The organism is Pelomonas nitida (assembly GCF_043555975.1).
Lineage (GTDB): Bacteria > Pseudomonadota > Gammaproteobacteria > Burkholderiales > Burkholderiaceae_C > Pelomonas > Pelomonas nitida.
Window position 1 is genome coordinate 57672 of the sequence record NZ_JBIGIA010000010.1, and the last position, 111793, is coordinate 169464.

Annotated in this window: 101 protein-coding genes, 1 tRNA gene and 1 pseudogene (1 of these 103 running past the window's edge); 55 read left to right on the top strand and 48 right to left on the bottom strand. The window is 69.6% G+C overall.

Annotated elements, in window-relative coordinates:
* On the top strand, nt 1-1060 hold the 3' portion of the coding sequence (locus ACG00X_RS14080) for a TIGR03088 family PEP-CTERM/XrtA system glycosyltransferase (RefSeq protein ID WP_394488820.1). 68 nt of this gene lie to the left of the window's left edge; only the last 1060 of its 1128 coding nucleotides appear in the window; the start codon falls outside the window, past its left edge; the stop codon is at nt 1058-1060.
* Here ACG00X_RS14080 and ACG00X_RS14085 read toward each other — a convergent pair.
* Genes ACG00X_RS14085 through ACG00X_RS14095 form a run of 3 tightly spaced genes read right to left on the bottom strand, consistent with a single transcriptional unit; the run spans nt 1046 to nt 4063 of the window.
* Nucleotides 1046-2665: a hypothetical protein gene (locus ACG00X_RS14085; protein ID WP_394488821.1), complete on the bottom strand. Its 1620-nt coding sequence runs from the start codon at nt 2663-2665 to the stop codon at nt 1046-1048. The genes ACG00X_RS14080 and ACG00X_RS14085 overlap by 15 nt on opposite strands.
* Nucleotides 2662-3669 (bottom strand): glycosyltransferase family 2 protein, encoded by a 1008-nt coding sequence (locus tag ACG00X_RS14090; protein WP_394488822.1) that lies wholly within the window; start codon nt 3667-3669, stop codon nt 2662-2664. The genes ACG00X_RS14085 and ACG00X_RS14090 overlap by 4 nt, the downstream gene beginning before the upstream one ends.
* Before the next feature lie 13 nt (nt 3670-3682).
* Nucleotides 3683-4063: a GtrA family protein gene (locus ACG00X_RS14095; RefSeq protein ID WP_394488823.1), complete on the bottom strand. Its 381-nt coding sequence runs from the start codon at nt 4061-4063 to the stop codon at nt 3683-3685.
* 227 nt (nt 4064-4290) lie between these two features.
* Between ACG00X_RS14095 and ACG00X_RS14100 the strand changes: the two genes are divergently transcribed.
* The 9 genes from ACG00X_RS14100 to ACG00X_RS14140 all read left to right on the top strand — a co-directional run bounded on the left by ACG00X_RS14100 (nt 4291) and on the right by ACG00X_RS14140 (nt 15211).
* Nucleotides 4291-6210, top strand: a complete 1920-nt coding sequence (locus tag ACG00X_RS14100; protein WP_394488824.1) for an XrtA/PEP-CTERM system amidotransferase — start codon at nt 4291-4293, stop codon at nt 6208-6210.
* 14 nt (nt 6211-6224) lie between these two features.
* Nucleotides 6225-7553, top strand: a complete 1329-nt coding sequence (locus tag ACG00X_RS14105; protein ID WP_394488825.1) for a nucleotide sugar dehydrogenase — start codon at nt 6225-6227, stop codon at nt 7551-7553.
* Entirely contained in the window at nt 7550-8764 is a 1215-nt protein-coding gene (locus tag ACG00X_RS14110; protein ID WP_394488826.1) for a glycosyltransferase family 4 protein, read from the top strand. The genes ACG00X_RS14105 and ACG00X_RS14110 overlap by 4 nt, the downstream gene beginning before the upstream one ends.
* 5 nt (nt 8765-8769) lie before the next feature.
* Complete coding sequence (locus ACG00X_RS14115; protein ID WP_419964734.1) at nt 8770-9966, top strand: glycosyltransferase family 4 protein; 1197 nt, start codon at nt 8770-8772, stop codon at nt 9964-9966.
* On the top strand, nt 9959-11275 hold the full coding sequence (locus ACG00X_RS14120) for a putative O-glycosylation ligase, exosortase A system-associated (RefSeq protein WP_394488828.1): 1317 nt from the start codon (nt 9959-9961) through the stop codon (nt 11273-11275). The genes ACG00X_RS14115 and ACG00X_RS14120 overlap by 8 nt, the downstream gene beginning before the upstream one ends.
* Nucleotides 11272-12231 (top strand): polysaccharide deacetylase family protein, encoded by a 960-nt coding sequence (locus ACG00X_RS14125; RefSeq protein WP_394488829.1) that lies wholly within the window; start codon nt 11272-11274, stop codon nt 12229-12231. Before ACG00X_RS14120 ends, ACG00X_RS14125 begins: the two co-directional genes overlap by 4 nt.
* 95 nt (nt 12232-12326) lie before the next feature.
* Nucleotides 12327-13397, top strand: coding sequence for a Gfo/Idh/MocA family protein (locus ACG00X_RS14130; RefSeq protein ID WP_394488830.1), 1071 nt, complete (start codon nt 12327-12329; stop codon nt 13395-13397).
* Between the two features lie 76 nt (nt 13398-13473).
* Nucleotides 13474-14061: an acyltransferase gene (locus ACG00X_RS14135; RefSeq protein WP_394488831.1), complete on the top strand. Its 588-nt coding sequence runs from the start codon at nt 13474-13476 to the stop codon at nt 14059-14061.
* Nucleotides 14062-14065: 4 nt separating this feature from the next.
* Nucleotides 14066-15211: a DegT/DnrJ/EryC1/StrS family aminotransferase gene (locus ACG00X_RS14140; RefSeq protein ID WP_394488832.1), complete on the top strand. Its 1146-nt coding sequence runs from the start codon at nt 14066-14068 to the stop codon at nt 15209-15211.
* A 3-nt stretch (nt 15212-15214) separates the two neighbouring features.
* Here ACG00X_RS14140 and ACG00X_RS14145 read toward each other — a convergent pair whose 3' ends face one another.
* From ACG00X_RS14145 to ACG00X_RS14185, 9 genes are all read right to left on the bottom strand, one after another.
* Nucleotides 15215-16888, bottom strand: coding sequence for an asparagine synthetase B family protein (locus ACG00X_RS14145; protein WP_394488833.1), 1674 nt, complete (start codon nt 16886-16888; stop codon nt 15215-15217).
* A gap of 18 nt (nt 16889-16906) precedes the next feature.
* A complete protein-coding gene (locus ACG00X_RS14150) occupies nt 16907-19120 on the bottom strand; it encodes a GNAT family N-acetyltransferase (RefSeq protein WP_394488834.1) in 2214 nt (737 codons plus the stop codon).
* 7 nt (nt 19121-19127) lie between these two features.
* Nucleotides 19128-20585 carry an oligosaccharide flippase family protein gene (locus ACG00X_RS14155; protein ID WP_394488835.1) on the bottom strand — a complete coding sequence of 486 codons (1458 nt, stop codon included), beginning with the start codon at nt 20583-20585 and terminating at the stop codon, nt 19128-19130.
* 133 nt (nt 20586-20718) lie between these two features.
* Nucleotides 20719-21612 carry a glycosyltransferase family 2 protein gene (locus tag ACG00X_RS14160; RefSeq protein ID WP_394488836.1) on the bottom strand — a complete coding sequence of 298 codons (894 nt, stop codon included), beginning with the start codon at nt 21610-21612 and terminating at the stop codon, nt 20719-20721.
* 6 nt (nt 21613-21618) lie between these two features.
* Nucleotides 21619-22548, bottom strand: coding sequence for a glycosyltransferase family 2 protein (locus ACG00X_RS14165; RefSeq protein WP_394488837.1), 930 nt, complete (start codon nt 22546-22548; stop codon nt 21619-21621).
* Nucleotides 22549-22550: 2 nt separating this feature from the next.
* Nucleotides 22551-23231 carry a tetratricopeptide repeat protein gene (locus ACG00X_RS14170; protein ID WP_394488838.1) on the bottom strand — a complete coding sequence of 227 codons (681 nt, stop codon included), beginning with the start codon at nt 23229-23231 and terminating at the stop codon, nt 22551-22553.
* Nucleotides 23228-24091, bottom strand: a complete 864-nt coding sequence (locus ACG00X_RS14175) for a hydrolase 1, exosortase A system-associated (protein ID WP_394488839.1) — start codon at nt 24089-24091, stop codon at nt 23228-23230. The genes ACG00X_RS14170 and ACG00X_RS14175 overlap by 4 nt, the downstream gene beginning before the upstream one ends.
* Nucleotides 24088-24897: a hydrolase 2, exosortase A system-associated gene (locus ACG00X_RS14180; RefSeq protein ID WP_394488840.1), complete on the bottom strand. Its 810-nt coding sequence runs from the start codon at nt 24895-24897 to the stop codon at nt 24088-24090. The genes ACG00X_RS14175 and ACG00X_RS14180 overlap by 4 nt, the downstream gene beginning before the upstream one ends.
* The gene (locus tag ACG00X_RS14185) at nt 24894-25151 is read right to left on the bottom strand and encodes an acyl carrier protein (RefSeq protein WP_394488841.1); all 258 of its coding nucleotides are present in this window, start codon (nt 25149-25151) and stop codon (nt 24894-24896) included. The genes ACG00X_RS14180 and ACG00X_RS14185 overlap by 4 nt, the downstream gene beginning before the upstream one ends.
* Before the next feature lie 122 nt (nt 25152-25273).
* On the opposite strand from ACG00X_RS14185, the gene ACG00X_RS14190 reads away from it, so the two are divergent.
* A complete protein-coding gene (locus tag ACG00X_RS14190; protein ID WP_394488842.1) occupies nt 25274-26863 on the top strand; it encodes an acyl-CoA ligase (AMP-forming), exosortase A system-associated in 1590 nt (529 codons plus the stop codon).
* Entirely contained in the window at nt 26860-28122 is a 1263-nt protein-coding gene (locus tag ACG00X_RS14195; RefSeq protein WP_394488843.1) for a pyridoxal-dependent decarboxylase, exosortase A system-associated, read from the top strand. Before ACG00X_RS14190 ends, ACG00X_RS14195 begins: the two co-directional genes overlap by 4 nt.
* Before the next feature lie 28 nt (nt 28123-28150).
* Here ACG00X_RS14195 and ACG00X_RS14200 read toward each other — a convergent pair whose 3' ends face one another.
* From ACG00X_RS14200 to ACG00X_RS14210, 3 genes are read right to left on the bottom strand one after another with little or no spacing between them, the layout of a single operon-like run.
* Nucleotides 28151-29065, bottom strand: coding sequence for a hypothetical protein (locus ACG00X_RS14200; RefSeq protein WP_394488844.1), 915 nt, complete (start codon nt 29063-29065; stop codon nt 28151-28153).
* Complete coding sequence (locus tag ACG00X_RS14205) at nt 29062-29799, bottom strand: arginyltransferase (RefSeq protein ID WP_394488845.1); 738 nt, start codon at nt 29797-29799, stop codon at nt 29062-29064. Before ACG00X_RS14205 ends, ACG00X_RS14200 begins: the two co-directional genes overlap by 4 nt.
* Nucleotides 29796-30527, bottom strand: coding sequence for a leucyl/phenylalanyl-tRNA--protein transferase (locus ACG00X_RS14210; protein WP_394488846.1), 732 nt, complete (start codon nt 30525-30527; stop codon nt 29796-29798). The genes ACG00X_RS14205 and ACG00X_RS14210 overlap by 4 nt, the downstream gene beginning before the upstream one ends.
* A 23-nt stretch (nt 30528-30550) precedes the next feature.
* Here ACG00X_RS14210 and ACG00X_RS14215 point away from each other — a divergent pair, with 23 nt between their 5' ends.
* Complete coding sequence (locus ACG00X_RS14215) at nt 30551-30922, top strand: arsenate reductase (RefSeq protein WP_394488847.1); 372 nt, start codon at nt 30551-30553, stop codon at nt 30920-30922.
* 81 nt (nt 30923-31003) lie between these two features.
* Nucleotides 31004-31702: a riboflavin synthase subunit alpha gene (locus ACG00X_RS14220; protein WP_394488848.1), complete on the top strand. Its 699-nt coding sequence runs from the start codon at nt 31004-31006 to the stop codon at nt 31700-31702.
* Nucleotides 31703-31717: 15 nt separating this feature from the next.
* Here ACG00X_RS14220 and ACG00X_RS14225 read toward each other — a convergent pair whose 3' ends face one another.
* On the bottom strand, nt 31718-32446 hold the full coding sequence (locus ACG00X_RS14225) for a substrate-binding periplasmic protein (protein WP_394488849.1): 729 nt from the start codon (nt 32444-32446) through the stop codon (nt 31718-31720).
* Nucleotides 32447-32743: 297 nt separating this feature from the next.
* Here ACG00X_RS14225 and kdpF point away from each other — a divergent pair, with 297 nt between their 5' ends.
* The 8 genes from kdpF to ACG00X_RS14265 all read left to right on the top strand — a co-directional run bounded on the left by kdpF (nt 32744) and on the right by ACG00X_RS14265 (nt 42518).
* Nucleotides 32744-32836 carry a K(+)-transporting ATPase subunit F gene (gene kdpF / locus ACG00X_RS14230; protein WP_394488850.1) on the top strand — a complete coding sequence of 31 codons (93 nt, stop codon included), beginning with the start codon at nt 32744-32746 and terminating at the stop codon, nt 32834-32836.
* The gene (gene kdpA, locus ACG00X_RS14235) at nt 32833-34629 is read left to right on the top strand and encodes a potassium-transporting ATPase subunit KdpA (protein ID WP_394488851.1); all 1797 of its coding nucleotides are present in this window, start codon (nt 32833-32835) and stop codon (nt 34627-34629) included. Before kdpF ends, kdpA begins: the two co-directional genes overlap by 4 nt.
* Nucleotides 34626-36680, top strand: a complete 2055-nt coding sequence (gene kdpB, locus ACG00X_RS14240; protein ID WP_394488852.1) for a potassium-transporting ATPase subunit KdpB — start codon at nt 34626-34628, stop codon at nt 36678-36680. Before kdpA ends, kdpB begins: the two co-directional genes overlap by 4 nt.
* A 20-nt stretch (nt 36681-36700) precedes the next feature.
* Nucleotides 36701-37420, top strand: coding sequence for a TorF family putative porin (locus ACG00X_RS14245; RefSeq protein ID WP_394488853.1), 720 nt, complete (start codon nt 36701-36703; stop codon nt 37418-37420).
* 14 nt (nt 37421-37434) lie between these two features.
* A complete protein-coding gene (gene kdpC / locus ACG00X_RS14250) occupies nt 37435-38052 on the top strand; it encodes a potassium-transporting ATPase subunit KdpC (protein ID WP_394488854.1) in 618 nt (205 codons plus the stop codon).
* A 151-nt stretch (nt 38053-38203) separates the two neighbouring features.
* The gene (gene corA / locus ACG00X_RS14255) at nt 38204-39175 is read left to right on the top strand and encodes a magnesium/cobalt transporter CorA (RefSeq protein WP_394488855.1); all 972 of its coding nucleotides are present in this window, start codon (nt 38204-38206) and stop codon (nt 39173-39175) included.
* A complete protein-coding gene (locus tag ACG00X_RS14260) occupies nt 39172-41841 on the top strand; it encodes a DUF4118 domain-containing protein (RefSeq protein WP_394488856.1) in 2670 nt (889 codons plus the stop codon). The genes corA and ACG00X_RS14260 overlap by 4 nt, the downstream gene beginning before the upstream one ends.
* Before the next feature lie 17 nt (nt 41842-41858).
* Entirely contained in the window at nt 41859-42518 is a 660-nt protein-coding gene (locus tag ACG00X_RS14265; RefSeq protein ID WP_394488971.1) for a response regulator, read from the top strand.
* 4 nt (nt 42519-42522) lie between these two features.
* Here the strand turns inward: ACG00X_RS14265 and ACG00X_RS14270 are convergent, their stop codons facing one another.
* The gene (locus tag ACG00X_RS14270) at nt 42523-43248 is read right to left on the bottom strand and encodes a type 1 glutamine amidotransferase (RefSeq protein WP_394488857.1); all 726 of its coding nucleotides are present in this window, start codon (nt 43246-43248) and stop codon (nt 42523-42525) included.
* A gap of 125 nt (nt 43249-43373) precedes the next feature.
* On the opposite strand from ACG00X_RS14270, the gene ACG00X_RS14275 reads away from it, so the two are divergent.
* The 10 genes from ACG00X_RS14275 to ACG00X_RS14320 all read left to right on the top strand — a co-directional run bounded on the left by ACG00X_RS14275 (nt 43374) and on the right by ACG00X_RS14320 (nt 54420).
* Nucleotides 43374-43583, top strand: coding sequence for a DUF3820 family protein (locus tag ACG00X_RS14275; protein WP_394488858.1), 210 nt, complete (start codon nt 43374-43376; stop codon nt 43581-43583).
* Entirely contained in the window at nt 43580-44272 is a 693-nt protein-coding gene (locus ACG00X_RS14280; RefSeq protein ID WP_394488859.1) for a phosphodiester glycosidase family protein, read from the top strand. Before ACG00X_RS14275 ends, ACG00X_RS14280 begins: the two co-directional genes overlap by 4 nt.
* Nucleotides 44273-44350: 78 nt before the next feature.
* A complete protein-coding gene (gene sigJ / locus ACG00X_RS14285; protein ID WP_394488860.1) occupies nt 44351-45343 on the top strand; it encodes an RNA polymerase sigma factor SigJ in 993 nt (330 codons plus the stop codon).
* Nucleotides 45340-45819, top strand: a complete 480-nt coding sequence (locus ACG00X_RS14290; protein WP_394488861.1) for a carboxymuconolactone decarboxylase family protein — start codon at nt 45340-45342, stop codon at nt 45817-45819. The genes sigJ and ACG00X_RS14290 overlap by 4 nt, the downstream gene beginning before the upstream one ends.
* A gap of 354 nt (nt 45820-46173) precedes the next feature.
* Nucleotides 46174-48003, top strand: a complete 1830-nt coding sequence (locus ACG00X_RS14295) for a thiamine pyrophosphate-binding protein (protein ID WP_394488862.1) — start codon at nt 46174-46176, stop codon at nt 48001-48003.
* The gene (locus tag ACG00X_RS14300) at nt 48000-48794 is read left to right on the top strand and encodes a citrate synthase family protein (protein WP_394488863.1); all 795 of its coding nucleotides are present in this window, start codon (nt 48000-48002) and stop codon (nt 48792-48794) included. The genes ACG00X_RS14295 and ACG00X_RS14300 overlap by 4 nt, the downstream gene beginning before the upstream one ends.
* Nucleotides 48791-49594, top strand: a complete 804-nt coding sequence (locus ACG00X_RS14305) for a citrate synthase family protein (protein WP_394488864.1) — start codon at nt 48791-48793, stop codon at nt 49592-49594. Before ACG00X_RS14300 ends, ACG00X_RS14305 begins: the two co-directional genes overlap by 4 nt.
* Nucleotides 49595-49690: 96 nt before the next feature.
* Nucleotides 49691-51712 carry a TonB-dependent receptor plug domain-containing protein gene (locus tag ACG00X_RS14310; protein ID WP_394488865.1) on the top strand — a complete coding sequence of 674 codons (2022 nt, stop codon included), beginning with the start codon at nt 49691-49693 and terminating at the stop codon, nt 51710-51712.
* A gap of 79 nt (nt 51713-51791) precedes the next feature.
* A complete protein-coding gene (locus tag ACG00X_RS14315; protein ID WP_394488866.1) occupies nt 51792-52763 on the top strand; it encodes an ABC transporter substrate binding protein in 972 nt (323 codons plus the stop codon).
* A 73-nt stretch (nt 52764-52836) separates the two neighbouring features.
* Nucleotides 52837-54420: an ATP-binding protein gene (locus tag ACG00X_RS14320; protein ID WP_394488867.1), complete on the top strand. Its 1584-nt coding sequence runs from the start codon at nt 52837-52839 to the stop codon at nt 54418-54420.
* A gap of 27 nt (nt 54421-54447) precedes the next feature.
* Here the strand turns inward: ACG00X_RS14320 and ACG00X_RS14325 are convergent, their stop codons facing one another.
* Complete coding sequence (locus ACG00X_RS14325) at nt 54448-54867, bottom strand: PilZ domain-containing protein (protein ID WP_394488868.1); 420 nt, start codon at nt 54865-54867, stop codon at nt 54448-54450.
* A 258-nt stretch (nt 54868-55125) separates the two neighbouring features.
* Here ACG00X_RS14325 and ACG00X_RS14330 point away from each other — a divergent pair, with 258 nt between their 5' ends.
* Nucleotides 55126-57372, top strand: a complete 2247-nt coding sequence (locus ACG00X_RS14330; protein WP_394488869.1) for a putative bifunctional diguanylate cyclase/phosphodiesterase — start codon at nt 55126-55128, stop codon at nt 57370-57372.
* Between the two features lie 21 nt (nt 57373-57393).
* Here ACG00X_RS14330 and ACG00X_RS14335 read toward each other — a convergent pair whose 3' ends face one another.
* Both ACG00X_RS14335 and ACG00X_RS14340 read right to left on the bottom strand, forming a co-directional pair.
* Entirely contained in the window at nt 57394-57747 is a 354-nt protein-coding gene (locus ACG00X_RS14335; protein WP_394488972.1) for an FKBP-type peptidyl-prolyl cis-trans isomerase, read from the bottom strand.
* 24 nt (nt 57748-57771) lie between these two features.
* Nucleotides 57772-58116, bottom strand: a pseudogene (locus ACG00X_RS14340) (FKBP-type peptidyl-prolyl cis-trans isomerase); the annotation flags it as partial.
* Between the two features lie 133 nt (nt 58117-58249).
* On the opposite strand from ACG00X_RS14340, the gene ACG00X_RS14345 reads away from it, so the two are divergent.
* Nucleotides 58250-59197, top strand: coding sequence for a bestrophin family protein (locus ACG00X_RS14345; protein WP_394488870.1), 948 nt, complete (start codon nt 58250-58252; stop codon nt 59195-59197).
* A 7-nt stretch (nt 59198-59204) separates the two neighbouring features.
* On the top strand, nt 59205-59918 hold the full coding sequence (gene ispD, locus ACG00X_RS14350; protein ID WP_394488871.1) for a 2-C-methyl-D-erythritol 4-phosphate cytidylyltransferase: 714 nt from the start codon (nt 59205-59207) through the stop codon (nt 59916-59918).
* Here ispD and ACG00X_RS14355 read toward each other — a convergent pair.
* Complete coding sequence (locus ACG00X_RS14355) at nt 59891-62089, bottom strand: patatin-like phospholipase family protein (RefSeq protein ID WP_394488872.1); 2199 nt, start codon at nt 62087-62089, stop codon at nt 59891-59893. The genes ispD and ACG00X_RS14355 overlap by 28 nt on opposite strands.
* 89 nt (nt 62090-62178) lie before the next feature.
* Between ACG00X_RS14355 and ispF the strand changes: the two genes are divergently transcribed.
* On the top strand, nt 62179-62682 hold the full coding sequence (ispF, locus tag ACG00X_RS14360) for a 2-C-methyl-D-erythritol 2,4-cyclodiphosphate synthase (RefSeq protein WP_394488873.1): 504 nt from the start codon (nt 62179-62181) through the stop codon (nt 62680-62682).
* A 27-nt stretch (nt 62683-62709) separates the two neighbouring features.
* Here ispF and ACG00X_RS14365 read toward each other — a convergent pair whose 3' ends face one another.
* The gene (locus tag ACG00X_RS14365) at nt 62710-64029 is read right to left on the bottom strand and encodes an ATP-binding protein (RefSeq protein ID WP_394488874.1); all 1320 of its coding nucleotides are present in this window, start codon (nt 64027-64029) and stop codon (nt 62710-62712) included.
* Nucleotides 64030-64047: 18 nt separating this feature from the next.
* Nucleotides 64048-64782, bottom strand: a complete 735-nt coding sequence (gene ompR / locus ACG00X_RS14370; RefSeq protein WP_394488875.1) for an osmolarity response regulator transcription factor OmpR — start codon at nt 64780-64782, stop codon at nt 64048-64050.
* A 151-nt stretch (nt 64783-64933) separates the two neighbouring features.
* Here ompR and ACG00X_RS14375 point away from each other — a divergent pair, with 151 nt between their 5' ends.
* On the top strand, nt 64934-65602 hold the full coding sequence (locus tag ACG00X_RS14375; protein WP_394488876.1) for an SIMPL domain-containing protein: 669 nt from the start codon (nt 64934-64936) through the stop codon (nt 65600-65602).
* Nucleotides 65603-65630: 28 nt separating this feature from the next.
* Here ACG00X_RS14375 and ACG00X_RS14380 read toward each other — a convergent pair whose 3' ends face one another.
* The gene (locus tag ACG00X_RS14380) at nt 65631-66401 is read right to left on the bottom strand and encodes a 3-hydroxybutyrate dehydrogenase (RefSeq protein WP_394488877.1); all 771 of its coding nucleotides are present in this window, start codon (nt 66399-66401) and stop codon (nt 65631-65633) included.
* 45 nt (nt 66402-66446) lie between these two features.
* Here ACG00X_RS14380 and ACG00X_RS14385 point away from each other — a divergent pair, with 45 nt between their 5' ends.
* From ACG00X_RS14385 to ppk2, 5 genes are all read left to right on the top strand, one after another.
* Entirely contained in the window at nt 66447-67328 is an 882-nt protein-coding gene (locus tag ACG00X_RS14385; protein ID WP_394488878.1) for an alpha/beta fold hydrolase, read from the top strand.
* Nucleotides 67325-69586 carry a RelA/SpoT family protein gene (locus ACG00X_RS14390; RefSeq protein WP_394488879.1) on the top strand — a complete coding sequence of 754 codons (2262 nt, stop codon included), beginning with the start codon at nt 67325-67327 and terminating at the stop codon, nt 69584-69586. Before ACG00X_RS14385 ends, ACG00X_RS14390 begins: the two co-directional genes overlap by 4 nt.
* Nucleotides 69587-69642: 56 nt before the next feature.
* Nucleotides 69643-69719: transfer RNA gene (locus ACG00X_RS14395), tRNA-Val, on the top strand.
* A gap of 349 nt (nt 69720-70068) precedes the next feature.
* The gene (locus tag ACG00X_RS14400; RefSeq protein ID WP_394488880.1) at nt 70069-70851 is read left to right on the top strand and encodes an oxygen-binding di-iron domain-containing protein; all 783 of its coding nucleotides are present in this window, start codon (nt 70069-70071) and stop codon (nt 70849-70851) included.
* A gap of 188 nt (nt 70852-71039) precedes the next feature.
* The gene (gene ppk2, locus ACG00X_RS14405) at nt 71040-71945 is read left to right on the top strand and encodes a polyphosphate kinase 2 (protein ID WP_394488881.1); all 906 of its coding nucleotides are present in this window, start codon (nt 71040-71042) and stop codon (nt 71943-71945) included.
* 151 nt (nt 71946-72096) lie between these two features.
* On the opposite strand, the gene ACG00X_RS14410 is transcribed toward ppk2, so the two are convergent.
* Nucleotides 72097-72369: a hypothetical protein gene (locus ACG00X_RS14410; RefSeq protein ID WP_394488882.1), complete on the bottom strand. Its 273-nt coding sequence runs from the start codon at nt 72367-72369 to the stop codon at nt 72097-72099.
* A gap of 251 nt (nt 72370-72620) precedes the next feature.
* Between ACG00X_RS14410 and ACG00X_RS14415 the strand changes: the two genes are divergently transcribed.
* Nucleotides 72621-73907, top strand: coding sequence for a DUF4259 domain-containing protein (locus tag ACG00X_RS14415; protein ID WP_394488883.1), 1287 nt, complete (start codon nt 72621-72623; stop codon nt 73905-73907).
* A 44-nt stretch (nt 73908-73951) separates the two neighbouring features.
* Here the strand turns inward: ACG00X_RS14415 and ACG00X_RS14420 are convergent, their stop codons facing one another.
* The 6 genes from ACG00X_RS14420 to ACG00X_RS14445 all read right to left on the bottom strand — a co-directional run bounded on the left by ACG00X_RS14420 (nt 73952) and on the right by ACG00X_RS14445 (nt 82338).
* A complete protein-coding gene (locus tag ACG00X_RS14420) occupies nt 73952-74587 on the bottom strand; it encodes an L-threonylcarbamoyladenylate synthase (protein ID WP_394488884.1) in 636 nt (211 codons plus the stop codon).
* 81 nt (nt 74588-74668) lie between these two features.
* A complete protein-coding gene (locus ACG00X_RS14425; RefSeq protein ID WP_394488885.1) occupies nt 74669-75529 on the bottom strand; it encodes a 3',5'-nucleoside bisphosphate phosphatase in 861 nt (286 codons plus the stop codon).
* 290 nt (nt 75530-75819) lie between these two features.
* A complete protein-coding gene (locus ACG00X_RS14430) occupies nt 75820-77733 on the bottom strand; it encodes a methyl-accepting chemotaxis protein (protein ID WP_394488886.1) in 1914 nt (637 codons plus the stop codon).
* 22 nt (nt 77734-77755) lie between these two features.
* Nucleotides 77756-79570, bottom strand: a complete 1815-nt coding sequence (locus ACG00X_RS14435; protein WP_394488887.1) for a bifunctional diguanylate cyclase/phosphodiesterase — start codon at nt 79568-79570, stop codon at nt 77756-77758.
* A 162-nt stretch (nt 79571-79732) separates the two neighbouring features.
* Nucleotides 79733-81466, bottom strand: a complete 1734-nt coding sequence (recJ, locus tag ACG00X_RS14440; RefSeq protein ID WP_394488888.1) for a single-stranded-DNA-specific exonuclease RecJ — start codon at nt 81464-81466, stop codon at nt 79733-79735.
* On the bottom strand, nt 81463-82338 hold the full coding sequence (locus tag ACG00X_RS14445) for a hypothetical protein (protein WP_394488889.1): 876 nt from the start codon (nt 82336-82338) through the stop codon (nt 81463-81465). The genes recJ and ACG00X_RS14445 overlap by 4 nt, the downstream gene beginning before the upstream one ends.
* A gap of 79 nt (nt 82339-82417) precedes the next feature.
* On the opposite strand from ACG00X_RS14445, the gene ppk1 reads away from it, so the two are divergent.
* From ppk1 to ACG00X_RS14460, 3 genes are all read left to right on the top strand, one after another.
* Nucleotides 82418-84484 carry a polyphosphate kinase 1 gene (gene ppk1 / locus ACG00X_RS14450; RefSeq protein ID WP_394488890.1) on the top strand — a complete coding sequence of 689 codons (2067 nt, stop codon included), beginning with the start codon at nt 82418-82420 and terminating at the stop codon, nt 84482-84484.
* A gap of 46 nt (nt 84485-84530) precedes the next feature.
* Nucleotides 84531-84992, top strand: coding sequence for a phosphohistidine phosphatase SixA (gene sixA / locus ACG00X_RS14455; protein WP_394488891.1), 462 nt, complete (start codon nt 84531-84533; stop codon nt 84990-84992).
* A gap of 92 nt (nt 84993-85084) precedes the next feature.
* Nucleotides 85085-86032 carry a patatin-like phospholipase family protein gene (locus tag ACG00X_RS14460; protein WP_394488892.1) on the top strand — a complete coding sequence of 316 codons (948 nt, stop codon included), beginning with the start codon at nt 85085-85087 and terminating at the stop codon, nt 86030-86032.
* Between the two features lie 53 nt (nt 86033-86085).
* Here ACG00X_RS14460 and ACG00X_RS14465 read toward each other — a convergent pair whose 3' ends face one another.
* The 5 genes from ACG00X_RS14465 to ACG00X_RS14485 all read right to left on the bottom strand — a co-directional run bounded on the left by ACG00X_RS14465 (nt 86086) and on the right by ACG00X_RS14485 (nt 89791).
* The gene (locus ACG00X_RS14465; RefSeq protein WP_394488893.1) at nt 86086-86928 is read right to left on the bottom strand and encodes an alpha/beta hydrolase; all 843 of its coding nucleotides are present in this window, start codon (nt 86926-86928) and stop codon (nt 86086-86088) included.
* On the bottom strand, nt 86928-87833 hold the full coding sequence (locus tag ACG00X_RS14470; RefSeq protein WP_394488894.1) for a YihY/virulence factor BrkB family protein: 906 nt from the start codon (nt 87831-87833) through the stop codon (nt 86928-86930). The genes ACG00X_RS14465 and ACG00X_RS14470 overlap by 1 nt, the downstream gene beginning before the upstream one ends.
* Nucleotides 87834-87920: 87 nt before the next feature.
* On the bottom strand, nt 87921-88637 hold the full coding sequence (locus tag ACG00X_RS14475; RefSeq protein WP_394488895.1) for a LiaI-LiaF-like domain-containing protein: 717 nt from the start codon (nt 88635-88637) through the stop codon (nt 87921-87923).
* Nucleotides 88638-88685: 48 nt separating this feature from the next.
* A complete protein-coding gene (locus tag ACG00X_RS14480; protein WP_394488896.1) occupies nt 88686-89051 on the bottom strand; it encodes a LiaI-LiaF-like domain-containing protein in 366 nt (121 codons plus the stop codon).
* Nucleotides 89052-89236: 185 nt separating this feature from the next.
* Entirely contained in the window at nt 89237-89791 is a 555-nt protein-coding gene (locus ACG00X_RS14485) for a phasin family protein (RefSeq protein ID WP_394488897.1), read from the bottom strand.
* A gap of 293 nt (nt 89792-90084) precedes the next feature.
* Here ACG00X_RS14485 and ACG00X_RS14490 point away from each other — a divergent pair, with 293 nt between their 5' ends.
* The gene (locus ACG00X_RS14490; protein ID WP_394488898.1) at nt 90085-91011 is read left to right on the top strand and encodes a histone deacetylase family protein; all 927 of its coding nucleotides are present in this window, start codon (nt 90085-90087) and stop codon (nt 91009-91011) included.
* A 34-nt stretch (nt 91012-91045) separates the two neighbouring features.
* Here the strand turns inward: ACG00X_RS14490 and ACG00X_RS14495 are convergent, their stop codons facing one another.
* On the bottom strand, nt 91046-91615 hold the full coding sequence (locus ACG00X_RS14495) for a YceI family protein (RefSeq protein WP_394488899.1): 570 nt from the start codon (nt 91613-91615) through the stop codon (nt 91046-91048).
* An 84-nt stretch (nt 91616-91699) separates the two neighbouring features.
* Between ACG00X_RS14495 and ACG00X_RS14500 the strand changes: the two genes are divergently transcribed.
* The 3 genes from ACG00X_RS14500 to ACG00X_RS14510 are packed head-to-tail and all read left to right on the top strand — an operon-like array spanning nt 91700 to nt 93873.
* On the top strand, nt 91700-93022 hold the full coding sequence (locus tag ACG00X_RS14500; protein WP_394488900.1) for a hypothetical protein: 1323 nt from the start codon (nt 91700-91702) through the stop codon (nt 93020-93022).
* Between the two features lie 21 nt (nt 93023-93043).
* Entirely contained in the window at nt 93044-93565 is a 522-nt protein-coding gene (locus ACG00X_RS14505) for a GNAT family N-acetyltransferase (RefSeq protein ID WP_394488901.1), read from the top strand.
* Complete coding sequence (locus tag ACG00X_RS14510) at nt 93562-93873, top strand: DUF4440 domain-containing protein (RefSeq protein ID WP_394488902.1); 312 nt, start codon at nt 93562-93564, stop codon at nt 93871-93873. Before ACG00X_RS14505 ends, ACG00X_RS14510 begins: the two co-directional genes overlap by 4 nt.
* A gap of 354 nt (nt 93874-94227) precedes the next feature.
* Here the strand turns inward: ACG00X_RS14510 and ACG00X_RS14515 are convergent, their stop codons facing one another.
* From ACG00X_RS14515 to ACG00X_RS14540, 6 genes are all read right to left on the bottom strand, one after another.
* Nucleotides 94228-95382 (bottom strand): alpha-hydroxy acid oxidase, encoded by a 1155-nt coding sequence (locus ACG00X_RS14515; protein WP_394488903.1) that lies wholly within the window; start codon nt 95380-95382, stop codon nt 94228-94230.
* A 70-nt stretch (nt 95383-95452) separates the two neighbouring features.
* Nucleotides 95453-96373, bottom strand: a complete 921-nt coding sequence (locus ACG00X_RS14520) for a LysR substrate-binding domain-containing protein (RefSeq protein ID WP_394488904.1) — start codon at nt 96371-96373, stop codon at nt 95453-95455.
* A gap of 43 nt (nt 96374-96416) precedes the next feature.
* A complete protein-coding gene (locus tag ACG00X_RS14525; RefSeq protein WP_394488905.1) occupies nt 96417-97130 on the bottom strand; it encodes a tetratricopeptide repeat protein in 714 nt (237 codons plus the stop codon).
* A 334-nt stretch (nt 97131-97464) separates the two neighbouring features.
* Entirely contained in the window at nt 97465-97842 is a 378-nt protein-coding gene (locus ACG00X_RS14530; RefSeq protein ID WP_394488906.1) for a VOC family protein, read from the bottom strand.
* Nucleotides 97843-97898: 56 nt separating this feature from the next.
* The gene (locus ACG00X_RS14535; RefSeq protein WP_394488907.1) at nt 97899-98609 is read right to left on the bottom strand and encodes a CAP domain-containing protein; all 711 of its coding nucleotides are present in this window, start codon (nt 98607-98609) and stop codon (nt 97899-97901) included.
* 128 nt (nt 98610-98737) lie between these two features.
* Nucleotides 98738-101089, bottom strand: a complete 2352-nt coding sequence (locus tag ACG00X_RS14540; protein ID WP_394488908.1) for an ATP-dependent DNA helicase — start codon at nt 101087-101089, stop codon at nt 98738-98740.
* A 276-nt stretch (nt 101090-101365) separates the two neighbouring features.
* On the opposite strand from ACG00X_RS14540, the gene ACG00X_RS14545 reads away from it, so the two are divergent.
* The 4 genes from ACG00X_RS14545 to ACG00X_RS14560 are packed head-to-tail and all read left to right on the top strand — an operon-like array spanning nt 101366 to nt 105744.
* Entirely contained in the window at nt 101366-103618 is a 2253-nt protein-coding gene (locus ACG00X_RS14545) for a TonB-dependent receptor (protein ID WP_394488973.1), read from the top strand.
* Nucleotides 103615-103884: a hypothetical protein gene (locus ACG00X_RS14550; RefSeq protein ID WP_394488909.1), complete on the top strand. Its 270-nt coding sequence runs from the start codon at nt 103615-103617 to the stop codon at nt 103882-103884. The genes ACG00X_RS14545 and ACG00X_RS14550 overlap by 4 nt, the downstream gene beginning before the upstream one ends.
* Nucleotides 103874-104149 (top strand): hypothetical protein, encoded by a 276-nt coding sequence (locus tag ACG00X_RS14555; protein WP_394488910.1) that lies wholly within the window; start codon nt 103874-103876, stop codon nt 104147-104149. The genes ACG00X_RS14550 and ACG00X_RS14555 overlap by 11 nt, the downstream gene beginning before the upstream one ends.
* Nucleotides 104146-105744 carry a PepSY-associated TM helix domain-containing protein gene (locus ACG00X_RS14560; protein WP_394488911.1) on the top strand — a complete coding sequence of 533 codons (1599 nt, stop codon included), beginning with the start codon at nt 104146-104148 and terminating at the stop codon, nt 105742-105744. Before ACG00X_RS14555 ends, ACG00X_RS14560 begins: the two co-directional genes overlap by 4 nt.
* Before the next feature lie 12 nt (nt 105745-105756).
* Here ACG00X_RS14560 and dinB read toward each other — a convergent pair whose 3' ends face one another.
* Nucleotides 105757-106968 carry a DNA polymerase IV gene (gene dinB / locus ACG00X_RS14565; protein WP_394488912.1) on the bottom strand — a complete coding sequence of 404 codons (1212 nt, stop codon included), beginning with the start codon at nt 106966-106968 and terminating at the stop codon, nt 105757-105759.
* A gap of 162 nt (nt 106969-107130) precedes the next feature.
* On the opposite strand from dinB, the gene ACG00X_RS14570 reads away from it, so the two are divergent.
* On the top strand, nt 107131-108513 hold the full coding sequence (locus tag ACG00X_RS14570) for a patatin-like phospholipase family protein (protein WP_394488913.1): 1383 nt from the start codon (nt 107131-107133) through the stop codon (nt 108511-108513).
* A gap of 30 nt (nt 108514-108543) precedes the next feature.
* Here ACG00X_RS14570 and ACG00X_RS14575 read toward each other — a convergent pair whose 3' ends face one another.
* The 4 genes from ACG00X_RS14575 to ACG00X_RS14590 form a co-directional block, all read right to left on the bottom strand.
* Entirely contained in the window at nt 108544-108846 is a 303-nt protein-coding gene (locus ACG00X_RS14575) for a high-potential iron-sulfur protein (protein ID WP_394488914.1), read from the bottom strand.
* Between the two features lie 16 nt (nt 108847-108862).
* Complete coding sequence (locus ACG00X_RS14580; protein WP_394488915.1) at nt 108863-110545, bottom strand: PhoH family protein; 1683 nt, start codon at nt 110543-110545, stop codon at nt 108863-108865.
* A 165-nt stretch (nt 110546-110710) separates the two neighbouring features.
* Nucleotides 110711-111190, bottom strand: coding sequence for a peroxiredoxin (locus ACG00X_RS14585; protein WP_394488916.1), 480 nt, complete (start codon nt 111188-111190; stop codon nt 110711-110713).
* Between the two features lie 127 nt (nt 111191-111317).
* Entirely contained in the window at nt 111318-111692 is a 375-nt protein-coding gene (locus ACG00X_RS14590) for an Mth938-like domain-containing protein (protein WP_394488917.1), read from the bottom strand.
* Nucleotides 111693-111793: the final 101 nt, after the last annotated feature.

Sequence of the window (111793 nt, forward strand, 5' to 3'; positions counted from 1 at the left end):
CGGAGTCGTCAACGTCATCAACCATCTGCCCGCCTTTCGGCATGCCGTGGTGGCGGTGACGGAGATCACCGCGTTCAAGGAGCGCGTGACGGCACCGGGAACGCAGTTCGTCGCGCTGAACAAGCCGCCAGGGCAGGGCTTCTGGCTCTACCCGCGCGTCTACAAATTGCTGCGCGAACTGCGCCCCGCCGTCGTGCATACGCGCAACCTCGGGGCGATGGAGTTCCAGTGGCCCGCCTGGGCGGCGCGTGTGCCGTTGCGCGTGCACAGCGAGCACGGCTGGGACACCAACGACCTGGGTGGTGTCAGCGTCACCAACCAGCGGTTGCGGCGGCTGTACGGGGCCCGCACGCATCGCTTCGTCGCGCTGTCCAAGGCCATCGAGCAATACCTGACGGGGCCGGTGGGCTTCGCCCCGGCGCGCGTGCAGCGCATCTGCAATGGCGTCGACACGCAGCGTTTTTCACCGGCCGTGGCGGTGCCGCAGGCCTGGCCTTACCGGCGTGGCGAGCATCTGGTCATCGGCGCGGTGGGCCGCATGCAGGCCGTCAAGGACCCGCTCAACCTCGTTGACGCCTTCCTGCGCCTGCGCGAGCTGTGCCCGGCCCACTGGCCGCGGCTTCGTCTGGCCATGCTGGGCGGCGGCCCGCTGCTGGAGGCGGCGCAACGCCGTCTGGCCGAGGCCGGCGCGGCGGACCAGGCCTGGCTGCCCGGTGACCGCAGCGATGTGGCGCAACTGCTGCCGCAGTTCGACATCTTTGCGCTGCCATCGCAGGCCGAGGGCATCAGCAACACGCTGCTCGAGGCCATGGCCTGCGGCTGCGCGCCGGTGGCGACCGACGTGGGCGGCAACCCGGAGCTGATCGACCCCGAGGTCCAGGGCCTGCTGGTGCCGTCGCAAGACGCGGAGGCGCTGGCGGCTGTGCTCGCGCGCCTGGTGAGCGACGCCGCGCTGCGCGAGCGGCTGGCCGCCGCGGCGCTGGCCCGCGTGCGGGCGCAGTTCAGCCTGGGCGGCATGATCGCCGCCTATGGCGAGCTTTACGCGTCAGCGCGCACGTAGTTCGTAGGCGGGGAAGCCGCCGGCGTCCACCGGGCCGCTGATGGCGTAGCGGGCCGCGAGGTGGCTGCGCAGCTTGGCGCGCGGCAGGCCGGACTGGGCTACCTGCATCACGGGCCCGCGCCAGTCCTCGTCATCGAGCGCACGGAACACCAGCACGCGGTCGCCCCGTGCCAGCGCGGCGTCGACCCGTGCGTCCAGCCGCGCGAGCAAGGCCTGGGTGTCGCCCGGCGTGTCGTTCGCCTGCACGAGGTCGATGTTGAAGTGCTCGATGCCGGCCGTGTTGAACAGGCTGCTGTCCGGCTCGCCCGGATAGGCGGCGAAGCCCACGTACAGGCCCTGCGGCCCGAGTGCGGCCTGCAGCGCCTGCTCTCGCTCCGCCAGCGCGAAGCGGGCCTTGGGAATGCCGTAGCCGAGCAGGTTGACCGCCAGCAGCACCGGCATCACGAGACCCAGCAGCCACACGTCCAGCCAGCGGCGGCGCAGTTGCAGCGCCAGCAGCGCAACCGGCATCGTGAACTGGAACCAATGCTCGGGGTCATTGAGGTTGTAGTAGTACGAGAACGCGGTGGCACCGAGCACGAAGGCCCAGGGCGACAGCAGCCCGGGGGCCGCGCGGCGCAGCGCCTGCTGCGCGCCCACGACGGCTGTGGCCAGCAGCAGGCCGCCCACCAGCGCCGCCAATGCGGCCTGGCCCAGCAGCGAAGGCAGCACCGGTTTCACGTCGGGCAGCCAGCCCCACATCCATGCGCGGCCCAAGGTGCCGAGGGATGGAAGGAAGGCGAAGTTGTTGATGAGGCTGAAGGCAAACCGCAGCGGCATCTCCTTCCAGGAGGCCACCCAGGTCTGCAGTGCCTGCTTTTCCTTCAGGCCGCCCACGGCAAAGCTGAGCAGGTCTGCCGCCTGCGTCGTGCCGGTCTGGCGGGCTGTTGCATAGGCGGCCAGCAGCAGCGTGAAGCCGACGACCGCCAGCGTGACGGCATAGGGCAGCGTACGGCGCACGCCCTGGGCGACACCGTGGCGGCGGGCGCTGCGGATCAGCATGAAGAGCGCCAGCAGCAGCGTCTGCGGCAGCACGCTGACGAGCAGGTTCACGGCCAGGCCCGACCAGGCGGCGCTGGCCACCATGTCGCGCAGCGCCGGTGCGCCTGCGCTTTCCGCGCGCTCCCAGCGCATCGCGTGATGCAGCGCCAGCGCGAGAGCCGGGAGCACCATCAGCTTGATGTGGGCCGTCGGGCCCAGCGTCATCAGGTTGAAGCTGGCCGCCACGAAGACGACGGCCGCCGCACTTTTCAGCACGCTGTGGCCGGCTTCGCGCAGCGTCGCAAAGAAGACTGCGCATCCCAGCGCGACGCTGGCGACGTTGATCGCCTCCAGCGTGTGGTTCACGCCCAGCACGCCGCCGCTGGCGCGGTACAGCAGCAGGGCCAGCGGCTGCATCCACAGGTGGCCGAGGTCCCAGAAGAAGCGGTTGGTGCCGAGCTCGTGCCAGTAGCGGTCGACGTCGTCGACCTTGAGCGCCGAGCACAGCCAGGCGTAAGCCAGCGCCACCAGCAGGGCGACGGCGGCCAGGTGGGCCGGACGGGCGTGTGGCGTGGTGGTGTTCATGGCTGCCCCCACTGGCCGGTGATTGCTTCCACATGAAAGCGCGGCCGCTGTTTGCTGGCCTCGTAGACCTTGGCCAGGTACTCGCCAATGACGCCCAGGCTCAGCAGCTGGATGCCGCCCAGCAGATACATCGGGATCACGGTGGATGCCCAGCCGGGCAGGGCGACGTCGGTGAACAGCCGGATGAACAGCGCCCACAGGCCCAGTGCCACGCTGATGAGCGACACGAAGGCGCCCAGGCCGGTGATGGCGCGCAGCGGCGCCGCCGAGAACGACGTGACGCCGCGCCAGGCCAGGCTCAGCATCTTGGACAGCGGGTACTTGGATTCACCGGCGAAGCGCTCGGCGCGGTCGAACGGGACGATGCTGCTGCGAAAGCCCAGCTGCGGGATCATGCCGCGCAGGAAGAGGTGGGTTTCGGCGTAGCTGCGCAAGGCCTCCAGCGGGCGCCGGCCCATGAGGCGGTAGTCGGCATGGTTGAAGACCACCTCCACGCCCATGGCCGCCAGCACCTTGTAATAGCCCTCGGCCGTGAATCGCTTGAAGAAGCTGTCCGTGTCGCGGCGGCCGCGCACGGCGTAGACCAGTTCGTCGCCTTCGCGAAAAGCCCGGATCATGGCCGGGATGATGGAGAGATCGTCCTGCAGGTCTGCGTCCAGGCTGATCAACGCGTCGCCGCCGATGGACATGAGACCGCACAGCAGCGCGTTCTGGTGGCCGCGGTTGCGGCTGAGCTTGATGCCGCAGGCGTCGCTGCTTTCCCGGGCCAGCGTCTCGATGAGCGCCCAGGTGCCATCGCGGCTGCCGTCGTCGACGTAGTAGGCGGCACTGGCGGGGGCGATCAGCCCTTGCGCCTTCAGCGACGCGAGCAGTGCGCCCAGGCGCCGGGCCGTCTCGCGCAGCACGGCTTCTTCGTTGTAGCAGGGCAGCACGAGGTTCACGACCGGCGGTTGGTCACTGGCCCAGCTGGCGCGGGGGAATCGGGCGGGATCGATCAGTTCCATGGCGGGGCGGCGGTCAAGGTCTGCGGAATACCCAGAGGCGGCTGAGCGTGAAGTTGCTGGCCAGCACACCGCCGGTGGCGACGATCTGCGCCAGCACCGGGTGCAGCCCCAGTGCGACTGCGGCGTGCAACAGCCCGGCATTGAGCGCGCAGCCCACCGCCACCATGGCGGCGAAGCGCAGTTGCTGGGCGCGGTGCGTCACGTGCTGGCCCTGGCGCGCGAACGTCAGCCGGGCGTTGGCCCAGTAATTGAAGGCGGCACTCGCCAGGAAGCCCGCCGTCGAGGCCGGCACCAGCGGCAGCCCGGCGGCCAGCACGAAGCCCGCCGTCAGCAGGTACTGAAGCAGCGTGGAGAGCGCGCCGACGGTCAGGAAAGAGAACAGCTGGGCGATCAAGGCGGGCAGGGCGGAAGGGGGCGCCGAAGTATCGGGGCTCGCCTTGGTGAGGCCGTCCCGTGCGCCGAGGTCAAGGCATCCCCCGGTCGGGGGGATAACCCGTCGGTCGCGTCACCACTGCAGGCGCCAAGGCGAGGTAGCGGCACCAAGCTCGGTAAGAATCCGCTTTTGCTCCGGCCAGGCGGGCTGGAGCGCCTTCCATCGATTGGCTGAACCAGGTTCTTCCCATGTGCGGCATCACCGGTCTGTTCGACACCCGCGGCCAGCGCGTCCCCGAGCGCGAGCGCCTGCACCGGATGAACGAGTCGCAGCATCACCGCGGCCCGGACGAAGGCGATCTGCACATCGAGCCCGGCGTCGGGTTTGGCCATCGCCGCCTGTCCGTCATCGACATCGCCACCGGCCAGCAGCCCATCTTCAACGATGACAAGTCGGTGGCGCTGGTCTTCAACGGCGAGGTCTACAACTACCTCGAGCTGATGGACGAGCTGCGCGGCCACGGCTATGTGTTTCGCACCAAGAGCGATTCCGAAGCCATCGTGCGCGCCTGGGAGCACTGGGGCGAGGACTGCGTGCACCACCTGCGCGGCATGTTCGCCTTCATGATCCACGACCGCCGCCGCGACTGCCTGTTCATGGCGCGCGACCGCCTGGGCGTGAAGCCGCTGCATTACGCGATGACCGAGGACGGCTGGCTGCTGTTCGGCTCCGAGTTGAAGAGCCTGATGGCCCATGGTGGCCTGCGCCAGGACATCGACCCGCGCGCCGTGGAGGCGTATTTCGCGCTGGGCTATGTGCCCGACCCCTGGACCATCTATCGCCACGCGAAGAAGCTCGCACCCGGCCACCGGCTGCTCGTCAAGCGCGGCCAGCCGCTGGGTGAGCCGCAGCGCTACTGGGACGTCAAGTTCACGCTCGACGCCAGGATCGGCGAGGAAGAAGCCGCCGAGGAGTTGCGCCGCCGCCTTGCCGAATCGGTCAAGCTGCGGCTGAAGGCCGAGGTGCCGCTGGGCGCCTTCCTGTCGGGGGGCGTCGATTCCAGCGCCGTGGTCGCCGCGATGGCGCAACTGGACGGCCAGCCCGTCAACACCTGCTCCATCGGCTTCGACGACCCCAAGTTCAACGAGACCGAGTTCGCGCAGATGGTGGCCGACCGCTACCGCACCCACCACCGCGTCGAGGTGGTCAGCAGCGACGACTTCGGCCTTGTCGACCAGCTGGCCCATCTCTACGACGAGCCGTTTGCCGACTCGTCGGCCATCCCCACCTACCGCGTCTGCGAGCTGGCGCGCAAGCATGTGACCGTGGCGCTGTCGGGTGACGGCGGCGACGAGAGCCTGGGCGGCTACCGCCGCTACAAGATGCACATGATGGAGGAGCGCATGCGCAGCGCCTTCCCGCTGGCGCTGCGCAAGGGCGTGTTCGGCCCACTGGCCAAGCTGTATCCGAAGGCCGACTGGGCGCCGCGCGTGTTTCGCGCCAAGACCACGTTCCAGGCCATCGCGCGCAATTCGGTCGATGCCTACTTCAACACCATGGGCCTGGTGCGCGACCCGCTGCGCCAGGAGCTGTTCAGCGACGCCTTCAAGCGCGACCTGCAAGGCTGGCATGCCAGCGAGGTGTTCCACGACCACGCGCGCCGCGCCAACACCGACGACCCGCTGGCGCTGATCCAGTACCTGGACATCCACACCTACCTGCCCGGCGACATCAACACCAAGGTGGACCGCGCCAGCATGGCCCACAGCCTGGAGGTGCGCGAGCCGCTGATGGACCACCCGCTCGTCGAGTGGGTGGCGTCGCTGCCGTCGGACCTGAAGCTGCGCGGCCAGGAGGGCAAGTACGTGTTCAAAAAGGCGCTGGAGCCCATGCTGCCGCACGACGTGCTCTACCGGCCCAAGATGGGCTTCGCCGTGCCGCTGGCGCGCTGGCTGCGCGGCCCGCTGCGCGAGAAGACGCGCCAGGCGCTGCAGCACGGTGCGCTGGCGCAGACGGGCTGGTTCAATCCGGCCACCATCGCCCGCCTGCTGGACCAGCACGAACGTGGCGCCATGGACCATGCCCAGCCGCTGTGGGTGCTGCTGATGTTCGACGCCTTCCTGCGCAACGCGGGCCTGGGCACCACCACCGCGCGCGCGGCGGCCTAAAGAGGAACAACAAGATGAAGGTTTCGGTATTCGGTCTGGGCTATGTGGGTGCGGTGTCATGCGCCTGCCTGCCCGAGCTGGGCCATGACGTCGTGGGCGTGGACATCAATGCGCTCAAGGTCGAGCTGATCGCGTCCGGCCAGTCGCCCGTCGTCGAGGAAGGCATCGAGGAGCTGATTTCCGCCGCGGTCAAAGCCGGCAAGCTGACGGCCACCAACGATGTCGCGGCGGCCGTGCTCGGCACGGAGGTGTCGCTGATCTCGGTGGCCACGCCGTCGCTGCCCAACTACATGCCCGACCTGACCGCACTGGACGCCGTCGTGCGCCAGATCGGCGCCGAGATCGCCAGAAAGGCGGGTCACCACACGCTGGTCATCCGCAGCACGGTGGCACCGGGCACGACGCGCGCGCGCATCGCGCCGCTGCTGGAGCAGGCCGCCGGGCGCAAGATCGGCGACCGGCTGTCGCTGGTGTTCAACCCCGAGTTTCTGCGCGAGGGTTCGTCGGTCGCCGACTTCCACAACCCGCCGCAGACCATCGTCGGCAGCCTGGACGACGCGGGCGTGGAGGTGATGCGCCAGCTCTACGCCGGCGTGCCGGGCAGCTTCGTTGCGGCCGACGTGGGTGTGGCGGAGTCGGTCAAATACCTGTGCAACGTGTTCCACGCGCTGAAGATCGTCTTCGCCAACGAAGCCGGCGCCGTGCTGAAGGAAACAGGCCTGGACTCGCGCGACGTGCTGGAACTGTTCTGCCGCGACACGCAGCTCAACATCTCCAAGGCCTACCTGCGGCCGGGCTTCGCGTTCGGTGGCTCCTGCCTGCCCAAGGAGGTGAAGGGCTTCCTGACCATCGCGCGCGAACGCGGTGTCGACATCCCCGTGCTGGGCTCGCTGCTGGACAGCAACGACGCCCACATCGGCCGCGCCTATGACCTCATCGCGTCCGCCGGCCGCAAGCCTGTGGCGCTGTTCGGCCTGGCCTTCAAGCCCGGCACCGACGACCTGCGCGATTCGCCGCTGGTGGTGCTCGCCGAGAAGCTTCTCGGCAAGGGCTTCGATCTCGCCATCTACGACAAGTTCGTCAAGATCGCGCGGCTGCTGGGCAAGAACAAGGAATACATCGACCGCGAGATTCCCCACCTCGACAAGCTGCTGCACGAGACGCCAGACGCGGCGCTGGCGCGGGCCGAGATCGTCGTGGTGGGCCATGCCGATGCCGAGACGCGCCAGCGCATCATCGCGCTGGCCAAGGGCGCGCGTGTCGTCGACCTGAACGGTTATGCCGACCTGCGCCAGGCGTCGCTGGCGGGTGGCTTCGCGCAGTACGAGGGCATCTGCTGGTGAGCGGAGCGCCTCGTCGCCTGAAGGTCGCGTTCATCTCGCCGGTCTTCCTGTTTCCGGCCGATGCCGGCGGCAAGATCCGCACGGGCAACATCCTGCGCGGGCTGAAGGAAAGCGGGCAGTTCGACATCACGCTGCTGTCGCCCGCCACGCCGCAGCAGCAGCTCGAATGGCAGGGCGAGCTGGACCGGCAGTGCGAGCGCTTCGTCGGCTGGCAGCCCAGTCCGCCGAAGGCGCGTTGGCAACGGGCCCCGGATTTGCTGTCGCCGCTGCCCATCAACGTCGCCGCCGATCGCACGCCGGCGGCCATGGCCGCTGTCGAGCAGCTGCTGGCGGCATCGTCTTTCGACGTCGTCGTCTTCGACTTCGTCCATGCCGCCGTGCTGCGCCCGGCCGGGCTGAAGGGGGCGACGGTCTGCTTCACGCACAACGTCGAGGCGGAGATCTTCGAGCGCCACGCGAGAACGGCAGCCAGCGCCCCGCTGCGTTGGCTGTGGGGCTCGCAGGCCGGCAAGATGCGCCGCTTCGAGCGCGAGGCGCTGGCAACTTTCACGCGTGTGGTGGCCGTGTCCGAGCGCGATGCGAAGCAGTTCGCGGCCGATGGCCTGACGACGGCACGCGCCATCCCCACCGGCGTGGACCTCGACTTCTTCAGCTGGCAGGCGCCCGCCGAGGGCACACCGGTCGTCGTGTTCACCGGCTCGATGGACTGGGAGGCCAATGTCGATGGCATCCGTTTCTACATCGATGAAGTCTGGCCGCGCGTGCGCGCCCAGGTGCCGCATGCGCAGCTGCGCGTGGTCGGCAAGAACCCGCCCCCGTCGCTGGTGCAGCGCCAGGTGCCCGGCATCAGCTTCACGGGGTTCGTGGATGACGTGCGCGACCATGCCCGGGATGCCCAGGCTTTCGTCATCCCGCTGAGAGTGGGGGGCGGTACGCGCATCAAGGCGTTCGAGGCGATGGCGATGGGCGTGCCGGTCGTGTCGACGAGCATCGGCATCGAGGGACTGGATGTGGACCATGGCACGCATTTCCTGCGCGCCGACGGCGCCGACGAGCTGGCCAGCGCGACGCTGAAGCTGCTGGCCGACAGTGCGCTGCGGCTGAAGCTGTCGAGCGCGGCGCGCGGGCTCGTGGAAGACCGTTTCGGCCACCGCGTGGCGGCCGACGCGTTCGGCGCCATCCTGCGTGAAGCGGCGGAGGCGGCGGCGTGAAGCCCTTGAAGGTGCTGACGTTCTCGACGCTGTTCCCGAACAGCGTCAAGCCCAGCCACGGCATCTTCGTCGAGACGCGGCTGCGCGAGTTGCTGAAAAGCGGCCAGGTGGAATCGCGCGTCATCGCGCCGGTGCCCTGGTTCCCATCGCGGCACGAGCGCTGGGGCGACTACGCGAAGTTCGCCGCCGTGCCGGCCCGTGAGCAACGCAACGGCCTCGATGTGCGGCACCCGCGCTACTTGTTGCTGCCCAAGGTCGGCATGACGTCGGCCCCGCTCATGCTGGCGCTGGGTGCGCGCGCGGCCGTGCAGCAGCTCATCGACGAGGGTTTCGATCCCGATGTCATCGATGCGCACTACTACTACCCCGACGGCGTCGCCGCCGCCTTGCTGGCCAAGTGGTTCGACAAGCCACTGACCATCACGGCCCGTGGCACCGACCTGAACCTCATTCCGCAGTACGCGCTGCCCCGGCGGATGATCGAGTGGGCGGCGCGGCGCGCGGCCGGCTCCATCGGCGTGTGCGCGGCGCTGATGGACGTGTTGCGGGGCTGGGGGCATGAGCCGGCCAAGCTGCACACGCTGCGCAACGGCGTGGACCTGGAGCGCTTCAGGCCGCTGCCGCCCGCCGCGATGCGCGCGGAACTCGGCGTCGACGGCGATCCGCTGCTGTTGTCGGTGGGCCACCTGATCGAGCGCAAGGGTCACGACATCGCCATCGATGCGCTGGCCGAACTGCTGCCCGCACGGCCCGGCGCGCGGCTCGTCATCATCGGCGAAGGCGAGGAGCGCGCCGCATTGCTGGCGCGCGCGGCGCGGCTGGGTGTGGCCGACAAGGTCCGGCTGACCGGGGCGTTGGCGAACACCGAACTGCTCAAGTGGTACAGCGCGGCCGACGTGCTGCTGCTGTGCTCCAGCCGCGAAGGCTGGGCCAACGTGCTGCTGGAGTCCATGGCCTGCGGTACGCCGGTGGTGGCCACCGACATCTGGGGCACGCCCGAGGTGGTGGCTGCGCCGGCGGCCGGGCGGCTCGTCGCCGAGCGCAGCGGCGCGGCGTTCGCGGCGGGCGTTCAGGCGCTGCTGTCGGCCGGTGTGGACCGCGCCGCGACGCGCCGGTATGCCGAAGGCTTCAGCTGGCAGGCGACGACGGAGGGGCAGCTGGCGCTGTTCCAGGCGGTCACGGGAGTGGCGACGCATGCGTGAGGTGCTGCTTCTCGCCATCATTGGCTGGATCGTGTTGCAGGCGTTTCGCCGCCCGTGGATCGGCATCCTGGGCTGGACGTGGATGAGCATCATGAACCCGCACCAGCTCACCTGGGCGCTGCGGAGCATGCCGTTCGCGGCGGCCATCGGCGGCGCGACGCTGGTGGGGCTGCTCATGACCAAGGATAGGCGCGACTATTCGCTGAACCGCGAGAACATCCTGCTGATGCTGCTCATGGTGTGGATGTGCATCACGCTGCCGTTTTCCATCCATTTCAGCGACAGCTACGAGCTGTGGAAACGCGTCATGAAGATCGACCTGATGATCCTCGTGGCGATGGTGTTGCTGCACAGCAAGCGGCACATGCTGCTGCTGGTCTGGACCCTGGTCATTTCGATCGGCTTCTTCGGTGTGAAGGGCGGCGCTTTCACCGTGGCGACGGGGGGTGGCTACCGGGTGTGGGGGCCCGAGAACACCTACATCGAGGGCAACAACGAGGTGGCGCTGGCCATCGTCATCGTGATCCCGCTGATGCGCTTCCTGCAACTGCAGATGCAGGCGCGGTGGGCCAAGGCCACGATGAGCGTGTGCATGCTGCTGATGGCCATGGCGGCGCTGGGCAGCCATTCCCGGGGCGCCTTGCTGGCCATCGTGGCCATGGCCTTGGTGTTGTGGTGGCGTGGCAAGAACCGCCTGGTGGGGGCCATCGTCATGGTGGTGGTGGGCTGCACACTGCTTTCGCTGATGCCGCAGGAATGGTGGGAGCGGATGAGCACCATCAAGACCTATGACGCAGACGCTTCGGCGATGGGGCGCATCAATGCCTGGGTGATGGCGCTCAATCTGGCCAAGGCGCGTTTCTTCGGTGGCGGCTTCATGGTCTGGACGCCGGAGGTCTTTGCCATGTACGCGCCCGACCCGCTGGATGTGCACGCCGCCCACAGCATCTACTTCATGGTGCTGGGTGAGCAGGGCTTCGTGGGCCTGTTGCTGTTCCTGTTGCTGTTCACGATGGTGTGGTTCTCGGCCGGCGCGCTGCGCACGCAGGCGCGCGGCAAGCCCGAGACGCAGTGGCTGTCCGACCTGGGCAGCATGCTGCAGGTGAGCCTGGCCGGCTACGCGGTGGGGGGCGCCTTCCTCAGCCTGAGCTACTGGGACCTGCCCTACAACCTGCTGGTGCTCGCCGTGGTCGGGCGCCGCTGGCTGGCCCGCAAGGAATGGTTGCGCGAGAAGGACGAGCCCGTCATTTACTGGCCGGCGTTCCTGAAGAAGCGCTTCGAGAAGAAAAAGGTCGTGCCCCTGCCATGAAGCCCTTGTTCCAGCTGTTGTCTCCGGCGGGTGACCGGGCCCGCCTGACCGTGCTGATCTTTCACCGCGTGCTGCGCAGCCCCGACCCGCTGTTCCCCGACGAGGTGGACGCCGCGCGTTTTGATGAACTGCTGGGCTGGGTCAAGGCCTGGTTCAACGTGCTGCCGCTGGATGCCGCCATCGAGCGGTTGCGCGATGGCAGCCTGCCGGCGCGTGCGGCGGCGCTGAGCTTCGACGATGGCTATGCCGACAACCACGATGTCGCGCTGCCGCTGCTGCGCCGGCACGGGCTGCCGTGCAGCTTCTTCGTCGCCACGGGCTTTCTCGACGGCGGGCGCATGTGGAACGACACCCTCATCGAGGCGGTGCGGCGCAGCGCGCTGCCGGTGCTCGACCTGCGCGGCCTGGCCGATGGCCGCGGCGAGGATCTGGGCCAGCATGCGCTGGGCGACGACACCGCGCGCCGCGCCGCACTGGGGCGCCTCATCGAACGCGTCAAATACCTGGCGCCCGAGCCCCGCGTGGCTTGCGTGGAGGCCATCGCGGCCCGCGCCGAGGTGAACCCGCCGGACGACCTGATGATGAGCAGCGCGCAGGTGCGTGCGCTGCGCGCGGCCGGCATGCAGATCGGCGCCCACACTGTCAGCCATCCCATCCTCGCCACGCTCGACCACCCGCGTGCGGGCGACGAGATCGGCCGCAGCCGCGACGTGCTTCAGGCCTTGCTGGGCGAGCAGGTGGGCCTGTTCGCCTACCCGAACGGCAAGCCGGGTACCGACTACCTGCCGGACGTGCACCCCGGCCTCGTGCGGGAGCTGGGCTTCGATGCCGCCGTTTCCACACGCTGGGCTGCGGCCCGCCGTGGCGACGACGTCTTCCAGATCCCGCGCTTCACGCCCTGGGATCGCGGGCGGTTGAAGTTCGGCCTGCGTCTGGCGCGGCAGCTGATGTCCTGACGACACGGCTGCGCGGCCCCGCCGATGGCGGCGCCGCTGGGGGGGCGCCACTGCGCCGACAATGCAGCCCGGATAGATCAACCCGGACGAACTGCATGGGCCAGCCCATTCCTTCCACCCCGCTGCGCAAGGTCCGCTTTGCGCTGGTCGGCTGCGGCCGCATCGCGCAGAACCATTTCGAGGCGCTGCGGCGCCATGGCGAGCGCGCGGAGCTCGTGGCCGTGGCCGATGTCGACGCGGCAGCCTTGAGCGCTGCCGTCGCTAGCACCGGTGCGCGTGGCTTCACGTCCCTGGCCGACATGCTGGCGGCCCGCGCCGAGCTGGGCATCGACTGCGTCGTGCTGACCACGCCCAGCGGCCTGCACCCCCGCCAGGCCATCGAGGCCGCCCGGGCCGGCCTGCACGTGATGACCGAGAAGCCCATGGCCACGCGCTGGCAGGACGGGCTGGCCATGGTCAAGGCCTGCGACGATGCCGGCGTGCGCCTGTTCGTCGTCAAGCAGAACCGCCGCAACTCGACGCTGCAGCTGCTCAAGCGGGCGGTGTCGGAAGGGCGCTTCGGGCGGCTCTACAACGTGGCGGTCAACGTGTTCTGGACCCGCCCGCAGGCCTACTACGACAGCGCCGACTGGCGCGGCACGTGGGAGTTCGACGGCGGCGCCTTCATGAACCAGGCCAGCCACTACATCGACCTGCTGGACTGGATCGTCGGCCCGGTCGAGAGCGTGATGGCCTACACCGGCACGCTGGCGCGCAACATCGAGGTCGAGGATGCCGGCGTGGCCGCGCTGAAGTGGCGCAACGGCGCCATGGGCACCGTCAACGTCAGCATGCTGACCTACCCGAAGAACCTGGAGGGCTCGATCACCTTGCTGGGTGAAAAGGGTTCGGTGCGCATCGGCGGCGTGGCCGTCAACGAGATCCAGCACTGGCAGTTCGATACGCCGCACGAGATGGACGCGCAGATCGCCGACGCGAGCTACCAGACCACCTCGGTCTACGGGTTCGGCCACCCGCTCTACTACGACAACGTCATCAACACGCTGCGTGGCGAGGCCGAGGCCGAGACGGACGGCCGCGAAGGCCTGAAGTCGCTGGAGCTGCTGATCGCGATGTACATGAGCGCGCGCGACGGCAAGCGCGTCAACCTGCCGCTGAGTTACTGATGCCCCCACGTTCACTTCGTTCACTGGCCCCCGAGGGGGCGCTCGCGCCCTTGGGGCGGCCCGGCGGGCGCGACTGATGGCGACCACGATCCACCCCAGCGCCATCGTCGACGACGGCGCCCAGCTCGGCGACGGCTGCCGCGTCTGGCATTTCGTGCACATCAGCGCCGGCGCGCGCATCGGCGAGCGCTGCTCGTTCGGGCAGAACGTCTTCGTCGGCAACGACGTGCTCATCGGCAGCAACGTCAAGATCCAGAACAACGTTTCCGTCTACGACGCCGTGACGCTGGAGGACGATGTCTTCTGCGGCCCGAGCCTGGTGTTCACCAACGTCTACAACCCGCGCGCCGCCGTCGTCCGCAAGGACGAGTACCGGCGCACCCTCGTGAAGCAGGGTGCGACGCTGGGGGCCAACGCCACGATCGTCTGCGGCACGACGGTGGGCCGCTACGCCTTCGTCGGCGCCGGTGCCGTCGTCAATCGCGACGTGCCGGACTTTGCGCTGATGGTGGGCGTGCCCGCCCGGCAGATCGGCTGGATGAGCCGCTTCGGCGAGCGCTTGGCGCTGCCGCTGTCCAGCGACGTCCCACTCGAGGCCCGCTGCCCCCACACCAACGACCGCTACCTGCTGAGCGGTCAGCAACTCCAACTGATCCAGCCCTGACCTGATGGACTTCATCGACCTCAAGAGCCAGTACGCGGCGCTGCGCGACAACATCAACGCCCGCATCCAGAAGGTGCTGGACCATGGCCAGTACATCCTTGGCCCCGAGGTCAAGGAGATGGAAGCGGCGCTGGCTGCCTACACCGGCGCGCGCCACTGCATCAGCGTCGCCAGCGGCACGGAGGCGCTGCTGATCAGCCTGATGGCGCTGGACCTGCAGCCCGGCGACGAGGTCATCACCAGCCCGTTCACCTTCGCGGCGACGGCGGAGATGATCGTGCTGGCCGGCGGGGTGCCGGTGTTCGTCGACATCGAACCCGACACGGCCAATATCGACGCGACGCTCGTCGAGGCGGCCATCACGCCGCGCACGAAAGCCATCATGCCGGTCAGCCTGTACGGGCAGGTCGCGGACATGGACGCCATCAACGCCATCGCCAACCGGCACGGCCTGGCGGTCATCGAAGACGCTGCGCAGAGCTTCGGCGCGACGTATTGGGGTGGCGTCACGCCCGCGAGTGCGCTGGCTGCGCCCGGCGGCGGGCAGGGCCGAAAGAGCTGCAACTTGTCCACCTTTGGCTGCACCAGCTTCTTCCCGAGCAAGCCGCTGGGCTGCTATGGCGACGGCGGCGCCATCTTCACCAGCGACGATCGCCTCGCGCAGGCCTGCCGGGAGATCCGCACGCACGGCCAGAGCCAGCGCTACCTGCACACGCGGCTGGGCGTTGGCGGCCGCATGGACACGCTGCAGTGTGCGGTCGTGCTGGGCAAGCTGGACCGCTTTGGCTGGGAGATCGAGCGCCGGCTGGCGCTGGGTGAGGCCTACCGTGCCAAGTTGCAGGCTGCGGCGCCGGGCTTGCAGCTGCTGGCCGTGCGGCCGGACCGCGATTGCGTCTGGGCGCAGTACACCGTTTTCGTGGACGACCGTGATGCCGTGCAGGCCCGGCTCAAGGCGGCTGGCGTGCCGACGGCCGTGCATTACCCACGGCCGCTGCACCACCAGCCGGCCTATGCGCAGTACGCGCGCGCCGACCACTGCCCGCACAGCATTGCCGCGGCCGCGCGGGTGATGAGCCTGCCGATGAGCGCCGACCTCAGCGACGCGCAGCAGGACGAGGTGGTCGCCGCGCTCGCGGCGGCGCTGGCCTGATCGTCAGGCCAGGCGCCAGTCCGGCGCGTGCCGGCGCAGCCACTGCTCCAGCATCATCAGGATCCAGACCATCTCACCGTAGTAGCCGGCGTGTTCCTTCAGCCGCTGGTTCAGCAGGCTGTCGACGAACTCGGTGCGCACCAGGCCGCGCGCGGCGATGCCGCGCAGCGACTCGGTGGCCAGCGCATTCAGCGCGGCATCCTTGACCGCCCAGGGCCCGAAGGGCAGGCCGAAGCCGTGCTTCTTCTTCGTCAGGATCTCGTCCGGCAGGAAGCCGCGCAGCGCCTCCTTGAAGAACCAGCGCAGCTTCAGGCCGCGGAGCTTGTAGCTCGTCGGCAGCTTCAAAGAGAAGTCCAGCAGCCGGGTGTCCAGCAGCGGGAAGCTAACGTCCATGCCGGCCAGGCCGGTGGTGCCGACGACCTTGGGCAGGTCGTTCTCGGCCAGCGTGTAGCGCCAGTCGAAGGCCAGCATCTGGTTGACGAGGCTGGCCTCGCGCGGGCCGGCGGCCCAGGTCGCGCGCTGATGCTCGCGCGGCGCCTCCACGCGCACGGCAGACAGGAAGGCCGGCGTGAACACCTGGGCCAGGCCCAGCCGGTCCAGCAGGTTGTAGCTCTGCATGCGGTCGGGCATGGGCACGCGGGCCTGGCGGATGTAGCTGCTGCCCTTCTTCAGCAGCGGGATGCTGCCGGTCACCGGGTTCAGGAACAGCGGGTCCAGCACCGCGGCGCGCAGCGGGGCGGGGATCTGGCTGTAGACGTCGAAGACGCGCTCCTTGGCATAGCGCACATTGCCGCCGAAGAGTTCGTCGCCCCCGTCGCCGGCCAAGAGGCGCGTGAAGCCGTCTTCGCGCGCCTTGCGGGCGCAGTAGAAGGCCGGCACGGCGGAGGAGTTGCCGAAGGGCTGGTCGTAGTGGGCGGCGACGTCGGGGATGGCGGCCACCAGGTCGGCCGGCGTCACGTAGTACTCGTGGTGGTCGGCGCCATAGGCCTTGGCGGCGATGCGCGCGTAGGCCATCTCGTCGTAGCCTTCGGCCTCGAAGCCGATGGAGTAACCCGCCGGTGCCTGGCCCGTGGTCTCGCGCAGCAGGCCGCACACGGTGGAGCTGTCAGTGCCGCCGGACAGGAAGCAGGCGGTCTTGCCGTCGCCGGTCAGGCGGTCCTGCACGGCCGTGCGCAGGATGCTGCGGAATTCGTCGCGCAGCGCGTCGACGCGGGGCGCGGCGTCCTCGACGAAGCGCGGCGTCCAGTAGGGCGCTACGGTCAGCTGCCCGTTCTGGAACAGTGCGTAATGAGCCGCCGGCAGACGCTGGATGCCCGTGTAGATGGTGCGCGGCGCCGGGATGCAGTGGTGATAGAGATAGTCGAACAACGCCTGCGTGTCGAGCTCGCGGATGCCCAGGCGGCTTGCCAGCTCGTCGGCCCGGGTCGCGTAGTGCAGGCGGCCGCCTCGAACGGCGAAGCACAGGCTGTGAACGGCGAACCGGTCCACGGCCAGGTAGTGGCCGCCGCCGGGCAGGTCCAGCGCCACGGCGAACTCACCGCCCACGTCGGCAGCGCAGCTCGCGCCACGTGTGGCGAAGGCTTGCTGCCACGCAGTCAGCGCGTCAGGCGCCGTGGCGGTGAAGCGCGGAGCGCCGGAGGCGAAGGGCGTGTCGGGCGGCAGGGCAGAGGCTTGCATCGCGTGTCGGGTTGGATATCAGCCGGCCAGATTTTCGGCCGGTGGTTTGAATTTTTGGCGCAGCCGGCGCCAGGCGCCGCCGACGGCCTGGCGTGTGAGGCCCGCGAGCCCGCGCGCCGTCAGCGGGTCGTAGGCCACGAGGCCGAATCGCTCGCGGCGATGGCTCATCCAGGTCTTCTTGTAGGCGTCGTCGCCGATCAGGTAGTCGACCTCGGCCACCTGGTCACGGTCGATGACCTCTTCCAGCAGCAGAGCGGTCACCAGCGTACCGGGTGCGATGGCCTTGTAGGCCTCGTCGTAGGCCACCTTGTAGATGTTCGCCCGGCCACCCTGCACGATCCACAACTGGGCGGCGATGGGCTTGTCGCCTATCCATGCGAGGCCCAGGCGCAGCCAGCCCCGCCGCGCGCACAGGCGGATCAGGCCGGGAATGAACTCCACATAGGGCTCGGCCACCTTCCAGCTGGCACCATAGACGGCTTCATAGGCCGCGATGCCGCGCTCGACGTCGGCCTCGTCGCGGATGATCTCCAGCCGGCCGCCGTCCTCGGCCGCCAGCCGCTTGGTCATGCGCTTGATCGTGCTGCGCAGCTGGCCGCTGCGGTTCTTCAGATAGCCGGCCCAATCGCTGTCGACCTGCAGATACCAGTTGCCGAAAGCGAAGTAGCCGCGGGGCTTGAGGCCGGCTTGCCGCAATGACGCCCGCAGCAGCTTGAAGTCGCGGGACTGCGGGTCCATGGGCCAGAAGCGGTAAGCCGACGCGCGATGGTCGCGGCGCAGCGCCATCATCATGGGCAGCAAATCGTCGGCGTCCAGGCCTTCATCGACGGCCAGGGCGTACAGCGTGGTGTAGTAGTTGGCGAGCGCGCCGACTTGGTGACCTGCCGCCGTCTGCTGCACGCCGACCGGCAGCACCGCCAGCACATGCCCCTGCCGGCGCAAGACGTAGAAGATGCTCTTCGCGCCGTCGCGGAAGACGGTGTCGCTCAGCAGTTCGAACCAATCGGCGCCGAACTCGATGTAGACCTGTTCGTTGCGGTCGAGCAGCGCGATGGCGTCGGGCGGCAGCTCGCGAACGCTGTCGATGCGCTCGACGGTCGCGCCACTGCGTTCGACCATCACGTTGGCATCCACCCGGTGCTTGTCCTTGTGCGGCGCCCAGGCTCGCCCGAGCCGGCGCAAGCCGTCGTAGCACAGCCGCAGGCCCGTATGCCGATAGATGCTCACGTGGTTGATCCAGCGCTGCGAGGTGGACCAGGCCAGCAGGTCTGCTTCTGCATTCGTATAGAACTCGACAACGCCATCCGGCACACGCTTGAACAGGTCTTCAAGTGTTCGAAGCAGCAGCACACGGCCGGGCGCAAATCGGTCGAATGCCTCGTGGAACGCTGTTTTCAGCATCACCACCATGTTGCCCCTGATCAGCAGCATGCGCGAAGCCAGCAGGTCCTGGCCGTGCCACAGCTCGTACACCAGTGCCTGGCCTTGCGTGGCGCAGGTGCGCATCAGTTCTGCATAGAAGCGCCCCTGGGCGTTGCTGCTGGTGATGGCAGTGCCTTCCCGGCCTTTCCAGCCGCTGCCTTCCAGCGCAGCGTAGCGCGCCACGGCGGCATCCATGTCCGCGGCGGCAGTGACGATCCGGAACCCGTCGCCCTGGCCCTGGCCCTGGCCTTCGCCCTCGCCCTCGCCTTGCAGACGGCGCAGGTAGCGGCGCATGTTCTGGATGAGCTTGCGCGGGCGCTGCGCCCAGTAGTCGTCGAAGCCGCCGCGCAGGTTGACGCTCATCGTCAGCGCGTGCGGCATGCTCTCGACAGAACGGCCCGGCAGGTCGCGAAGATCGCAGAAATGGGGGTCGTTGCAGAGCAGGTCCAACTCGGCGGCATAGCCGGGCAGCACGGCCAGCAAGCCGCCGATGTCCAGCTTGGGCGGTAGCAGCGTGGGGCCGATCTGCATCTGCGACGGCAGGAAGCTGGACCACACGCCCAGCGCTCTGGGCTGGGGGTTGAGCAGCAGCATCGCGATGACGTGGCCGCCCTGGTCCGCCATGGCCAGCACCACGCCCGTCTCGCCGAACTGCCGCAGCAGTGGCTCGACGAAGCTGCTGGCGAGCAAGGGATGCGCGCCCATGAGCTGGTCGTTGAGGCGGTCCCAGTCGGCGCGATGCGGCCCCAGCCCGTCCTGCGGCTGCAAATCCACAAGGTTCCAGGTCGTCGGGGGCTTCATGTTCTGCATGGTGGATTCAGGCGCCTTCAGAGCGCCGACGGCCCAGACGGCTCGCCGCGAACGAGCGAAGCAGGGTGGCCAGCGGGTGCCCGGTGATGACCAGCGCCGCCAGCCCGGCGCTGGCGCCCAGCACCACCGCCACGGCGAGCTGGGCCACGGCGTTCAAGGCCAGCCAGTGGCCGCCAGCCAGGCCGGCGCCCGCCGCGAGGGCGACTGCCGCCGTGATGAGGGCGCTGTTGGCGAGGATGCGGTGCAGGTCTTGCCATTTGAACCCGATGCTGCCTTGGGCCAGCTTCAGCCACACCAGGCCTGAAAGCAGCGATGCAACCACCAGGGCAACGCACATCGCCGTCACGCCGAAGGCGCCGGCTGCCGCTGCGGCGAGCCCCGTGAACAACGCCTGCAAAACGTTGCCGCGCATGACCAGGCGGTTGTGCCCGGTCGCAACCAGGGCGGCCTGACACACCGTGGTCCACAGCGTCAGCAGCGCGCTCACGCCGAGGATGCGGGTCGGCGTGATCGAGTCGACCCATTGGCTGCCGTACATCAGCAACACCAGCGGCTCCGCCATGAGGGCCAGGAAGGCACACATCGGCCAGCCGACGGCCAGCAGATAGGCGAGGGCCGTCAGGAAGGCCGGCGCGCAACTCTCGCCGCCGCGGCTGAGCGCCGCGAACTTCGCCTCGGCCACCGGGTAGGTGGCGTCGGTCAGCAGGCGATTCACCATCGCGATCAGGCCGTTGGCGCGCGAGTAGTAACCGACGGACGCCATCGATTGCAGCTTGCCGAGCAGGAACTCCGGCGCGCTGGTGGCGGCTGCGGAGAACAGCGAGGAGACGGTCATCGTGGCACCGACGTTCAGCACGCGCCGCAGTTCCGTGAAGGCGGGCAGCCATGGCGCACCCTTGCGCAGCGCGATGCCCGCGATGGCGGCCACGCTGACGCCGGCAAGGTTGCCGTAGGCCAGGCTCAGCGCGCCATGCCCCGCGTAGGCCGTGCCGATGCTGACGCCAGCGATGGCCACGGTCTGCGAAAGACGGACCATGGCAATGGCGTCGAAGCGCATGTCGCGCACCAGCAAGGCGTAGTTGAGCGCCCCAAACGGAATGACGAGGAAGTTGCAGGCGATGACCAGCAGCAGGTCCCGCAGCACCGGCTCGTGGAAATACCCGGCCAGCGGAGCCGACAGCAGCGCCACCAGGAGGCTGCAGCTCAGGCCCATCGTCAGCTGCACGCCCCAGGCGGTGCGCAGGCGCGCCGGGGTCAGTTCCTTCTCCTGGATGAGGTAGGCGCCGATGCCCAGGTCGCGCATCGTTGACAGCAACGAGATGAACACCATCGCCACCGAGAACGTGCCGATCTCCGCAGGCTTCAGCAGCCGCGCAATGACCAGCGACGACAGGATGGTGATGGCCAGGCTGGCGTAACGGTCCAGAAACGAGAACAGCAGCGAGCGGGTGACGGACTGGGCCATGGTCAGGGCTTCCGCACCGAGCGTGTCTGGCGGGCTTGCGGCCACTTCATCGCAGCAGACGCAAGCGCCCGCGTTGGCAACTTGCCGCGGCCGGCATGCTGTCGAACGTCCGATGGCGATTGCATGCGCGCCGTCACGGCTTCACCTGCGGGCGGCTGTTGCCGAACAGCCGGCGCGAGTACCCGAGATAGGCCAGGCCGCCGGGCAGGCGCAGGCTTTTCAGATGGTGGCCCCAGGCCTGCTTCCAGTGGCCCTGCGCCCGGTAGTGGTCGGACAGCGTGTGGTGCGCCGACGCGAGCTTGCGCCGAATGGCGCGCTGCACGTCGGCGGGCAGCGCGAGCCGCAGAATTTCCTCGAGAACCTGGGCCTGCGAGATCTCATAGGCTTCCGACTTCGACAGCGACTCCGGCGTGTCGTTGATGCGAAACGTGGGCTGGTCGATGAAGGCCAGCCGCCGCGTGGCTGCGAGCTTGAAGCCCAGCAACGTCCACTCCAGATACTTGAAGCGCTCGTCGAAGAAGTCCGCCGTGACCCGCGCGCTGCGGTACATCGCGCCGCAGGATGCCAGCCAGTTCGCCCGGGTCATCGCCTGCAGCGGCTCGCGCGCGGCGCCGGCGAACTCAGTCAGGAAGGGCTGATCCTGCCCATGGTGTTCGCGCAGGCCGTTGCAGACGACGACATCCACGTCGGGGTGCTCATCGAGATGGCGGCGCCGCACCGTCACGGCGTCGCCCACGTATTCATCGTCGTCGTCCAGGAAGCCGAAATACTCGGTGCGCACCGCGTCGCGGCCGATGCGAAGCGCCCGAGGCAGGCTGCCGACGCTTTCATAGACCACCTGCAGCCGCGCGTCCTGGCGCAGGCGCTCGAGGAGCTCGGCGTCGTAGCGGCTGCCGTTGACCACCAGCAGGATGGTTGGCGGCGTGTCGGCGGTCCCGAGAATGCTGTCGATGGCGCGCCCAAGCGCGGCGCTGCGCCTGGCTTCGCAGGTGGTCGGGATGATGATCGTGACGCGAGCTGCGGTCATGCGCATTCAGCGGGGCAGCAGTCGCGCGCGCAGCCAGTTCAGCCAGACCCGTGGCGCCAGGGGTTGGTGCGTCAGCGAGATCCGGTAGTAGTTCGTCGCGATGTCACCGGAGCGCGCTGCCAGGTGGGCATCGGCGAAGGTTCGGGCCGAGCGTGCGAGCCGCGCCTGCATGGTGTCGGCGGGCAGGCGCCGGCCGTCGCGGTTGACCAGCCCCCAGCGGCGATACGCCGTGCTCAGAATCCGGTACTCGAAGTTCTCGGCCTTGACCGAGCGCGTGATGTTCTGGTCGTGGATGCGATAGAGCGCCAGCGATTCCGAGACGCCGTGCCATTCGGCCTCGTTGGCGAGCTTGAGCCACAAGTCGTAGTCCTGGCCCTTGCGCAGGCTGGTGTCGAACCCGCCGACCTTGTTCAGCAGTGCCTTGTGCGCCAGCACGGTGGACGTCCAGACTTCGCAATCCAGCAGCAGGTCGATGTAGAGCCAGCCTCGGCGCGCCGGCTTGCTCATGCGCCCGGCGGCCTGGCTCTCCGTCAGATAGGCGAGTGCCGGCGGGAAGCGGCCGTCCGCCCCCGCATGCCAAAGCGTGAACCGCGCATAGACGAGCTCGGCCCCGGCCTGCACTGCGGCCCATTGCCGGGACAGCTTTTGCGGGTGCCAGTAGTCGTCGGCGTCGAGGAAGGCGATGTAGTCGGCGCGAGCCTCCGCGACACCGCGATTGCGGGCAACCGCCGACCCCTGGTTGGCCTGCTGGATCAGCCGCACGCGGTCGCCGTATGCCTGGACGCGCGCCACCGTGTCGTCCGTGGAGCCGTCGTCGACCACGATCACTTCCGTCTGCACGCCCACCTGCGCCAGCGCCGAATCGAGCGCCTCGCCGATGTACTCGCCGCTGTTGAAGGACGGGATGACGATGGAAATCTGGGGAGCGCTCGCCACGTTCAGGGCACCCCGGATGCGCTTGCGTCAGGCTTGGATGCGGCCTCCGCGACCGGCGCCGCTGCGGGCTCTTCCCACTTGTTCACGCGCTCGAGCTTGGTCTTCAGGTCGGTGCGTGGCAGCCCCAGCGCCAACGCCTTGTGCGCATGGGCCAGCGCCTGGCCGTAGTCCTTCAGATCGAAGTAAACCAGGCCCAGGTTGTACATGGCGAAGGCGTTGTCGGCTTCGGTCTGGTTCACATAGGCGAGGTGGGCGGGCACCTCCTTGAGGTCTCCGCGCTCGATCAGAAAACTGACATACAGCAGCCGCACGACGTAGTCGTCGGGCCGAAAGCGCAGCGCACGCTCGTAGAAGCAATCGATCGTGTAGGGCGCATCCTCGGCGGGGTTGCGCTTTTCCTTCTCCACCAACTTCTGCATCGCGAGCAGCGCTCGCGGATGGTTGGGGAAGGCGCGCAGCGTGTAGCCGATGTCATGGCCGAAGGTGCCGGTCTTGCGCGTCTGCAGCAACTCCACGCCGGCGGTGAAGTGGGCGTTCTCGACGAGGGACTTCTGGTCCCGCGTGGCGGCCCGGTAGTCATAGGGGCCGAACGCATAGTTGACCAGCGAGCCGCATGCGTTGTTGGTCTGCGCGCCGACGCCGCTGGCGGCCAGGAGCCCGAACAGCAGAACCCAGGTTCTCATGGGTGTGTTTCCGATGAAACGTTGAACGAGTTTAGCCAGCGACACGTGACGGTCTCCACCGCGTTGGCATCCTGACGGCTCGAGAAGGTGTGGTCCGCGCCGGGCAGATCCACGCGCGTGGTGGCGGGGCGGTGGATCAGGCCAGCCCAGTTGTCGGCATGGCTGACGTGCTCGAGGAACTCCTTGGCCGTGTAGTCGTCACCGCTGAGGATCAGCAGCACCGGCCCGTCGAAGCCGCGCAGCCCGGCGGCCATGCGGTCCTGGAAGCTGCGCGCGTCGGCCTTGGCGGCGCCAGCGCCGCGGGCCAGGTGCAGGTTGCGCCCCAGCGTGCGCAGGGCCGTGAGGCCGATGCCGCCACGCAGCAGCTTGAGCCAGAACGTCTTCTCGCGCAGCCGGCGCCAGTAGTAGTGCTTGACGTGCGTCTGCGCCAGCGTTGCCGCCGAGCGGGCCCAGGGGTTGAGCAGCGCGACGCCGGCAATGCGCGCATCGCGTGTCGTGTCCAGGTACATCAGCGCGGCCGATGCGGCATCGCACAGGCCCCACAGCACGACGCGGCGAAGGCCCGGGCGCGCCGCCAGCAGCGCGGTGATGGCCGCGCCGATGTCGGCCTCCACGGCGAGGAAGTCGCGCGCGTCGCCGGGGCTGTCGCCCATGCTGCGGTAGTCGAATCGCAGTGCGGTGAAGCCGTTGGCGGCGAGCTGCCTTGCCAGCAAGGCGAACTGGCGATGGCTGCCGACGCGGTATTGCGGCCCGCCGACGACGATGAGCACGCCGACATCGGCCGGCGTGCCGGCGGGCTCCGCGAGGATGCCGACCAGCGGCTGGCCTTCGCAGCTGAACGTCAGCACTGACTCCTTCACGCCAGCGCCTCCACGGTGCGGGCGATCAGCGCGGGTGCGACCTCGATTTCGGACGTGGCCCAGAAGCCCGGCCCCTGCACGAGCTGCGGCCGCACGGCCCAGCCGGCGTCGCGCCAGGCTTGCACCGTCTGCTGGCTGACCGGCGTCAGCGCGGCATCCTCGCGCGTGCTGACCTCCAGCCATTCGACCCGGCTGGGTGTGCCGGCGGGCGCAAAGCGGGCGGCTTCCAGGCCGGCCGCCAGCGCGGCCCCAAGGCCGTAACCCGCAATCTCGACGGGCCGTCCGGCGGCCAGCTCTGCCTTGAGCTGGTCCATCAAGCCTTTGCTCGCGCCGCCGGCCATCTCGGCCGCAAGCTTCAGGCGCAGGAACTGCTGCAGGGCCAGCTTGCCGCTGGCCATGGGCTGCCAGACCAGGTGGTTCACGGGCCGGCCCCAGTCCGCCGCCGCCAGCAGCGCGCCGGCGCGCAGGCTCCACAGCCACAGCGGCGCAGCCGGGGCCGGCACGCGCCGTTCCAGCTCGGCCAGGCCGAGCCGCACATCGGCCTGCCAGTCGGCCCAGCTGGCGTCGCCGAAGTCGGCCGACGAATCCCCGCAGCCGCGCAGGTCGATCTGCAGCACCGCATGGCCCGCCTCGGCCAACGCGCGGCAGGCCAGGGCGGCCATGCGCCGCGACTTGTTCATTTCCTCGGCGAACGGGTGCACGTAGAGCACGCGGCTGCGCGGTGCGCCGGCCGGTGCATGGAACAGGCAAAGCCGCTGCTCGCCGCCGTCGGCGGGCAGGAAGAAGACGTCGGCGTTCGGGATCAACCCTGGCGGGCCGCGACGAAGTCGGCCAGCGAGCCCACGGTGGCGAAGGTGTCGCCATCGATGTCGTCGTCGTCGACGGTCAGGCCCAGTTGTTCTTCCAGCGCCGTGATGAGGCTGACCACGGCCATGGAGTCCAGCTCGGGCAGGCTGCCCAGCAGCGGCGTGTCGCGGGTGAAGGTGAGGGCACGGCCGTTCAGGCTCAGCACATCGTCGAGAAGCCTCAGCACGTGGCCGAGCACCTGGGCGTTGTCCATGGATTTGGGGTGAGAAGAGCAGCCGCTCAGTTTAGCGGCGCGCCCCCTTGCCTCCGGGGAGCGCCCCCCTTGGCTTCGGGGGCGCGTGCGATACTTTTTTTACCCCGATCCGACCCGCGTCCATGCCCGAATCCACGCTGCTTCACGAGTTGGTGTCCGTCGCCGCCGAGCGCGCGCCCGACGCCCCGGCCCTGACCTACGGCGCTGTGACCTGGGCCTATGGCGCGCTGGCGTCGGCCGTGCAGGGGTTTGCCCACGGGCTCGCTGGCCTCGGGCTCGCACGTGGCGAGCGTGTGGCCATCTATCTCGAGAAACGTTTTGAGACGGTCGTTGCCAGCTTTGGCGCGCCCGCGGCCGGCGGCGTTTTCGTGCCGCTGAACCCCTTGCTCAAGCCCGAGCAGGTCGGCTTCATCCTGCGGGACTGCGACGTGCGCGTGCTGGTCACATCGCCCGAACGCCTCGCCCAGTTGCCCGAGGTGCTGGCGCAATGCCCGGCGCTGCGCCATGTGGTGCTGACCGGCGGCATGGGCGCCGCCCCGGTGCCGGTGCACGACTGGGCCGCGCTGCTGGCGTCGCCCGCGCGAGGCGGCCACCGTGTCATCGACACCGACATGGCCGCCATCCTCTACACCTCCGGCTCCACGGGGCGCCCCAAGGGTGTCGTGCTGTCGCACCGCAACATGGTGGCGGGCGGCAAGAGCGTGGCCAGCTACCTGCGCAACCACGCGGGGGATACGCTGCTTGCGGCCTTGCCGCTGTCGTTCGACGCCGGCTTCAGCCAGCTCACGACAGCCTTCCACAGCGGCGCGCGCGTGGTGCTGCTGAACTACCTGCTGCCCAAGGATGTGCTGAAGGCCATGGAGCGCGAGCAGGTGACCGGCCTGACGGCCGTACCGCCGCTCTACATCCAGCTGACGCAGCTGGACTGGCCCGCCGCCATCGACGCCAACTTGCGCTATTTCGCCAATACCGGCGGCCGCATGCCGCGCGCAACGCTGGACCTGCTGCGCGCCCGCGTGCCTTCGGCGCAGCCCTTCCTGATGTACGGCCTGACCGAGGCTTTCCGCTCGACCTATCTGCCGCCCGAGGAGGTGGACCGCCGGCCCGACTCCATCGGCAAGGCCATCCCCAACGCCGAGATCCTGGTGCTGCGCGAGGACGGCACCGAGTGCGCGCCCGACGAGCCGGGCGAGCTGGTGCACCGCGGCGCACTGGTGGGCCTGGGCTACTGGAACGACGCCGAGAAGACGGCCGAGCGCTACAAGCCGCTGCCGGTCGGTGTCGGTGGCCGTGAGGGCGGGCTGCAATTGCCCGAGTTCGCCGTGTTCTCCGGCGATACGGTCAGGCGCGATGCCGAAGGCTTCCTCTACTTCGTCGGCCGCCGCGACGAGATGATGAAGACCTCGGGCTACCGCGTCAGCCCGACCGAGGTGGAAGAGATCCTGTACGCGACCGGCCTGGTGGGCGAGTGCGTGGCGTTCGGCGTCCACCACGACAGCTTGGGCCAGGCGATCCAGGTCATTGCGACGCCGCCCGAAGGCGCCCCCGAGCTGGACGCTGCCGCGCTGACCGCAGCGTGCAAGGCGCGCATGCCGGCCTACATGGTGCCGCACGGCATCGAGGCCCGCACCGGCCCGCTGCCCCGCAACCCGAACGGCAAGATCGACCGCAAGACCCTCTCGACCGACTGGGTCGAGCGAAACGCCGCATGAGCGAAACCACTGCGCCCAAGCGTGCCCTCGAGCACGCCCCTGTTCTGTTCCCCCGCGATGCGAATGGCGAGCTGCTCGTCGGCGGCCAGCGCCTGTCCGTGCTGGCCGAGCGTGTCGGGCAGACGCCGTTCTATGCTTACGACCGCGGCCTGTTGAAGGCCCGCGTCGCCGAACTGCGAGCCGCGCTGCCGCAGGGCATCGAGCTGCACTACGCGATGAAGGCCAACCCGATGCCGGCGTTGGTGCAGCTGATGGCCGGGCTGGTGGACGGCATCGACGTGGCCTCGGCCGGCGAGCTGCAGGTCGCGTTGAACGCCGGCGCGGACCCGCACGAGATCAGCTTCGCCGGCCCGGGCAAGCGTGACATCGAGCTGGGACAGGCCGTGGCGGCTGGCGTGCTCGTCAACGTCGAGTCGGCGCGCGAGCTGGCGCCGCTGGCGCGGGCCTCGCAGCGGCTGGGCCTGCCGGCCCGCGTTGCGCTGCGCGTGAACCCCGACTTCGAGCTCAAGGGCTCGGGCATGCGCATGAGCGGCGGCCCCAAGCAGTTCGGCATCGACGCCGAAGCGCTGCCCGAGGTGCTGGCCGGGGTGGGCCGCCTGAGTGGCGACGGGGTCGCGTTTGAAGGCTTCCACCTGTTCGCGGGTTCGCAGAACCTGAAGGCCGAGGCGATCTGCGAGGCGCAGCAGAAGAGCTACGAGCTGGCGCTGAGACTGGCTTCAGACGCGCCGGCACCGGTCAAGTTCCTGAACCTCGGTGGCGGCTTCGGCATCCCCTATTTCCCGGGCGAGACGCGGCTGGATCTGGCGCCCATCGCCGACAACCTTGCCGCGCTGCAGCAGCGCGCCAAGGCCGACCTGCCCCAGGCCAAGCTGGTCATCGAGCTGGGCCGTTATTTCGTCGGCGAGGCGGGCGTCTACGTGAGCCGTATCGTCGACCGCAAGGTGTCGCGCGGCCAGGTGTTCCTGGTGGCGGACGGCGGGCTGCACCATCACCTGTCGGCCTCGGGCAATTTCGGCCAGGTGCTGCGCAAGAACTACCCGGCTTCCATCGAGCCGCAAGGCCGGCGCGAGACGTCCACCGAGTCAGCCAGCGTCGTCGGCCCGCTGTGCACGCCGCTGGACCTGCTGGCCGACCGCATGGACATGGCCCGGAGCGAGGTCGGTGACTTGGCGGTGGTCTACCAGAGCGGAGCCTATGGCCGCAGCGCCAGCCCGGAGGGGTTCCTGGGGCACCCGGGGTGCGTGGAAGTGCTGGTGTGAATCCGGGTAGGCGGTCGATGGTCTGGCTTTACGGCGATGGGATAGCTGCCTCCACCAACCAGCGCCGGCTGGGGTAATCGATGGTCAGGACGCTGTGCATGAACGGCGCCATGCCCACCAGGCCGATCACGTGGACCGTGGGGCGGAAGGCCAGTGCGGGGCAATAGGTGGTGCGCCGGGCCACCGGACCGAAGTCGTCGATGCCGACCGTATCCACCGTCGGCGCCGACACGCATTCCAGCGAACGACTCCATGAGTTGACGATGAAACTCGTGATGTGCTGGCCTTGCAGCGCTGCCGACCCTGTGAGCTGGGTCCACCACCGAGCGTCCAACGCCCCGATCTCCGCAGACGCCGCGCCGGTGTCCAACATCCCGTAGCCTTTGCCAGCTCGTCGGGCGTCCAGCTCGATGAAGATGTGTCCCCCCTCATTGAGTCCGCCGTCCGCGGGCGGTGTGGCATAGAAGAAGCGTCGAGCGTTGGGGTGCCGGTCCAGCGTGGAACCTGTCTGCCAGGCCAGTCGCTGGCGTGGGATGTCCAGTGTCAGCGTGCCGTGCTCGAAGAAGGCGTTGCCCAGTGTGCCGACCGCGCTGCCCGGGGTGCATTCGTCAATGGCGCGCTGCGTTGCCAAGCCGACCTCGGCACGGGCTTCCAGTTCGCCCAGTCTCAGCCTCAGTGGCCGCCTGGGCCCGTCGTTGTCGGTTGCCGAATGCCAGATCAGCGCTGAATTGGCACCGGTGTCGAGCTGCATGTCGCAGGTGCGCTCGCCCAGCGTGACAGGCACGAGCAGGGCCAAAGGCGTTGGGGGCAGTCCGCCGAGGCTGCCGACGTGCCAGTGAAACGGCAGAAAGGCCGGCGGCTGCGTAGGTGCGTCAGCGCTGAGGCCAGCGGTCGCGATGAACGCGGCGAGCCCGACCAGCAGCCTCGGGGCCTTCACCGTCATCCAGCCCCGTCTTCCCACACGCCGTTGCGCAGGATCTGATGCGGCCTGAAGCCCGACTTGTAGGCCATCTTGGGGCTTTCCTCGATCCAGTAGCCCAGGTAGACGTGATGGAGCCTGAGTTCGCGTGCCTGCTGGATCTGCCACAGCACGCCGTAGGTGCCGTAGCTGGCCTCGATGTCGGGGTCGTAGAAGGTGTAGACCGCCGACAGGCCGTCGCTGAGGATGTCGAGGATGGACACCATGCGCAGCGGCGTGCTGCCGTCGGGCATGGTTTCGCGGAATTCGACGAGGCGGCTGTTGATGCGGCTTTGCAGCAGGAACTGGGTGTATTGGTCGACGCTGTCGTGGTCCATGCCGCCGCCGCTGTGTCGGCCGGCCTGGTAGCGCAGGTACAGCGCGTAGTGCTCGGGCGAGTAGCCCAGGCGCATGACCTTGGACTGCAGGTGGCGGTGCGCTTTCCAGGCGCGCTTTTGACTGCGCGTGGGCTGGAAGCGGTCGACCGGCAGGCGCAGCGCGACGCAGGCCCGGCATTGGTCGCAGTAGGGGCGGTAGGTGAACAGGCCGCTGCGTCGAAACCCGGCGGCGACCAGGTTGGAGTAGGCGTCGGCGTGGATCAGGTGGCTGGGCGTGGCGACCTGAGAGCGCGCCTGGCGGCCGGCCACGTAGCTGCAGGGATAGGCGGCCGTGGCATAGAACTGGATCTGCGCGAGGGGCAGTTCTTTGGGGTGGGTCACGTCGAGGTCAGAAGCCTGTGCCAGTGGTCCGGATGATAGGTCCACGGGCCCGGGGTGGCCGCGCCGGCATGCGCTGCCAGGTGGGCTTCGAACACGTTTCTGGCGACTTCGGCGCCGCCCAGCGAGGCCAGGTGGCGGGTGTTCTGCTGGCAGTCGATCCACGGGATGTCGAACTCGCGGCACAGGCAGACCAGCGCGCACAGGGCGATCTTGGAGGCGTCGGTGCGGCGCATGAACATGGATTCGCCGTAGAACATGCGGCCGAGGTTGACGCCGTACAGGCCGCCGACGAGTTCGCCATCCACCCAGGTCTCGACGCTGTGCATCGCCGGCCAGGCCACGTAGGCGGCCTGCAACTCGGGCACGATCCAGGTGCCGTCCTGCCCCTCGCGCGGCGTGCTGGCGCAGGCCCGCAGCACGGCGGCGCGGTCGTGGTCGATGCGGATCTCGCAGCCCGGCGTGGCCGCGAAGCGCTGCACGGTCTTGCGCAGCGAGCGCGACAGCTTGAAGTCGGCCGTCTTCAGCACCATGCGCGGATCGGGCGCCCACCACAGCGGCGGCTGGCCGGGGCCGTACCAGGGAAAGATGCCGCGCCGGTAGGCCGCTGCCAGCCGTTCGGGCGTCAGCGTGCCGCCGGCGGCGAGCAGGCCCGGGGCATCGGTGTCGGGGCCCAGCGCGCGGTGGCTGGGGGGGAATTCGAGGGAAGCGTCGTCCAGCCAGTCGATCATGGCGGCATGGTACGGTCGCCGCCATGATCACCGTCTACGGCATTCCGAACTGCGACACCGTCAAGAAGGCTCGCGCCTGGCTGGCGGAGAACGGCCAGCAGGTCAACTTCCACGATTTCAAGAAGCAGGGCGTTCCCGTGGAACTGCTGCCTGCCTGGCTCGCGGCCTTCGGGCGCGACAAGCTCATCAACCGGGCCGGCACCACCTGGCGCAAGCTCGACGAGGCGACCCGCGCGGCCGTGGTGGACGAGGCATCGGCCATCGCCTTGATGCTGGCCGAGCCCAGTGTCATCAAGCGCCCGGTGGTGCAGTGGCACGACGGGGCCTGGACGCTGGGTTTCAACGCCGAGGCGTTCGCAGCGAAGGCATCGAGTCTCTTGGGCCCGGGGCGCTGAACCACCTCGCGTGGTCTGCGGGTCAGCTGGTAAGCTGGCGGCATCCATCAAAACGGCCCCACCCCGGGGCCTTTTTTCATCATGTTCACAGGCATCGTCCAGGGCGTCGCCCGCGTCGAATCGATCGAGGCCCGCGAGGGGCTGCACACGCTGGCGTTGAAGCTGCCGGCCGGTTTCGACGGCGAGCTGGCCATCGGCGCCAGCGTGTCCTGTGACGGCGTGTGCCTCACGGTCACCGAGCGGCCCGCGCCGGATGTGGCGCTGTTCGACGTGATGGCGCAGACGCTGAAGCTGACGACGCTGGGCGGCCTGCAGGTCGGCTCTGGGCTCAATGTGGAGCGGGCGGCCAAGGATGGCGCCGAGATCGGTGGCCACCCGGTGTCGGGGCATGTCGATGTGTCGGCCAGCATCGCGGAGATCCGCAAGCCCGACAACAACCACGTCATCCGCTTCGCCGTGCCGGCGCCGTGGATGCGCTATGTCTTCCCCAAAGGCTACATCGGCGTCAACGGCTGCAGCCTGACGGTGGCCGAGTCGCAGCGCGCGCGCGACGGTTCGGGCTGGTTCGAGGTCTGGCTCATCCCCGAGACGCTGCGCATGACGACCTTCGCCGACAAGGTCGTGGGTGACGCCATCCATCTGGAGATCGACCGCAGCACGCAGGTCGTCGTGGACACCGTGCGCGATGCGCTCGACGAGAAGCTGGGGCCGCTGTTGCCCGTGCTGGAGGCGATCGCGCGGGAGCGCGGCATCGACCTGACCCAGTTGACGCTGGGTTGACGCGGGGTTGAAGCGTCAGCCTTCGCGCTGGCGCTCCAGCTCCGGCCCATGGCGCGCGATGACGCGGTTGAGCCTGTCGATGACCCACCTCCAGCGGCCGTCGTGGGCCGTCGCGAAATGCAGGGCCACCGAGGTCATCGGCTGTGGCACCAGCGCCAGGTCGAGCTCCTTCAGGCTGGCCAGCGCCGGATGCCTGATCGCCTGCGCGGCCTGAGCGGTTTCCAGGGTGAGCAGCGCCGCCACGCAACGTCGCGAGCCCACCATGCGCAGCGCGCCGCCGTCGTCGGCTGCCTCGCGAAAGAGCATGCGGCCCAGGCCTGCTGCCGTGAACAGATCGCCATAGGCCGACCCGCGCGCCCAGCACACCGGCTGGCCCGCCAGGTCGGCGTAGCGGCGGATCTCGTGCTGGCGTTCCTTGGGCACGACGGCCCAGGTGAAGTTGGACCAGACGGGTTGGCTGAAGAGCAGCACCCGTTCCCGCTCACGCGTGCGGGCGAGCCCGTACATGACGCCTTCGCCGGCGGCTGCCAGCTCCTGCGCGCGCAGCCACGGCGTGGGCTGGTAGTGCCAGCGCAGATCGGCCTTGCGGCCCACCCAGTCCAGCATCTGGGGCGTGCGGTCCGAGGGCGGGCCGGTGCCGATGTACAGGGGCACCGCCGGTGGGCTCGCGGCGAGCGCGGCCGGCGCCTGGGCCAGGCCCCAGGCCAGCAACCGGCGGCGGCTGGGTGAACCGAACAAGGGCATGGGCGGATTCTAGAGAGCGCCGGGCCGCGGTCTTGATACGTTCTTGATGCCGCCCGCCGCGATCTTGTCGGCGGTTTGACGGCGCGATTTCCAGAATGGCATCCATGTTTTTGGAGGTGTCATGGACATCGTTTATCTCGGTCTCGGCGCAGCCCTCGCGCTCGTGACCGGCCTCGCGGCCTGGGGCTGCGACAAGCTCAGCGGCCGCCGGGCCGCCCCAAGGCCGCTGATCCCCCTCGGGGGGCAGGCTGGCGCTCAGCCAGCCTTGGGGGCGAACAGTGCCACGAGGAGGAAGTCATGAACGGCTTCGAACTCGCCGCCACCGTTCTCGTCGTCGGGCTGGTGGGTTATCTGTTCTGGGCGCTGCTGTTCCCGGAGGATCTGTCATGAACAGTTCCGCCTGGATGCAACTCATCGCCTTCCTCGTCGTGCTGCTGGTGCTTGCCTGGCCGCTGGCGCGCTGGATCCATGCCGTCATGGAAGGCCGCATCGAGGGGCTGCGCCGCATCGAGGGCGGCCTGCTGCGGCTGGCCGGCGTCAATGCCGACGCCGAGCAGGGATGGCTGCGTTATGCCCTCGGTCTGTTGATCTTCAATGGCCTGGGCGTGCTGGCGGTCTACGCGCTGCAGCGGCTGCAGGCGCTGCTGCCCTTCAATCCCCAGGGGCTGGGTGCGGTGTCACCCGACTCGGCGTTCAACACTGCCATCAGCTTCGTCACCAACACGAACTGGCAGGGCTACGGCGGCGAGTCGACGATGAGCTATCTGACGCAGATGCTCGCGCTGACGGTACAGAACTTCCTGTCTGCGGCCACGGGCATCGCCGTCGTCGTCGCGCTGCTGCGCGGCTTCGCCCGTCACAGCTCGCGCGCCATCGGCAACATCTGGGCCGACCTGACCCGCGCCACATTGTGGGTGCTGCTGCCGCTGTCGCTGGTGTTCGCCATCGTGCTGGCCGGCATGGGCGTCGTGCAGACCTTCAAGCCCTACCAGGACGTGACCACCATCGAGGCGCAGACCTGGCAGGAGCCTAAGCTCGACGCCACCGGCCAGCCGCTCAAGGGCGCCGACGGCCAGCCCGTCATGGAAGACAAGACGGGCCAGACGCAGACCATCGCCGTCGGCCCGGTCGCGTCGCAGCTGGCCATCAAGATGCTGGGCACCAACGGCGGGGGCTTCTTCAACGCCAACTCGGCCCATCCGTTCGAGAACCCGACGGCCGCGACCAACGCACTGCAGATGCTGGCGATCTTCCTGATCCCGGCGGCGCTGTGTTTCGTCATGGGCCGCCAGGTGGGTGACATGCGCCAGGGCTGGGCCATCCTGGGCGCGATGACGGCGATGTTCGTCGTCGCCGTCGTCATCGCCACCGGTGCCGAGCAGGCCGGCAACCCGCGGCTGGCGGCGCTGGGCGTGGACGCCGCGCAGAGCGTGGCCCAGTCAGGCGGCAACATGGAAGGCAAGGACGTGCGCTTCGGCATCGAGGCCTCATCGCTGTTCGCCGTCATCACGACGGCCGCCAGCTGCGGCGCGGTCAACGCGATGCACGACAGCTTCACGCCGCTGGGTGGCCTGGTGCCCATGGTCATGATGCAGCTGGGCGAGGTGGTGTTCGGCGGCGTCGGCGCGGGCCTCTACGGCATGCTGGTGTTCGCCATCCTGGCCGTGTTCGTGGCCGGGCTGATGATCGGCCGCACGCCCGAGTACCTCGGCAAGAAGATCGAAGCGCATGAGATGAAGATGGTCTCGCTGGCCATCCTGCTCACGCCGCTGGCGGTGCTTGTCGGCACGGCCATCGCCGTGGCCACCGAGGGCGGCCACGCCGGCATCGCCGCCCCGGGCGCGCACGGTTTCAGCGAGGTGCTGTACGCGCTCTCGTCTGCCGGCAACAACAACGGCAGCGCCTTCGCCGGCCTCTCCGCCAACACGCCCTTCTACAACCTGCTGCTGGGCTTGGTCATGTGGATTGGCCGCTTCGGCGTCATCCTGCCCGTGCTCGCCATGGCTGGCTCCTTCGCGGGCAAGAAGCGCATCGCGGCAGGCGAGGGCACGCTGCCCACGCACGGCCCGCTGTTCGTCGCGCTACTGATCGGCGTGGTGCTGCTGGTCGGCCTTCTGAACTATGTGCCCGCCCTGGCTCTCGGCCCGGTCGTCGAGCACCTGATCCTGTGGAGCGCTCAATGACACGCGCTGGTTTCTCCCTCTTCGACCCGGCACTGGCCCGCCAGGCCCTGGTCGAGTCGTTCACCAAGCTGGACCCGCGCACTCAAGCGCGCAACCCGGTGATGTTCGTCGTCTACCTGGGCAGCCTGCTGACGACGGCCCTGTCCATGGCCCAACCCGACGGCTTCGTCATCTCGGTGACGGTGTGGCTGTGGTTCACCGTGCTGTTCGCCAACTTTGCCGAGGCGCTGGCCGAAGGCCGCAGCAAGGCGCAGGCCGCGTCGCTGCGCGGCCTGAAGAAGGAGACCTGGGCCAAGGTCGCCGACGACTGGAAGCCCGGCACCGCGCGTGACGGCCTGAAGTGGCATCCGCGCGAGGCCGGCACGCTGCGCAAGGGTGAGGTGGTGCTCATCGAAGCCGGCGACGTAGTGCCGGCTGACGCCGAAGTCATCGATGGCGTCGCCTCGGTGGACGAAAGCGCCATCACCGGTGAATCGGCGCCGGTCATCCGCGAGAGCGGTGGTGATTTCTCGGCGCTGACCGGCGGCACGCGCGTGCTGTCTGACTGGCTCATCGCCCGCGTGGCCGTCAACCCCGGCGAGACCTTCGTCGACCGCATGATCGCGATGGTGGAGGGCGCGCAGCGCAAGCGCACGCCCAACGAGATCGCGCTGACCATCCTGCTCGTCGCGCTGACGCTGGTGTTCCTGGGTGTCTGCGCCACGCTGCTGCCGTTCTCGCAGTTCAGCGTGGCCGTGGCCGGCGCGGGCACGCCGGTGAGCCTGGTCGTGCTCGTCGCGCTGCTGGTGTGCCTGATCCCGACGACCATCGCCGGCCTGCTGTCGGCCGTGGGCGTGGCGGGCATGAGCCGCATGCTGCAGGCCAACGTCATCGCCACCTCCGGTCGCGCCGTCGAGGCGGCCGGCGACGTGGACGTGCTGCTGCTCGACAAGACCGGCACCATCACGCTGGGCAACCGCCAGGCCGATGCGTTCTGGCCGCTGGACGGCGTCAGCGAGGCTCAGCTGGCCGACGCGGCGCGCCTGGCCTCGCTGGCCGACGAGACGCCCGAGGGCCGCAGCATCGTGGCACTCGCCGACCGCAAGTTCGGCGCCACCCCCGCGGTCGCCGAGCGTGGCGTGTTCGTGCCCTTCACGGCGCAGACGCGCATGAGCGGCGTGGACCTGGGGGCGCGCGTCATCCGCAAGGGCGCTGGCAGTGCCGTGCGTGCGCATGTCGAGGCCTTGCACGGCCGCTGGCCCGCCGGCGTGCAGGCCAGCGTCGATGAAGCCGCGCGCCGTGGCAGCACGCCGCTGGTGGTGGTGGATGGCACGCAGGTGCTGGGCGTCGTCGAGCTGAAGGACATCGTCAAGCCCGGCATCAAGGAGCGCTTCGCGCAACTGCGCCGCATGGGCATCAAGACCGTCATGGTCACCGGTGACAACCGCCTGACGGCCGCGGCCATCGCGGCCGAGGCCGGCGTCGATGACTTCCTGGCCGAAGCCACGCCCGAGGCCAAGCTGGCGCTGATCCGCGAGCACCAGAGCCAGGGCAGGCTCGTCGCGATGACCGGCGACGGCACCAACGACGCGCCGGCGCTGGCCCAGGCCGACGTCGCCGTCGCGATGAACACCGGTACGCAGGCTGCCAAGGAGGCCGGCAACATGGTGGACCTCGACAGCAACCCGACCAAGCTCATCGAGGTCGTCGAGACCGGCAAGCAGATGCTGATGACGCGCGGCTCGCTGACGACGTTCTCCATCGCCAACGACCTGGCCAAGTACTTCGCCGTGCTGCCGGCGGCGTTCGTGTCGACCTACCCGCAGCTGGCCGCGCTGAACGTCATGCGGCTGCAAAGCCCCAACTCGGCCATCCTCTCCGCCGTCATCTTCAACGCGTTGATCATCGTCGTGCTGATCCCGCTGGCGCTCAAGGGCGTGCGCTACCGCGCCATCGGCGCCGCCGCGCTGCTGCGCCGCAACCTGCTGGTCTACGGCCTGGGCGGCGTCATCGTCCCGTTCATCGGCATCAAGGCCATCGACCTCATCCTCGTCGCGCTGGGCCTGGCCTGAGCGCGCATCCAGACATTCCCATGAAGAAAACTCTCGCCGTTTCTGTTCTTGCCATCGCCGCCGCTGTTCCCGCCTTTGCGCAGGAAGCCAGCCCGTTGACCTTCAACGTCGGCGCCGTCAGCGACTACCGCTACCGCGGCATCTCCCAGACCCGCCTCAAGCCTGCGCTGCAAGGCGGTATCGACTACGCAGCCCCCAGCGGCTTCTACGCTGGCGCCTGGGGCTCCACCATCAAGTGGATCAAGGACGCCGGCGGCGACGCCGATGTCGAGATCGACGTCTACGGTGGCTACAAGGCCGAGGTCGCCAAGGGCCTGGTGCTGGACGTCGGCCTGCTGCAGTACGTTTACCCCAGCCACGAGCTGGGCATCAGCCCCGACACGCTGGAAGCCTACGCCGCCGTCAGCGTCGGCCCCGTCACGGCCAAGTATTCGCACAGCACGACCAACCTGTTCGGCATCGCCGACAGCAAGGGCTCGGGCTACTTCGACCTCGCGGCCAACGTCGACTTGGGCGACGGCATGACGCTGACCCCCCATGTCGGCCACCAGACGGTGAGGCGCAACGCCGCAGCCTCGTACACCGACTACTCGCTGACGCTGGCCAAGGACTTCTCCGGCCTGGTCGTCAGCGGCGCCGTCGTCGGCACCGATGCCGAGAAGGCCGCGTACACCAGCGCTGCCGGCGCCAAGTTCCTCGGCAAGACCGGCTTGGTGCTGGGCCTGAAGAAGACGTTCTGAACAGGAGTTTCGTCATGACCACCACGCTTGCAACCCCGGCCACCTCGACCGGCACGACCGACGTGCCGCTGTGGCGCCCCGCGCTGACGCTGTTCGTCGCGCTCAGCCTCGTCACGGGCCTGGCCTACCCGCTGGTCGTCACCGGCGTCGCGCAGACGGTGTTCCCGCGGCAGGCCAACGGCAGCCTCGTCGTGCATGACGGCAAGACCGTCGGCTCGGCGTTGATCGGCCAGCGCTTCGGCGACCCCGGCCACTTCTGGAGCCGCCCGTCCGCCACGGGGCCCATGCCCAACAACGCGGCCAACTCGGCCGGCTCCAACCTGGCGCCCACGGCGCCTGCGCTGGTCGACGCCGTGAAGGCCCGGGTCGAGGCGCTGCGTGCCGCTGACCCCGACAACAGCGCGCCCGTGCCCGTGGACCTGGTGACCACCTCAGCCAGCGGCCTGGACCCGCACATCAGCCGCGCCGCGGCCGATTACCAGGTCGCCCGGGTGGCCCGCGTGCGCGGCCTGCCGGTGGCCCAGGTGCAGGCGCTCGTGGCGCAGCACACCGAGGGCCGCTGGCTGGGCTTCGTCGGTGAGCCGCGTGTGAACGTGCTGCAGCTCAATCTCGCGCTCGAAGCCAGCCAGTGAGGTGCCGAGGTGGACTGGCTGTACGCGCTGCTCGCGTTGAGCACGATCGCGCTGCCGTTGGCGGCGGTGTGGTGGGTGTTGGGGTGGCAGCAAAGACGCCGCGCTCGTGCGAGGATCAACCGATGTTCCTCCCGCCCCACCTGACGCCCGCATGCTGATCAACAGTGCCGTTTACGACGATGGCCGCATGGTGGCCGAGCCCGCGCTGGACGCCGTGTCCGAGGCGCTGGAGGCCACGCAGACCGGTTTTGTCTGGATCGCGCTGCGCGACCCCACCGATGATGAGTTGTACCGGCTGCAGCACGAGCTGGCGCTGCCGCCCCTGGCCGTGGAAGACGCCCGCAAGGGCGAACAGCGGCCCAAGCTGGAGGAATACGGCGACATGCTGTTCGCCACCATGCATCTGCTGGAGCAGGGCCCCGAGGGCCTGGAGGTGGGCGAGGTGCACGTGTTTGTCGGCGCACGCTTCATCGTGTCGGTGCGGCTTCGCAGCGCGCAGGGGTTTCTGGGCGTGCGCGACCGTGCCGAGCGCGAGCCCGAACTGCTGCGGCAGGGGCCGGGCTTTGTGTTCTACGCGTTGATGGATGCCGTCGTGGACCGCTATTTCCCGCTCATCGACGCCATCGAGGCGGAGCTGGAGCAGCTGGAGGCCACCATGTTCCAGCCGCGCCCCGACCGGCAGGACGTGGTGCAGCGCCTGTTCGGCCTGAAGCAGCGCCTGGCCACGTTGCGCCACGCCGTGACGCCGGCGCTGGAGGTGGCGTCCAAGCTGCACGGTGGCCGCGTGCCGGCGGCCTGCAAGACGATGCAGGACTACTTCCGCGATGTGTATGACCACCTGGTGCGCATCCAGGCCAGCATCGATGCCGCACGTGAAACCATCATCGCCGCCACGCAGGTGAACCTGACGCTGGTCACCATCGACGAATCCCTCGTCACCAAGCGGCTGGCGGCCTGGGCGGCGATCTTCGCCGCGTCCACCGCGCTGGCCGGCATCTGGGGCATGAACTTCGAGGCCATGCCCGAGCTGAAGTGGGCCTATGGCTACCCGATGGCGCTGGGCGCGATCGTGCTCGTCAGCGGCGCGCTGTATTGGCGCTTCAAGCGCCTCAAGTGGTTGTGACCGACTCAAGACCCGATCCAGACGAACTGCTGGCCAAAGTCCAGCGCGACGAAGCGGCAGCCAAGCGTGGCCGGCTGAAGATCTTCTTCGGCGCCAATGCCGGCGTCGGCAAGACCTTCGCGATGCTGGCGGCCGCCCATGCGGCGCAGAGGCAGGGGCGCGGCCTGCGCGTCGGCGTGGTGGAGACGCACGGGCGGGCCGACACCGAGGCCATTGCCCGCGACCTGCCGCGCCTGCCACTGCGGGAGATCGCCCACCGCGGCCAGACGCTGCGCGAGTTCGACCTCGATGCGGCGCTGGCCTGGGGTGCGGCCGAGCCGGGCGGCGTGCTGCTGCTCGACGAGCTGGCGCACTCCAACGCGCCGGGCTCGCGGCATGCCAAGCGCTGGCAGGACGCGCAGGAGCTGCGCGAGGCCGGTGTGGAGGTGTGGGCGACGCTGAATGTGCAGCATCTGGAAAGCCTGAATGACGTCGTCGGGGGCATCACCGGCATCCGCGTCTGGGAGACGCTGCCCGACCAGGTGTTCGATGCGGCCGACGAGGTCGTCGTTGTCGATTTGCCGCCAGACGAGCTGCTGCAGCGGCTGAAGGAGGGCAAGGTCTACCTGCCCGCCCAGGCGGAGCGCGCCGCGCAGAACTTTTTCCGCAAGGGCAACCTGCTGGCGCTGCGCGAGCTGGCGCTGCGCCGCACGGCGGACCGCGTCGACGGCCAGATGCAGGCCTGGCGCCGCGAGCAGGGCGCTGGCGCGGTGTGGCCCAACCGCGAGTCGCTGCTGGCCTGTGTGGGCCCCGGCGGGCAGTGCGACAAGGTCGTGCGCAGCGCCGCGCGGCTGGCCCAGCAGCTGGGGCTGGAGTGGCATGCGGTGCATGTCGAGTCCGCCCAGTCGCTCGGTGATGCGGCGCGCCAGGGCGTGCAGCGCACGCTGGAGCTGGCCAAGAGCTTGGGCGCGCGCACGGCCGTGCTGTCGGCGCCCGAGGTGGCCGCAGCGCTGGTGGGTTATGCGCGCGAGCACAACCTGTCGCGCCTGGTCATCGGGCGGCGCGAGCGGGCCTGGCGCTGGCCAGGCCGGCCCTCGCTGGCCGAGTCGTTGAACCGCCTGGCCGACGACATGGACGTGCTGCAGGTCGCGCTGCCCATGGGGGCGCGTGAGCGCACGCCCCCCCCGCCGCGCGGTCTGCCGTCGCTGCGCGGCCATGCCGCCGCGCTCGTGGGTGTGGCGCTGACCAGCGCGCTCTCCTACGCGCTGCTGGGTTTCATGGCGCCCACCAATATCGCCATGCTCTTCCTGCTCAACGTGGTGGGCGTGGCGCTGCGCTTCGGCCGCGCGCCGGCGGCGATGGCCGCGCTGCTGGGCGTGGCGGCCTTTGACTTTTTCTTTGTCGAGCCGCGGCTGTCGTTCGCAGTGGGCGACGCGCAGTACATCGTCACCTTCGCCGTGCTGCTGCTGGTGGGCCTGGTCATCGGCCAGCTCGCCGCCGGCCTGCAGGCGCAGGCGCGGGCAGCGCGGGAGCGCGAGCGCCGCGTGCGCGGGCTGTATGCGATGTCGCGCGACCTGGGTGCGGCGCTGGTGCCGGAGCAGGTGGCGGAGATCGCGTCGCGCTTCCTGCAGGCGGAGTTCGGTGTGGCGTCGGCGGTGCTGGCGCCTCCGATAGGCGCCACGCCGGGCCGCGAGGTGCTGGCCGTGCTGCCCATGCAGGGCATGACCGGCGCGCAGCCGGACCTGGGTGTTGCGCAATGGGCCTTCGACCATGGCCAGGCGGCCGGGCAGGGCACCGACACGCTGCCCGCCAGCCCCTGCCTGATGCTGCCGCTGACCGCGCCGATGCGGCTGCGCGGCGTGCTGGCCGTGGAGGGCCGAGGGCGGCGCTGGTCGCCCGAGGAGCGCGAGCTGCTGGACACCTGTGCGGCGTTGCTGGCGATCTCGCTGGAGCGCATCCACTACATCGAGGTGGCGCAGCACAGCACGTTGCAGATGGAGTCGGAGCGGCTGCGCAACTCGCTGCTGACTGCGGTGTCGCATGACCTGCGCACGCCGCTGGCCGTGCTGGTGGGGCTGGCCGATGCGCTGAAGCTGACGCCGCTGAGCGATCAGCAGACCGACGTGGCGGACGCGATGCGCCGTTCGGCGCTGCGCATGAGCGCCCTGGTGGGCAACCTGCTGGACATGGCGCGGCTGCAGTCCGGCGCCGTGCAGCTGAACCGTCACTGGCTGCCGCTGCAGGAAGTGGTGGGCAGCGCGCTGGCGGGCATGGACGAGCTGCTGGCCGGCCGCGAGGTCAGCGTGGACCTGGCCGCAGACCTGCCGCTGGTGGAGCTGGACGCGGTGCTCATCGAGCGTGTGCTCGTCAACCTGTTGGAGAACGCCGTCAAGTACGGCGGCGGCGCCATCCGCATTGCCGCGCGCACGGCGGGGCGGCATGTGGAGATCGACGTGGCCGACAACGGCCCGGGCTTGCCCGTGGGCCGCGAGGAGAAGCTGTTCGACAAGTTCGAGCGCGGTGACCGCGAGAGCGCAACCCCCGGCGTCGGCCTGGGGCTGGCCATCTGCAAGGCCATCGTCGAGGCGCATGGTGGGCGTATCGGCGCCCACAATGCGGCGACCGGCGGCGCTTGCGTCCGCATCGAACTGCCGCTCGGTCAGCCCCCGAAGGAGAGAGCAGAGTGAGCGCCGCACGTGTGTTGATGATCGAGGACGAGCCGGAGATCCGGCGGTTCGTGCGCATGGCGCTGGAGAGCGAGGGCCTGGAGGTGTTCGAGGCGGCGACGTTGCAGCGCGGCCTCATCGACGCGGCCACGCGTCGGCCCGAGCTGGTGGTGCTGGACCTGGGCCTGCCCGACGGTGATGGGCTGGACTTCATCCGCGAGTTCCGCGGCTGGTCGCAGGCGCCGGTGCTGGTGCTGTCGGCCCGCGAGGGCGAGGAGCGCAAGGTGCAGGCGCTGGACGCCGGTGCCGACGACTATCTCGTCAAGCCCTTCGGTGTGGCCGAGCTGCTGGCTCGCGTGCGGGTGCAACTGCGCCGCCGGGGCGGCCAGGAGGCCGATCCCGTGCTGCGCTTCGGCGACATCGCCATGGACCGGGCGCTGCGCACGGTGAAGCGTGGTGACGAGGAGCTGCACCTCACGCCCATCGAATACCGGCTGCTGCAGGAGCTGGCCACCCAGCCCGGCCGCGTGCTGACGCACCAGCACCTGCTCAAGGCTGTCTGGGGGCCGGGTCATGCCGAGGACGTGCACTACGTGCGCGTGCACATGGCCAACCTGCGCAAGAAGCTGGAGGCGGATGCGAATCGGCCGCAGTGGCTGGTCACGGAAGCCGGCGTCGGCTATCGGCTCAAGACCTGACGCTTCAGACGGTGCCGGCCACGATGAACGGCGGGCGCGGCAGCGAAGCGCCCCAGCGGCGGTAGGCCTCGCGTGCATGGCGTTGCAGCTGCTGCGCGCGCTGCGGCAGGTCGCGCAGCAGCTCCTGCCAGCCTTGCACGGCCGGGCCGGGGTGTCTTTCGATTTCGGCGCGACCGCTCTCGCACCAGCGGCGCACGCCGTCCTCGGTGATCTCCATGTGGCACTGGAAACCCAGGTGCGGCCCGAGCCGGAAGCCCTTGTTCAGGCAATGCGTGCCGTACATGGTGCGGCGCGCCCCGGGCGGCAGCGCGAAGGTGTCGTAGTGCCAGTTGAAGACCTGCAGCTCCGTCGCGCCCAGGAACAGCTCGCGGGCATCGGGCGTGACCCAGACGCGGCTCCAGCCGATGTTGGGCCAGGCGTTGCGGCACACGCGGCCGCCCGCGGCCACGGCCAGCTGCTGGGCGCCGAAGCAGTGGCCCAGCACGGGCACGTCGTGCGCCAGCGCGTCGGCCAGCAGCCTGCGTTCGGCGTCTATCCACGACAGACGGTCGTGCACGCTGTGGTCGCTGCCCAGCACGACCAGACCGGCGAAGTCGCGGGCGTTGAGCGGCACGGCATCGCCCTGGTCGGGCCGCAGCACGCGCGTGCGCCATCCTTGCGCTTGAAGGCATTGCGCCAGGAAGTCGGGGCCCTGATGCGCTTCGTGTTGCAGGATGGCGATGGATCTCATGAGGGTCGGTCCGGGGCCGTTGCCCGGCGGTGTGGCGATGCCGCCAATCTAGGTTGCGGGCCATCAAGGGCGCGTCAAGAATCGCGGCCGGCGCCGCAAGAGTGCGTCAATGCCACACTGGCGCGATGAACCCGGATGATCTTTTGAAGCTCGTCACCACCGAGATGCCCTTTGGCAAGCACCAGGGCACGCTGCTGGCCGACCTGCCTGGCAACTACCTGGGCTGGTTCGCACGGGAGGGCTTTCCCAAGGGGCAGATCGGTCGCCTGCTGGCGTTGATGTACGAGCTGGACCACAACGACTTGCGCGGGCTGCTGCAGCCGCTGCGGCGATGAGGCGGCGGCTCGCGTTGCTGTTGCTGCTCGCCAGCCTTGGTTGCCGGGCAGCGGGCAACGACGGGTTCACCGTCGTGCGCGTGGACGCCGTGAAGCTGCGCCTGTTCTGGCAGGACGAGCATGGTCAGCCGCTGCGCCGCCTGGACCGGCTGGCGAGCTGGCTGTCGTCGCAGGGCCGCACGCTGAGCTTCGGCATGAATGCGGGCATGTACCACGCCGACGGCCGGCCCGTCGGGCTGCTGGTCGTGGAGGGGCGGGAGCTGTCGCCGCTGAACCTGGACGACGGGCAGGGCAACTTCTTCGTGAAGCCCAACGGCGTGTTCCTCGTCGATGCCCGCGGGGCGCGGGTCATCGACGCCGCTGACTACCCGGCGCAGCGCACCGGGGTGCGCCTGGCCACGCAGTCCGGCCCGTTGCTGCTCAAGGGCGGCGTCATCCACGCGGCGCTGCGGCCGACCTCGGCGTCGCGCTATGTGCGCAACGGCGTTTGCGCGTCGGGTGGCGAGGCGGTCTTCGTGATCAGCGAGCGGCCGGTCACGCTGCATGAGTTCGCCAGCTACCTGCGCGACGGGCTGGGCTGCCGTGACGCGCTCTACCTCGATGGCGCGGTGTCCAGCCTCTACGCGCCCGCGCTGGGGCGGCGCGATCGCTGGCACGACCTGGGGCCGCTGATCGCGGCCGTGGACTGACGTGATGCTCGGCGCTGGCGAATGTCACAAACGGCGGGGCTGCCTCGTCTGCCCGGGATGACACCCCACATGCCCTCGATGACCGACCCCCACGCCGCCAACGCCCGCGCCCACCGTTTCAGCCAGACGCATGCCGCCGGCCTGCGCGCGTTGGCCTACCGCATGTTGGGTTCGCGCGCCGAGGCCGAGGACATCGTGCAGGAGGCCTGGCTGCGCTGGGCCGGGGTGGACGAGGCGGGTGTCGATCACCAGGGCGCCTTCCTGTCGCGGCTGGTGACCAATCTGTGCCTGGACAAGCTGCGCTCCGCCGCGCACCAGCGCGAGCAGTACGTAGGCGTGTGGCTGCCCGAGCCCATGCTGGACGACGAGGCCATGCTCGGCTGGGCGCCCGGCCCCGAGACGCAGGCCGAGTTCGCGCAAGACGTGTCCATCGCCTTCATGCTGGCGCTGGAGCGGCTCTCGCCGTTGGAGCGTGCGGCGTTTCTGCTGCACGACGTCTTCGACCTCGACTACGACGAGATCGCGCGTCACCTGGACCGGGGCGAAGCGGCCTGCCGGCAGCTCATCAGCCGCGCCCGCAAGCACGTCAAGGCCGACTACGCGCGCCGCGAGGTGGCAAAGGACGAGGCCGAGCGGCTGGTGGGTGCCTTCATGGACGCCGTGCGCCGCCGCGACGTGACGGGCCTGGCCGCGTTGCTGGCGGAGGACGCCGTGCTGATGGCCGACGGCGGCGGCAAGGTCAGCGCCGTGCCGCGCCCCCTGCACGGCGGCGCCCTCATCGCGCGCACCTTCATCGGCTTCGCGCAGATGCCCAGCAGCGCCGCCTGGCGCCTGGTGCCGGCCACGGTGAACGGCCTGCCCGGTGTGCTCATCGTCGATGGCGAAGCCGGCGGCCACTTGGTGCAAACCGTGGCGCTGGCGCCCGCCGCTGCGGCGGGCCGGCTGGGCGCGCTCTACATCCAGCGCAACCCGGACAAACTGGCCGCCATCGCGTCACAAGTCGCAGGGCTCTCCCGTCTTGTTGCTGAGGCCGGCGTGTCCGCCGGCCCGCAACCAGGACCACCGACATGAGCCCGCATTCCGCCCGCCTCGACTACACCCGCCTCAGCGCCGAGCTGTTCAAGAAGTACCTCGACTTCAGCATGGCCTTCAAGATGGACGAGGCGCTGGCCGTGCTCGTCGACATCCGTGCGTCGCAGCTCAACGCCTGCGCGTTCTGTCTGGACATGCACATCAAGCAGGCCCGGCTGCGCGGCGAGCGCGAGCTGCGGCTTCACCACGTGGCCATCTGGCGGGAGTCGCCGCTGTTCGAACCCAAGGAACGCGCCGCGCTGGCCTGGGCGGAGGCGTTGACGCGGCTGGCGCCGGAAGGCATCACCGACGCCGCCTATGCCGCGGCGCGCGAGCAGTTCTCCGAGGCCGAGCTGTCCGACCTGACCTGGCGCGTGGCCGCCATCAACGGCTGGAACCGCCTGAACGTCGCCTTCCGCCAGGCGCCGGGGTCCAAGGATCAGATGTTCGGGCTCGACAAGGCCGGCTTGAACTGAGCTTGTTGCGCGACGTCGCATCGGGCTGGCCGCCGTCCGGTCGACGTGGAGGGGGCGGGTCTGCCACCGCTGGTGTGCCAGCGTTGTCGGCCCGCCGTCGTCTTTTTCACTATTTCTCGGCTTTGGCTGCGGACGTCCGCTGTATACAGTCTTGAACATCGAGAGATTGCTATTGGCATGCAGGCTCGGTGAGGCGTCGTGAACGGCGTTCGCCGCCGGGCATCCGGGGAAGCGTCGACGGGCAGATGGCCCGCGACCACATGCGGGTCCCACGTTGTGGGCCTTTCCATCCACCAGACGTCGTGATGGGCAGTCGGGCTGCTTGGGTTGCGTCGTCCTACGCCGGCATTCATCGTGGAACACAACACCCTCCTTGCTCCCGCCGTCGACCTCGCTCCCGAGCGAGCAGCGGATGTGGCGGATCTCATCGTCCTGGCGCTGGAGGCGTTAGGCGTGGACTATGTCTTCGGCGTGCCGGGCGGTGCCATCGAGCCGCTCTACAACGCCTTGGCGCGCAGCGGGCGCCGCGGCGGCCCGAAGGCCGTGGTGGCGCGCAACGAGCAGGGCGCCGCGTACATGGCCGATGGCTACGCGCGCGAGACCGGCAAGCTCGGCGTGTGCATCGCGACGTCGGGGCCGGGCGCCACGAATCTCATCACGGGCGTGGCTTGCGCGCACGACAACGGCGTGCCGCTGCTCGTCATCACCGGCCAGCCGCAGATCAGGAACTTCGGCCGGGGCGCCTTGCAGGAATCCAGCTGCACCGGGATCGACACGATGGCGATGTTCAGCGCCTGCACGCGCTACAACTCGCTGGTCTCGCACGCGGAGCAACTGCCGACCAAGCTGTTCAACGCCATCATGCAGGCGCGCCATGCGCCGGGCGGGCCCAGCCACCTGTCGATTCCGGTGGACATCCTGCGCCAGCCCTTGCCCGACGACCTGGAAATGCCGGACTTCACCGGCCTGCTGCGCAGCGTGCCGGCCTTGGTGGACCTGCCGGCCGTGCAGCAGCTCGCCACGCTGCTGCGCTCGGCGCGCCGGCCGGTCTGGGTGATCGGCGAAGGCTGTGGCGAGGCCATCAGCGAGCTCATGCAGATCGTGCAATGGGGCGACGGGCATTTCATCGCCACGCCGGACGGCAAGGGTCTCATCAACCCGCGGCACCTGCGCTTTCGTGGTGTGTTTGGCTTTGGCGGCCACGCCTGCGCGGCAGAGCTGCTGGCCGGCGAGCCTGACCTCATCGTGGCGCTCGGCACGAGTTTTGGCGAGCTCAACAGCGGTGGCTGGTCCAAGTCGCTGTTGAACAGCCGCCTCGTGCACGTGGACGACAGCGACGAGCGGCTGATGCGAACGCCGACGGCCAAACTGCATGTACGAGGGCACATCAAGACGATCTGCGAGCAACTCCTGGCCTTGCTGGCGCCGCCTGATGCGGCGCCCGCGGGGCAGTTGCTGCCGTTCCAGCACCCGCAGGCGTCGCGCAAGACACTGGAGTCCATGGTCGACAAGCCCGAGATGCTGAACCAGGACAGCGGCCCGGTGAAGCCGCAGCGGTTGCTGGCTGCGCTCGGCGACCGCTGCACGCCCCGCACGCGCTTCGTCGCCGATGCGGGCAGCAGTGCGGTCTGGGCCGTGCACTACCTGGCCCCGTGCGATCAGCGGGGCGGCCGCGCGCCGGGTGGCGCGGATGCGGCGATGGCGGGCAATCGTCGCCGTCGCGCGGCCTGCTGGTTGCGGGTGACGATGAACTTCGCGCCGATGGGCTGGGCCATCGGCTCGGCCGTGGGGATCGCGGCGGCCAATCGCCGCTGTCCGGTCGTGTGCCTGACCGGCGACGGCAGCTACCTGATGAACGGCCAGGAGATCACGGTCGCGGCGGAGCTGGGGCTGACCGTGCTGTACGTGGTGCTGAACGACAGCGCGCTGGGCATGGTCAAGCATGGCCAGCGCCTGGCCGGGGCCGAGCCCATCGGCTTCGAGCTGCCGAAGGTGGACTACGCCGCGATGGCCGTCGCCATGGGCATCCCGGGTCATGTCATCCACACGCCGCAGGACCTCGACGCGCTGGACTTCGACGCGCTGCAGTCGCGCAGCGGACCGACGTTGCTGGATGTGCGCATCGACGGCGAGGAGGTGCCGCCGATGAACCTGCGCATGAAGACGCTGGGTTCGGCGCGATGACCTCGTTGCAGACACGCATCTGGCACGAGGTGCCGGAGCCGGGCGATCCGTTCGCCGTGCGGGTAGCGCGCTGCCACGGTTACGACGTCTTTGGCGACATGCTGGGGCACTGCCGCTGGGTGGAGCTGCTGTTCTTGCTCTTCCGCGGCGAAGCGCCATCCAGCGGGCAGGCTGCGCTGCTCGAAGACCTGGCCGTGGCGCTGGCCAACCCGGGGCCGCGCGACCCGGCGGTTCATGCGGCGATGGCCAGCGCCACCGGCGGCGCGACGGCGGCCGCCGCGCTGATGGCGGCGCTGGCCGTGGGCGCCGGGCGGCAGGGTGGCGCGCGTGACGTCTTCGATGCCTTGACCGGCTGGGAGCGGTGCGGCCTTGACGTGCCCGCCTGGCAGGCCTGGATGCGATCGGCGGGCGAGCCGGCGCTGTCCATCTGGCCGGCGGCAGAGCGCCCCGCAGGGTTCGACGGCCAGGCGGTGCAAACGTCGGGCATCGTGCTGCGGACGCTGTCCGGGCTGTGCGTGCATGCACCGGCCGAGCGCCTGCGCTGGCTGGCCGCCCACCGCGGCGCGCTCGAAGCCGCAGCCGGCCGGCCGCTGGCCATGACGGGCGTGGCCGCTGCCGTGCTGGCCGACCTGGGCTTCGACGCGGAACAAGGCGAGATGCTGCATCTGCTGTTGCGCCTGCCCGGCGCGGCCGCCCATGCGCTGGAGCAGCGCGCGCTGGGCTACAAGCGCTTCCCGTTCCCGGCGGTGCAGCTCGAAGACGATCCGGGTCAGGCCGTGGGGGCCTCATGACGGACGTGTTGCACACGCGTGTGGGCGCGTGCTGGCCGGGCACGCGGGCGGTCTTTCGCGGCCATGACCTGCACCGCGACCTGGCCGACGTGGGCTGGATGGACCTCTACGTGTTCGGCATCACCGGGCGGCGCATGGCGCCGGCTGCGCTGCGGGTGCTGGAGGGCATCTGGACGCTGACCAGCTATCCGGACACGCGGCTGTGGAACAACCGTGTGGCCGCGCTGGCGGCGAATGCACGAAGCGCGTCGGTGCTCGGGCTGTCGGCCGGCATCGCGGCCACGGAGGCGGGGGTTTTTGGCGGTGGTCCGGGCCTGCAGGCCATCGACTTCTTCCTGCGGGCCGGCGAGCTGAACCGGCAGGGCCTGTCGGCCGAGACCATCGTCGAGCGCGAGCTGCAGACGCGGCGCATCCTGGGCTATGGGCGGCCGCTGAACTCCACCGATGAGCGCTTGCATCCATTGATGCGCTTGGTCGAGCGCGAAGGGCTGAACCAGGGCTTGCATTACCGGCTGGCGTTCGACGTCGAACAAGCCATGCTGCGCCGCAAACCCTTCCTGAAGATGAACTTTGCGGCGCTGACGGCGGCACTGGCGGCGGACCTCGGATTCACGGCCAGGCAATACCAGCTCTACAACATCCTGAAGACACTGGCCGGCATGCCACCCTGCATCCTGGAGGCCGCCGAGAAAGCCGAGGGCAGCCTGATGTCCAGGTCTTGTGTCGAGGTCATTTATGACGGAGTTGGTCCGCGCAATTGGGGAGATCGAGCCGGAAATGATGGGGTGCCCCAAGGATAATCAGGGCCTCGACGTCACCTCGACAGGTGAGCCATGTCACATGGTTGCGCAGGTGTTGCTGGTCTGGTCGCAGCCTGCGTGCTGGCATCGGCGTCAGTGCGTGCGCAGTCTGACGAGGAAGAGCTGGCGCAGGCCTATGGGGATCAGCGCTCGGTGAGCATCGCTGCCGGTAGCCGGCAGCCGCTGCGGCAGGCACCGGCGGTGGCCAGCGTCGTCACGGCCGAGATGATCCGCACGATGGGCGCCACCGATCTCGACGATGTGTTGCGGTCCATCGCGGGCCTGCACATCGCGCGGTCGGCCAACCAGTATTCACCGCAGTACGTCTTTCGCGGCATCTTCAGCCAGCTCACACCGCAGGTGCTGCTGCTGCAGAACGGTGTGCCCATGACGACGTCGTTCGCGGGCAACAAGGGCAATGTGTGGGCCGGCTACCCGGTCGAGCACATCGAGCGCATCGAGGTCATCCGTGGTCCGGGCTCGGCGCTCTACGGCGCGGATGCCTTCGCCGGGGTCATCAACATCCTGACCAAATCCGCGGCGGACACGCCTGGCACCCAGGTGGGTGTTCGGGCAGGCTCGTTCGACACGCGAGACGTGTGGGTGCAGCATGGCGGCAAGCTCGGTGGACTGGATGTGTCGGCCTATCTGCGGGTGGGCAGCACGGCTGGCGCCGACAGCGTGATCGAGAAAGACGCCGCACAGGCCGCCGCCACGCGTGCGCCGGGGCCGATCAACACGAGCCATGACGCCGTAGATGGCAACCTGGAGCTGGCGCGGGGCGCCTGGCGCGGCCATCTGGGCTACAAGTTGCGCAGCAATGTGGGCAGCGGGGCGGGCGTGTCCTCTGCGCTGGACCCGGTGGGCCGGGGCCGCAGCGAGCGGCTGCACGCCGATGTGTCCTGGACGGCGCCGCGTGTCGTCTCGGGCTGGGGCGGCGGCCTGCAGGCCAGCCTGCTGCGCTACAGCGAGACCACCAGCACGCCCTATGCGCTGCTGCCGGCGGGCACGGTGGTGGGCGCCGGCAATGTGTTCACGGATGGCCTGCTGGGCGCCCCTGGCAAATGGGATCGGCAGTTCCGGCTGTCCGCCTACGTCACCTACACGGGCTTCAGCGGGCACAGCCTGCGCGTCGGCCTGGGGCATGACGACCTGAATCTGTATCGCACCACCGAATCCAAGAACTTCCTGCCGGACTTCACGCGCATTGGCACGGGCAGCGCGGCCGACCTGACGGACTTCTCTGAAACGACGCTGAAGTACATGCTGCCTCAGCGGCGGCGCGTGGACCATGTCTACATCCAGGACGAGTGGCGCTTTCTGCCGGATTGGGCGCTGACGGCCGGCGTGCGCCGCGACGAGTACTCCGATTTCGGCAGCACCACCAACCCGCGGTTCGCGCTGGTGTGGAGCGCGGCCTACGATCTCACCGTCAAGCTTCTCTATGGCGAGGCGTTCCGTGCGCCGTCGTTCAACGAGCAGTACGGGATCAACAACCCCGTGCAGGGCGGCAATCCTGACGTGCAGCCAGAGACCATCCGGACCACCGAGGTGGCGCTGGGCTGGGTGCCGTCCAGGGAGCTTCAGTTCAGCCTGAGCCTCTTTCGCTACCAGATGCGCGACATCATCCGTGCCGTGGCGAACAACGCTCCTCCGCCCGCCAACCTGATCCAGAACCGCGGTGGCCAGGATGGGCATGGCGCCGAGCTGGAGTTCGCCTGGGACGCGATGCGTGGCTTGCGCCTGTCCGGCAACCTCGCGCTGCAGCGCTCGATGGACGATCGAACGGGTACGGACGCCGGCTATGCGCCGCATCGTCGGGCCTATCTGCAGGCCGACTGGGCCATGGTTCGAGGTGTCAGTGTGAGCGCTCAGCTCAACGACGTCGCAGGGCGATTGCGCCCGGTCATCGATTCGCGCCCACCGATCAGGGACTACACGACGCTCGACCTTGCGGCTCGCGCACGACTGGGCGGCACAGACCTGGAACTGACGTTGATGCTGCGCAACGTCTTCGGCGCCGACGCCCGGGAGCCCAGCCTTGCGCGAAGCGGGATCGTCAACGACTTGCCGGTCGCGCCACGTGCTGCCTTCGTGCAGTTGCAGTATCGCCACTGAGCAGTCACCGTCCGAAATGATGTTTAGCTTTGCATAATCCTTCTCATCTGTCTTGGCCCTGCTTTGCAGGCACATCGGCTTGACCGCTACCGGCCGTTCTTCCTCCGCAGCCCGCCGCGGCCTGATGCGCCAGGTGGTGGGTGGCGTCGTGGTGTTGACCTTCGGGCGCGCCGTGGCCAATCCAGGTCATCTGCTCGCCGTGGTCTATCCCGAACTCGCAGACCCGTTCCGGCAGGTCTTTGCTTCCATCCTCGACGGCATCGAGGACCGTCAGGGTGGCCCCGTCCCGCGATTCGCCGTCCCGGGCAATGCCAGCCCGGCGCAGATTGCGGACGACATCCGCAGGCGCGACCCGCAGGTGCTCATCGGGCTCGGCCGCAGCGGCATGCGGGTGGCCAGTGCCATGGCCGGCGAGATGGCGGTGCTGGTGGGGTGCGTCGTCTCGGTGCAGGAAGCCGAGGCGCGCGCCTTCCCTGTCCACACGCTGGCGCCCGATCCGGCGCTGATGCTCGGGCGGCTGCGTCGTCTACGGCCCGGCGTGCGACGCGTGCATCTGGTCTACGACCCCCAGGTGAACACCTGGCTCGTGAGATTGGCGCGTGAGGCCGCCAGGGCCGAGGGCCTCGAACTCCTTGCGCAGGAGGCGGGCGACACGGTCGACGCGCTGCGCATCTACACACAGGTGATGTCCGGCGCCGATGCAGTGCGCGATGCGTTGTGGTTGCCGCAAGACCCCACCACGGTCGACGAGAACGCGGTGCTCTCTCTCGTGCTCCGGGAGGGCTGGAACCGCAACGTCGCCGTCTTCTCCAGCCACCTGGCCCATGTCAAGCGCGGCGCTCTGTTCGCGCTTTACCCGGACAACCGCGAACTGGGGCGCTCGCTGGCGCTTGCCGCCCAGCGCCTGGTGGGGGTGCCGCGTGCGGCGCCCGCCGGTGTGCAGCCGTTGCGCCAGGCCTTGGCCGCCATCAACGTCCGGACTGCAGCGCATCTGGGGGTTGACGTCGCTGCGGTCCAACCCAGTTTCGATCTGGTCTATCCGACCACCTGAGATGTCGCGCCCGTCCCTTGACAACCCGGTCACGGTCAGCCTCCTGCCCGAGGATCTTGAGCCTGCGCCTGCGGTGACACTGCCCCGCTCCTGGCCGCTGCGGGTGTGTGCCCGCTGGTTGCGCGAGGCGTCGTTCCGCAGTCATCTCAGTCTCGTGGTGGCGCTCGGCACGCTGCTGCTGGCGGTGTTGATGGCCGCCGTCAACGCCTGGCAGGGCGGGCGCCAGGTGCGGGCCATGCTGCTGGACCAGGGCGGGCGTGTGGCGGCGAATCTGGCGTCCAACAGTTCGTTGGCCCTGATCTATGCGTCGGCCGGCAACGCCGAAGAGGCTGTTCGCGCGGCGCTTGCATTCCCGGATGTCATCGGCATTGAAATTCGCGATGCGACCGGCCAGTTGCTGCTGGGGCTCGGTGTCGTGCGTGATGCTCGTTCGTTGGTGCCGCCCAGGACGGCGGTCGACGGCCAGCCCTGGCTGGATGAAGAGACGCAGGAAAGCTGGTCCTTCGCGGCGCCGGTCTGGACGCGACCCGAGGTATCGCCCTTCGACGTCACGCTGCGGCCCGCTCAATTGCTGGGCCATGTGCGCATCACGCAAAGCAAGGCGACATTGCAACGAACGCAGGCGTCGCTCTTCATCGCCAACTTCAGCACGGCCTTACTGATGTCCGGCCTGTTCCTGGTTGTCGTCCGTTTCCTGGCCTTGCGCCTGACACGGCCGCTGTCGGCGTTGGCCATGGCGATGAAGAAGGTCGAGCGGGGCGACAGCAGCGCGCGTGCGCCGGTGGACGGGCCGCGTGATATCGCGGGCATGGCGCACACCTTCAACCGCATGATCGCCGCGCTGCAGGAGCGGGAGGCCGAGTTGGCTGCGCACCGCGACCACCTGGAGGAGCTGGTGCGGGCCCGGACGCAGGAACTCAGCGAGGCCAAGGAGCGCGCGGAGGTGGCCAGCCGCGCCAAGAGCCAGTTCCTGGCGCGCATGAGCCATGAACTGCGCACCCCGCTGAACGCTGTCCTCGGCTACGCGCAGATCCTCAAGCTGGACAACAGCCTCACGGCCAAGCAGCGCGCCGGCCTGGACATCATCCATGGCAGCGGCCAGCATCTGCTGACGCTGATCGTGGACATCCTCGATCTCTCCGCCATCGAGGCGGGCAAGGCGGAGCTGCGACTCGCGCCCGTGGACCTGACCGTGCGTCTGCACGCACTGGCCGATATCGTTCGCGTGATGGCCGTGGCCAAGCAGATCGGCCTGGAATTGCAACTGGACCCCGCGCTGCCGGCCCGCGTGCTGGCGGACGACAAGCGGCTGAGCCAGATCCTGTTGAATCTGCTGGGCAATGCCGTGAAGTTCACGCATGTGGGAGGCGTGACGCTGCGCGCCAGCCTGCTGACTTCCGTCGACGGGCTGGCCGGCCACGCGCTGCTGCGCTTCGAGGTGCTGGACACCGGCGTCGGCATCGACGAGAGCCAGGTCGAGCGGTTGTTCGAGCCCTTCGAGCAGGCCGGCACTGCCGAGCAGCGCGTGGGGGGCACGGGCCTCGGGCTGGCCATCAGCCGGCAACTCGTGCGGCTGATGGGCGGCGAGATCCGGCTGGAAAGCCGGTTGGGCGAGGGCAGCCGCTTCTGGTTCGACGTCAGCGTGCCGCTGGCCTGAAGGCTCCGGCGCGGGCTGCGTTGCCGGTCAGGCCAGGGCCGTCATGCGTTCAACCAGCACGCAACGCACCCATTTCCGAGTGGTGATTTGTGCGGTCTGGTGGCGCAGAAATTCCTCGGCCTCGGAATTTGCCCCTTCGAACTCGAAGCCGCACAGCTGCACGATCTTGCTCAACGGCCGACTCCAGACGCGGCGCACCGAGGCGGTGAAGAGCGGCACCCCGGCATCCTCGCCCAGCAGCAGTCGCAGCTCGTAGTGATCCGCGTCGAGCGCCGGCTCGGCAGCGGCGAGCAGCTGCAGCCCATCTTCGCTGAGGTTGACGACCACGCCACCACGCGCCTCGCTCAGGCTGTCGGGCTTGATGACCCAGACCGGAAGTTGCTCGTGTTCCGCCGGTACCAGGAAAAACTCGACCCGTGGGGAGCGTCGTTGGTCAGTTAGGGACATGATGTACTCCTTTCAGGTTTCACGCGGATGTGCAAACACCACGGAGTGGGCCTGCGGGACATGACTTTGTAGTGAACGGGATGGTTAGGATTCCGCCCTTGGGGGATCGGGACGAAAGATCATGAGTTCATGATGCGTTTTAAAGGCATTTGGGATCGATGGCGAAGGACATTTGAACTCTACGATGACAGCGATGTCGAGTCCTCCCAGATCCGCGCCGAGCACATGCGGCAGCTGGTGCGTCAGACGCCCCTGGTGATGAGTTCCAACCTGATCGGCGGGATGCTGATCTGGTTGTCGATGAGTGAGGTCGCCGGAGCGTTGGGCTTGTTGTGGTTGGCGGCTTTGTTGATGTTGGTGGGTGTCAGTCTGTTCCGTTGGTGGAATGGTCGCGGCCGCCAGCCAGCGGCCGTGTCGGCACGCGCCTTTCGTCTCGCCACATGGCACGCGGCCTCGCTGGGGCTGTGCTGGGGGCTGGCTGCCGCCTGGTGGTTCCCGATGGCGCCGCCCATGGGGCAGTTGCTCATCACGGCGTTGGTGGCCGGATTTCTTGCTGCCGGGGCGTTTGCACTGGCCATGCTGCCCTGGGCCAGCCTGGCCCACACCTGGCTGCTCACGGTCGGGGCGCTGGTGGCGCTTTGGCGCGCGGGCGACGGCCCGCTGCTGGCGTTGCTGCTGATCGGCAATGCCGTCGCGGTGTCGCTGGCGGCGATGGCGCTGTCACGCCAGGCCACGGCGCTGCGGCGCGGGCGCTTGCGGCAGGCGCACGAACAGCAGGTCGCAGCACTGCTGCTGCGGGATTTCGAGGAGAACTCCAGCGATGCGCTCTGGGAAACCGATGCCCATGGGGCGCTGGTGTACCGCTCACCACGGCTGGCCGCGTTGCTGGGCGTGGCGGAGAAGGAACTGGGCGACGTGCGGTTGCCGCGCTGGTTCGCGGCCCGGGCCCAGCAGTCGGGCGCGTTGCTGGCGGCCTGGGCGCTCGGACAGCCTTTCCAGGACCTCAAGCTGCAGTTGGGCCGTGGCGAGGCCGCACGTTGGTGGGCCATCAGTGCCAAGCCCATCCTGGTGGAAGATTTGCCGACCGGGGGGTGGCGAGGCGTCATCGCCGACATCACGGAGGCGCAGCGCTTCGAGAACCAGTTGCGCATGCAGGCCGAGCAGGACAGCCTGACGGGGCTGGCCAACCGCCGTGCGCTGATGAACGCGGCGCAGGCGGCGATGTCGCTGGGCCGGCCGGGGTGGCTGTTGTCCATCGACCTCGACCATTTCAAGGCGATCAACGACGGGTCGGGCCATTCCACGGGCGACGAGGTGCTGCGCGTTATCGCCGGGCGGCTGCTGGCGCTGGCGGAGGAGGGCGACATCGTGGGCCGGCTTGGCGGTGACGAGTTCGCCATGCTGCGTGTCGGTGAATCTCCGGCGCGCCCGCCGCAGGCCATGGCGGCCCTCATCATCGACAAGATCAACCAACCCATCGAGCTTGGCGCCAAGCGGCTGCATGTTGGCGCCAGCGTGGGGCTGGCCCGGCTGGACGCCAGCGTCGCCAACGTCGAGGACCTCATGGTCAATGCCGATCTGGCGCTGTATGACGCCAAGCGCTCCGGGCGCGGGCGCTGCGTCGTCTACGCCAGCCCGCTGGGTGAGGCGAGCCGGCGCATGCACACCGTGGAGCAGGCCCTGCGCGAGGGCCTGGAGCAGCACCAGTTCGAGCTGCATTTCCAGCCCAAGGTCGACGCCGTGAGCCTGCAGGCCATGGGGGTGGAGGCGTTGATGCGCTGGGAGCACCCGGTGCTGGGGTCGGTATCGCCCGGTGAGTTCATTCCAGCTGCCGAGCGCAGCGGTCTGATCCGCGAACTGGGGGCGTTGGCGCTGCAGCAGGCCTGTTTCGCGGCCCGCGAGCTGCCCGGGCTGAGCGTGGCGGTGAACGTGTCGCCGCTGCAACTGATGGAGCCGGGCTTTGTCGAAAGCGTGGAGCGCGTGCTCGTGCGCACCGGCATCGGGCCGTCGCTGCTGCACCTGGAGGTCACGGAGTCGCTGATGCTGGAGGACCCGCAGGCGGCGTTGCGCCGCCTGCATGCCTTGCGTGAGCTGGGGGTGCAGGTGGCGCTGGACGATTTCGGCACCGGCTTCTCGTCGCTGTCCTACCTGCGCGCCTTCCCTTTCCATACCTTGAAGATCGACCGCTCGTTTGTGCGGTCGCTCACCGAGCATGCCGACGCCAGGGCCATCGTGAACACCATCGTGCGCATGGCCGGCGTGCTGGGCATGCGCACGGTCGCCGAGGGCATCGAGACCGAGCGCGAGCTGGCGGTCGTGCGGGCGATCCGCTGCGACGAAGTGCAGGGCTATCTGGTGGCGCGCCCCATGCCGCTGGCCCGCTTGCAGGACTGGCTGGCGGGCCGGCCACTGACCGGCCCGATCGACGACGTGGACTCGCGCATCACGCCGTGGCGCCTGTCACAGTTCTCGCCGCCGACAACGGTGTTCGGCGTCGATTTCTGAGCGGCCAGCGCCGGGCGCCGGTCAAACGGCCAGCAGGTCCACTTCAAACAGCAGCGTCGCATTCGGCGGGATCACGCCGCCGGCGCCGTGCGCGCCGTAGCCGAGCGCCGGGGGCAGCACCAGCATGCGGGTGCCGCCCACCTTCATGCCCTGCACGCCTTCGTCCCAGCCCTGGATGACCTCGCCGCCGCCCAGGCGGAACTTGAACGGCTGGCCGCGGTCCTTGCTGGAATCGAACTTCTTGCCGCGCAGGCCGTCCTTGTAGAGCCAGCCGGTGTAGTGCACCGACACGCGCTGGCCCTTGGCGGCTTCGGCGCCGTCGCCGGTGACGCGGTCCTCGAACTGCAGGCCGCTGGCGGTGGTCTGCAGATTCAGCTCGACCGGCTCCGGGCCACCGGCCAGGCCCAGCAGCTCGACCTCGAAGCACAGCGTCGCGTTCGGCGGGATGACGCCGCCCGCGCCGCGCGCGCCGTAGCCCAGGCCGGCGGGAATGATCAGCGTGCGCTTGCCGCCGATCTTCATGCCCTGCACGCCTTCGTCCCAGCCGCGGATGACCATGCCGGCGCCGAGCTCGAACTCGAACGGGTCACGCCGATCCAGGCTGGAGTCGAACTTGGTGGTCTTGGCGCCATCGACCCACAGCCAACCGGTGTAGTGCACGGTGACGTCGTGGCCGGCCGCGGCCTGCTTGCCGTCGCCTTCGACGGTGTCTTCGTACTGCAGGCCGCTGGGGGTGGTGTTCATGAGGGTCCTTCCAAAGAAAAGCTGATCGCCGATTGTCGCCGTCGCAGCCGCATGGCTGTCTGTCAGCGTGGGTTCAGGGCCTTGGCGGCGTCAGTTGCCCATCGCAGCCGTCGCCACTGGCGACAATGCAGCCATGATCCTGCGTGAGCGACCTTCGGCCCTGCAACTCTTCTTCGTGCTGCGCGGCTCCATCCTGGCCCGCATCCGCGGCGTGCTGCTGGCCAACATCCTGCTGGCTGTGCTCGTGACGGTGGCCCACCGCACGCTGGCCAGCCACAACGCGGTGCTGGTCTCGACCATCCCGTTCACGCTGATGGGCCTGCCGTTGGCCATCTTCCTGGGCTTTCGCAACAGCGCCTGCTACGACCGCTTCTGGGAGGGGCGCAAGCTGTGGGGCGAGTTGGTGCTGCGCTCGCGCAACCTCGCGCGTCAGGTGCTGCACCTGACCGAGCTGCCCGCGCCGGTGGCCGACCCGCGTGACCTGGGTGACGTGCGCGTGCGCATGCTGCTGCGCGCGCAGGCCTTCTGCGTGAGCCTCAAGGAGCTGTTGCGCGACGAGCCGGCAACGCCAGCCTCGCTGGCCGGGCTGGTGCAGCCCGACGAACAGCGCGCGCTGACGACCGTGCGCAACCGCCCGGCGGCGCTGATGATGAGCATGGGCGCCGACCTGGCCCGCTGCCGCCGCGACGGGTTGCTGGACAGCGTGCGCGCGGTGCAGATCGACGACACGCTCAGCGCCATGACCGCGGCCGCCGCCAGCTGCGAACGCATCCGCAACACGCCGCTGCCGTTTTCCTATGCGCTGCTGCTGCACCGCACGGCCTACCTCTATTGCTTCCTGCTGCCCTTCGGCATCGTCGACGCCGTGGGCTGGATGACGCCGCTGGTCGTCGCCATCGTGGCCTACACCTTCTTCGGCCTGGACACGCTGGGCGATGAGATCGAGGAGCCCTTCGGCACGCTGGCCAACGACCTGCCGCTGGAGGCGATCTGCCGCAGCATCGAGATCGACCTGCGCCAGGCGCTGGGCGACCCGGAACTGCCGCAGCCGCTGGCGCCGGTGGACTACCTGCTGCTTTGAGTTGCCGATGAACGAAGAACCCCGCAGCGCGCGCTGCTATGCCCTCGTGCCGGCTGCCGGCATCGGTGAGCGCTCCGGCGCCGGCATGCCCAAGCAATACGTGGAGATCGCCGGCCGGCCCATGCTGGCGCACACGCTGGCCGCGCTGGCGGCCGTGCCGCGCATCGCTGCCACGCTGGTGGTGCTGTCGCCCGCCGATGAGCGCTTCGAGCAGGCGTTGCCCGGCTACGGCGGCTGGGTGGCCCGAGTCGGCGGCGCCAGCCGGGCCGACAGCGTGCTGGGCGGCCTGGCCGAACTGCGCCGCCGTGGCGCCAGGGACGACGACTGGGTGCTGGTGCATGACGCGGCCCGCTGCCTGCTCAAGCCCGCCTGGGTCGACGCGCTGATCGACGCCTGCGAGCACGATGCCGTGGGCGGCCTGCTGGCCCAGCCCATCGCCGACACGCTCAAGGCCGGCGACGCCGACGGCCGCGTCACCGCGACGGTGGACCGCCGCGACAAGTGGGCCGCGCAGACGCCGCAGATGTTCCGCCTCGGCCTGGTCGAGCGCGCGCTTGCCGCCATGGGCGCCGCAGCGACCGACGAGGCCAGCGCCGTGGAAGCGCTGGGCTTCGCGCCACGGCTGGTGCGCGCGTCGATGGCCAACTTCAAGGTCACGTGGCCAGAGGATTTCGAGCTGGCCGCGCGCTGGCTTCACCAGGTCGGGCCCAGCAGCAAATAGGCCGAGGTGTCGCCGCTGCGGGTCGACCCCAGCGCGAGGAAGAAGGGGCCGAACCGCGTGTCCACGCTGAGGAAGCCGCTGGCCGCCTGCTGCCAGCCGCTGCGGGGCAGGTTGGACAGCCGCAGGCCCGCGCCCGGGCCGACGGCACCGGCTTCCAGCGAGAAACCCACGCGCACGGCGCCGCCCAGGCCCACCGGCATCTCGCCGATGCGCCTGGCCATGACGACGCGTGTCAGCACCATGTTCTCGCCCGTCAGCGAGCCGTCCGGCGTGCCGGACAGGCGCAGGTAGCCGCCCAGCGACCGCGTCTGGCCGCGCTCGGCATGCGCGAACTCGCCATACAGCTGGCCGGCCCACTCGCCCACACGGAAGGCCGACAAGCCCAGCAGCGACGCGTTGACGACACCGTCCTCGCCGCGCGGGTGCAGCCATTCCACGCGCGCGGTCGTCCACTGGCCACGGCTCGGGAAGGCCAGCGAGTCCAGCGAGTCGGTGTGCAGTTCGATGTATTGCTGGCCGTAGAGCTGCGAGCGCCGGCTGCCACTGGAAACAGGCAGCACGACTTCGTCGGCGGCGCGCAGCCGGCCGATGCCCACGCGCAGATCGCCCAGGCCCGCGATGCGGTGGCCGAGTTCGAGCTGCGCACTGGTCAGGCTGCTGGACAGGCGCAGCGCGCGCTGGCCTTGATCGAACACGTCGCTCGCGCCGGCGGTGTAGCTGAGCTTGGCGCTGGCGAACCAGCGCGAGCCCGGGCCCAGCGGCTGGTAGAACTCGGTGTTGAGGCCGCGCGACGAGCCGATGCGGGCGACGGTGCGCAGCTCCGCGCCCCAGGCGTTGAGCCAGTTGGCGACATGCATGCCGACGAGCGAGTAGCTGCTGGCGTCGGCAAAGTCGCTGTAGAGCTCCAGCCCCAGCCGCACGCGGCTGGCGGCCCAGTCGGCCTCGGTCAGCTTGAAGGTGACGTCACGCCGGCCGTCGCGGTCGTCGATCTCGGTCTCGATGCGGTCCAGGTCGCCGGTGCCGTCCAGGCGTTCGACGGCCCGCGTGAGCTCGGCGCGGCCCACCGCGTCACCGGGCTGCAGGCCCAGTTCCGCCTGCAAGGCCTGGGCGTTGATGCGCCGCGTACCGCTGATCTTCAGCTCGCCTAGCGGCAGCGCGGGTACCGCAGATTCCGGCAGTCCCAGGCGCAGCGTCTGCACTTGTGCAAAGGCCGTGGGCGAGGCGAGGGTGGCCAGGCGCTCACCGGCTGCCAGCGCGGCGCGGCGGCCGGTGGCCATGGCTTCGTCGGCGCGCGAGAAGTCCATGAAGCCCATGCCGGGCAGGTCGGGGTCGATGACGATGTCCTGCGGCCGCAGCTCCTGCAGCGAGCGCTGCACGTTCTGCTCGGTCAGGATCTGCAGCATCTGGTTGGCCACCATGACGGCGCTGGTGATTTCGCCGTCTTCCAGCAGCGGCGTGCCGACGTTGACGGCGATGACGATGTCCGCGCCGAGCTGGCGGGCCAGGTCCACCGGCAGGTTGCGCACCAGGCCGCCGTCCACGCGGGGCCGGCCGTTCACGCGCAGCGGCGCGAACACGCCGGGCACGGCCATGGAGGCGCGCAGTGCCTCGAACAGCGGGGTGTCGGCCTGGTCCAGCATGGCGCCGGACAGCAGGTCCGTGGCGACCGCGCGGAACGGGATGGGCAGCCGGCGCAGCGGGTCATCCGCGCGCGTGGCGGGCAGCAGCGACGACAGCGTGGCCTCCAGCTGGCCATTGCCGGCTGCACCGCCCGGCAGCATGGCGCCGCGCTGCAGGGTGAAGCCGAACTCGATGCGCGACGGCAGGCGCTCGTCATCCTCGCGGCGGCGGATGGACAGGCGGTCGCGCGCCGGGCGGTCGGCCAGGATGGCGTTCCAGTTCGCGCTTTTCACCAGGGTTTCCAATTCGTCGACGCTGCGGCCCGACGCGTAGGCACCGCCGACGACGGCGCCCATGCTGGTGCCGACGATGAGGTCGATGGGCACCTGCATCTGCTCCAGCACGCGCAGCACGCCGATGTGGGCCAGCCCGCGCGCGCCACCGCCGGACAGCACGAGGCCGATCTTGGGGCGCGGCGGCAGCGATTCAGCGTGGGTGATCTGGCTGAACGCCAGCAGGCACAGCAAGCAGGACAGGGCAACTCGTTTCATGGCGGGCCGCACCATAGCAGTTGTCAATGCGGGCGTGCGGGCTGGCCCGGCCGCGCGACAGCGCGCATGCCGGCGGCGACAATGCCGGCATGAATCCGCTGCCACCTCTTCGCATCGGCGAGGGCTGGGACACCCACCAGCTCGTCACCGGCCGCCCGCTGATCCTCGGCGGCGTCACGATCCCGCACACGCACGGCCTGCTGGGCCATTCCGACGCCGACGCGCTGGCGCACGCGATCACCGATGCCTTGCTCGGTGCCGCTGCACTCGGTGACATCGGCAAGCTGTTTCCAGACACGGCGGCGGAGTTCAAGGGGGCCGACTCCATGGTGCTGCTCGCCGAGGCCTACCGCCGCGTGCATGCGGCGGGCTGGCAGCTCGTGAACCTGGACACCACCATCGTCGCGCAGGCGCCCAAGATGGCGCCGCACATCCCGGCCATGCGCGAGCGCCTGGCGCAGGTGCTCGCGGTGGACGCCGGGCGCATCAACGTGAAGGCCAAGACGGCCGAGAAGATGGGCCCGGTGGGCGAGGGGCGTGCCATCGAGGCACGCGCCGTGTGTCTGCTGGCCGGCCTGTCGACCGCCGCCTGACGGCCAGGCCGGCAGGCTGTTGGCGACTCAGGCGGCCTGCAGGCGCAGCGTGGTCAGCAAGCCGCCGCCGTCGGCGTTGGTGATCGTCAACTGGCCGCCCAGTCGCTGCACCGACTTTTCCACGATGGCCAGGCCCAGCCCGGCGCCACTGGCGGCGGTGCGGGCCGCGTCGCCGCGGTAGAAGGGCGTCGTCAAACGCACGAGGCGGTCGGGTGGCACGCCGGGGCCATGGTCGCGAACGCGCAGTTCCACCCAGGCGCCCTGGCGGACGGCGCTGACGTCCACACGCGCCGGCTCACCCTCGGCATGGCCGTAGCGCCGCGCGTTCTCGAACAGGTTCAGCATCACGCGGCCCAGCTCGGTGTCGTCCACCAAGACCTTCAGCGCGTCACTGACCTGCACGCGGAAGCGGATCTGGTCGGGGTTGCGGAAGCCCTGCACCTCGCGCTCGACGAGCTCGATGAGCTTGATCTCGCGCATCTGCGTGCCATTGGGCCGCGCGTAGTCCATGAACTTGCTGATGATGGCGTCGAGCTGGTCGATGTCGGCCGCCATGAACTGGCGCGCCTGCTCGTCGGCGACGCTCATCTCGGTCTCTAACCGCAGCCGGGCCAGCGGCGTGCGCAGGTCGTGCGAGATACCGGCGAGCATGACGGCGCGGTCTTCCTCCAGCTTGGCGAGCTCGCGTGCCATGCGGTTGAAGCCCATGTTGACCTCGCGGATCTCGCTGGTCATGGTGTTCTCGTCCAGCCGCGAGTCGTACTCGCCGTCGCGGATGCGCCCGGCGGCCTCGGCCAGCTCGCGCAGCGGCTGGTTGATGAGCCGTGCGATCAGCGCGGAGCCGACCATCGTCGCCATGAACGCGATGAGCACCCACAGCCAGTTGCCGGCCAGCGGCACGGCCAGCGGCGTGGGCGTGGTCTTCAGCCAGAAGGCGTCTTCGCCGACGACATAACGCACCCACAGGCCGGTCGAGTCGTTGACGCTGCGCGCGATGATGGTTTCGGGCCCGAGCACCTGGCGCAATTCGTCTGCGAGCTTTTTGGCGAACGCGCTGGTGTCGTAGGGCAGCCATCGATCGTGCGCCTCGGCGACGCGCACCTGCACGGCCTCGCCGCGCGACAGGGACGTGACGACGGCGACCCGGTTGATGGGATCGGTGTGCTCCAGCGTGATGCGGCTGAGCTTGACCAGCCCGGCCAGTTGTTCTGCTGCTTCCAGCGCGCGCGGCTCGGCTTCCAGCAGCTTGAAGGTCTGCTGCCAGGCCAGCACCGCGCCGGCCAGCAGCAACGCCAGCCACGCAAAGGTGCGCCAGAAGAGATTGAGTGCTAGTTGTGGGCGAACCATGCCCCGAAACTCACGGGGTCAAGAGTTTTCGTCGGGCACGAACACGTAGCCCACGCCCCACACGGTCTGGATATAGCGCGGCTGGGCCGGATCGGCTTCCAGCATCTTGCGCAGGCGCGAGATCTGCACGTCCAGGCTGCGGTCGAAGGGCTCGAATTCGCGGCCACGGGCGAGCTGGGCCAGCTTGTCGCGCGACAGCGGCTGGCGCGGGTGGCGCACCAGCGTCTTGAGCATCGAGAACTCGCCCGTCGTCAGCGGCAGTTGCTCGCCGTTCTTCGTCAGGCGGCGCAGCGCCAGGTCGAACTCGAACGGCCCGAACGTGACCGTCATCGGCTCCTTGCTCGGCGCGCCCGGGGCTTCCGGCGGCGGCCGGCGGCGCAGCACGGCGTTGATACGGGCCAGCAGCTCGCGCGGATTGAACGGCTTGGCGAGGTAGTCGTCGGCGCCCACTTCCAGGCCGACGATGCGGTCCACGTCCTCGACCTTGGCCGTCAGCATGATGATGGGCGTCTGGTCGTTCGCGGCACGCAGGCGGCGGCAGATGGTCAGGCCGTCTTCACCGGGCAGCATGAGGTCGAGCACGATCAGGTCGACCGTTTCACGCGTGAGCTGTTTGTTCAACGCACGGCTGTCCTCCGCCAGCAGGACTTCAAAGCCCTCCTGCGTCAGATAGCGGCGCAGCAGGTCGCGGATGCGGGCATCGTCGTCGACGACGAGGATGCGGTTCTGACGAGGGTTGGCGGCGGTGTTCATCCCGGTTCCTGGATTTGTAACAACGGCATTTTGAGCACGATTACGGTCCGGATTTGTAGGACAGCAGGCTAGCGTTACAGATCGTTGCGAACTTCACGGGATAAGCTGGGATTTTTGCCTTGAAAGGACGCCTATGCGTGCAGTTGTCGCCTTGTCCCTTGCCGCTCTGGCCGTTTCGGCGCATGCGGCCGAGCCCCAGGAGCGGCTGAGCCTGTCGGCCAGCGCCAGCGCCGAGGTCACGCGTGATGTGCTGTCCATTGCGTTGTCGACGAGCCGGGATGGCAACGACGCCGCAGCTGTGCAGGCCGGCCTGAAGCAGGCGCTGGACACGGCGCTGGCCGAGGCGCGCAAGGTGGCCAAGCCCGGCCAGGTCGACGTGCAGACCGGCGCCTTCTCGCTGGCGCCCCGCTATGACAGCAAGACCGGCAAGATCAATGGCTGGCAGGGCAGTGCAGAACTGCTCGTCGAAGGCCGCGACGCCGCCGCCATCGCGCAGCTGGCCGGGCGCATCAACACGCTGACGATCGCCCGCGTCGGCTACAGCCTGTCGCGCGAGGCGCGTGAGCGGGCCGAATCCGAGATTTCTGCCCAGGCCATCGCCCGGTATCGCGCCAAGGCGGCTGATTACGCCAAGCAGTTCGGTTATGCCGGCTATGTGGTGGGCGAGGTCAATTTGTCCGGTGACGAGCCGTCGCCGCGGCCCATGCTCCAGGCAATGCGCGTGGGCGGCGGCCTGGCGGCGGCAGAGGCGCTGCCCACCGAGGCCGGCAAGGCCACGGTGAGCGTGAACGTCAGCGGTTCGGTGCTGCTGAAGAACTGACCCTGAGTTCAGTGACTGGGGGCCGTGTTCAGACGGCCGTCCAGCCGCCGTCCATGGCCCAGGCCTGGCCGCGCACGTTGACGGCGGCATCGGAACTCAGGAACACCGCCAGCGCGCCCAACTCATCGGGCGTCGTGAACTGCAGCGACGGCTGCTTTTCAGCCAGCAGCCGTCGCTTGGCCTCGTCGTTGTCGACGCCGTCCTTGGCGGCCAGCGCGTCCACCTGCTTCTGCACCAGCGGGGTCAGCACCCAACCAGGGCAGATGGCATTCACCGTGACGCCGGTGGTGGCCGTCTCCAGCGCGATGCTCTTCGTGAACCCGACGAGACCGTGCTTGGCCGCCACATAGGCCGATTTCTGTGCGGAGGCGACGAGGCCGTGCGTGGACGCGATATTGATGATGCGGCCCCAGTTTTTCTTGAGCATGCCGGGCAGCGCCAGCCGCGTCGTGTGGAAGGCCGACGTGAGGTTGATCGCGATGATCGCGTCCCACTTGTCGACAGGAAAGTCCTGCACCGGGGCGACGTGCTGGATGCCGGCGTTGTTGACGAGGATGTCGATGCCGCCGAACTCGGCATCGGCGTAGGCCACCATCGCCGCGATGTCATCGGGCTTGCTCATGTCGGCCCCGTGATAGCCGACCTTGACGCCCAGCGCCGCCACCTGGGCCTTGGGGCCGTCGGCGTCGCCGAAGCCGTTCAGGATCACGTTGGCGCCGTCGCGCGCCAGCGCCAGGGCGATGCCCAGGCCGATGCCGCTGGTTGAGCCCGTGACGAGGGCGGTCTTGCCTTTCAACATGAGGGGTCCTTGCGGGTTGCTACGATGGTTTCAGAGGATTGAACCATGACCCAGCCTGTATTGCGCTATCTCGACTGTCTGGATGCCACCGGCCTGCACCGGATGGCTTATTGGGAATGGGCCGGGCCTGCCGCAGACGCGCCCGTGCTCGTCTGCGTGCACGGACTGACGCGTCAGGGGCGCGACTTCGACGCGCTCGCGCGCGCGCTGTGCGGCCGCTACCGCGTCGTGTGCCCCGACATCGCCGGTCGCGGCCGTTCTGACTGGCTGCGCCAGCCGGCCGGCTATCAGATCCCCGCGTATGTGTCCGACATGGTTGCCTTGTTGGCGCGGCTGGATGTGCCGCAGGTGGATTGGGTCGGCACGTCCATGGGCGGGCTCATCGGGCTGGGGCTGGCCTCGCTGAAGTCCGGCGAGGATCGGCCCGGGCCCATCCGTCGACTGGTGCTGAACGACGTGGGTCCGGCCATGCGCTTCGAGGCGCTGCAGCGCATCGGCGCCTACCTGGGCAGGGTGCAGCGTTTCGAGTCGCTGGCCCAGGGGGCGGCCTACCTGCGCACCATCTCGGCAGGTTTCGGGCCACATACCGATGCGGAATGGCTGGCGTTGTCCGAGCCGCTGTTCCGCCAGGAGGGTGAGGCGTGGGTGTTGCGCTATGACCCCGCCATCGCGCTGCCGTTTGCCGCCGTGACGCCTGAAGTGGCGGCCGCAGGCGAGGCGGCGCTGTGGGCCGCCTATGACATGCTGACCTGCCCGACGCTGGTGCTGCGCGGCGCCGACAGCGACCTGCTCAGCGCCGAGACCGCGCACGCCATGGCGCAGCGCGGCCCGGCCGCTCGTGTCGTCGAGCTGCCCGGCATCGGCCATGCACCGACCTTGATTCACGACGACCAGATCGCCATCGTGAGGGATTTCCTGAGCTCATGAAGACTGGCTTGATGCCTGACGGCGCGACGGCCGCGCCCATCGTCGCGTTGCTGGACGCCAGCGCCGCGCATTCCCATGCAGAGATCGCGCGGGCCCGCGCGTTTGCGGAGCCGCTGCTGGCGGCCGAGACACTGGACACTGGCGAGAATGCGCTCGACCACGCCGACGGCGTGTCTGCCATCCTGCTGGCCATCGGCGCGGCCCAGGAGCTGCGCGCGGCGGCCTATCTTGTCTACGCGGCAGATTTCCTGACCAAGCCGGAGGAGGTGGTGGCCAAGGCCTTCGGCGACAGTCACGCCAGCCTGGTGACGCACACGCGCAAGCTCGTCCAGATGCAGCGCGCGGCGCGTGCCGCCAAGGTCAGCACCGACCAACGGGCCGAACAGACCGAGCGCGTGCGCAAGATGCTGTTGGCGTTCTCGCGCGACCTGCGCGTGGTGCTGCTGCGCCTGGCTTCGCGCCTGCAGACGCTGCGTTGGTATGCGGCCAGCAAGACCGCCTGCCCGCCGGAGCTGGCGGCGGAGTCTCAGGCCGTGTTCGCGCCGCTGGCCAACCGGCTGGGCATCTGGCAGATCAAGTGGGAACTGGAGGACCTGGCCTTCCGCTTCCGCGAGCCGGACGCCTACAAGGCGCTCGCCAAGGGGCTGCAGGAAAAGCGCGTCGAGCGCGAGCTGCACATCGAGGCGGCGCGCGCAGCGCTTCAGACTGACCTGCAGGCCCAGGGCATCGAGGCCGAGGTGCAGGGGCGGCCCAAGCACCTCTACAGCATCCACAAGAAGATGCAGGGCAAGGCGCTGGCGCTGGATCGCGTGTTCGACCTGCGCGCGTTGCGTGTCATCGTGGCCAGCGTGGCCGACTGTTACGCGGTACTGGCGCGGCTGCACGAGCTCTACACGCCGGTGCCGGGCGAGTTCGACGACTACATCGCCAAGCCCAAGCCCAATGGCTATCAGTCGCTGCACACCGTCGTCGTGGGCCCGGATGGGCGAGTGATGGAGGTGCAGATTCGCACGCGCGACATGCATGAGCACGCCGAGCATGGCGTGGCCGCGCATTGGGCCTACAAGGAGGCGGGTGCGCGTGGCTATGCCGGTGTCAGCGCGGCCGGTGAGTTCGAGGAGCAGGTGGCGCGCGCGCGCAAGGCCGTGCTCAACCAGCTGCTCGCCTGGGAGCGCGACGCCGTGCAGGGCGGCGAGGAGGGCGGGCAGGCGTTCGACGAACGCATCTATGTCTTCACGCCGCAGGCGACCATCGTCGAGCTGACGCCGGGGGCGACGCCGGTGGATTTCGCCTACGCGGTGCACACCGACCTCGGCCATCGCTGCCGGGGCGCGCGTATCGATGGCCAGATGCTGCCGCTCAACACGCCGCTGCGCAGCGGCCAGACGGTGGAGATCGTGGCCGCGCGCGAGGGTGGTCCGTCGCTGGACTGGCTCAACCCGGAGCTCGGCTATTTGCAGAGCCAGCGTTCGCGGGCCAAGGTGCGGGCGTGGTTCAACGCCCTGCAGCAGGCACAGACCATCGCCAAGGGGCGCGAGCTGGTCGAGAAGCTGCTGCAGCGCGAAGGCCGCACGGCGCTCAAGCTCGACGAGCTGGCATCGCGGCTCGGCTTCAAGGGCGCGGATGCCTTGTTCGAGGTGGTCGGCAAGGACGAGTATTCGCTGCGCAACATCGAAGTGCTGCTGCGCCCACCGGAGCCGGAGGCCGACGAGGATGAGTTGCTCGCCCAGAGGCATACCCGCGGCGCTTCGACAGGCGCACGCGGCGGCGTGCTGGTGGTGGGGATCGATTCGCTGCTGACGACTCTGTCGCGCTGCTGCAGGCCAGCACCGCCCGACGCCATCCAGGGCTTCGTCACCCGCGGCAAGGGCGTGGCCATCCACCGCTCGGATTGCAGCAACCTCGCCGAGATGCGGCGGCGCGCCCCCGAGCGCGTCATCGCCGTGACCTGGGGCGGCGGCGAGCCGGGGCCGCAGACGGGCAAGGGCGCGCCCGTCTATCCGGTGGATGTGCTCGTCGAGGCCAGTGATCGGCAAGGCTTGCTGCGCGACGTGCTCGAGATCTTTGCCAAGGAAAAGATGAACGTCGCCGCCGTCAACACGCAATCGCTGCAGGCCGGCGCGGCGCGTCCGCGCACCGGCGGCGGCGACACGGCATGGATGAGCTTCACTTTGGAACTGGCGGATGCGACTCGCCTGACCAAGGTTCTGCGCGATCTCTGCATGGTCGCCGGGGTTCGATCTGCACGTCGTAAGTGAAATTCAAGTGAAATTCGACAAGCCGCCAAAAAGCGTGCTATAGTGCGAAGCTCTTCAGGCGCGTAGCTCAGTTGGTTAGAGCACCACCTTGACATGGTGGGGGTCGTTGGTTCGAATCCAATCGCGCCTACCAAATTTGGTAGGTATCAAGAGCCCGGTACGAATGATTTCGTATCGGGCTTTTTGTTTTCCTGCGCGGCGCGGGAGCGCCTGTCGTTGAGCACTTGATCTTGGCGCTCTGGCTGATCTGACGCGGCGAACAGCGCAGGTGGTGAGCTGTCCTGGGCGTCAGCTGCTGACGTTGCGTCTCGGCTGACCGATCCAGTCGTGGTCAGCGCAAGTGACGGGTGCAGAACGCGCGGTTGAGCCATGGCCGATTCGCGTCGACGGAGTGCAATTCGCTCCGGCCTTGATCTCGGACAACGCCTGCCGCGCGCTGTCGGGCTAGCCTCCGGCCCCAACCCACTCTCCGAGACCGCTGCATGTCTATCGAGTTGTTCCGCCAGGATCGGCACGTCTGTGTCATGTTTGCCCACCTGGGCGATGAAGGCGGGGAGGCGGTGCAGTCCAACCAGTTCCTGCTCGTCAATGGCGACACGGGCGCCATCCTCGACCCCGGCGGCAACATCGCCTACCACCAGCTCTACCTGGGCATGTCGGAGTTCTTCCCGCCACACCGGCTGTCGGCCATCGTGGCTTCACATGCCGACCCCGACATCATTGCCTCGCTGGACCGCTGGATGACGGCGACCGAGGCGCCCGTTTATATCTCGCGCATTTGGGAGCGATTTGCGCCCCACTTCTGCAAGCCCGGCAAGACCGTTGGCCGCGTCATTGGCCTGCCCGATGCCGGCAAGCGGCTGCAACTGGGCCTGGAGAAGGAGCGCTTCGAGCTGTGGGCGCTGCCCGCGCACTTCCTGCACGCCGAGGGCAACTTCCAGTTCTACGACCCGGTCAGCCGCATCCTGTTCTCCGGCGACCTGGGTGCCTCAATGGGCACGAGCCTGAACCCGGAAAAGCCGGTCACGTCGCTGGCAGCGCACATCCCTCGCATGGAAGGCTTCCACCGCCGCTACATGGTCAGCAACAAGGTGCTGCGCCTGTGGGCGGCGATGGTGCGCCAGCTGGATATCAAGATGATCGCGCCGCAGCATGGCGCCCCCATGGTGGGCGCCGCGGTACGCGAGTTCATCGACTGGGCGGAGCAGCTGGAGTGCGGCATCGACCTGTTCGGGGCGGAGAACTACCGTCTGCCGCCGAACTGACGCGCGCTCGCTGCGGGCGGCTGCCTCAGCCCGCATCTCGACGGCCGCTTGGTTGCTGCATGTCGTGCCCGCTGTCGCTGGCGCCGTAAGAACGGCCCGCCAGGCCGGCATGGTTTTGTTGTCACGCCACCGCCATGCCGGCCGGCTAGGCTGAGGCCGGGCCGCAGCTGCGGCCGGGAGGCCTTTCCGTGAGCGATATCGACGACGAGCTGGTGAAGCGCATTCACCGTGACCTGCAGGACGATTACGACGAGGAACTGGAGCTGGAGCTCGAGGACCGGAACTACGGCGAGATGCCCGGCGACGAGCCGGCCGGCGCGCGCAGCGAGCGCCAGCGCTACTTCCGCGAGCTGATCCGGCTGCAGAGCGAGCTCGTGAAGCTGCAGGACTGGGTACAGCACAGCGGCCACAAGGTGGTCATCCTGTTCGAGGGCCGTGATGCGGCGGGCAAGGGCGGTGTCATCAAGCGCATCACGCAGCGGCTGAACCCGCGCGTGTGCCGCGTGGCGGCGCTGCCGGCGCCCAATGACCGCGAGCGCACGCAGTGGTACTTCCAGCGCTATGTGTCGCATCTGCCGGCGGCCGGCGAGATCGTGCTGTTCGATCGCAGCTGGTACAACCGCGCCGGCGTCGAGCGCGTGATGGGCTTCTGCACGGACGAGCAGTACGAGGAGTTCTTCCGCTCGGCCCCGGAGTTCGAGCGCATGCTGGTGCGCTCGGGCATCCAGGTCATCAAGTACTGGTTCTCGATCAGCGACGACGAGCAGCGCGTGCGCTTCCTCGGACGCATCCATGACCCGCTCAAGCAGTGGAAGTTGAGCCCCATGGATCTGGAGTCACGCCGGCGCTGGGAGGCCTACACGACGGCCAAGGAGGTGATGCTGGAGCGCACCCACATCCCGGAGTCGCCGTGGTGGATCGTCAAGGCCGACGACAAGAAGCGGGCGCGGCTGAATTGCATCCATCACCTGCTGGGCCAGATTCCTTACCAGGAGGTGCCGCACGCCGACATCGAGCTGCCGGCGCGCGAGCGGCGCGAGGACTACATCCGCAACCCGGTGCCCGACGACATCGTGGTGCCGGAGGTCTACTGACCCGTGCTGGCGTCGCGCCGGGGCGATGCGGCGGCGTTGCGAATAGGCAGGCAGGCCAAGCCGAGACGTCAGCGCTGACTCTGCAGCGTTGGCGACTCGGCTCGGCGGCGGAGGGAAAGGGCGTCAGACGCATGTCGTGGTGACGCCCGGCTCAGATGCGCTTGGTGGCGGTCTTGGCGGCGGCCAACGTGGACTGGCGCAGCAGCGTGGCTTCGCTGTGGCCGTTGATGACCACGCGCGGCAGCTGGGCGACTTCGCGCACGGCGGTGCCGGTGACGACGACGCGGGGCAGCTGGGCAACTTCGCGGACGGCCTTGCCCGTGATGACGACGCGTTCGAGCTTGACGGTGGGTTGCGGCGCGGCTTGTGCGGCAACGGCAGACAGGGCCAAGGTGACGGCGAAGAGGGTGGTTTGCAGGCTCATGATGGACTCCGTTCGGTGGGTGTCGCGCAGCGGGATTGCTGTGTCGATGGAGTCAGTTTCGTCATCGCGTTGCCTCGCTTCCAGGCGGCTGCGATCAAGCGCGAGCGGCGCTGGATGAACTGCAGGCGTGGCCGATGAAACGCCGGCGCCAGGCCCGCGCGGTCGACGTGAATAAGCCCCCGCAGGCGCTTGCTGGTACTTTCTACACTGCGGCGCGACATCACTTCATGGCCTGACGCCGCTACATCACCATGGGAGCCTGGAGCCCTGACGCCTTTGGCAACGACGACGCGCTGGACTGGGCGCAAGGTCTTGATGAGGTGGACGATCTGTCGCTGATCGAGTCGGCGCTGAGCCCTGTCGTCGACGGGAGAGGTCAGGAGGTGGATGCGTCGCAAGCGAGCGAGGCGCTGGCGGCGCTCGAAGTCGTGGCGCGCTTGCGTGGCCAGGTATCTGAGGCGGCGTTTCCCGACGTGGCGGACGACTGGGTGTCGCGCACGCGGTTGGTGCCGCCCGAGCCGCTGCTGCGGCGTGGCCTGGCGGCGCTGGACCGCATCGAGGGCAGCGACAGCGAACTGCGCGCGCTGTGGGACGAGAGCGACAGCGTGCAGGACTGGCTGGCATCGCTGGCGGATCTGCGCCGCCGCCTGCTGGCGCCGCCGCAACCGCTGGCGCCCGCGCTCGATGAAGTGGGCAGGCGTGTGCGCAGCCTGACCGCTCTCGCCTTTGTCGTGCCGCCGCTGCCCCTGCCGGAGATGCTGCAGGGCCCGATGGCCGAGTTTGCGCGGCCGCAGCTGTTCGCGCGCATTCTGGCCGCCGAGGCACTGGGCGACGTGGCCGCCGTGCGCGACGGCATTGCGCGGCTGCGGCCACTGCTGGGCCCGGTTGCCGACGCCAAGTTGCTGTGGGACCTGGCGGTGCGCGAGGCCAAGACCCGGGCCGCCGAAGGCCAGCTCGACGCCGCGCTGGCCGACCTGCAACCCTGGCGCGACACGGCGGAGTCGCTGGGCCCCGGCACCTTTGACATGCGCTGCCTGGCCGTCTGCCAGGACGGTGGCGACTACGAGCGGGCTGAGCAGTTGCGGGCACGGCTGATCGGTGCCGGGCATGGCGCCGTCATGCAATGGCTGGATTTGGCGTTGCTGCAGGCCCGCAGTGGTTCGGCCGAGACGGCCGCAGCGCTGCTGGAGGCGAACGCCGCCGATTTCGGCAACCCGGCGCTGCTGCCCTGGGTGAACTTCGCGCGTGGCATCCTGGCCGTGCGGGCGCGCGCGGCGGAGGGGCTGGCGCTGCTGACGCCATGGGTCGAGGGGCGTATCGCTCAGGCCCAGTCCGGCCCGGCCGTGTGGCCGTTTCTCGGCATCGGGGTCGGCTGGTGGGCGCTGGCCTTGCATCAGGCCGGGCGCGGTGGTGACGCGCAGGCGGTGCTCGCGGCCATCCGGCCGCTGCTGCTCACGCCGGAGAACGCGCTGCTTGTCGACGCATTGAAGGCGGCGGGGCTGCTGGAGGCGACGGTCCAGGTGCCGGCGTTGCCCTAGCCCGGTGGGCTTGAACGGGCGGCAGCTGGCCGGCCAGGGCCCGCTCAGTCGAGTTGCAAGCCCAGTCGGGTGAGGTCGCCGCGCCCCGGGCGCACCAGCACGGGGTCGTCGCCCTGGCTGAGGTCCAACACCGTGGTGGGCTCGGCCGGGCAGGCGCCCGCGTCCAGCACGAACTGCAGCTGACGGTCCAGCCGCGCGCAGACGTCCGCGGCGTCATTCATGGGCTCGGTGTCGCCCGGCAGGATCAGCGTCGTCGACAGCAGCGGCTCGCCGAACTGCGCCAGCAGCTCCTGCGTGACGCGGTGGTCCGGCACGCGCAGCCCGATGGTTCGGCGGCTTGGGTGAGACAGCCGGCGTGGCACTTCCTTGGTGGCCGGCAGGATGAAGGTGTAGGCGCCCGGCGTGGCCAGCTTCAGCAGCCGGTACTGGCGGTTGTCGACCATGGCATAGGTGGCCAGCTCCGACAGGTCGCGGCACAACAGGGTCAGGTGGTGCTTGTCATCCACGCCGCGCACGCGTCGCAGCGCCTCGGCGGCGGCCTTGTCGTCCAGCCGGCAGACGACGGCGTAGCTGGAGTCCGTCGGGATGGCACCCAGCCCGCCAGCTTGCAGCATCTGCGCGGCCTGGCGCAGGAAGCGCGGCTGCGGGTTGTCGGGGTGGACTTCGAAGAGCTGGGCCATGGGCAGGGTGGGGGAGCGTCACTGCGAGCGTAAACCGGCGGGCGGCGGGGAGCCGTCATCTCGGCGCAGGAACAATTTCCCTCAATGGATGCGTTCGGCCAGTGCCGCCCAGACGGGCGTCAGCCGGCTGGCCAATGGCGGCAGCGTGCCGAGGTCGATACGGCTCTCGTCGGGGCTGTGGAAGTCGGACCCGCGCGAGGCCAGCAGGTCGAATTCGATGGCCGTGTCTGCGTACTGCTGGAACTCGGCCGGCGTGTGGCTGCCCGTCACCACCTCGATGCCGCGCCCGCCATGGGCGATGAACTCGGTGATCAGCGCGTACTCCTCGGTCGGCGTGAAGTCGTAGCGCCCCGGGTGGGCGATGACGGCGATGCCGCCAGCGCGCGTGATCCAGCCGACGGCATCTTTCAGCGCGGCCCATTTGTGCGGCACGAAGCCGGGTTTGCCTTCGGTCAGGAAGCGGCGGAACACTTCGGGGACATCGGCGCAATGGCCGGCGTCGACGAGAAAGCGCGCGAAATGGGTGCGCGAGATCAGGTCGGGGTTGGCGACGTAGTTCAGCGCACCCTCGAAGGCGCCGGGGATGCCCGCGGCAGCCAGGCTGGCCGCCATCTCACGGGCGCGCGGCTCGCGGCCGCCTCGCGTGGCCTTGAGGCCGGCGATGATCTCGGGCGCCTCATGGTCGAAGCCCAGGCCGACGATATGCACGACGCGGCCGGCGAAGCTCACCGAGATTTCGGTGCCGGTGAGGTAGGGCAGGCCGATGGCCTTGGCGGCCGCGATGGCGCGGGCCTGACCGCCGATCTCGTCATGGTCCGTCAGCGACCACAGCTGCACGCCGCCCGCCTTGGCCCGCGCCGCCAGCGCCTCGGGCGTCAGCGTGCCGTCCGAGACGACGGAGTGGCAGTGCAGGTCGGCGTTGAGGCTGGCATCGAGGTTCACCGCCCGATTCTCGCAGGCGGTGGGAGCCTGCACGCGCGGCAAGGTTGCCGGCGCGGGGCTATGTTCGGTGGTGATGCGAAACCGGCCCGTCACCAGGCACGGCGCCAGGACCGTGCGCGGTCATTCGGGATCGACGCAGAACGAGGGCGATGGACCGGCGATGCAACCCCCTGTGGCGCGAACAGCGACCGGAGGTGGAACCGGGGCCTCTCGATACCTCGATCTCGGAATGCGAGCCACGGGTGGGCGACTGCCTTCGTGAAGCGCCATGACGCCTTCGCGCTGCGGCCTCACAACCTGAACGCGTTCACCGCTTCATCCATGACCTGTGCCCGGCCGCTCAGGCTGGTGGTGGAGGCGACGGCTTCTTCCACCAGTGCGGCGTTCTGTTGCGTCATCGCGTCGATGGCCTGCACCGCGTCGCCGACCTCGGTGGCCTGGCGGGCTTCGGTGCGGGTCTGCTCGGCCATGGCGCGGATGAGGCCGCTCATCTGCTGCACCTTGGCGTGAATGGCGCGCACGGCGCTGCCGGCCTCGGCGGCTTGCGCGGCGCCCATGTCCACGCGTTCGGTGGATTGGTGGATCAGGGACTTGATCTCGCGCGCCGCCGTGGCGCTGCGCTGCGCCAGCTGGCGCACCTCTGTGGCCACCACGGCAAAGCCGCGGCCCTGCTCACCGGCGCGCGCTGCCTCGACGGCTGCATTGAGCGCGAGGATGTTGGTCTGGAAGGCAATGCCGTCGATGAGGCCGGTGATGTCGGCAATGCGCCGGCTGGCGTCGGCGATGCCTTGCATCGTGCTCATCACGTCGGCGACGACGTCGCCGCCGCGCGAGGCGGCATCGGCCGCGGTGCCGGCCAGGCTTTCGGCATCCACGGCGGCGCGGCTGCTGTGTTGCACGGCGGTGGTCAGCAGCATCACGTGCGAGGCCGTCTGCTGCAGGCGTGCGGCGGCTTGCTCGGTGCGCTGGGCGAGGTCGTCGTTGCCGGCGGCGATCTCGTGCGCCGCGCTGCGGATGCCGCTGGCGTCGGCCTGGATGCGCTCGACGAGACCGCGCAGCCGTCGTTGCATATGGCCCAGGGCCGTCAGCACGCGGCCCAGTTCGTCGCTGCGGCCAGCGGGTACGGGCTGGCTGAGGTCGCCGGCGGCGATGCGTTCGGTGGCCTCCACCATCTGCCGCACGGGTTGCAGCAGCTGGCGGATCGCGCGGGTCATCAGCAGCAGCATGGCGGCCAGCGCCAGCGGCAGGCCCAGCATGAGGGCGTTGCGGCGCTGGGCGGCGCGCGTGGCGCGGCCGGCCAGCTCGGTGTCGAGCGTCTGCATGACCTGGTCGCTCAGCCGGGCCTGCAGGCCGCCCGCCTCGGTCAGGTGGGTCACGAGCTGCTCCAGCGGATAGTTCACATCTCGCGCGGCGGCGTCCAGCGTCTTGTCGACCTGTTGGCGCTGGGCCTGCAGGCTTTGCAGCAGTGGCGCCAGGTGTTGCTCTCGTTCGGCGCCGCCGGCCTGCAGCGCCAGGCGCAGGCGCTGCTGCATGAACGCCACCTGCTGGCCGTAGCGCGTGTGCGCCGCGGACATGCGCGCCAGGTCGTCGACGGCGGCCGCGCTGGCCAGTGCGGCGAGTTCGGCCAACGCGTCCTGCACGCGTGGCGCGGCCTGCAGGCCGGCCTCGATGGCGAAGTGCGACGCGGGTTCGGCGTCCAGCAGCAGGCCGGTGGCGGCATTGAGCTCGGCCAGGGCCTCGAAGGCGGCGTCGGCCAGCGCGGCCTGCGCGTCCAGCAGCTTGGGCACGTCCAGCGGGCCGTCGGCGATGGCGCGGGCCAGCTGGGCCTGCTGGGCCAGCAAGCGGGCCGTGCGCTCGCGCTGGGCCGCCGTGAGAGCGGCGGGCAGGCGTTCATCGGCCAGGGCGTCGTCGAGCACTTTCAGAGCGGCCTGCACGGCGGCTGCGGCGGTGACGGCCAGCGGTCGGCGGTCCGGCTGGGTGGACAGCGCCTCGGCCGCCAGGCGGCGCTGCGCCTGCAGCCGCGCGAGCACGGTCTGCCAGGCGCGGTTGGCCGGCAGTGCGGCGTGCTGGAGCGCCGCGGTGTCGAGCTGGGCGGCGTAGCTGCGCAGCAGCAGCGCGCCGGGCAAGGAACCCAGCAGCAGGGCCAGGCAGGCGATGAGGACGAGCCGCGTTCGCAGGCTCCAGGCAGCGGGGGAGAAGGTCATGGGGCGACGCAGGCGAGGAAGGTCAGGCGACGAGCAGCGCGCGTTGCGGCGTGCGGCGGTCGATGAAGTAGCGGCTGCCGCCGGCGCGGCCCTTGGCCACGCGCTTGGGCTCGGCGAGCGCGGCGCTCAGCGCGCGGGCACCGTCGAAGTGGCCGGGCAGGTGCAGCACGGCGCCGGCCGAGAACGTGGGCAGCGGGTGGAAGCTGGGCTGGTTCTGCCGGTTCAGCGTCACGTAGCCGCCGGCAGCCAGGTGCTCGGCGGAGAAGAAGCTGCGCACGCCGGCGTCGAAGGCTTCACAGATGCGGGTGAGCCGCGCCTCCCAGTCGGCGCTGGTCAGTGCCATGACGAAGTCGTCACCGCCGATGTGGCCGACGAAGTCCAGCTGCGGGTCGGCGGCCTGGGTCAGCACGCGGGCCGCGAGGCGGATGATGTCGTCGCCGATGCGGTAGCCGTAGACGTCGTTGAGGGGCTTGAAGTGGTCGATGTCCCAGACGACGGCCGCGAAGGTCTCGCCGGCCTCGATGAGGCGGTCCAGGTGGTTGTCGATGGGCACGTTGCCCGGCAGCAGCGTCAGCGGGTTGGCGTAGCGCGCCGCGTGCACCTGCAGGTCGGACACGGCCTTGAGCAGGTCGGAGCTGCGGCCCGAGCCGAAATAGGCGCCCTCGCGGGTGACGATGAAGCCGTCGACGAGCAGCCGCTCATCGAGGTTGGCCAGGCCGTCACTCATGGCGCGCAGCGGCGTGGCGACATCGAAGACCAGCGGGTGGGCGTCCATCAGCGCCACGCAGCTGCGCTTGTCGAAGATGTCCATGAAGTAGCGCTCGGTGCTGCGCTTGAGCACGTGCAGCGAGCGCAGCACGCCGATGGGGCGTTGCTGGTCGTCGAGCACGGGGATGGCGAGCAACTGCTCGTCGCGGTGGAAGAGGTCCACAATGGCGCGGCAGTTCATCGCCGGTGTGACGGTCAGGCCGCGGCGGGCGAGCTGGGCCGCGCTCGTGATGGCGCCCTGGTCGAGCGGCAGCGCCAGGTCGTTCTGCAGCAGCCGGGGCAGTGCATCGGCCGCCAGGCGCCCGCTCCACTGCGCGCCCAGCGACGCACGGGGCGTGGCGCTGGGCCGGGCGAACAGGTAGCCCTGGCAGATGGACAGGCCCAGGCGGCGCAGCACGTCGAGGTCGGGCTCCTGCTCCAGCCCTTCGGCCACGACTTCGCAGCCGCTGGTGGCCGCCATCTCGACGATGCTGCGTACGAACTGCTGCTTCAGCGGCTCCTGGGCGATGCCGTCGATGAAGTGGCGGTCGATCTTGACGAAGTCGGGCCGCATCTCCATCCAGCGGCGCAGCGAGGCGAAGCCTTCGCCGAGGTCGTCCAGTGCGACGCGAAAGCCGTGCTCCCGCAGCGCCTGCAGTGCGTCGTCCAGCTGGGCGAGGTCATCCACCGGGCGGGTTTCGGTCAGCTCGATGACGACGCGTGATGTCGTCAGGCCCAGCGCGGCCAGTTCCGCCGCCAGCTCGGCGGCATGTTGGCGTGCACCGAGCAGCGTGTCTGCGGTGACATTCAGGAAGAGCTGGCCCGGCAGGCCCAGCTGCCTGAAGCGCTGGATGGCCCGCCGCACGATGAGGTGTTCCAACTCGACAAGGCGCCCCAGCCGGGCGGCCGCGTCGAACAGCACCAGCGGTGAGTGCAACGGCCCGTTGGCCGGGCCACGCGTCAGCGCCTCGAAGCCGTAGATCTCGGCCCGGTCGATGGCCACCAGGGGCTGGAAATGCAGGTCGAAGCTGCGGTGCTGGATCAGCGCGTCAAGCGCGGCGGCAAGGGGATCGGGCGCTGGCGCGCGCATGGGGAAGGCTCCGGGTCGGCGGGCCGGCCCGAGACGTCCGGCCGGCTTGCGGCGCGGATTCTTGAAACACCTTGTGACATGCGGGTGACCCGCGTCACGCGCTGCCCGCCCGTGCCAATTCCGTCACGACCTGTGCGCGGCGTCAGCGCGTTCGCCGCACCGTCAGCCGGCTGCCTCGATGACGTATTGCACCCGTTGCTGGCCCTGCCATTCGTCGAGGCTCAGCCGGTAGGCCAGCGTGGCCTGCTCGGGCAGCATGTCGATGTGGTTGAACCAGATGCCGTCGATCAGCCGGCCGCCCTGGCGCAGGCGCAGCTTGAGGTGCTTCTCGCCCACCAGCCGTTGCGACACCAGCTCGAAACGGTCACAGAACACCGGCGCCTCGAAGCCCTGGCCCCACACCTGGCCATCCAGCAGGCGCGCGGTCTCGGGCGTGGCGGCCTCGGGGGGCAGCTTGCCGTCGTGGCGCAGCGTGCGGGTCAGGTCTTGCTCGTCCAGCCATTCCTCGGCCACGCGGGCCAGCGCGAGCGCAAAGCGCTGGACGAGTTCGACATCGCCGCCGGCCAGCGTGGCGCCGGCCGCCATCGCGTGCCCGCCGAACTTGGCCAGCAGCTCGGGCTCGCGCTTGCTGACGAGGTCCAGCGCGTCGCGCAGGTGAAAGCCAGGGATGGAGCGACCCGAGCCCTTCAGATGGCCATCGGCGCCGCGCGCGAACACGAAGGTCGGGCGGTGCACGCGGTCCTTGATGCGCGACGCGACGATGCCGACCACGCCTTCATGGAACTCGGCATCGAACAGCGCGACGGCCGGTGGCAGCGCGCCGGACAGCGCCTCCACCAGCGCGTCCAGCCGCGCCTCGGCCATCTCGCGCATGCCGCTTTCGATTTCGCGGCGCTCGCGGTTGATGGCGTCCAGTTGCGTGGCCAGCGCCAGCGCGCGCTCGGGGTCGTCGGTCGTCAGCGTCTCGATGCCCAGCGTCATGTCGGCCAGGCGGCCAGCCGCGTTGATGCGCGGGCCCAGGGCGAAACCGAGGTCGAAGCCCTGAGCCTTGGAGGCATCGCGCTTGGCCGCGCCGAACAGCGCCATGACGCCCGGCTGCGCACGGCCCGCGCGCATGCGGCGCAGGCCTTGTGCGACGAGGCGCCGGTTGTTGGCGTCCAGTTTCACGACGTCGGCCACGGTGCCCAGGGCCACCAGGTCCAGCAGGCCGTCCAGTCGGGGCTCGGGCTGCGGCAGCAGGCCGCGTGTGCGCAACTCGGCACGCAGGCCCAGCAAGGTGTAGAAGGCCACGCCCACGCCGGCCAGCGATTTGCTCGGGAAGGTGCAGCCGGGCTGGTTGGGGTTGACGATGGCGTCGGCCTCGGGAACGACCACGGCGCCGTCGACGACGGCGGGCAGGTGGTGGTCGGTCACCAGCACCTTCAGGCCGACGGCGCGCGCGTGGGCCACGCCGGCCAGGCTGGCGATGCCGTTGTCCACCGTGACCAGCAGTTCGGGCTTTTGCTCGAGCGCGAGGTCCACGATGGTGGGTGTGAGCCCATAGCCGTGAACGGCGCGGTCGGGCACGACATAGCCGAGCTGGTCGGGCTGCGCGCCCAGCAGCCCGAGGCCGCGCAGCATGACGGCGCAGGCGGTGGCGCCGTCGCAGTCGTAGTCGGCCACGATGACGATGCGCTCATGCCGCTGGATGGCATCGGCCAGCAGCGCGGAGGCCTCGGGCAGGCCCTTGAGGCCGGCGGGCGGCAGCAGCTGCGCGAGGTTGTCGTCCAGCTCTGCGGCCTCGCGCACGCCACGTGCGGCCAGCAGCCGCGCCAGCAGCGGCGCGATGCCGGCCTGCTCCAGCGCCCAGGCGGTGCGCGGTGGCACTTCGCGTTCAACGAGCTTGGGGCTGTTCACAGCGCCTCCAGCACGGCGGCGGCGTCGGCGCCTTTCCAGCGCCGCATGAGCCGGTCCAGCAGGGACAGCGGCTGCGCCGTGAAGCGGCGCGCCTGGCGTTCGCCGCAGAGTGTCAGGCTGTCCAGCGGCTGTGTGAGCGGTCCGGCGTCCAGGCGTTGCCACGCCTCCACCCAGGCGGCGAGATTGCCGTTCAGCAGCGGCGCGGTCAGGCGGTCGTCGATGGTCACGTCGAGCGGTTGGCCGTTGCTGCGGCCGATGTCGCCGATCCAGACCGAATTGATCACCAACTGGCCGTTGGCCTCGCGGGCCTGGTTCAGCGCATGCTCGTGCAGCAGCATCTGCGCCTCGTTCTGCCAGCGGCGCAGCACGCGGCTGTCGGGCAGCCAGGGCTCGATGGCGCGGCCGGCGACGCGCTCGAAGCTGGCGGCCTGCAGGCCGTCGAGTGCGCTGGCGTGGCCGATGGCCCAGCGCGTGGCGTCCAGCAGCCGCCATTGCCAGCCCTCGTGCTCGGGCCACAGCGCGCGCAGCAACTCGGCGAAGCGCGCCGCGTCGGATTCCGACAGTTCCAGCGCCGCCGGCGGCAGCACGTCGACGCCGTCCGTGCCCACCGCGAGGTGAACCGGCGTCATCAGCGCCCAGCTCAGCTCGGGCCCGGCCTCGACGGCCCAGGCAGCCGCGCTCGGCTCGGCCTGGCCGCGCAGCGCTGCGACGGCGAGCTGGTGGGGTAGGTGAGGGGCGTATTCATCGCTGCCCCAGGTGTCGGCGGCGCTGAGCCGTGTCAGTTGTGTCGTGAGGTTGGGCAGGTTCAGGCCGGCGAACGCATGCCGCGCGGCTTCATCCATCGCCGTGGCATGGGGAATCATCAGATGCATGGCAGGATTATCCGAATCCTTGTGGAAGCACGGGCGGGCTTCCATCAGGTTGTCATAAAGCGTTCATACACTTTTCATCATGACCGATCCCCAATCGCCGCCCCCGCTGAAGCTGCTCAATCGCGAACAGGCCATCCTGGAGTTCAACCGCCGCGTGCTGGCCCAGGCGCAGCGAGAGGACGTGCCGTTGCTGGAGCGGCTGCGCTATGTGTGCATCGTCTCCAGCAACCTTGACGAGTTCTTCGAGGTGCGTTTCGCCGACATGCTGGACGCGGCGCGCGACCCGCTCAGCCCGGTCACGGGTCAGGACGTGGACCGTGTCGGGCGCGCCGCGCACACGTTGATCGACGAGCAGTATCACGTGTTCAACGAACAGCTGATGCCGCTGCTGCGCAAGGAGCGCATCGTCATCCTCAACCACGCCGACCGCGACGAGCCGCAGCGCGCCTGGGTGGCGAAGTTCTTCGAGCGCGAGGTCAAGCCGCTGCTGGTGCCGGTGGGCCTGGACCCCGCTCATCCGTTCCCGCAGGTGGCCAACAAGTCGCTGCATTTCGTGGCGCGGCTGTCGGGCAAGGATGCCTTCGGGCGCGACAACCGCATCGCCATCGTCAAGGTGCCGCGGGTGCTGCCGCGGGTCATCAAGCTGCCCAGCAACTTGAGCGACGGCCGGCAGGCCTTCGTGCTGCTGACCAGCGTCATCCGCGCGCATCTCGAGGACTTGTTCCCGGGTCGCAAGGTCGAGGCCTTCTCGCAGTTCCGCGTCACGCGTGACTCCGACCTCGAGGTGGACGAGGAGGAGATCGCGAACCTGCGCCATGCGCTGCGCTCGGGGCTGACCACGCGTCATTTCGGGCGGGCCGTGCGGCTCGAGGTGGTGAACACCTGCCCGGCGGAGCTGTCGGAGTTCCTGCTGGAGCAGTTCGGTCTGCCGCCGGCGGCGCTGTACCGCGTCAACGGGCCGGTGAATCTCGTGCGGCTCAACGAACTCATCGACCAGACGGACGCCCCGGCCCTGCGTTTCAAGGCCTTCGAGCCGGCCTGGCCCACGGGCCGGTTGCCCCGGCACAAGTCCATCTTCGACCGCGTGCGCAAGGGCGATGTGCTGCTGCATCACCCGTTCGAGAGCTTCGAGCCCGTCGTGCAGATGCTGCGCGAGGCGGTGGCCGACCCCGATGTGCTCGCCATCAAGCAGACCATCTACCGCACCGGCGCCAAGAGCGAGCTGATGGACCTGCTCATCGAGGCGGCGCGGCGGGGCAAGGAGGTGATGGCGGTCGTGGAGCTGAAGGCGCGCTTCGACGAAGAGGCCAACATCAACTGGGCCGAGCGGCTGGAGGCCGTGGGCGCGCAGGTGGTGTACGGCATCGTCGGCTACAAGACGCATGCCAAGCTGCTGCTCGTCACGCGGCGCGAGAGCGGCAAGCTGCGCCGCTACGCCCATCTCTCGACCGGCAACTACAACCCCAAGACCGCGCGGCTCTACACCGACCTGGGCCTGCTGACGGCTGACGCCGACCTCACGTCGGACGCGGACTCCGTGTTCCGCCAGCTGGCTTCGCTGGGCAAGTTCAAGGCGCCGCGCCGCATGCTGCTGGCGCCGTTCAACATGCACAGCCGCATGCTGGAGCTGCTGGCGCTCGTGGAGGGCGCTGCCCGGCAGGGTTACGCGGGGGCGCGCGTGGTCATCAAGATCAACGCGCTGACGGATGCAGAGCTGATCCACGGCTTGCTGCGGGCGGCGCAGGCTGGGGCCAAGGTGGACCTGGTCGTGCGTGGCGCCTGCATGCTGCCGCCGGGGCTGCCGGGCGTCAGCGAGAACATCGTCGTGCGCTCGGTCGTCGGCCGCTTCCTGGAGCATTCGCGCATCTGCTATTTCCGCTGGGCGGACGGCGATGACGGCGAGGCGCTGTTCCTGTCCAGCGCCGACTGGATGAGCCGCAACATGTTCCGCCGCATCGAGGTGGCCTGGCCGGTGGTGGATGCGCGGCTGCGCCAGCGCGTCATCGACGAGGCGCTGATGCCCTATCTGTACGACACGCTGGACGCCTGGCAGCTGGGCCCGGACGGACGCTCCGTGCGGATCGCCGGCAACGGGCAGGTCAGCGCCCAGCAGGCCCTGATGCGCCTCTACAGCGATGCTGGCTGAACGGTCGAACGGCGCCGGCCCCGGGTGAGGCGACAATCCGCCCACCATGGACCTCATCCTCTGGCGCCACGCCGAAGCCGAAATCATCGCGCCCGGCCAGGACGATCTGCAGCGCGTGCTGACGCCCAAGGGCGAGCGGCAGGCGCGTCGCATGGCGGCCTGGCTCAACCACCGGTTGGCGGCGTCGACGCGGGTGCTCGTCAGCCCTGCCGTGCGCTGCCGCCAGACGGCCGACGCGCTGGGCCGGGAGGTTCGGGTCATGCCCGCGATCGCTCCCGATGCACCGATCGAGGCACTCATCGAGGCGTCGCGCTGGCCGCGCTCCAGTGAGCCGGTGCTGCTGTGCGGCCACCAGCCCACGCTGGGCCGGCTCGCCGCGCATCTGCTGGCAGGCGTGGCGCAGGAGTGGGCCGTCAAGAAAGGCGCCGTCTGGTGGCTGCGCTGGCGCCAGCGTGATGGCGAGCCCGAGGTGACGCTGCACGCGGTGCAAGGCCCCGACGCGTTGTAGGGGCCGCGACCGCCCCAGCTGCGGCGCGCGCGACCTGCGCTATCGTGCGCCGCGATTCCCCGGCCCCCGTCTTTCTGCCGTTTGCTTTGACCATGATGTCTGTTCTTGTTCGCCGCGCCTCGCTCGCGGCCCTGTTGCTGGCACTCGCCGGCTGTTCCGTCCCGCTGACCCAGACACCGCCGCCGCCGGTGGTCACGCTGCCGCCGGTCGTCACGCCGCAGCCGCCGGTGGTGGACCCGATTCCCGTCGTCAAGCCGCCGCCGAAGCCGCCGCGCCTGGGGCTGGCGCTGGGCGGCGGTGCGGCTCGTGGCTTCGCCCATGTGGGCGTGCTGCAGGTGCTGGAGGAGAACGGCATCAAGGTGGACGTCGTCGCCGGCACGTCGGCGGGCAGCCTCATCGCGGCCATCTATGCCTCGGGCAAAAACGGCAAGGAGCTGCAGGCCATGGCCGAGGGCATGGACGAGGGGGCCATCACCGACTGGTCGTTCCCGCTGCGCGGGCTGATCCGCGGCGAGGCGCTGGCGCGTTTCGTGCGCGACAAGACGGGCGGCAAGGGCATCGAGCAGATGACGGTGCCGCTGGGCATCGTCGCCACCGACCTCTACGACGGCTCGCCCATCCTGTTTCGCAGCGGCGACACGGGCACGGCGGTGCGGGCCTCCAGTGCGGTGCCGGCGGTGTTCCAGCCGGTCAAGATCGGCCAGCGTGAATATGTCGACGGCGGCCTGGTGTCACCGGTGCCGGTTCGCTTTGCGCGCGAGATGGGTGCCCAGGTCATCATCGGCGTGGACATCTCCTCGCCGCCCGAGAAAGACCCGCCGGGCGACGCTTTCCGCATGCTGATGCAGACCTTCTCCATCATGGGCCGCAGCATCAACACCTTCGAGCTGCGCGAGGCCGATGTGGTCATCAGGCCTCGTCTGGACGGCGTCGGCAGTGCCGACTTCACCGCCCGCCGCCGCGCCATCCAGGCCGGCCGCGAGGCTGCCCAGGCCGTGCTGCCGCTGATTCGCCAGCGCATCGCCGAGAAGACGCGCTGATCTGCGTGGCCGGGCGTCAGGCCCGGCCGATTCGCTGATCACTCAGCGACCCCTCACCGACGACCCAGCCAGGCCGTCAGGACGGCCAGCACCTCGGCCCGCTCCGGTTCGTTGAAGAGTTCGTGGAACAGCTCGGGCCAGGGCCGGGTCGCGACGACATTCGCCGGGGCGGCTGCGGCAAAGGCCTCGCTGCCGCGCGGCGCGACGCAGCGGTCCGCGCCGGCCCACATCAGCAGCGTGGGCACCTGCCAGCGCGGCGCGTCGGCGATGACGCGGGCGCCGGCGTCGAGGATGAAGCGTGTCAGCCGCGCCGTGATGCGGTCGTGCACCAGCGGGTCGGCGGTGTAGGCGGCCACGACGGCAGCGTCGCGGCAGATCCAGGCCGGCTTCAGCCCGTTGCCGACGGCGAGGCCCGGCGTGAGCTTTTCCGCCATCGCCAACGCCAGCTTCTGCGCGCTGCTCAGGCCGGCGTCCAGCGCTGGCGATGACAGCACCAGCCCGTCCAGCGGACGCTGCCACGGTGCCGGGGCGGCTAACAGGGATTCGGCGGCGAAGCGTGCCGCGATGGCGCCACCCAGGCTGTGCCCGAGCAGCACGAAGCGGCTGCCCGGCGTGCGCACGGCGTCGATGACGCGGGCGGTGTCGCGCAGCAGCGCGTCGTGGTCGGGGATGTCGCCGCGTGGGCCGTCGCTGCGCCCGTGGCCGCGGTGATCCCAGCCGTGCACATGCCAGCCGGCCGCGTTGATCGCCTGGGCGACCGGCACATAGCGCGCGCCATGCTCGCCCAGACCGTGGACGATGAGGACCTGGCCGCGCGCCGAGCCGGGCGGGTTGCCAGGCGTACTGGCGGGCCAGTGATGGGTGTGAAGGCGAAGGCCGTCGTCGGTGGTGATCATCACGTCGCCGGTTGAGCAGGGGCGGACAGTCTAGAAGCCTCTCGCCGCGAGCCCAGCACACGTGCGTAGGCCCAGGTGAACTCGGCACCCAGCAGCAGGATCTGCGCCGAGAAGTACACCCACACCAGCAGCGCGACGACGGAGGCGGCCGCGCCGAAGCCCGACGCGACACCGCTGCTGCGCAGGTACAGGCCGATGGCGCCGCGCCCCAGCTCGAACAGCCCCGCCGTCACCAGCGCGCCCAGCAGCACATCTCGCCACGCAATGCGGGCGCGCGGCATCCATTTGAAGATCAGCGCGAACACGGCGACGACCAGCCCCTGGCTGATGAGCATGTTGGCGACGCCGGCGACATACAGCCAGGCGCCGAACCAGGGCCGCCACCAGGTCTCGGCCGCCGCCATCAGGGCGCCCAGCAGCAGCGAGACGAGCAGCAGGAAGCTCAGCCCGAGGATCAGGCCGAAGCTCAGCAGCCGGGCGCGCAGCCAGGCCCACCAGCCTTGCAGCGGCCGTGCGGGCGCGCGCCAGATGGTGTCCAGCGCATCCTGCAGTTCGGCGAACACCGTCGTTGCGCCCACCAGCATCAGCGCCAGCCCGATGCCGGTGCTAAGCCACCCGCCGACCGGCCAGGCCACGCTGCGCAGCATCTGCTCGATGGTGCTGGCCGCCGCGCCGCCCAGCAGGCCGGCGAGCTGCGCGAAGAGCTCGCCGCGCACGGCGTCGCCACCCCACACCAGGCCCGCCACCGACACGACGATGAGCAGCAGCGGTGCCAGCGAGAACAGCGTGTAGTAGGCCAGCGCCGCCCCCATGCGCGGGCCCCGGTCGTCGAGAAAGCCATCCACTGTCAGCCGCAGCACGCGGCCCAGCGGGGCGAGGGTGGAGGCGAACAGCGAGCCGGTCATGCCGGCAGTCTGGCCGGGCTGTGCGGGCCCGGCTGTAGGACGGGGGGCCGACTGCCCGTCTACTTCAGCGGGCTCCCCGGCGGCGCGTCAATGCCGGATCTCGATGCCGCCGCAGGTGACCGTGCCGCGCAGCACGAGCCGGGCACTGGCCGGTGAGGGCGACACGGTCTTGTCCTCCACGCCGCCCAGCGTCGCGGCGACTTCCACGACGACCTGCCAGTCGCGTGGCACGTGCAGCTCGACGCCGCTGAAGCGCGCGTGGATCTCCAGCACCGCCTCGGGGCCGTCGATGGCGGCCTGGGTCAGATCGAGCTTCACACCGCCGAAGGTGCTCGTGATGCGGCCGCCGCGGAACTGGCGCGAGTCGTGACGCTGGCTGACGGCGCTGAAGCTGGCGTCGATGTCCACAAGCCCGCCGTGCTCGAGGGTCGCCGCGGGCAGGGCCGCGCTGCTGACGCCCGGCCAGACGCCGCGCAGCAGGATGGACACGCCCGCCAGGATGACGAAGACCGGCCACCAGTCACGCCAATGGAAATGCATGAAGCCCAGGTTCTCGACGGTCAGCACCAGGCCCACGCCCACCAGGATGGCACCGAACACACCGCTGCCGTGGCGTGCCGGCCAGGCCAGCCGGGCCAGGCCCCACAACACCAGGCCCAGGGGCCAGAAGGTGCGCAGCAGCGCCCTGTCGAACAGGCGCAGGTTGTCCAGCAGGGCCAGCACGCCGAAGGCGATGACGGCCAGGCCCAGCAGGACCCGATGGCCGCCCTGGGGCGAGGACGGGGGAAGGGGGGAAGTTGGCATGGGCAGCATCCGGCGTGGTGAGGATCGCAAGTAGAACCCGCCTTTGGCTCAGCCGCGCTCGGCCTGCGCGGCGCCGCGGCGGCTCAGCAACGACAGGCCGCCCAGGATGACGAATAGCGGCCAGATCTGATGCAGCCCGATGTCGGTCAGGCCCAGGTTCCTGGCGAGCATCGTGCTGCCGATCACCAGCAGCACGGCGCCCGGCATCCAGCCGCTGCTGCGCTGCCAGACCAGCCGGTCCAGGCCCACCAGCATCAACACGAGCGGCCAGAAGGTTTGCATCAGTGCAAGGTCGAACAGGTTGCGGGCGTCCAGCAGCGCGAGCGTGCCGAAGGCGATGAGGGCCAGCCCCAGCACGGCGCTGCGTGCGCGGACTTGGCTGGGGCTCAGCGTGGAAGCGGTCGGGTGGTTCATGGCGTGCTCCGGTGGGTGAATGACCACAGTGGACCGCTATCGGCGCGGCTTGGCGACGCCCGTGCGCCAGGCGAACCGGGACGGCGACGAATCGACAGCCGGCGGCGCTGAAATGAAAAAAGCCCGGTGCGGTGCACCGGGCTTTGCGGGGGGGCGGGAAGCGACGGCCGTCTCGGCCGGCCGCTTCAGGCGGCGCGCTTGGCGGCGCGGGTGGCCGTCTGCGTGGCCTTCACGGCCTGCGAGGTGGCGGCCTGGAAGTTGGCTTCGGCGACCTCGACGGCCTGCTTGGTGGCCTTTTGCACCGACTCGAAGGCGTTGTTGGCGGCGGCCACGGCCGACTTCACCAGCGCCACGGCGTTTTCGGTGCCGGCCGGCGCGTTCTTGGCGGCGGTGTCGACCATGGAGGAGAAGGTCTTCTGCACGTCGGCGAACTGCGACTCGGCGACCTTGGCCACTTCGGCGCCGGTGCTGGAGGCGATGTCGTAGATGTGGCGGCTGTAGGAAGCGGCCTTCTCGGCGGTGGGCTGCAGCAGCGCGGCTTGCAGGGCCAGCAGCTCTTGCGCGTCTTTGACGGACAGCGCCGCAGAAGTCGTGTCGGCCGCTTCGGTCAGCGCGGTCTTGGCGACTTGCAGGTTCAGCTCGACGAGCTTTTCCACGCCTTCGAATGCCTTGTTCGTCAGGCCGAAGAGCGTTTCGACGTTAGCTTTGTGGGCAGCAAGGATCTGTTCAGCGGTCAGCATGGTGCGTCTCCGAGTTGGGGGGGTAAACCGGCTGCAGTGCGTTTGCTGCGCTGCAACATGACCCGAATCATAAGATCGCTTTCGCAGATTGCAAGTTATTTTTGTGCGGTGCAGCAAATTCTGGGGGCAAGGCGCTGGCCGAGGTGCGAGAGGTCATCGAACGCCGGATGAGTGCCGGTCGCAGGCTCGGACTGTCAGGCCGTTCGAGCCTCCGCGCCGTCGGTCCGGCCCGTTGACCCGGACAATGCCGCAGACCACGCGCGGTGACGCCATCCCCCGCCAGCGCTAGTGCCATGCTTGCCTTCCATTCCGACGCCCACAGCCTCGCGTTGCCTCCCGGCCATCGCTTTCCGCAGTCCAAGTACCGCCTGCTGCGCGAGCACTTCGAGCGTGAACCGGGCCGGCTGCGCCTGCAGCCCGCGCCAGCCGCGAGCGAGGGCGAACTGGCCTTGGCCCACACGCCTGACTATGTGGACGCGGTGCTGCTGGGCCGGCTCAGTGCCGCGCAGCAGCGCGAGATCGGCTTTCCGTGGAGCCCGTCCATGGCCGAGCGCTCGCGCCGTTCTGTCGGTGCCAGCATCGCGGCGGCGCGCGCGGCCCTGGCGGAGGGTGTGGCGGCCAACCTGGCGGGCGGAACCCACCACGCCTATGCCGACAAAGGATCGGGTTATTGCGTCTTCAACGACGTCGCCGTGGCCGCGCGGCTGATGCAGGCGGAGTGGGCGCGCAGCCACCGCAGCCTGCTGCGCGTGCTCGTCATCGACCTGGACGTGCACCAGGGCAATGGCACGGCGGCCATATTTCGTGACGACGACACCGTGCTGACGTTCTCCATGCACGGTGCGCGCAACTTTCCGTTCCGCAAGGAGCCCAGCGACCTCGATGTCGACCTGCCAGACGGCTGCGGCGACGCCGACTACCTGGCCGCGCTGGACGCGGCGATGGCCGAGGTCTGGCGGCGCTGTCAGCCGGGCCTGGCCTTCTATCTTGCTGGTGCCGATCCGCATGAGGGCGACCGGCTGGGGCGGCTCAAGCTGAGCTTTGAGGGGCTGGCCGAGCGCGACCGCCGCGTGCTGGACGCCTTGCGCGAGCGGCGCATTCCGGTGGCGCTGAGCATGGCAGGCGGCTATGGGCACGACCTCGCGACCACGGTCGCCGTGCAGGTCGCCACACTGACGCTGGCGGCGCAGTCGTGGGCGCGCTGGCAGGGCGCCGACTGACGCGGCGCCCTGCCGCGTCAGCCCCGCTTTTCCATCACTCGCGGGCGACCGCTTCGACCTGGATGCGCAGCTGCACGTCCATCTTGAAGCCCCAGTCCTTGCCGGCCGACAGGCCGAAGTCCTCGCGGTTGAAGCTGCCGGCGGCGTCGGCGCCGCAGAAGTCGCGCTTGAGCATCGGATGCGGGATGCACTTGAGCTGGTTCACCGTCAGCGTCAGCGGGCGGGTCTGGCCGTTCAGCGTCAGCTCGCCGAGCACGCGCGCGGGCACGCCGCCGGTGCCGCCGTCGAACCGACCCTTGAAGCTGGCGGTCGGATTCTTCTCGACGTTGAAGAACTTGTCGCCGCGAGCCCACGCGTTCATCGCGTCCAGGCCGAAGTCGATGCTCGCCAGCTCCATCTGCACGTCCACGTTGCCGGCGCCGCTGGCCTTGTCGTAGACGATGGTGCCGCTGCTCTTGTTGAGCTTGCCGCGCCAGAACGACAGGCCCATGTGGTCGGCCTCGAAGCTGGGATAGGTGTGCGTGGGCTCGATGTCATAGGTGATCGGCGCGGCCTGGGCGAGCGGGGCGGCGAGCAGGGCGGTCAGAACGGCGAGATGCTTCATCGGGGTTCCTTGAATGGAGGGCGGGATGCCTGACACTACGACGAAGCAGCCGCGCGGATGTCGACAGCGGCCATCATCGCCGCCATGAACTTTCGCCCACTGCTCGTCCTGTCCGCGTTTGCCCTGGTGTCCTGCGCGCCGTTGCCGCCCCCACAGCAACCCGCCGAGAAGCGCTACACCGCCGCGGAGCTGCTGGCGATGAAGCCCGGTGACCTGGCCTGGCCGGCCACGTCCGTCGAGGGCGAGCGGTCACTGCGCGAAGGCGTGCAGGCCGACATCCGCGCCCGCCTCGCGCTCCCCCCCGGCCCCGAGCGCGACGCAGCGCTGCCTCGGCTGTTCGACCTCGTGGCGCAGTACAACGTCGAGATCGACGCGGCGCGCCCGTTGCTGCTCGACGCGCTGCCCACGCTGGGCCAGCGCGACGCCGAGTTCCAGCGCGCCCTGTTGACGGCGGCGCACACGCTGTACGCGGCCGAGGCCGCCCCGCTGATCTGGCCGCTGCTGCCGCAGCTGACGGCGAGCAAGCCCTTCGCGATCGCCGCCTACGCGCTGCTGCAGGCCGATGGCGCGGCGGCCGACCGTCTGCGCACGCAGGTGCCGCAGCAATTCCCCGCCTGGGCGGAGGACGCGCGGCTGACCGCGCTGATGCGCCGCCTGCAGCCCTCGGCCGCCGTGCCGCCGCCGCTGCCCGAACTGTTGGCCGCCCCCTTGCGGCCGGGCTTCCCGGCGCTGTTCAGCCTGCAGCGCCCGGGCCGTCAAGCCATGGGACTGGCGCTGGTGCGCGGGGCGGACGGCCGCTTCGTGCGCGAGGCCGGCGGGCAGCTCTTCACGTCACCGCAGCTCGCGCTGGCGCGCAGCGGCCTGCCGGGCACGATCACCAACGGCAACACGCCGCAAGGCCTGTTCGCCATCGTCGGCGCCGGCCGGGCGACCAACCCCAACATCGGCCCCACGCCGTATCTGCTCAGCAAGCTGCCGCTGGAGGCCGGCGTGGCGGAGTTCGAGCACGGGGTCAGCGCCGACACGGCCGCGTGGAGCGAGGCCGTCTATGACAGCTTCCTGCCGCCGAGCTGGCGTGGCGTGTCGCCGCTGAAGGAGGCCTGGCTCGCCGGGCGGGCCGGCCGCGATGAGTTGCTCGTGCATGGCACGACGATCAACCCGGCCTATTACGCCGGCACGGGCTACTTTCCCGGCACGCCGCAGCAGGGCTGCCTGGTCTCCAGCGAAGACTGGGACCCCGCCACCGGCGGGCTGCTGGCCAGCCGCCAGCTGACGCTGGCCCAGGTGTACGCAGCGGCCAGCCCGCGCGCCGACCTGGCGGGCTATCTGATCGTCGTCGAGCTGCCGGGCGACGGGCCGGTCACGCCGGCCGAGGTGCTGGCGCTGGTGACGGCAGCGGGCCGTTGATCTGCGTTCAATTGCAAGCCCATGCCCATCCTTCAGCTGACACCTCCCACGCTCGACGGCGCCGATGAACTGCTGCGCTTCGAGACCGACAACCGCGCGTATTTCGAGGCCCGCATCAACGCACGACCCGCGGCCTACTACTCGCCCGACGGCGTGCGCGCGGCCATCGCGCTGGCCGCGCGCGAGGCCGCCGAGGACAAGGGTTATCAGTTCCTCGTGCGCACCGGGGCGGGCGAGCTGGTCGGCCGCGTAAACCTGGCCGGCGTGAAGCGCACGCATTTCCATATGGCCGACCTCGGCTACCGCATCGCCGAGTCGGCCGGCGGCAAGGGCTATGCAAGCGAGGCCGTGCGGCTGGTGCTGGCCAAGGCGTTTGGCGAGCTGGGCCTCATGCGCCTGGAGGCCAACGCGCGCGTCGGCAACGAGGGGTCGATCAAGGTGCTGTTGCGCAACGGCTTTCGCGAGTTCGGCCGGTCGACGCAGAGCTTTCTGCTGGGCGGCGTCTGGCACGACCGCCTGCACTTCGAGCGCCGCGCGCCATGAGTGGCGCGCTGCTCGACGAGCTGCGGCGCCTGGAACTCGAGCTTCACCATCCCGGCGTCAAGCTCGACGAGGCCCGCCTGCAGGCCTTGCTGCACGCCGGCTTTCACGAGGTGGGGCGCTCGGGCCTGCCCTATGACCGGGCGACGGTCGTGCGCTTTCTGGCCGAACAGGGGCGCAGCCCGGCGCCGCTGCCGGAGGTCGTCTCCGACGCATTTGCCGTGCACCCGCTGGGGCCGGCCGCGGCCTTGCTGACCTTCCGTTCGGCCAACTGTCTAGTCCAGCGAATCAGTGAAATCGGTGGTGCGTGAGCCCCTGGCCAGCCGCAATCAAGGCGCAAGCGCGCAGGCGTGTAGGCACCCGGCAAGCGCTTGCAACGCGGAGTGCGGCTGGCCAGGGACTCACCCTTCGGGCAGGGGGCAGGCCGGGTCGGCCGCGTCGTTGCAGCGCTTGCCAAGGCGGCCAGCCTTGGCTGCGCGCTGCGCCTAGCCGCCAGCCCGGCCAGCCCCCTGCGCACCACCGATTTCACTGATTCGCTGGACTAGTCGACGGCAGCCTCACGCGGCACACCTTGCGTTCATCCGTGTGGCTCAAGGAGGGTGAGTGCTGGCAGCTCTTTCACCACCAGGGCACGCCGGCCGCAGCGCCCTGGTGAGCCGTGCCGCTCAGGCCGTCGGGTAGGTGCCGGGCCTGAGAATGTCCCGCGTCACCTGGGTCAGCTGCGTGTGGCCGCAGAAGGCCATCGTCACGTCCAGTTCCTTGTGCAGGATCTGCAGCGCCTTGGTCACGCCGGCCTCGCCCATGGCGCCCAGGCCGTAGGCCATCGCGCGGCCGATCATCGTGCCGCGGGCGCCCAGCGCCCAGGCCTTGAGCACGTCCTGGCCGCAGCGGATGCCGCCGTCCATCCAGACTTCCGTCTGCGAGCCCACCTCGGCCACGATGGCCGGCAGCGCGTGGATGCTGCTCGGCGCACCGTCCAGTTGCCGGCCGCCGTGGTTGCTGACGACGATGGCGTCCGCGCCGGCCTGCGCGGCCAGCTTGGCGTCTTCCACTTCCATGATCCCCTTCAGGATCAGCTTGCCGCCCCATTTCTCCTTGACCCAGGCGACGTCGGCCCAGGACAGGCGCGGGTCGAACTGTTCGTTCGTCCAGGCCGAGAGGGAGCGCATGTCGCTGACACCGTTCACATGGCCGACGAGGTTGCGGAAGGTGTGGCGCTTCGTGCCCGCCATGCCGAAGCACCAGCGCGGCTTGGTGGCGAGGTTAAGGATGTTCTTCAGCGTCGGCCGCGGCGGCGCGGTGAGGCCGTTCTTCAGGTCCTTGTGGCGCTGGCCGATGACCTGCAGGTCCAGCGTCAGCACGAGGGCCGAGCACCTGGCGGCACGGGCACGCTCGATCATGCGGGCCATCGCGTCACGGTCTCGCATCATGTAGAGCTGGAACCAGAACGGCGATGTGGTGTTCTCGGCGATGTCCTCGATGGAGCAGATGCTCATCGTGCTCAGCGTGAACGGGATGCCGAACTTCTCGGCGGCCCGCGCGGCGTGGATCTCGCCGTCGGCGTGCTGCATGCCGGTGAGGCCCACCGGCGCGATGGCGACGGGCATCTTGGCATCCTGGCCGATCATCTTCACCGCCGTGCTGCGGCCTTCCATGTTGACGGCCACGCGCTGGCGCAGCTTGATGGCCTGGAAGTCGCTCTCGTTGGCGCGGTAGGTGGTTTCGCTCCAGGAGCCGGAGTCGGCGTAGTCGTAGAACATGCGCGGCACGCGCTTTTCGGCCAGCAGGCGCAGGTCTTCGATGCAGGTGATGACGGGCATGGCGGGGCGGGTCGGCAGGGAAAGTCCGCCATGCTAGGCCGGCCGTGGCGGGTGACGGCCGGAAAAAAACTCAGCGGTCGCCGGAAGAGTTTTCCGCGCCGCCGATGGCCGCGCAGTGCGCCCGCAGCCAGCCCGCGAACGCCTGCGCCGCCGGGCTGGCGCGGTGCGTGATCAGCCCGTACTGGCGCTCGGCCGGCACGGTCAGCGCAAAAGGCTGCACGAGCCGGCCTTCCGCCAGCTCGTGGCGGGCCAGGCTCAGACGAGCGAGCGCCACGCCCTGGCCCGCGAGCGCAGCGGCCAACACCAGGCCCAGGTCCACCAGCCGCGGGCCGGTGTCGGGCTCGGGGGTGTCTTGCAAACCGGCGGCGCGCAACCAGGGGGCCCAGGGCTGCAGTGGCGTGCGCAGCAGCGGCAGCGCAAGCAGGTCGGCCGCGGTGCTCAGCGGCGCGTGCCGGGCCAGCAGCGACGGCGCCGCGAGCGGGGTGAGCCGATCCTGCAGCAGCACCTGGCCCGCCGCGAGGTCGTCCGGCACGGCGCCGTGCCGGATCTCGACATCGGCACCCGCGTCTCCTTCGGCGAGCAGCGGTACCGACAAGGTCAGCTCCAGTTCGATGTCCGGGTGGGCGGCCGCGAAGCCGGGCAGGGCCGGCACGATGAGCTGGCGGGCGAAAGTGGGGGTGGAGCTGACGTGCAAGCGCTCCCGCCGGGTGCCGGCACGCTGGTGCAGGGGCATGGCCTGCAGCAACGCCAGCGCCTGGCGCACCTGGGGCAGGTATTCATGGCCGGCCGGCGTGAGGCTCAGGCCACGAGGGGGCTGGCGCACGAACAGGGGCAGGTCGAGCCGCTCTTCCAGGCCGGCGACGCGTTTGGCGACGGCGCTCGCCGTGAGGGCCAGTTCGGCGGCCGCCGCCTCGAAGCTGCCGGCGCGCGCCACGGCCTCGAAGGCGAGCAGGGCGTCGAACGACGGCAGGCGGATGGGGCGTTCGGTCATGCAGGCCTCGTCGCCGCAGGCTGGCCGGCGATGGCGAGTGGCGTCAGAACTGCGTCGTCGGCCCGGCGTCGCGCGAGTTGGGGCGCAGGTACTGGCCCAGCGTGCCGGCCATGGCGGCCATCACCCCGGCCGCGAAGCGCCAGGCCTGGGGGCGGCTGCCGTCGGCCGCGTTCGCGCGCGACTGCGGCTGCGCCATCTCCTGCGCCAGGGCCAGCTCCTGCTGGCGCTCCTGGATGAGGAAGATCAGCCGGTTGGCGTCGGCGAAGCGCATGGCCAGCGTGCGCACGGCCTTCAGTTCGCGCTTGCGCACGAACACGCCCTTGGGGCGCAGCGGGCAGCCCAGCAGCCGGCTGCGCAGGAACAGTGCCTTGGCGGCCAGGCGGTCCGGCAGGCAGCCCACGCCGACATGCAGACAGTTGGCGAGATTGAAGGTGGCTTCCGCGTGGCCGGTGGCGGCTGCGGCGATGTAGGCCGACAGACCACGGGATTCGTCGGCCGGGCCGCCGCGGCCGGTCATCAGCACGCGGCCGAACTGGAAGCGGCCGATAGCGCTGCCACGCGCTGCGGCGCGCTCCAGCAGCACGCGGGCCTGCACGGGGTCGGCCGGGATGCCCAGACCTTCGAGCTGGCACAGGCCCAGCATGGCCAGTCCGTCGCCGTCGTTGCTCTCGGCGGCCGCCCGGAACCAGCCGACGGCGCGCTGGTAGTCAGGCTCGGCGGCGTTGAACAACGCCATGCCGTGCTGCACAGGGTTCACGGGGGGGGACGTGAGCGTGGATGCTGTCGGGAGGAGGCCAACGCCGGAATCTCGGGAATTCATCTTGCAAACGACTCTTGATGAAGGACTGCCGGGGTCTCCGGCGGCAACCTGCGTGGCCTTGAAGGCTGAACCGGGTGTGTGTCCGGCCGGGCTCTGTCCGCGATTGTCCTTCACCTCCTCCTCCCCATGGCCACTGGATGCGGTGGCTCATTGGGCGGTATCTCACATTACGAATCGTCGTTGGGAGAATTCCACAAGAATTTGTAAAACAGTCAAACTAATGAGCATTTTGGGGCTGGCGAGGCGCCCGAGCACGCACCGCCGGCCGTGGTCAGCGCCCCGGCGGCGGCTCCCAGAGTTCGACCTTGTTGCCTTCCGGGTCCAGCACCCAGCCGAACTTGCCGTAGTCGGATTCGTGGACCTTCTCCAGCACCTGGCAGCCTTCGCGCCTGAGCGCGGCGAGCAGGCCGTGCAGGTCGGCAACGCGGAAATTGACCATGAACGGCGCCGCGCTGGGGGCGAACTGGTCGCTGTCCTGCCCGACCAGGCTCCAGGTGGTGGAGCCGCCCGGCTGGTCGTCGGCCCAGCGCAGCACCGCGCCGCCCCAGGCGTTGACATCGAGCCCGAGGTGCTTGCGATACCAAGCGCCGAGTGCCTGGGGGTCGGTGGCCTTGAGGAAGATGCCGCCGAGACCGGTGACGCGCTTCATGGGCGGCTCCAGGGTTGAGGTGGCGGGGATGCTACCCGCCGGCGCTCGCCGCCCGGTCAGCGCGGCGTGCCGAAGTCCTGGGTCCAGTAGGTGCGATACGTGTTGCTGGCGCTGCCGGCAATGCAGGCCACGCCGATGTCCTTGAAGGCGGCGTTCATGAGGTTTGCGCAATGCCCATCGCTCTTCATCCAGCCATCGACGACATCCGCGACGCTGGCCTGCCCCGCGGCGATGTTCTCGCCCAGGCCGCTCCAGCTGTAGCCGGCGGCCGTGACGCGGCTGCCCAGCGTGCTGCCGGTGCTGCCCGTGTGGCTGAAGAAGTTGTTCGCCACCATGTCGTCGCTGTGGGCGGCGGCGGCCTGGGTCAGCTGGGCGTTCCAGGCCAGGTCCGGCGCGGCCGGGAAGCTGCCCTTGGCGCCGCAGCTGGCGCCAGCGCGGCGGCGCGCGTTCACGGCGGCCAGCATGTCGGCCTGGAAATTGGGCAGGTTGCAGGTCAGCCGGCTACCGGCCGTCGGGGTCGAGGTGCTGCCGGTAGATCCGGTGGAGCCCGTTGATCCTGTTGATCCCGTGGAACCTGTCGAGCCCGTGGAACCTGTCGATCCGCTCGGGTTGGTGGAGCCGCTGCTCCCGGTGTCGGCAGGCGTGTCAGAACCCCCACCGCCGCAGCCCGCCAGCGCGAGCAGTGCGGTGGTCGTTGTGAGCAGGGCGATGCGTTGCCAGGCGGAGCGGGGCGCGGAGATGACGGGGCGGACGGACGGGTACTGCATGAGGCGCAGCGTGACACATCGGCCCGCAAGCCGGGTTACCGGGTGCAGCGGCACGCGAGGGGGCGGCAACATCCCCACACACCTCGAGTGGTGGCCCGTGACTTTCTTCACGCGCGCGGCCCGGCGGGTCAGGAAGGCACCTGCCACCACACCGGCAGCAGCGCCCGCACGTCGGGGCGCCGGTAGCGGCGGTCCAGCAGCCAGACCCAGCCGCGGTCGTCCACCGAGCGCAGCACGCGCCCGGCGGCCTGCACGACTTTCTGCATGCCGGGCACCAGGTCGGCGTAGCCATGGTCGGCGCCGAACAGCGCGTCCAGCCGCTCGCGGATCTGGTCCTGGATGGGCGACACGGGCGGCAGGCCCAGCGTGGCGATGAAGGCGCCGATGAGCCGCGTGCCGGGCAGGTCCACGCCTTCGGCGAACGCCCCGCCCAGCACGGCGAAGCCGATGCCGCGGCCGCCTTCGACGAAGCGCCCCAGGAAGTCGCGGCGCGCGGCGTCGCCCATGCTGCGTGCCTGGCTCCACTGTGGCAGCTGCGGGTGGCGCAGCGCCAGCCGCGTGGCGGCCTTGTCGAGGTAGTCGAAGCTGCTGAAGAAGGCGAGGTAGTTGCCCGGATGCTGTTCGTACTGGGTGGCGAGCACGTCCACCAGCGCGTCCAGCGACTGCTCGCGGTGCTCATAGCGGGTGGACAGATGGGCCACCTGCACGGTCAGGTGCTCGGGCGGGAAGGGCGCCGGCACGTCGATCCAGGCCGTGTCGTCGGGCAGCCCCAGCAGCTGGCGCGGGTAGTCGGGCGGGCCCAGCGTGGCCGAGAACAGCGTGACGCTGTGACAGCCCTCGAAGCGCTCCTTCAGGAAGTGGCCCGGCACGATGTTGCGCACCGACAGCAGCACCTCGCGCACGTCGCCGGTGTCGATGGGCTCGTCCTCCTGCAGCAGCGACAGGTTGACGGGCTCGTCCGCCAGCACGACGCGGCCGGCGCTGCGCTGCAGGTCGCACAGCGAGTGCGTGTCCAGCCGGTCCAGCAGGCGCTGCAAGCTCAAGCACTCGAAATAGAACTCCAGCATGGCACCCACCTCCAGTGGGTGGTTCTGCACATGCTCGCCCAGCGCGACGCCAACGCGTTGCAGCGCCTCGGCCAGGTTGTCGGGCAGTTCGGTCAGTGGCTGGTAGTCCTCCACCTGGTCGCGGCCCGCGCGGGCCAGCTCACCGGCCAGCCGCCGCAGCGGTGCGCGCAGGCTGGCGGGGGCCGCGGCCACGGCCTCGCGCACGCGGGTCAGGCTGAGCTGGCTGCTATACATGTCGCGCGTGCGGTCGATGAGGTTGTGCGCCTCGTCCACCAGCAGCGCCAGCTTCCAGCCCTGGGCCTGCGCCAGGCCGTAGAGCTGGCCGTAGGGGTCGAACGCGTGATGCACATCGCCCACGACGACGTCGGCCCAGCGCAGCAGCTCCTGGCCCAGGTAGTAGGGGCAGACGCCATGCTTGAGCGCGACGCGGCGCTGCGCCGGGGCGTCCAGCCAGCCGGCCTGCACGGCCTCGGCGCGGGCGGCGGGCAGCTTGTCGTAGAAGCCATGGGCCAGCGGGCAGGCGTCGCCGTGGCAGGCCTTGGTGGGGTGCTCGCAGGCCTGCTCCTTGGCCACCAGCGTCAGCACCCGCAACGCCTGGCCCGGCGTGCGCTCGCGCAGTGCGTGCAGCGCCTCCAGCGCCGTGATGCGGCCGGTGCCCTTGCAGGTCAGATAGCCGATCTTGTCGAGCTGCTGGCCCGGCATGGCGCGCAGCAGCGGGTACAGCGTGCCCAGTGTCTTGCCGATGCCGGTGGGCGCCTGCGCCAGCAGGTGGCGGCCGTTGGCCGCCACGCGGTAGACGGCCTCGGCCAGCAGCCGCTGGCCCGGGCGCAGCTCGCCCTTGGGGAAGGGCAGCGCGGCGAGGCCTTCGTTGCGGGCCGTGCGGTGCGCGGCCTCCTGCGCGGCCCAGGCCTCGAACTGCGCGCAGCGGGCCTCGAAGGCGGCCTGCAGCGCGGCGGCGGTGAGCTTGTCGCGGATGACGGTCTCGTGCTGCGAGTCGGCGTCCACGTAGACCAGCGCCAGCTCCAGCTCCTCCAGCCCGCGGTCGGCAGCGATGAGGGCGCCATAGGTTTCCAGCTGTGCCCAGTGCAGCGCGCGGCGGTTCTCGGGAATGAGGTCCACCGGGCCGCGGATGGTCTTGATCTCCTCCAGCCGGTTCACGTCTGCTTCATAGCCATCGGCCCGGCCGCGCACGCGCAAGCGGCCGACCTGGCCTTCCAGCGGCAGCTCGATCTCATAGCCCGGCGAGCGCCGCGCCAGCACGGCCAGCTGCATGGCCTGGCCCTCCAGCGCCGTGGCCGACGGCGTGAAGCGGCGGTCGAGGCTGCCCTGCTTGGCCGTGAACTCGCACAGGCTGCGCACGGAGACGGTGTAGTGCCAGTCGGTGGGTGCGACGGAGTCCAGGGGCGTGGTCAAGGCAGCAACCTCGCCCGTCCGGTCGGCCGGCCGGCGGCAGACGTGGGCTGTCCCAAGGCGGCGGCGACGGCGTGGCGATGGATCACGAGCAGGACTGTAGCGGGGGCGGGCGGTGTGGGCGGGAGCCGTCAGGCACGCACGACCATGTTGACGGCGTGTTGCTGATTTGCAAATGAGAACCATTCGCATGCGGCAAAATGCTCACCAGTAGCCAGCCGCATGCCAGCCATTTCCTGTTTTCTGAATGGACTGGTCGAGAGGCATTGAGTGGCTGCCATGCTGGGTTGGAATAGGTTGAACTGGGTCGCCCCGCTGGGGCTGGTGGCCGGGCTGCTGGGCACGTCGCCTGCCGTGGCGGCGGATGTCGAAGCGGCCCCGGCCGGGACCGCCGGGCGGCCGGACGGCGCGGTGGAGGGAACCGCGCCAGGCGTGACGCCAGGACCGACCGCCGCCCAGCGGCTGGAGGCCGTCACCGTGACCGGGGACAAGCTGCGTCGGGCAGAGCTCGATTCCACACAAAGCGTGGGCCTGCGCAACCGGCGCCAGATCGAGGAGAGCGCCAGCGACAGCGTGCGGGACGTCATCGGCCGCATGGCCAACGTCGGCACTGCACTGAACCTGTCGATCCGCGGCATTCCGCTGTACGGGCCGACCGGCGGTGACGGCAAGACGGCCACCGTGTCGGTGGACGGCGTGCCGCAGGAGGGCGCGGGACAGGCGCTGGGGGATTTGTCGGTCTGGGATGCCGAGGCCGTGGAGGTGCTGCGCGGGCCGCAGTCGACCAACCAGGGGCGCAACGCGCTGGCGGGCGCCGTCATCCTGCGCACCCGCAACCCCACCGACGACTGGGACCTGCGCGGCCGGGCCAGCGCGGGCCATCTCGACGCCCGCCGGCTGGCCGTGGCCGGCGGCGGGCCGCTGGTGAAGGACCGCGTCGCCTTTCGCGTGGCGGTCGAGGATCGCCGCAGTGATGGGGATCTGGTCAACGAGACCCGCCACGAGCGGCGCTGGAACCGGGACGATGCGCGCAGCTTCCGCGGCAAGCTCCGCCTGACCCCGACCGACGGCGACTACCAGGCGCTGGTCAGCTACTCGGACGCGACCCACGACCAGGGCCGCAGCTTTGCCGAGCTGACCCTGCGCCGCGCCGAGCAGCGCGTGTCGCTGGCCAACGAGCCGGCGAATGTCTACATCCGCTCCCGCAACCTGGGCATCGAGCAGACGTGGCGGGCGCTGGGTGTCGAGTGGACGTGGCTGAGCAGCTGGGCCTTGAACCGCTATGAGCGCGAGTTCGACTACGACGACACGGAGGCCAACCAAGGCGTCTCGCAGGGCAGCTTCGTCGACCGCCGCCATTCGCAGGAGCTGCGCGCCAACTTCAGCGCCTCGCTGTGGGGGCGGCCGCTGGCCGGCGTCGCGGGCGTGTACTGGGCACAGGGGCCGAGCCTCGTCGACAGCAGCTATCAGGTGCCGGTGTCCTATGTGCTGAACACGCTGGGCCGCTGCAAGACGCTGGCGGCCTGCGAGGCCAGCTACCCGGCAGACTTCGTGCTGCGCCGCAACCTGGGCGACCAGCGGCTGCGCAACCGCGCGGTGTTCGGCGAGTTCGACTACCGGATGGGCCCCTGGACCTTGACCACCGGCCTGCGCTACGACCACGAGGCGCAGGACCGCCTGTTCGGCTCGCAGACCGCCGGCAACACGGCCATGGCGACCAGCATCGTGACGCTGCTGCTGAACAACAAGGTCATCGCGCCTGACGGTGACCAGACCCTGCAGACCCGCTTCAGCTCGCTGCTGCCCAAGCTGGCGCTGCGCTACCAGCTCAACCCCGACTGGATGGTCGGCGCGACGGTTCAACGCGGCTACCGCACCGGCGGCGTGAACTACAGCTACCAGCGCGGGGCGAACACCTTCGACCCGGAATACACCACCAACTACGAGTTTTCATTGAAGGGGCAGCCGCTGCCGGGCGTGCTGCTGTCCGGCAACGTGTTCCGCATCGACTGGCGAGACCAGCAGGTCAACATCGGCGCCAACAGCCTGGACGTGTTCTACGTCAATGCCGGCAAGTCGCGGCTGCAAGGGCTGGAGCTGGAGATGCGCGGGCCGCTCACGCCGGCGCTGGAAGTGTTCGCGGCGCTCGGCTTGTCGCGCAGCGAGTTCCTGGCGTTCCAGCAGGCCAGCGTCAACTACACCGGCAAGCAGTTCGCCAGCTCTCCGCGTCAGACCGCCTCGCTGGGGGCGAGCTGGAAGCCCGGCGCCTGGCGGATCAACGCGGACGTGGCCTACCAGGGCTCGCGCTTCAGCGACACCGCCAACACGGCTGCGTTGCGCAACCCGGGCTCGGTCACGCTCAATGCCAAGCTGGCCTATGCGCTGACGCCCAAGCTGCGCTGGTTTGCGGACGGCAGCAACCTGCTTGATCGCACCTACACCGTCTATCGCGCGCAGGCCACGCCTTCGCGTCTGATCGGGCGATTGGGCGACGGCCGCCGCATCGGCGTGGGCGTGGAGGCCGAGCTGTGACGGGCTGTGCCGTGCTGTGCGCGTTGGCCGCCGCCTGGCTGATCTACCGGGCCAGCTCCCATCAGCGCCTCGGGCCGCGCCTGGCCGGGGTTCGTTGGCGCTGGGCTGCGGGTGTGCTGGGGGCGCTCGGATGGGCGCTGCCGGCCGGCACGCTGGGGGTGACGGCGGCGCTGGCGCTGGCCCTCAGCGCGCTGATGGCCGGGCTGGCGGCGCTGCCCTTCGCAGATGCGGCGTGGCAGCGCTGGCGGAGCCGTCATGCTGTCTAGGACCTTGGCCGCCGTGTTGCTCGGGCTGCCATTGGCCGTGAGTCTGGTCGGGCTGCTGGCGCTCAGCGTGCCCGGCCCCTTGTCTGCCAGCAGTCTGTTCGTGCTGCTGTGGGTGTTTCCGGTCTGGGTGCTGTGCCTGTGCCTGCCGTTCGCCGCCGCGACGCCGGCGCGGGCGTGGGCCTGGATGCTGGGGCTGGGCGTGCTGAGCGCCGGGCTGCTGAAGGGGTTGAAGGTGTTGGGTTGGATCGGTGTGGTGGTGGCATGAAGGCGGCGACGCTGCGGCGCTTCAAGGCCGTCCACAGCACGGTGGGCATGCTCACCGGCTTGCTGCTGTTCGTGGCCTTCTTCGCGGGCGCGCTGACGCTGTTCCACCACCCGCTGGAGGCCTGGGCCGAGGCCGGGCCTGGGCCGGCCGCTGCACGCCGCGAGTCGGCGAGCGCCGATCGCCCGCAGGCGCTGGACCAGGCCCAGCGCCTGCTGGACGCGGTCGCGCTGCAGGAGCCCCGACTGCGGGCCGACCTGCGGCTGGTGCTGCCGGGCGAGGGCGAAGCCGGGCCTCGCGTGGTGGCGCAGGACCCGCAGCGCCGGGTACTACGCCAGTTCGAGCTGGACGAACACGGCGCGTTGCAGGAGCGCGCCGAACGTGGCGAGCTGGCGGATTTCCTGTACCGGCTGCACTACACCGCCGGCATCCCGGCGCCCTGGGGCACTTATGTGCTCGGGCTGGTGAGCCTGCTCTACGGGCTGGCCTTGGTCAGCGGCGTGGTCATCTACGCGCCGGTCCTGATGCGGGACCTGATGGCCATGCGCTGGGGGCACAACCTCAAACGCCTGTGGCAGGACGTGCACAACGCGCTGGGCATGCTGTCGCTGCCGTTTCACCTGGTCTTCGCCTGGAGCGGCGCGGTGCTGGGCCTGGGGGCGCTGTTGCTGGCGCCGTTTCAACTGCTGGTCTACGACGGCAAGCTGATCGACATCATCGGCCCGCAGGCCGGCTTTTCCCGCCCCGTGCCGGCCCAGCGTGTGCCGGCGCCGCTGCGCTCCGTGGCCGAGCTGGTGGCTGCGGCCGAGCAGGCCGTGCCGGGCCTTGTGGCCGAGCGATTGCACCTGCGGCTGATCGGCGACGCGGCGGCTCACGTGGAAGTGGATGGCCGGGTCGACCAGCGGCGGCTCAGCCCGTTCGCCCGCGTCGAGCTGCAGGGCAGCACCGCCCGTGTGGTGGCGTTCATGACGCCGCAGACCTACAGCCTGGGCACGGCCTTGCTGCGCGGTCTGCAGTCCCTGCACTTTGGCGACTATGCCGGCTGGCTGCTGCGCTGGCTCTACTTCGCGCTGGCGCTGGGTGCGGCACTGCTGTTCTACAGCGGCAACCTGCTGTGGGTGGAGTCGCGGCGGCGCCATCAGCAGGTCTTGCAGCCGGGGCGGGCGCTGCTGATGGCGCGGCTGACGGTGGGCGCGGCCCTGGGTTGTGTGGCCGGCGTGGCGGCGCTGTTCGTGCTGGTGCGGCTGGCCGGGCAGGGCGCGTCGGGGCCCTGGCTGCCGACGGTGTACTTCGCCGTCTTGCTGGCCGCATTGCTGTGGGCGCTGTACCGGCCGCTGGCGCTGGCGGCGCAGCAGCTGTGTGTCGTGGCCGCGCTGCTGGGCGCGGGCATCGTCGTGGCCGATGTCTGGGCCCTGGGCGCCTTGGCGCTCACCGAGGCGGCCCGGGGTGAGCTGACGCTGCTGAGCGTCGATCTGCTCGCGCTTGGCGGCGCCGCACTGCTGCTGGCGGCGTCTCGCTCGGTGCGGCGACGCGCGCTGACCGGACCCGCGCACAGTGTCTGGGCGCTGCCGCAGCCTGCGGCCACCGCGCCGCGCTGAGGGCGGCCTGCGTCAGAACAGCGGCAGGTTTTCAGGTGCGGCGGCCGTGCCGGGGCTGTTCACCGAGGCTCGCGCGGCCACCTCCTGCCCCGCGTGGCTCAGGTTGCTGATGCGCACGCCCATCAGGCGCAGCCGTTTGTCGAAGGTCACGCGCTTGAGGCACTGGCCCACGGCGGCGCGAATGTCGGCGGCATTCCGGATCGCGGTCTTGAGCGTGAGATCGCGGGTGACCGTCACGAACCCCTCGAAGCGCAGCTTGATGCCCACCGTCTTGCCGGCGTAGCGCTTGCGCTCCAGGTCGTTGGCCAGGCGTTCGCAGAGGTCGTCCATGATCTGGCCCAGCAGGGCACGGTCGTGCACGGCGTGCAGGTCGCGTTCGAAGGTGGTCTCGCGGCTGACGGACACCGGCTCGCTGTGCGTGACGACGGGGCGCGAGTCGCGCCCGTGCGACGCGTGGTGCAGCCAGGTGCCGTAGCTGTCGCCGAACTGCTCGATGAGCCAGCGCGGATCGGCCGCGGCGATGTCGCCCACCGTCTCCAGCCCCAGCTTGACGAGCTTGTCGCCGGCCTTGGGGCCGATGCCGTTGATCTTGCGCACGGCCAGCGGCCAGATGCGGCCCGGCAGGTCTTCCATCGTCAGCACCGTGATGCCATCGGGCTTGTCGAGCTCGCTGGCGACTTTGCTGAGCAGCTTGTTGGGCGTGATGCCGATGGAGCAGGTCAGGCCCGTTGCGCGGCCGACCGAATTCTTGATCTCGCGCGCGATGGCCTTCACGCCGCCCAGCGGGTCGTGGCCCACGGCGTCGCGCACGCCGGGCACGTCGGTGAGGTCGATGTAGATCTCGTCGATGCCGCGGTCCTCGATGACCGGCGCGACCTCGGCCACGGCGGCCTTGAAGAGGCGAGAGTATTTGCGGTAGCTGTCGAAGTCGGCCGGCAGCAGGATGGCATCGGGCGCTCGCAAGGCGGCCTTCATGAGGCCCATCGCCGAGAACACGCCCAGGTCGCGGGCGGCGTAGGTGCTGGTCGTGACGACGCCGCGGCCGGTGTAGTCGCGCAGCCGGGCGTAGTGCCAGGAGCCGTCTGCCCGCTGCTGCGGGGCATCGGCCCGCCGCCCGCCGATGACGACCGCCTGGCCCTTGAGCTGCGGATAGCGCAGCAACTCGACGGACGCGTAGAAGGCGTCCATGTCGAGGTGGGCGATCCAGCGGTCGGGCTGCGGCATGCGCCGGATTGTCCTGCGCCGCGGGCTCCGGGATGGCAGCAGGTGCGGGCGCAGGGCGCGGGCTTGATCACCGACGCCGAACAACGGCCTTCGGACTGTGCGCGTGACGGTGTCGGCAGGATCGGCACAATGCGGCCGCCGCCACCCCATGATGGACGCCCGATGCGCGCCTTGCTGCTGACCTGCCTCTGCCTGCTACTGGCCGCCTGCGCCGGTGCGCCGCTGAATCCTCCGCGCAACAAGCCGGCCGTCGCCGAACCGCTGGTGCGCAAGCCGCCGAGCGAGCCGCGCGATACGGTCGTCGCGCTGAGCTTCTCGGGCGGTGGGCTGCGGGCGTCCGCCTTCGCCTACGGCGTGCTCGAGGGCCTGCGTGAGCAGCCCTCCGTGCCGGGGCGCAATCTGCTGGAGGACGTCGGCTTCATCACCAGCGTGTCGGGCGGCTCGATCACGGCGGCTTATTTCGGGCTGCATGGCGTCGAGGGCTTGAAGGGCTTTCGCGAGAAGGTGCTGCTGCGCGACGGCGAGGCGGGGCTGCGCTTCAGCCTGCTCAACCCCAACAACCTGATGCGGCTGTTCGCGGGTGGTCTCAACGACCGCAGCAACCTGAACGACTGGCTGGACCGCGACGTTTTCCATGGCGCCACCTTCGCCGACCTGTTCAAGCGTGAGCGGCCGGTGGTCTGGATCAATGCCAGCAACGCGCAGTACCGGCTGGCCTTTCCCTTCCACGAGCGCGCGTTCGATTCGATCTGCAGCGATCTGGCCAGCTTCCCGGTGTCGGAGGCGGTGGCCGCGTCGATGGCCGTGCCGCTGTTCTTCGCGCCGGTGGTGCTGGAGAAGTTCCCTGGCGCCTGCCGTCACCCGCTGCCGGTGCTGCAGACCCGCCGGGGCGCGGAGCGTGACGACCAGTACCGCCTGCGGCTGGCGTTGCAGCGCGCGATGAAGGACTACCGGGATCCGAAGGTCGGGCCTTATCTGAAGCTCGTGGACGGTGGCGTCACGGACAACCTGGGCCTGGTCAGCATCCTGCAGAGCCGGGTGTTGCTGAACACGCCGTACGGGCCCATCGGCGAGCACGACGCCGCCACGCTGCGCCGCATGCTGTTCATCGTCGTGGATGCAGGGCAGGGGCCCAGCGGCGATTGGGGGCGCGAGCTGGGCGGGCCGTCCGGCGTGGACATCGCCACGGCGGCGGTGGACACGGCCATCGAGAGCACGATGCGCATGAGCTACGCCTACTTCGTGCCGATGATGCACAGCTGGGAGCGCGATCTCGTCACCTGGCGTTGTTCGCTGCCGGACGAGCGCAAGGCCGAACTCCGCGCTGCCAACCCGGGCTGGCGCTGCGAGGACCTGAAGTTCGCCGTCACGCAGATCAGCTTCGCCGACCTGGCGGAGGCGGACGAGGCGGCGCTGAACGCGATCCCGACGCGGCTCAAGCTGCCGGCCGAGCAGATCGACCGGCTCATCGAGGCGGGGCGGCGCGCGGCCGCTCAGGATGCAGGTGTCAGGCGCTTCTCGCAGGAGCAGCAGCGCGGCGACTGAGGCCGGGCCGGCGGGCCATCGCGCGCGAGGTCAGCCCGGTTTGACCCAGGCGTTGCACCAGGCCTTGGCCAGCACGTCCTTGCCGTAGAAGAGGGCGCAGCCGCCGGAGGGCTTGTCGCCGTCCGGGGTGTAGAGCCCGCAGTTGGCGCAGGTCCGCCCGGCCTGGTACTTGGGCGATTTGGCCTTGTCGACCTTGCTGGCATCGGCGTGGTAGTCCGTGGCCTTGGCCTCGTCATCGCTTTCCTTCAGCAGCGGCTGGGTCTGGGCCTGGGCCAGCGCGGCACCCAGCAGCGGTGCGGCCTGCAAGAGTCGTCGACGCGAGATCATGGCCATGGGGTTCTCCTGTCGCTCAGAGCACCTCGGAAGCGAAGTCGGCCAGGCGCGAGCGTTCGCCGCGTGCCAGCGTCACGTGCCCGCTGTGGGCCCAGCCCTTGAAGCGGTCCACCGCGAAGGTCAGGCCCGAACTGCCCTCGGTCAGGTAGGGCGTGTCGATCTGCGCGAGGTTGCCCAGGCAGACGATCTTGGTGCCGGGGCCGGCGCGCGTGATCAGCGTCTTCATCTGCTTGGGCGTCAGGTTTTGCGCCTCGTCGATGATGACGAACTTGTTGAGGAAGGTGCGCCCGCGCATGAAGTTCAGGCTCTTGATCTTGATCTTGCTGCGCACCAGGTCGTTGGTGGCTGCGCGTCCCCACTCGCCAGCCGACGAGCCGCCCTTGGCCAGCACCTCGAGGTTGTCGTCCAGCGCGCCCATCCACGGGCCCATCTTTTCCTCTTCGGTGCCGGGCAGGAAGCCGATGTCCTCGCCGACGGGCACGGTCACGCGGGTGACGATGATCTCGCTGTAGCGGCGGTCATCGAACACCTGGGCCAGCGCGGCGGCCAGCGTCATCAGCGTCTTGCCGGTGCCGGCCGTGCCGGTCAGCGTGATGAAGTCGCACTCGGGGTCCATCAGCAGGTTCAACGCGAAGTTCTGCTCGCGGTTGCGCGACGTGACGCCCCAGACGGCGTGCTTCTGGTTGCCGTAGTCCTTCAGCGTGCGCAGCACGGCCGTCTTGCCGGTGATCTCAGTGACCTTGGCATACAGCGGCGTGGTGCCGGGCGCTTCCAGGTAGACCAGCTCGTTGATGAGCAGCGTGGGCACCAACGGGCCGCTGATGCGGTAGAAGGTCGTGCCGCCCTGCTGCCAGCTCTCCATGGTCTTGCCATGGCGCTCCCAGAAGTCCGCCGGCAGCGCCTGCACGCCGGTGTAGAGCAGGTCGGAGTCTTCCAGCGTCTTGTCGTTGCGGTAGTCCTCGGCCGGCAGACCCAGGGCGCGGGCCTTGATGCGCATGTTGATGTCCTTGGACACCAGCACCACCTCGCGCCCTGGATGCCGCCCCTTGAGGGCCTGCACGACGCCGAGGATCTGGTTGTCCGCCTTGCCCTGCGGCAGGCCTTGCGGCAGCGGCGCGTCGATCAGCTCGGTCTGGAAGAACAGCTTGCCCTCGGCCTCGCGGTGGCCGGTGCCGGCGAGTGGCAGGCCTTTGCTCATCTCCTCGATCGAGCTGGACTTGAGGCTGGCCGCGAGCTGGTCCAGCTCGCGGCTGACCTGGCGCACGTTGCGGGCGACTTCGGTCATGCCCTTCTTGTGGCCGTCCAGCTCTTCGAGCGTGATCATCGGCAGGTAGACGTCGTGTTCCTCGAAGCGGAACAGGCTCATCGGGTCGTGCATCAACACATTGGTGTCGAGCACGAAGAGCTTGGCTGCTTCAGCGGGCTTGCGCGCGCGTTTGGGCGCGGCGGGCTTGGCCGTCTTGGCGGCCGGCCGGGCCGGGGTTGCCGGTTTGGCCGCCACCGGGCTGGAGGCCGGCGTGGGCAGGCGCAGCACCTCGGCGGTGGGCGCCGAGGCCGATGCCGCCGGCGCCAGGGCGGGCAGCGCGGCTTTGGCGACGGCGGCAGCCGTCGTTCGCGGTTTGCTGGGGGTCAGATTGGCCGAATAAGCGGTGGCATCGAGGCGGCTGGCGCGTTGTGCAGGAGGCTTGGGCAGTGGCATTTACGGCGTGTCGACGGGAAGTGAACCCCCCTTGCACCAAGCTCCAGAAAGCAAAAAGCCGCACAAGATGAGTGCGGCTTTGGCGTCTGAGACAAGGATGCGGCCCGGGGCATGGGCCGATTATGCACATCCTGCGGTGTCGGCGCGTAACGGGGCGTGGCCCGCTCAGGCGGCTTCCTTCTTCAGGCCCTTGACGGCCTTCAGCACTTCGTCGACGTGCCCGGCGACCTTGATGCCGCGCCATTCACCGACCAGGATGCCGTTGGGAGCGATCAGGAAGGTCGAACGCTCGATGCCCTTGACCTTCTTGCCGTACATGATCTTGTTCTTGACCACGCCGAACATGTGGCAGAGCTTTTCCTCGGTGTCCGCGATCAGCTCGAAGGGCAGTTCCAGCGTCTGCTTGAACTTGTCGTGCGAGGCCATGTTGTCGCGCGAAACGCCGAACACGACCGCACCGGCCTTCACGAAGTCCTTGTGGCGATCGCGGAATTGCATCGCTTCGGTGGTACAACCCGGCGTGTTGTCCTTCGGGTAGAAGTACAGCACGACCGACTTGCCCAGGAAGGCGTTGCCGGTGAACTTCACGCCGCCGGTGGCTTGAGCCTCAATTTCCGGCAGGGGTTTGTTGAGCGCAGGCGTCATTGGGGGGTGCGGCAAGTTGGGCTCGCGGGGTCCCCGGTTCGTGATTGCACTGTGAGGCAATGCACGCGGGCGCCCGCAGGCAATAGCCCGTGATTATAAGGCCACGCACCGCGCCGGGGCTGGCGGGTCATCCCTCGATCAACAAGGCGGCCAGCACATTGCGGCCTTCGCTGGCCAGCACGTTGTAGGTGCGGCAGGCCGCCGCGATATCCATCACCTCGAAGCCGATGCGCGCCTCGACGAGCCGGCGCCAGAGGGCCGGGCTCGGGAATCGCAGCGTCGCCCCGCTGCCGAAGACCACCAGCTCGGGATTGAGCGCCTGGATTGCTTCGAAATGCACGGGCTGAAGTTCCTCGAAGCGCGAAGGCGCCCACGCGACGACGCTGCCCTTCCACGGCACCAGAACGCTGGCCGTGTGGGGCTGCCCATTGACCCACACACCCTGGGCGTCGTGGCGCGAAATGCTGTTGCCGCCTTGCGGCTCGTCGAGCTGGAACTTCATCGAAAAATGCGGGGCAGAAGACCGGCGGGCAGTGTCGCCGAGAACCGCGGGCCGCGTGGCCGGCGACTTAAACTTGGCAGTCCCTTCTCATTGCAGCGAGA

What these genes read in the sequence shown, in the direction of transcription:
- ACG00X_RS14200 (WP_394488844.1), bottom strand. Translation starts at nt 29,065, where the DNA reads ATGACGGTGAAGGCCCCGAGGCTGCTGGTCGGGCTCGCCGCGTTCATC.
- ACG00X_RS14415 (WP_394488883.1), top strand. Translation starts at nt 72,621, where the DNA reads ATGGGAGCCTGGAGCCCTGACGCCTTTGGCAACGACGACGCGCTGGAC.
- ACG00X_RS14430 (WP_394488886.1), bottom strand. Translation starts at nt 77,733, where the DNA reads ATGACCTTCTCCCCCGCTGCCTGGAGCCTGCGAACGCGGCTCGTCCTC.
- ACG00X_RS14145 (WP_394488833.1), bottom strand. Translation starts at nt 16,888, where the DNA reads ATGCAAGCCTCTGCCCTGCCGCCCGACACGCCCTTCGCCTCCGGCGCT.
- ACG00X_RS14505 (WP_394488901.1), top strand. Translation starts at nt 93,044, where the DNA reads ATGCCCATCCTTCAGCTGACACCTCCCACGCTCGACGGCGCCGATGAA.
- ACG00X_RS14560 (WP_394488911.1), top strand. Translation starts at nt 104,146, where the DNA reads ATGAAGGCGGCGACGCTGCGGCGCTTCAAGGCCGTCCACAGCACGGTG.
- ACG00X_RS14210 (WP_394488846.1), bottom strand. Translation starts at nt 30,527, where the DNA reads ATGATCGACTGGCTGGACGACGCTTCCCTCGAATTCCCCCCCAGCCAC.
- ACG00X_RS14225 (WP_394488849.1), bottom strand. Translation starts at nt 32,446, where the DNA reads ATGCCCTTGTTCGGTTCACCCAGCCGCCGCCGGTTGCTGGCCTGGGGC.
- ACG00X_RS14330 (WP_394488869.1), top strand. Translation starts at nt 55,126, where the DNA reads ATGAGTTCCAACCTGATCGGCGGGATGCTGATCTGGTTGTCGATGAGT.
- ACG00X_RS14380 (WP_394488877.1), bottom strand. Translation starts at nt 66,401, where the DNA reads ATGTTGAAAGGCAAGACCGCCCTCGTCACGGGCTCAACCAGCGGCATC.
- ACG00X_RS14090 (WP_394488822.1), bottom strand. Translation starts at nt 3,669, where the DNA reads ATGGAACTGATCGATCCCGCCCGATTCCCCCGCGCCAGCTGGGCCAGT.
- ACG00X_RS14345 (WP_394488870.1), top strand. Translation starts at nt 58,250, where the DNA reads ATGATCCTGCGTGAGCGACCTTCGGCCCTGCAACTCTTCTTCGTGCTG.
- ACG00X_RS14445 (WP_394488889.1), bottom strand. Translation starts at nt 82,338, where the DNA reads ATGCATCTGATGATTCCCCATGCCACGGCGATGGATGAAGCCGCGCGG.
- ACG00X_RS14160 (WP_394488836.1), bottom strand. Translation starts at nt 21,612, where the DNA reads ATGACCGCAGCTCGCGTCACGATCATCATCCCGACCACCTGCGAAGCC.
- corA (WP_394488855.1), top strand. Translation starts at nt 38,204, where the DNA reads ATGCTGATCAACAGTGCCGTTTACGACGATGGCCGCATGGTGGCCGAG.
- ACG00X_RS14280 (WP_394488859.1), top strand. Translation starts at nt 43,580, where the DNA reads ATGAGGCGGCGGCTCGCGTTGCTGTTGCTGCTCGCCAGCCTTGGTTGC.
- ompR (WP_394488875.1), bottom strand. Translation starts at nt 64,782, where the DNA reads ATGAACACCGCCGCCAACCCTCGTCAGAACCGCATCCTCGTCGTCGAC.
- ACG00X_RS14135 (WP_394488831.1), top strand. Translation starts at nt 13,474, where the DNA reads ATGGCGACCACGATCCACCCCAGCGCCATCGTCGACGACGGCGCCCAG.
- sigJ (WP_394488860.1), top strand. Translation starts at nt 44,351, where the DNA reads ATGACCGACCCCCACGCCGCCAACGCCCGCGCCCACCGTTTCAGCCAG.
- ispF (WP_394488873.1), top strand. Translation starts at nt 62,179, where the DNA reads ATGAATCCGCTGCCACCTCTTCGCATCGGCGAGGGCTGGGACACCCAC.
- ispD (WP_394488871.1), top strand. Translation starts at nt 59,205, where the DNA reads ATGAACGAAGAACCCCGCAGCGCGCGCTGCTATGCCCTCGTGCCGGCT.
- ACG00X_RS14155 (WP_394488835.1), bottom strand. Translation starts at nt 20,585, where the DNA reads ATGGCCCAGTCCGTCACCCGCTCGCTGCTGTTCTCGTTTCTGGACCGT.
- ACG00X_RS14140 (WP_394488832.1), top strand. Translation starts at nt 14,066, where the DNA reads ATGGACTTCATCGACCTCAAGAGCCAGTACGCGGCGCTGCGCGACAAC.
- ACG00X_RS14100 (WP_394488824.1), top strand. Translation starts at nt 4,291, where the DNA reads ATGTGCGGCATCACCGGTCTGTTCGACACCCGCGGCCAGCGCGTCCCC.
- kdpA (WP_394488851.1), top strand. Translation starts at nt 32,833, where the DNA reads ATGAACAGTTCCGCCTGGATGCAACTCATCGCCTTCCTCGTCGTGCTG.
- ACG00X_RS14245 (WP_394488853.1), top strand. Translation starts at nt 36,701, where the DNA reads ATGAAGAAAACTCTCGCCGTTTCTGTTCTTGCCATCGCCGCCGCTGTT.
- kdpB (WP_394488852.1), top strand. Translation starts at nt 34,626, where the DNA reads ATGACACGCGCTGGTTTCTCCCTCTTCGACCCGGCACTGGCCCGCCAG.
- kdpF (WP_394488850.1), top strand. Translation starts at nt 32,744, where the DNA reads ATGAACGGCTTCGAACTCGCCGCCACCGTTCTCGTCGTCGGGCTGGTG.
- ACG00X_RS14585 (WP_394488916.1), bottom strand. Translation starts at nt 111,190, where the DNA reads ATGACGCCTGCGCTCAACAAACCCCTGCCGGAAATTGAGGCTCAAGCC.
- ACG00X_RS14390 (WP_394488879.1), top strand. Translation starts at nt 67,325, where the DNA reads ATGAAGACTGGCTTGATGCCTGACGGCGCGACGGCCGCGCCCATCGTC.
- ACG00X_RS14325 (WP_394488868.1), bottom strand. Translation starts at nt 54,867, where the DNA reads ATGTCCCTAACTGACCAACGACGCTCCCCACGGGTCGAGTTTTTCCTG.
- ACG00X_RS14575 (WP_394488914.1), bottom strand. Translation starts at nt 108,846, where the DNA reads ATGGCCATGATCTCGCGTCGACGACTCTTGCAGGCCGCACCGCTGCTG.
- dinB (WP_394488912.1), bottom strand. Translation starts at nt 106,968, where the DNA reads ATGCCGCAGCCCGACCGCTGGATCGCCCACCTCGACATGGACGCCTTC.
- ACG00X_RS14290 (WP_394488861.1), top strand. Translation starts at nt 45,340, where the DNA reads ATGAGCCCGCATTCCGCCCGCCTCGACTACACCCGCCTCAGCGCCGAG.
- ACG00X_RS14085 (WP_394488821.1), bottom strand. Translation starts at nt 2,665, where the DNA reads ATGAACACCACCACGCCACACGCCCGTCCGGCCCACCTGGCCGCCGTC.
- ACG00X_RS14220 (WP_394488848.1), top strand. Translation starts at nt 31,004, where the DNA reads ATGTTCACAGGCATCGTCCAGGGCGTCGCCCGCGTCGAATCGATCGAG.
- ACG00X_RS14555 (WP_394488910.1), top strand. Translation starts at nt 103,874, where the DNA reads ATGCTGTCTAGGACCTTGGCCGCCGTGTTGCTCGGGCTGCCATTGGCC.
- ACG00X_RS14305 (WP_394488864.1), top strand. Translation starts at nt 48,791, where the DNA reads ATGACGGACGTGTTGCACACGCGTGTGGGCGCGTGCTGGCCGGGCACG.
- ACG00X_RS14480 (WP_394488896.1), bottom strand. Translation starts at nt 89,051, where the DNA reads ATGAACCACCCGACCGCTTCCACGCTGAGCCCCAGCCAAGTCCGCGCA.
- ACG00X_RS14355 (WP_394488872.1), bottom strand. Translation starts at nt 62,089, where the DNA reads ATGAAACGAGTTGCCCTGTCCTGCTTGCTGTGCCTGCTGGCGTTCAGC.
- ACG00X_RS14515 (WP_394488903.1), bottom strand. Translation starts at nt 95,382, where the DNA reads ATGCCCGTCATCACCTGCATCGAAGACCTGCGCCTGCTGGCCGAAAAG.
- ACG00X_RS14120 (WP_394488828.1), top strand. Translation starts at nt 9,959, where the DNA reads ATGCGTGAGGTGCTGCTTCTCGCCATCATTGGCTGGATCGTGTTGCAG.
- ACG00X_RS14485 (WP_394488897.1), bottom strand. Translation starts at nt 89,791, where the DNA reads ATGCTGACCGCTGAACAGATCCTTGCTGCCCACAAAGCTAACGTCGAA.
- ACG00X_RS14470 (WP_394488894.1), bottom strand. Translation starts at nt 87,833, where the DNA reads ATGACCGGCTCGCTGTTCGCCTCCACCCTCGCCCCGCTGGGCCGCGTG.
- ACG00X_RS14170 (WP_394488838.1), bottom strand. Translation starts at nt 23,231, where the DNA reads ATGAGAACCTGGGTTCTGCTGTTCGGGCTCCTGGCCGCCAGCGGCGTC.
- ACG00X_RS14520 (WP_394488904.1), bottom strand. Translation starts at nt 96,373, where the DNA reads ATGACCGAACGCCCCATCCGCCTGCCGTCGTTCGACGCCCTGCTCGCC.
- ACG00X_RS14365 (WP_394488874.1), bottom strand. Translation starts at nt 64,029, where the DNA reads ATGGTTCGCCCACAACTAGCACTCAATCTCTTCTGGCGCACCTTTGCG.
- ACG00X_RS14105 (WP_394488825.1), top strand. Translation starts at nt 6,225, where the DNA reads ATGAAGGTTTCGGTATTCGGTCTGGGCTATGTGGGTGCGGTGTCATGC.
- ACG00X_RS14545 (WP_394488973.1), top strand. Translation starts at nt 101,366, where the DNA reads ATGCTGGGTTGGAATAGGTTGAACTGGGTCGCCCCGCTGGGGCTGGTG.
- ACG00X_RS14195 (WP_394488843.1), top strand. Translation starts at nt 26,860, where the DNA reads ATGAGCGAAACCACTGCGCCCAAGCGTGCCCTCGAGCACGCCCCTGTT.
- ACG00X_RS14125 (WP_394488829.1), top strand. Translation starts at nt 11,272, where the DNA reads ATGAAGCCCTTGTTCCAGCTGTTGTCTCCGGCGGGTGACCGGGCCCGC.
- ACG00X_RS14510 (WP_394488902.1), top strand. Translation starts at nt 93,562, where the DNA reads ATGAGTGGCGCGCTGCTCGACGAGCTGCGGCGCCTGGAACTCGAGCTT.
- ACG00X_RS14580 (WP_394488915.1), bottom strand. Translation starts at nt 110,545, where the DNA reads ATGCCACTGCCCAAGCCTCCTGCACAACGCGCCAGCCGCCTCGATGCC.
- ACG00X_RS14570 (WP_394488913.1), top strand. Translation starts at nt 107,131, where the DNA reads ATGCGCGCCTTGCTGCTGACCTGCCTCTGCCTGCTACTGGCCGCCTGC.
- ACG00X_RS14215 (WP_394488847.1), top strand. Translation starts at nt 30,551, where the DNA reads ATGATCACCGTCTACGGCATTCCGAACTGCGACACCGTCAAGAAGGCT.
- ACG00X_RS14400 (WP_394488880.1), top strand. Translation starts at nt 70,069, where the DNA reads ATGTCTATCGAGTTGTTCCGCCAGGATCGGCACGTCTGTGTCATGTTT.
- ACG00X_RS14465 (WP_394488893.1), bottom strand. Translation starts at nt 86,928, where the DNA reads ATGATCACCACCGACGACGGCCTTCGCCTTCACACCCATCACTGGCCC.
- ACG00X_RS14590 (WP_394488917.1), bottom strand. Translation starts at nt 111,692, where the DNA reads ATGAAGTTCCAGCTCGACGAGCCGCAAGGCGGCAACAGCATTTCGCGC.
- ACG00X_RS14490 (WP_394488898.1), top strand. Translation starts at nt 90,085, where the DNA reads ATGCTTGCCTTCCATTCCGACGCCCACAGCCTCGCGTTGCCTCCCGGC.
- ACG00X_RS14265 (WP_394488971.1), top strand. Translation starts at nt 41,859, where the DNA reads ATGATCGAGGACGAGCCGGAGATCCGGCGGTTCGTGCGCATGGCGCTG.
- ACG00X_RS14300 (WP_394488863.1), top strand. Translation starts at nt 48,000, where the DNA reads ATGACCTCGTTGCAGACACGCATCTGGCACGAGGTGCCGGAGCCGGGC.
- ACG00X_RS14495 (WP_394488899.1), bottom strand. Translation starts at nt 91,615, where the DNA reads ATGAAGCATCTCGCCGTTCTGACCGCCCTGCTCGCCGCCCCGCTCGCC.
- ACG00X_RS14185 (WP_394488841.1), bottom strand. Translation starts at nt 25,151, where the DNA reads ATGGACAACGCCCAGGTGCTCGGCCACGTGCTGAGGCTTCTCGACGAT.
- ACG00X_RS14275 (WP_394488858.1), top strand. Translation starts at nt 43,374, where the DNA reads ATGAACCCGGATGATCTTTTGAAGCTCGTCACCACCGAGATGCCCTTT.
- ACG00X_RS14385 (WP_394488878.1), top strand. Translation starts at nt 66,447, where the DNA reads ATGACCCAGCCTGTATTGCGCTATCTCGACTGTCTGGATGCCACCGGC.
- ACG00X_RS14150 (WP_394488834.1), bottom strand. Translation starts at nt 19,120, where the DNA reads ATGCAGAACATGAAGCCCCCGACGACCTGGAACCTTGTGGATTTGCAG.
- ppk1 (WP_394488890.1), top strand. Translation starts at nt 82,418, where the DNA reads ATGACCGATCCCCAATCGCCGCCCCCGCTGAAGCTGCTCAATCGCGAA.
- ACG00X_RS14475 (WP_394488895.1), bottom strand. Translation starts at nt 88,637, where the DNA reads ATGCCAACTTCCCCCCTTCCCCCGTCCTCGCCCCAGGGCGGCCATCGG.
- ACG00X_RS14420 (WP_394488884.1), bottom strand. Translation starts at nt 74,587, where the DNA reads ATGGCCCAGCTCTTCGAAGTCCACCCCGACAACCCGCAGCCGCGCTTC.
- ACG00X_RS14530 (WP_394488906.1), bottom strand. Translation starts at nt 97,842, where the DNA reads ATGAAGCGCGTCACCGGTCTCGGCGGCATCTTCCTCAAGGCCACCGAC.
- ACG00X_RS14535 (WP_394488907.1), bottom strand. Translation starts at nt 98,609, where the DNA reads ATGCAGTACCCGTCCGTCCGCCCCGTCATCTCCGCGCCCCGCTCCGCC.
- ACG00X_RS14500 (WP_394488900.1), top strand. Translation starts at nt 91,700, where the DNA reads ATGAACTTTCGCCCACTGCTCGTCCTGTCCGCGTTTGCCCTGGTGTCC.
- ACG00X_RS14460 (WP_394488892.1), top strand. Translation starts at nt 85,085, where the DNA reads ATGATGTCTGTTCTTGTTCGCCGCGCCTCGCTCGCGGCCCTGTTGCTG.
- ACG00X_RS14190 (WP_394488842.1), top strand. Translation starts at nt 25,274, where the DNA reads ATGCCCGAATCCACGCTGCTTCACGAGTTGGTGTCCGTCGCCGCCGAG.
- ACG00X_RS14435 (WP_394488887.1), bottom strand. Translation starts at nt 79,570, where the DNA reads ATGCGCGCGCCAGCGCCCGATCCCCTTGCCGCCGCGCTTGACGCGCTG.
- ACG00X_RS14410 (WP_394488882.1), bottom strand. Translation starts at nt 72,369, where the DNA reads ATGAGCCTGCAAACCACCCTCTTCGCCGTCACCTTGGCCCTGTCTGCC.
- kdpC (WP_394488854.1), top strand. Translation starts at nt 37,435, where the DNA reads ATGACCACCACGCTTGCAACCCCGGCCACCTCGACCGGCACGACCGAC.
- ACG00X_RS14270 (WP_394488857.1), bottom strand. Translation starts at nt 43,248, where the DNA reads ATGAGATCCATCGCCATCCTGCAACACGAAGCGCATCAGGGCCCCGAC.
- ACG00X_RS14130 (WP_394488830.1), top strand. Translation starts at nt 12,327, where the DNA reads ATGGGCCAGCCCATTCCTTCCACCCCGCTGCGCAAGGTCCGCTTTGCG.
- sixA (WP_394488891.1), top strand. Translation starts at nt 84,531, where the DNA reads ATGGACCTCATCCTCTGGCGCCACGCCGAAGCCGAAATCATCGCGCCC.